The organism is Amycolatopsis bartoniae (genome assembly GCF_014191255.1).
GTDB lineage: Bacteria > Actinomycetota > Actinomycetes > Mycobacteriales > Pseudonocardiaceae > Amycolatopsis_E > Amycolatopsis_E bartoniae.
The window spans coordinates 1-111810 of record NZ_JACHWH010000009.1 but is presented as its reverse complement, the minus strand read 5'-3'; the positions used below and the strand labels follow the sequence as shown (position 1 = coordinate 111810).

The 111810-nt window shown below is 71.5% G+C and carries 113 protein-coding genes and 1 pseudogene (1 of these 114 only partly in view); 61 read left to right on the top strand and 53 right to left on the bottom strand.

Annotated elements, in window-relative coordinates:
- On the bottom strand, positions 1-846 hold the 5' portion of the coding sequence (locus tag FHX82_RS30145) for an LLM class flavin-dependent oxidoreductase (RefSeq protein WP_221216726.1). Its footprint begins 123 nt before the window's first position; the window shows 846 of its 969 coding nt (coding positions 1-846); it begins with the start codon at positions 844-846; the stop codon falls past the left edge of the window.
- Between the two features lie 120 nt (positions 847-966).
- Here FHX82_RS30145 and FHX82_RS30140 point away from each other — a divergent pair, with 120 nt between their 5' ends.
- From FHX82_RS30140 to FHX82_RS30120, 5 genes are all read left to right on the top strand, one after another.
- Entirely contained in the window at positions 967-1977 is a 1011-nt protein-coding gene (locus FHX82_RS30140) for an NAD(P)/FAD-dependent oxidoreductase (protein WP_145937021.1), read from the top strand.
- Between the two features lie 2 nt (positions 1978-1979).
- Positions 1980-2579 (top strand): class I SAM-dependent methyltransferase, encoded by a 600-nt coding sequence (locus FHX82_RS30135; RefSeq protein WP_145937020.1) that lies wholly within the window; start codon positions 1980-1982, stop codon positions 2577-2579.
- An 82-nt stretch (positions 2580-2661) separates the two neighbouring features.
- Entirely contained in the window at positions 2662-3105 is a 444-nt protein-coding gene (locus FHX82_RS30130) for a DUF4383 domain-containing protein (RefSeq protein WP_145937019.1), read from the top strand.
- Between the two features lie 2 nt (positions 3106-3107).
- Positions 3108-3545 carry a DUF2243 domain-containing protein gene (locus tag FHX82_RS30125; protein ID WP_145937018.1) on the top strand — a complete coding sequence of 146 codons (438 nt, stop codon included), beginning with the start codon at positions 3108-3110 and terminating at the stop codon, positions 3543-3545.
- A complete protein-coding gene (locus tag FHX82_RS30120) occupies positions 3542-4318 on the top strand; it encodes a cytochrome c oxidase assembly protein (RefSeq protein ID WP_221216725.1) in 777 nt (258 codons plus the stop codon). Before FHX82_RS30125 ends, FHX82_RS30120 begins: the two co-directional genes overlap by 4 nt.
- Here FHX82_RS30120 and FHX82_RS30115 read toward each other — a convergent pair.
- From FHX82_RS30115 to FHX82_RS30105, 3 genes are read right to left on the bottom strand one after another with little or no spacing between them, the layout of a single operon-like run.
- A complete protein-coding gene (locus tag FHX82_RS30115; protein ID WP_145937016.1) occupies positions 4258-4836 on the bottom strand; it encodes a DUF2231 domain-containing protein in 579 nt (192 codons plus the stop codon). The two genes, FHX82_RS30120 and FHX82_RS30115, sit on opposite strands and share 61 nt — an antisense overlap.
- Positions 4837-4872: 36 nt before the next feature.
- Complete coding sequence (locus FHX82_RS30110; RefSeq protein WP_145937015.1) at positions 4873-5895, bottom strand: esterase-like activity of phytase family protein; 1023 nt, start codon at positions 5893-5895, stop codon at positions 4873-4875.
- A 55-nt stretch (positions 5896-5950) separates the two neighbouring features.
- Positions 5951-6232 carry an early set domain-containing protein gene (locus FHX82_RS30105; protein WP_145937014.1) on the bottom strand — a complete coding sequence of 94 codons (282 nt, stop codon included), beginning with the start codon at positions 6230-6232 and terminating at the stop codon, positions 5951-5953.
- A 185-nt stretch (positions 6233-6417) separates the two neighbouring features.
- Between FHX82_RS30105 and FHX82_RS30100 the strand changes: the two genes are divergently transcribed.
- Both FHX82_RS30100 and FHX82_RS30095 read left to right on the top strand, forming a co-directional pair.
- Positions 6418-10518, top strand: coding sequence for a SpoIIE family protein phosphatase (locus FHX82_RS30100; protein ID WP_145937013.1), 4101 nt, complete (start codon positions 6418-6420; stop codon positions 10516-10518).
- A complete protein-coding gene (locus FHX82_RS30095) occupies positions 10519-10824 on the top strand; it encodes an STAS domain-containing protein (protein WP_145937012.1) in 306 nt (101 codons plus the stop codon). It abuts the gene before it with no gap.
- A gap of 17 nt (positions 10825-10841) precedes the next feature.
- Here the strand turns inward: FHX82_RS30095 and FHX82_RS30090 are convergent, their stop codons facing one another.
- Positions 10842-12260 (bottom strand): AAA-type ATPase lid domain-containing protein, encoded by a 1419-nt coding sequence (locus tag FHX82_RS30090; protein WP_145937011.1) that lies wholly within the window; start codon positions 12258-12260, stop codon positions 10842-10844.
- Positions 12261-12437: 177 nt separating this feature from the next.
- On the opposite strand from FHX82_RS30090, the gene FHX82_RS30085 reads away from it, so the two are divergent.
- The 3 genes from FHX82_RS30085 to FHX82_RS30075 are packed head-to-tail and all read left to right on the top strand — an operon-like array spanning position 12438 to position 15156.
- Positions 12438-13451, top strand: coding sequence for an amidohydrolase family protein (locus tag FHX82_RS30085; RefSeq protein WP_145937010.1), 1014 nt, complete (start codon positions 12438-12440; stop codon positions 13449-13451).
- Positions 13448-14134: an iron-sulfur cluster assembly protein gene (locus FHX82_RS30080; protein WP_145937009.1), complete on the top strand. Its 687-nt coding sequence runs from the start codon at positions 13448-13450 to the stop codon at positions 14132-14134. Before FHX82_RS30085 ends, FHX82_RS30080 begins: the two co-directional genes overlap by 4 nt.
- Positions 14131-15156: an NAD(P)-dependent alcohol dehydrogenase gene (locus FHX82_RS30075; RefSeq protein WP_145937008.1), complete on the top strand. Its 1026-nt coding sequence runs from the start codon at positions 14131-14133 to the stop codon at positions 15154-15156. The genes FHX82_RS30080 and FHX82_RS30075 overlap by 4 nt, the downstream gene beginning before the upstream one ends.
- Positions 15157-15187: 31 nt before the next feature.
- Here the strand turns inward: FHX82_RS30075 and FHX82_RS30070 are convergent, their stop codons facing one another.
- Complete coding sequence (locus FHX82_RS30070; RefSeq protein WP_145937007.1) at positions 15188-16117, bottom strand: glycosyltransferase family 9 protein; 930 nt, start codon at positions 16115-16117, stop codon at positions 15188-15190.
- A 9-nt stretch (positions 16118-16126) separates the two neighbouring features.
- On the bottom strand, positions 16127-17011 hold the full coding sequence (locus tag FHX82_RS30065; RefSeq protein WP_145937006.1) for a MarR family winged helix-turn-helix transcriptional regulator: 885 nt from the start codon (positions 17009-17011) through the stop codon (positions 16127-16129).
- Positions 17012-17141: 130 nt separating this feature from the next.
- Here FHX82_RS30065 and FHX82_RS30060 point away from each other — a divergent pair, with 130 nt between their 5' ends.
- On the top strand, positions 17142-17936 hold the full coding sequence (locus FHX82_RS30060) for an SDR family NAD(P)-dependent oxidoreductase (protein ID WP_145937005.1): 795 nt from the start codon (positions 17142-17144) through the stop codon (positions 17934-17936).
- Between the two features lie 25 nt (positions 17937-17961).
- On the opposite strand, the gene FHX82_RS30055 is transcribed toward FHX82_RS30060, so the two are convergent.
- Positions 17962-18375 (bottom strand): SRPBCC family protein, encoded by a 414-nt coding sequence (locus FHX82_RS30055; protein ID WP_145937004.1) that lies wholly within the window; start codon positions 18373-18375, stop codon positions 17962-17964.
- Positions 18376-18402: 27 nt separating this feature from the next.
- On the bottom strand, positions 18403-18795 hold the full coding sequence (locus FHX82_RS30050) for a YchJ family protein (RefSeq protein ID WP_145937003.1): 393 nt from the start codon (positions 18793-18795) through the stop codon (positions 18403-18405).
- A gap of 155 nt (positions 18796-18950) precedes the next feature.
- On the opposite strand from FHX82_RS30050, the gene FHX82_RS30045 reads away from it, so the two are divergent.
- Positions 18951-19877, top strand: a complete 927-nt coding sequence (locus FHX82_RS30045; RefSeq protein WP_183176917.1) for a helix-turn-helix domain-containing protein — start codon at positions 18951-18953, stop codon at positions 19875-19877.
- Positions 19878-19880: 3 nt separating this feature from the next.
- On the opposite strand, the gene FHX82_RS30040 is transcribed toward FHX82_RS30045, so the two are convergent.
- Positions 19881-20081: a hypothetical protein gene (locus FHX82_RS30040; protein ID WP_145937001.1), complete on the bottom strand. Its 201-nt coding sequence runs from the start codon at positions 20079-20081 to the stop codon at positions 19881-19883.
- Between FHX82_RS30040 and FHX82_RS30035 the strand changes: the two genes are divergently transcribed.
- Entirely contained in the window at positions 20049-20348 is a 300-nt protein-coding gene (locus FHX82_RS30035; RefSeq protein ID WP_145937000.1) for a hypothetical protein, read from the top strand. The genes FHX82_RS30040 and FHX82_RS30035 overlap by 33 nt on opposite strands.
- Here the strand turns inward: FHX82_RS30035 and FHX82_RS30030 are convergent.
- Positions 20337-21626 carry an MFS transporter gene (locus FHX82_RS30030; RefSeq protein ID WP_145936999.1) on the bottom strand — a complete coding sequence of 430 codons (1290 nt, stop codon included), beginning with the start codon at positions 21624-21626 and terminating at the stop codon, positions 20337-20339. The two genes, FHX82_RS30035 and FHX82_RS30030, sit on opposite strands and share 12 nt — an antisense overlap.
- 109 nt (positions 21627-21735) lie before the next feature.
- On the opposite strand from FHX82_RS30030, the gene FHX82_RS30025 reads away from it, so the two are divergent.
- The gene (locus FHX82_RS30025; protein ID WP_183176916.1) at positions 21736-23883 is read left to right on the top strand and encodes a glycoside hydrolase family 15 protein; all 2148 of its coding nucleotides are present in this window, start codon (positions 21736-21738) and stop codon (positions 23881-23883) included.
- A gap of 13 nt (positions 23884-23896) precedes the next feature.
- Here the strand turns inward: FHX82_RS30025 and FHX82_RS30020 are convergent, their stop codons facing one another.
- Complete coding sequence (locus FHX82_RS30020) at positions 23897-24409, bottom strand: ricin-type beta-trefoil lectin domain protein (protein WP_145936998.1); 513 nt, start codon at positions 24407-24409, stop codon at positions 23897-23899.
- Between the two features lie 197 nt (positions 24410-24606).
- On the opposite strand from FHX82_RS30020, the gene FHX82_RS30015 reads away from it, so the two are divergent.
- Positions 24607-26889, top strand: a complete 2283-nt coding sequence (locus FHX82_RS30015; RefSeq protein WP_145936997.1) for a chitobiase/beta-hexosaminidase C-terminal domain-containing protein — start codon at positions 24607-24609, stop codon at positions 26887-26889.
- A gap of 88 nt (positions 26890-26977) precedes the next feature.
- Positions 26978-27310, top strand: a complete 333-nt coding sequence (locus tag FHX82_RS30010; RefSeq protein ID WP_145936996.1) for a DUF8129 domain-containing protein — start codon at positions 26978-26980, stop codon at positions 27308-27310.
- A gap of 213 nt (positions 27311-27523) precedes the next feature.
- On the opposite strand, the gene FHX82_RS30005 is transcribed toward FHX82_RS30010, so the two are convergent.
- From FHX82_RS30005 to FHX82_RS29985, 5 genes are all read right to left on the bottom strand, one after another.
- Entirely contained in the window at positions 27524-27886 is a 363-nt protein-coding gene (locus tag FHX82_RS30005) for an STAS domain-containing protein (RefSeq protein WP_145936995.1), read from the bottom strand.
- The gene (locus tag FHX82_RS30000; protein ID WP_145936994.1) at positions 27883-28968 is read right to left on the bottom strand and encodes a cobalamin B12-binding domain-containing protein; all 1086 of its coding nucleotides are present in this window, start codon (positions 28966-28968) and stop codon (positions 27883-27885) included. Before FHX82_RS30000 ends, FHX82_RS30005 begins: the two co-directional genes overlap by 4 nt.
- Positions 28965-30497, bottom strand: coding sequence for a PP2C family protein-serine/threonine phosphatase (locus FHX82_RS29995; protein WP_229880991.1), 1533 nt, complete (start codon positions 30495-30497; stop codon positions 28965-28967). The genes FHX82_RS30000 and FHX82_RS29995 overlap by 4 nt, the downstream gene beginning before the upstream one ends.
- Positions 30498-30897: 400 nt before the next feature.
- On the bottom strand, positions 30898-31533 hold the full coding sequence (locus FHX82_RS29990) for a CoA transferase subunit B (RefSeq protein WP_145936992.1): 636 nt from the start codon (positions 31531-31533) through the stop codon (positions 30898-30900).
- A gap of 2 nt (positions 31534-31535) precedes the next feature.
- Positions 31536-32258, bottom strand: a complete 723-nt coding sequence (locus FHX82_RS29985) for a CoA transferase subunit A (RefSeq protein ID WP_145936991.1) — start codon at positions 32256-32258, stop codon at positions 31536-31538.
- A 100-nt stretch (positions 32259-32358) separates the two neighbouring features.
- On the opposite strand from FHX82_RS29985, the gene FHX82_RS29980 reads away from it, so the two are divergent.
- On the top strand, positions 32359-33111 hold the full coding sequence (locus FHX82_RS29980; protein ID WP_145936990.1) for an IclR family transcriptional regulator: 753 nt from the start codon (positions 32359-32361) through the stop codon (positions 33109-33111).
- A 31-nt stretch (positions 33112-33142) separates the two neighbouring features.
- Here FHX82_RS29980 and FHX82_RS29975 read toward each other — a convergent pair whose 3' ends face one another.
- The 5 genes from FHX82_RS29975 to FHX82_RS29955 form a co-directional block, all read right to left on the bottom strand.
- A complete protein-coding gene (locus FHX82_RS29975; protein WP_145936989.1) occupies positions 33143-33691 on the bottom strand; it encodes a DUF3618 domain-containing protein in 549 nt (182 codons plus the stop codon).
- Positions 33688-34104, bottom strand: a complete 417-nt coding sequence (locus FHX82_RS29970) for a phage holin family protein (RefSeq protein ID WP_145936988.1) — start codon at positions 34102-34104, stop codon at positions 33688-33690. The genes FHX82_RS29975 and FHX82_RS29970 overlap by 4 nt, the downstream gene beginning before the upstream one ends.
- Entirely contained in the window at positions 34101-34715 is a 615-nt protein-coding gene (locus FHX82_RS29965) for a hypothetical protein (RefSeq protein ID WP_183176915.1), read from the bottom strand. The genes FHX82_RS29970 and FHX82_RS29965 overlap by 4 nt, the downstream gene beginning before the upstream one ends.
- A gap of 115 nt (positions 34716-34830) precedes the next feature.
- Entirely contained in the window at positions 34831-35634 is an 804-nt protein-coding gene (locus FHX82_RS29960) for an EamA family transporter (RefSeq protein WP_145932726.1), read from the bottom strand.
- A 159-nt stretch (positions 35635-35793) separates the two neighbouring features.
- The gene (locus tag FHX82_RS29955; RefSeq protein ID WP_145932727.1) at positions 35794-36309 is read right to left on the bottom strand and encodes a MarR family winged helix-turn-helix transcriptional regulator; all 516 of its coding nucleotides are present in this window, start codon (positions 36307-36309) and stop codon (positions 35794-35796) included.
- An 82-nt stretch (positions 36310-36391) separates the two neighbouring features.
- On the opposite strand from FHX82_RS29955, the gene FHX82_RS29950 reads away from it, so the two are divergent.
- The 3 genes from FHX82_RS29950 to FHX82_RS29940 all read left to right on the top strand — a co-directional run bounded on the left by FHX82_RS29950 (position 36392) and on the right by FHX82_RS29940 (position 39601).
- The gene (locus FHX82_RS29950; RefSeq protein ID WP_145932728.1) at positions 36392-37402 is read left to right on the top strand and encodes an NADPH:quinone reductase; all 1011 of its coding nucleotides are present in this window, start codon (positions 36392-36394) and stop codon (positions 37400-37402) included.
- 136 nt (positions 37403-37538) lie between these two features.
- Positions 37539-38864: an MFS transporter gene (locus FHX82_RS29945; RefSeq protein WP_145932854.1), complete on the top strand. Its 1326-nt coding sequence runs from the start codon at positions 37539-37541 to the stop codon at positions 38862-38864.
- Positions 38861-39601: an N-acyl homoserine lactonase family protein gene (locus tag FHX82_RS29940; RefSeq protein ID WP_229880993.1), complete on the top strand. Its 741-nt coding sequence runs from the start codon at positions 38861-38863 to the stop codon at positions 39599-39601. Before FHX82_RS29945 ends, FHX82_RS29940 begins: the two co-directional genes overlap by 4 nt.
- A gap of 383 nt (positions 39602-39984) precedes the next feature.
- Here FHX82_RS29940 and FHX82_RS29935 read toward each other — a convergent pair whose 3' ends face one another.
- A complete protein-coding gene (locus FHX82_RS29935; protein ID WP_145932729.1) occupies positions 39985-40359 on the bottom strand; it encodes a MerR family transcriptional regulator in 375 nt (124 codons plus the stop codon).
- A 102-nt stretch (positions 40360-40461) separates the two neighbouring features.
- On the opposite strand from FHX82_RS29935, the gene FHX82_RS29930 reads away from it, so the two are divergent.
- Entirely contained in the window at positions 40462-41151 is a 690-nt protein-coding gene (locus tag FHX82_RS29930) for an SDR family oxidoreductase (RefSeq protein WP_145932730.1), read from the top strand.
- 54 nt (positions 41152-41205) lie between these two features.
- Here FHX82_RS29930 and FHX82_RS29925 read toward each other — a convergent pair whose 3' ends face one another.
- From FHX82_RS29925 to FHX82_RS29910, 4 genes are all read right to left on the bottom strand, one after another.
- Positions 41206-41424 carry a hypothetical protein gene (locus tag FHX82_RS29925; RefSeq protein WP_145932731.1) on the bottom strand — a complete coding sequence of 73 codons (219 nt, stop codon included), beginning with the start codon at positions 41422-41424 and terminating at the stop codon, positions 41206-41208.
- Positions 41425-41670: 246 nt separating this feature from the next.
- The gene (locus FHX82_RS29920) at positions 41671-41922 is read right to left on the bottom strand and encodes a hypothetical protein (protein WP_145932732.1); all 252 of its coding nucleotides are present in this window, start codon (positions 41920-41922) and stop codon (positions 41671-41673) included.
- Positions 41923-41990: 68 nt separating this feature from the next.
- Positions 41991-43235 carry a threonine ammonia-lyase IlvA gene (ilvA, locus tag FHX82_RS29915; protein ID WP_145932733.1) on the bottom strand — a complete coding sequence of 415 codons (1245 nt, stop codon included), beginning with the start codon at positions 43233-43235 and terminating at the stop codon, positions 41991-41993.
- A gap of 57 nt (positions 43236-43292) precedes the next feature.
- A complete protein-coding gene (locus FHX82_RS29910) occupies positions 43293-44369 on the bottom strand; it encodes a DNA polymerase III subunit beta (RefSeq protein ID WP_145932734.1) in 1077 nt (358 codons plus the stop codon).
- A gap of 128 nt (positions 44370-44497) precedes the next feature.
- Between FHX82_RS29910 and FHX82_RS29905 the strand changes: the two genes are divergently transcribed.
- Complete coding sequence (locus FHX82_RS29905; protein WP_221216723.1) at positions 44498-45577, top strand: NADH:flavin oxidoreductase/NADH oxidase; 1080 nt, start codon at positions 44498-44500, stop codon at positions 45575-45577.
- Between the two features lie 48 nt (positions 45578-45625).
- Here the strand turns inward: FHX82_RS29905 and FHX82_RS29900 are convergent, their stop codons facing one another.
- Together FHX82_RS29900 and FHX82_RS29895 are read right to left on the bottom strand one after the other, a co-directional pair.
- On the bottom strand, positions 45626-46645 hold the full coding sequence (locus tag FHX82_RS29900) for a 3-isopropylmalate dehydrogenase (protein WP_145932735.1): 1020 nt from the start codon (positions 46643-46645) through the stop codon (positions 45626-45628).
- A 44-nt stretch (positions 46646-46689) separates the two neighbouring features.
- Positions 46690-47559, bottom strand: coding sequence for a TIGR03564 family F420-dependent LLM class oxidoreductase (locus FHX82_RS29895; protein WP_145932736.1), 870 nt, complete (start codon positions 47557-47559; stop codon positions 46690-46692).
- Positions 47560-47654: 95 nt separating this feature from the next.
- Here FHX82_RS29895 and FHX82_RS29890 point away from each other — a divergent pair, with 95 nt between their 5' ends.
- Complete coding sequence (locus tag FHX82_RS29890) at positions 47655-48515, top strand: LysR family transcriptional regulator (RefSeq protein ID WP_145932737.1); 861 nt, start codon at positions 47655-47657, stop codon at positions 48513-48515.
- 302 nt (positions 48516-48817) lie between these two features.
- Complete coding sequence (locus FHX82_RS29885; RefSeq protein ID WP_091505768.1) at positions 48818-48973, top strand: hypothetical protein; 156 nt, start codon at positions 48818-48820, stop codon at positions 48971-48973.
- A 58-nt stretch (positions 48974-49031) separates the two neighbouring features.
- Here FHX82_RS29885 and FHX82_RS37415 read toward each other — a convergent pair whose 3' ends face one another.
- Positions 49032-49250 carry a PLDc N-terminal domain-containing protein gene (locus FHX82_RS37415; protein ID WP_229880995.1) on the bottom strand — a complete coding sequence of 73 codons (219 nt, stop codon included), beginning with the start codon at positions 49248-49250 and terminating at the stop codon, positions 49032-49034.
- Between the two features lie 188 nt (positions 49251-49438).
- Between FHX82_RS37415 and FHX82_RS29875 the strand changes: the two genes are divergently transcribed.
- Both FHX82_RS29875 and FHX82_RS29870 read left to right on the top strand, forming a co-directional pair.
- Positions 49439-50617: a sensor histidine kinase gene (locus FHX82_RS29875; protein WP_145932739.1), complete on the top strand. Its 1179-nt coding sequence runs from the start codon at positions 49439-49441 to the stop codon at positions 50615-50617.
- Between the two features lie 14 nt (positions 50618-50631).
- Entirely contained in the window at positions 50632-51285 is a 654-nt protein-coding gene (locus tag FHX82_RS29870) for a response regulator (RefSeq protein WP_145932740.1), read from the top strand.
- Here the strand turns inward: FHX82_RS29870 and FHX82_RS29865 are convergent.
- The gene (locus tag FHX82_RS29865) at positions 51282-51731 is read right to left on the bottom strand and encodes an RDD family protein (protein ID WP_183176914.1); all 450 of its coding nucleotides are present in this window, start codon (positions 51729-51731) and stop codon (positions 51282-51284) included. The two genes, FHX82_RS29870 and FHX82_RS29865, sit on opposite strands and share 4 nt — an antisense overlap.
- A 154-nt stretch (positions 51732-51885) precedes the next feature.
- On the opposite strand from FHX82_RS29865, the gene FHX82_RS29860 reads away from it, so the two are divergent.
- Positions 51886-53601 (top strand): alpha/beta fold hydrolase, encoded by a 1716-nt coding sequence (locus tag FHX82_RS29860; RefSeq protein WP_145932742.1) that lies wholly within the window; start codon positions 51886-51888, stop codon positions 53599-53601.
- A gap of 63 nt (positions 53602-53664) precedes the next feature.
- Positions 53665-55347, top strand: coding sequence for an alkaline phosphatase family protein (locus FHX82_RS29855; protein WP_229880997.1), 1683 nt, complete (start codon positions 53665-53667; stop codon positions 55345-55347).
- Here the strand turns inward: FHX82_RS29855 and FHX82_RS29850 are convergent.
- A complete protein-coding gene (locus FHX82_RS29850) occupies positions 55328-55945 on the bottom strand; it encodes a MerR family transcriptional regulator (RefSeq protein ID WP_145932743.1) in 618 nt (205 codons plus the stop codon). The two genes, FHX82_RS29855 and FHX82_RS29850, sit on opposite strands and share 20 nt — an antisense overlap.
- On the opposite strand from FHX82_RS29850, the gene FHX82_RS29845 reads away from it, so the two are divergent.
- The 8 genes and pseudogenes from FHX82_RS29845 to FHX82_RS29810 all read left to right on the top strand — a co-directional run.
- Positions 55832-56425: an NUDIX hydrolase gene (locus FHX82_RS29845; RefSeq protein ID WP_229881003.1), complete on the top strand. Its 594-nt coding sequence runs from the start codon at positions 55832-55834 to the stop codon at positions 56423-56425. The two genes, FHX82_RS29850 and FHX82_RS29845, sit on opposite strands and share 114 nt — an antisense overlap.
- A 144-nt stretch (positions 56426-56569) precedes the next feature.
- Complete coding sequence (locus FHX82_RS29840; RefSeq protein WP_145932745.1) at positions 56570-57415, top strand: formate/nitrite transporter family protein; 846 nt, start codon at positions 56570-56572, stop codon at positions 57413-57415.
- 32 nt (positions 57416-57447) lie between these two features.
- Positions 57448-58344, top strand: a complete 897-nt coding sequence (locus FHX82_RS29835; protein ID WP_261377073.1) for an NAD(P)-dependent oxidoreductase — start codon at positions 57448-57450, stop codon at positions 58342-58344.
- Between the two features lie 9 nt (positions 58345-58353).
- Positions 58354-58746 (top strand): VOC family protein, encoded by a 393-nt coding sequence (locus FHX82_RS29830; protein WP_145932746.1) that lies wholly within the window; start codon positions 58354-58356, stop codon positions 58744-58746.
- Between the two features lie 94 nt (positions 58747-58840).
- Positions 58841-59170, top strand: a complete 330-nt coding sequence (locus tag FHX82_RS29825) for a putative quinol monooxygenase (protein WP_145932747.1) — start codon at positions 58841-58843, stop codon at positions 59168-59170.
- Between the two features lie 53 nt (positions 59171-59223).
- Positions 59224-59628, top strand: a complete 405-nt coding sequence (locus FHX82_RS29820; RefSeq protein WP_183176913.1) for a MarR family winged helix-turn-helix transcriptional regulator — start codon at positions 59224-59226, stop codon at positions 59626-59628.
- A gap of 83 nt (positions 59629-59711) precedes the next feature.
- Positions 59712-60833 (top strand): FAD-dependent oxidoreductase, encoded by a 1122-nt coding sequence (locus FHX82_RS29815; protein ID WP_145932749.1) that lies wholly within the window; start codon positions 59712-59714, stop codon positions 60831-60833.
- Positions 60834-60908: 75 nt separating this feature from the next.
- Positions 60909-61142, top strand: a pseudogene (locus tag FHX82_RS29810) (integrase core domain-containing protein); the annotation flags it as partial.
- 32 nt (positions 61143-61174) lie between these two features.
- Here the strand turns inward: FHX82_RS29810 and FHX82_RS29805 are convergent.
- Positions 61175-61759 (bottom strand): TetR/AcrR family transcriptional regulator, encoded by a 585-nt coding sequence (locus FHX82_RS29805; protein WP_183176912.1) that lies wholly within the window; start codon positions 61757-61759, stop codon positions 61175-61177.
- An 87-nt stretch (positions 61760-61846) separates the two neighbouring features.
- Between FHX82_RS29805 and FHX82_RS29800 the strand changes: the two genes are divergently transcribed.
- Positions 61847-62785, top strand: a complete 939-nt coding sequence (locus tag FHX82_RS29800; RefSeq protein WP_145932750.1) for an alpha/beta fold hydrolase — start codon at positions 61847-61849, stop codon at positions 62783-62785.
- Here the strand turns inward: FHX82_RS29800 and FHX82_RS29795 are convergent.
- The 3 genes from FHX82_RS29795 to FHX82_RS29785 all read right to left on the bottom strand — a co-directional run bounded on the left by FHX82_RS29795 (position 62782) and on the right by FHX82_RS29785 (position 64115).
- Positions 62782-63045 carry a DUF6199 family natural product biosynthesis protein gene (locus FHX82_RS29795; RefSeq protein WP_145932751.1) on the bottom strand — a complete coding sequence of 88 codons (264 nt, stop codon included), beginning with the start codon at positions 63043-63045 and terminating at the stop codon, positions 62782-62784. The genes FHX82_RS29800 and FHX82_RS29795 overlap by 4 nt on opposite strands.
- A 6-nt stretch (positions 63046-63051) precedes the next feature.
- A complete protein-coding gene (locus FHX82_RS29790) occupies positions 63052-63441 on the bottom strand; it encodes a DUF427 domain-containing protein (protein ID WP_145932752.1) in 390 nt (129 codons plus the stop codon).
- 131 nt (positions 63442-63572) lie between these two features.
- Positions 63573-64115 (bottom strand): TetR/AcrR family transcriptional regulator, encoded by a 543-nt coding sequence (locus FHX82_RS29785; protein WP_183176910.1) that lies wholly within the window; start codon positions 64113-64115, stop codon positions 63573-63575.
- Here FHX82_RS29785 and FHX82_RS29780 point away from each other — a divergent pair.
- The 3 genes from FHX82_RS29780 to FHX82_RS29770 all read left to right on the top strand — a co-directional run bounded on the left by FHX82_RS29780 (position 64096) and on the right by FHX82_RS29770 (position 68921).
- The gene (locus FHX82_RS29780; protein WP_183176909.1) at positions 64096-64671 is read left to right on the top strand and encodes an alpha/beta hydrolase family protein; all 576 of its coding nucleotides are present in this window, start codon (positions 64096-64098) and stop codon (positions 64669-64671) included. The two genes, FHX82_RS29785 and FHX82_RS29780, sit on opposite strands and share 20 nt — an antisense overlap.
- 38 nt (positions 64672-64709) lie before the next feature.
- Complete coding sequence (locus FHX82_RS29775; RefSeq protein WP_145932754.1) at positions 64710-68063, top strand: TM0106 family RecB-like putative nuclease; 3354 nt, start codon at positions 64710-64712, stop codon at positions 68061-68063.
- 393 nt (positions 68064-68456) lie between these two features.
- The gene (locus FHX82_RS29770; protein WP_145932755.1) at positions 68457-68921 is read left to right on the top strand and encodes a DUF4396 domain-containing protein; all 465 of its coding nucleotides are present in this window, start codon (positions 68457-68459) and stop codon (positions 68919-68921) included.
- On the opposite strand, the gene FHX82_RS29765 is transcribed toward FHX82_RS29770, so the two are convergent.
- Complete coding sequence (locus FHX82_RS29765) at positions 68829-69515, bottom strand: TetR/AcrR family transcriptional regulator (RefSeq protein WP_145932756.1); 687 nt, start codon at positions 69513-69515, stop codon at positions 68829-68831. The two genes, FHX82_RS29770 and FHX82_RS29765, sit on opposite strands and share 93 nt — an antisense overlap.
- 86 nt (positions 69516-69601) lie before the next feature.
- Here FHX82_RS29765 and FHX82_RS29760 point away from each other — a divergent pair, with 86 nt between their 5' ends.
- Both FHX82_RS29760 and FHX82_RS29755 read left to right on the top strand, forming a co-directional pair.
- Positions 69602-71335 carry an ABC transporter ATP-binding protein gene (locus FHX82_RS29760; protein WP_145932860.1) on the top strand — a complete coding sequence of 578 codons (1734 nt, stop codon included), beginning with the start codon at positions 69602-69604 and terminating at the stop codon, positions 71333-71335.
- 1198 nt (positions 71336-72533) lie between these two features.
- On the top strand, positions 72534-74351 hold the full coding sequence (locus FHX82_RS29755; RefSeq protein WP_145932861.1) for an ABC transporter ATP-binding protein: 1818 nt from the start codon (positions 72534-72536) through the stop codon (positions 74349-74351).
- 528 nt (positions 74352-74879) lie between these two features.
- Here the strand turns inward: FHX82_RS29755 and FHX82_RS29750 are convergent.
- Genes FHX82_RS29750 through FHX82_RS29740 form a run of 3 tightly spaced genes read right to left on the bottom strand, consistent with a single transcriptional unit; the run spans position 74880 to position 77259 of the window.
- Complete coding sequence (locus tag FHX82_RS29750) at positions 74880-75461, bottom strand: hydrolase (protein ID WP_145932757.1); 582 nt, start codon at positions 75459-75461, stop codon at positions 74880-74882.
- Entirely contained in the window at positions 75458-76819 is a 1362-nt protein-coding gene (locus tag FHX82_RS29745; RefSeq protein ID WP_221216721.1) for an MFS transporter, read from the bottom strand. The genes FHX82_RS29750 and FHX82_RS29745 overlap by 4 nt, the downstream gene beginning before the upstream one ends.
- Complete coding sequence (locus FHX82_RS29740; RefSeq protein ID WP_183176908.1) at positions 76816-77259, bottom strand: MarR family transcriptional regulator; 444 nt, start codon at positions 77257-77259, stop codon at positions 76816-76818. The genes FHX82_RS29745 and FHX82_RS29740 overlap by 4 nt, the downstream gene beginning before the upstream one ends.
- A gap of 112 nt (positions 77260-77371) precedes the next feature.
- Here FHX82_RS29740 and FHX82_RS29735 point away from each other — a divergent pair, with 112 nt between their 5' ends.
- Positions 77372-77557, top strand: coding sequence for a CsbD family protein (locus tag FHX82_RS29735; RefSeq protein ID WP_145932758.1), 186 nt, complete (start codon positions 77372-77374; stop codon positions 77555-77557).
- Between the two features lie 45 nt (positions 77558-77602).
- On the opposite strand, the gene FHX82_RS29730 is transcribed toward FHX82_RS29735, so the two are convergent.
- From FHX82_RS29730 to paaI, 3 genes are read right to left on the bottom strand one after another with little or no spacing between them, the layout of a single operon-like run.
- A complete protein-coding gene (locus FHX82_RS29730; protein WP_145932759.1) occupies positions 77603-78217 on the bottom strand; it encodes a TetR/AcrR family transcriptional regulator in 615 nt (204 codons plus the stop codon).
- A gap of 23 nt (positions 78218-78240) precedes the next feature.
- Positions 78241-79587: a phenylacetate--CoA ligase PaaK gene (paaK, locus tag FHX82_RS29725; protein ID WP_145932760.1), complete on the bottom strand. Its 1347-nt coding sequence runs from the start codon at positions 79585-79587 to the stop codon at positions 78241-78243.
- Between the two features lie 10 nt (positions 79588-79597).
- Positions 79598-79966, bottom strand: a complete 369-nt coding sequence (gene paaI, locus FHX82_RS29720) for a hydroxyphenylacetyl-CoA thioesterase PaaI (protein WP_145932864.1) — start codon at positions 79964-79966, stop codon at positions 79598-79600.
- 136 nt (positions 79967-80102) lie between these two features.
- Here paaI and paaZ point away from each other — a divergent pair, with 136 nt between their 5' ends.
- From paaZ to trxA, 9 genes are all read left to right on the top strand, one after another.
- Complete coding sequence (gene paaZ / locus FHX82_RS29715) at positions 80103-82124, top strand: phenylacetic acid degradation bifunctional protein PaaZ (RefSeq protein ID WP_145932761.1); 2022 nt, start codon at positions 80103-80105, stop codon at positions 82122-82124.
- Entirely contained in the window at positions 82121-83053 is a 933-nt protein-coding gene (gene paaA, locus FHX82_RS29710) for a 1,2-phenylacetyl-CoA epoxidase subunit PaaA (RefSeq protein WP_145932762.1), read from the top strand. The genes paaZ and paaA overlap by 4 nt, the downstream gene beginning before the upstream one ends.
- Positions 83050-83331, top strand: a complete 282-nt coding sequence (paaB, locus tag FHX82_RS29705; protein WP_145932763.1) for a 1,2-phenylacetyl-CoA epoxidase subunit PaaB — start codon at positions 83050-83052, stop codon at positions 83329-83331. The genes paaA and paaB overlap by 4 nt, the downstream gene beginning before the upstream one ends.
- A 7-nt stretch (positions 83332-83338) precedes the next feature.
- Positions 83339-84202, top strand: a complete 864-nt coding sequence (gene paaC / locus FHX82_RS29700; protein ID WP_145932764.1) for a 1,2-phenylacetyl-CoA epoxidase subunit PaaC — start codon at positions 83339-83341, stop codon at positions 84200-84202.
- Entirely contained in the window at positions 84196-84684 is a 489-nt protein-coding gene (gene paaD, locus FHX82_RS29695) for a 1,2-phenylacetyl-CoA epoxidase subunit PaaD (protein ID WP_145932765.1), read from the top strand. Before paaC ends, paaD begins: the two co-directional genes overlap by 7 nt.
- Positions 84681-85760, top strand: a complete 1080-nt coding sequence (gene paaE, locus FHX82_RS29690; RefSeq protein ID WP_145932865.1) for a 1,2-phenylacetyl-CoA epoxidase subunit PaaE — start codon at positions 84681-84683, stop codon at positions 85758-85760. The genes paaD and paaE overlap by 4 nt, the downstream gene beginning before the upstream one ends.
- A 73-nt stretch (positions 85761-85833) precedes the next feature.
- Complete coding sequence (locus FHX82_RS29685) at positions 85834-86484, top strand: alpha/beta hydrolase (protein ID WP_145932766.1); 651 nt, start codon at positions 85834-85836, stop codon at positions 86482-86484.
- 28 nt (positions 86485-86512) lie between these two features.
- Positions 86513-86911 carry a MerR family transcriptional regulator gene (locus tag FHX82_RS29680; protein WP_145932767.1) on the top strand — a complete coding sequence of 133 codons (399 nt, stop codon included), beginning with the start codon at positions 86513-86515 and terminating at the stop codon, positions 86909-86911.
- Positions 86911-87237, top strand: a complete 327-nt coding sequence (gene trxA, locus FHX82_RS29675) for a thioredoxin (RefSeq protein ID WP_145932768.1) — start codon at positions 86911-86913, stop codon at positions 87235-87237. The genes FHX82_RS29680 and trxA overlap by 1 nt, the downstream gene beginning before the upstream one ends.
- An 87-nt stretch (positions 87238-87324) precedes the next feature.
- Here trxA and FHX82_RS29670 read toward each other — a convergent pair whose 3' ends face one another.
- The 6 genes from FHX82_RS29670 to FHX82_RS29645 form a co-directional block, all read right to left on the bottom strand.
- A complete protein-coding gene (locus FHX82_RS29670) occupies positions 87325-88326 on the bottom strand; it encodes a ketopantoate reductase family protein (protein WP_145932769.1) in 1002 nt (333 codons plus the stop codon).
- Complete coding sequence (locus FHX82_RS29665; RefSeq protein ID WP_145932770.1) at positions 88319-89098, bottom strand: SDR family NAD(P)-dependent oxidoreductase; 780 nt, start codon at positions 89096-89098, stop codon at positions 88319-88321. Before FHX82_RS29665 ends, FHX82_RS29670 begins: the two co-directional genes overlap by 8 nt.
- Positions 89095-89982 carry a polysaccharide deacetylase family protein gene (locus tag FHX82_RS29660; protein ID WP_145932771.1) on the bottom strand — a complete coding sequence of 296 codons (888 nt, stop codon included), beginning with the start codon at positions 89980-89982 and terminating at the stop codon, positions 89095-89097. The genes FHX82_RS29665 and FHX82_RS29660 overlap by 4 nt, the downstream gene beginning before the upstream one ends.
- Positions 89979-90992 (bottom strand): Lrp/AsnC family transcriptional regulator, encoded by a 1014-nt coding sequence (locus FHX82_RS37895; protein WP_145932772.1) that lies wholly within the window; start codon positions 90990-90992, stop codon positions 89979-89981. The genes FHX82_RS29660 and FHX82_RS37895 overlap by 4 nt, the downstream gene beginning before the upstream one ends.
- A 642-nt stretch (positions 90993-91634) precedes the next feature.
- Complete coding sequence (locus FHX82_RS29650) at positions 91635-92465, bottom strand: dihydrodipicolinate synthase family protein (RefSeq protein ID WP_145932773.1); 831 nt, start codon at positions 92463-92465, stop codon at positions 91635-91637.
- Positions 92466-92488: 23 nt separating this feature from the next.
- Positions 92489-93163, bottom strand: coding sequence for a GntR family transcriptional regulator (locus FHX82_RS29645; RefSeq protein ID WP_145932774.1), 675 nt, complete (start codon positions 93161-93163; stop codon positions 92489-92491).
- Between the two features lie 165 nt (positions 93164-93328).
- Between FHX82_RS29645 and FHX82_RS29640 the strand changes: the two genes are divergently transcribed.
- Entirely contained in the window at positions 93329-94816 is a 1488-nt protein-coding gene (locus FHX82_RS29640) for a peptide MFS transporter (RefSeq protein WP_145932775.1), read from the top strand.
- Positions 94813-97293, top strand: coding sequence for a family 78 glycoside hydrolase catalytic domain (locus tag FHX82_RS29635; RefSeq protein ID WP_145932776.1), 2481 nt, complete (start codon positions 94813-94815; stop codon positions 97291-97293). Before FHX82_RS29640 ends, FHX82_RS29635 begins: the two co-directional genes overlap by 4 nt.
- Positions 97294-97776: 483 nt before the next feature.
- Here FHX82_RS29635 and FHX82_RS29630 read toward each other — a convergent pair whose 3' ends face one another.
- Positions 97777-98373, bottom strand: a complete 597-nt coding sequence (locus FHX82_RS29630; RefSeq protein WP_145932777.1) for a TetR/AcrR family transcriptional regulator — start codon at positions 98371-98373, stop codon at positions 97777-97779.
- A 97-nt stretch (positions 98374-98470) separates the two neighbouring features.
- Here FHX82_RS29630 and FHX82_RS29625 point away from each other — a divergent pair, with 97 nt between their 5' ends.
- From FHX82_RS29625 to FHX82_RS29605, 5 genes are read left to right on the top strand one after another with little or no spacing between them, the layout of a single operon-like run.
- Positions 98471-99298: a carbon-nitrogen hydrolase family protein gene (locus FHX82_RS29625; RefSeq protein ID WP_145932778.1), complete on the top strand. Its 828-nt coding sequence runs from the start codon at positions 98471-98473 to the stop codon at positions 99296-99298.
- Positions 99298-100659: an APC family permease gene (locus FHX82_RS29620; protein WP_145932779.1), complete on the top strand. Its 1362-nt coding sequence runs from the start codon at positions 99298-99300 to the stop codon at positions 100657-100659. The genes FHX82_RS29625 and FHX82_RS29620 overlap by 1 nt, the downstream gene beginning before the upstream one ends.
- A gap of 21 nt (positions 100660-100680) precedes the next feature.
- Positions 100681-101682, top strand: a complete 1002-nt coding sequence (locus tag FHX82_RS29615) for a hypothetical protein (RefSeq protein ID WP_145932780.1) — start codon at positions 100681-100683, stop codon at positions 101680-101682.
- Between the two features lie 12 nt (positions 101683-101694).
- Positions 101695-102138 (top strand): GAF domain-containing protein, encoded by a 444-nt coding sequence (locus tag FHX82_RS29610; RefSeq protein ID WP_145932781.1) that lies wholly within the window; start codon positions 101695-101697, stop codon positions 102136-102138.
- Positions 102139-102147: 9 nt separating this feature from the next.
- A complete protein-coding gene (locus FHX82_RS29605) occupies positions 102148-103332 on the top strand; it encodes a VanZ family protein (RefSeq protein WP_229881005.1) in 1185 nt (394 codons plus the stop codon).
- A gap of 399 nt (positions 103333-103731) precedes the next feature.
- Here the strand turns inward: FHX82_RS29605 and FHX82_RS29600 are convergent, their stop codons facing one another.
- Positions 103732-104892: an AAA family ATPase gene (locus tag FHX82_RS29600; protein ID WP_145932782.1), complete on the bottom strand. Its 1161-nt coding sequence runs from the start codon at positions 104890-104892 to the stop codon at positions 103732-103734.
- Between the two features lie 261 nt (positions 104893-105153).
- Here FHX82_RS29600 and FHX82_RS29595 point away from each other — a divergent pair, with 261 nt between their 5' ends.
- Positions 105154-108042 carry a S8 family serine peptidase gene (locus tag FHX82_RS29595; RefSeq protein WP_145932783.1) on the top strand — a complete coding sequence of 963 codons (2889 nt, stop codon included), beginning with the start codon at positions 105154-105156 and terminating at the stop codon, positions 108040-108042.
- 1 nt (position 108043) lies between these two features.
- On the opposite strand, the gene FHX82_RS29590 is transcribed toward FHX82_RS29595, so the two are convergent.
- Entirely contained in the window at positions 108044-110161 is a 2118-nt protein-coding gene (locus FHX82_RS29590; protein WP_145932784.1) for a DUF8728 domain-containing protein, read from the bottom strand.
- Between the two features lie 161 nt (positions 110162-110322).
- The gene (locus tag FHX82_RS29585) at positions 110323-111009 is read right to left on the bottom strand and encodes a TetR/AcrR family transcriptional regulator (protein WP_145932785.1); all 687 of its coding nucleotides are present in this window, start codon (positions 111007-111009) and stop codon (positions 110323-110325) included.
- A gap of 101 nt (positions 111010-111110) precedes the next feature.
- Here FHX82_RS29585 and FHX82_RS29580 point away from each other — a divergent pair.
- Positions 111111-111810: SDR family oxidoreductase (locus FHX82_RS29580; protein WP_183176907.1), on the top strand; the 700-nt coding region annotated here is incomplete at its 3' end.

Genomic DNA, 111810 nt, shown 5'->3' with positions numbered 1-111810 from the left:
CGCGTCGTGCAACGCTTTTCGTTGCGCGGCGCACTGGTCCAGCGGCCCGCTGATGGTGAGCCGGTCGATCCACTCGTCGCGCAGCTCGTCCGCGCGGCCCTGGCGGATCAGGGCGAACAGTTCCTCGCCGAACGGCAACGGCCGCAGGTGCGGCCCGGTGCTGGGGGTGAGCGCGGCGACGAGGTCCGCGCGCACGCGGGCCCGGGCACGCGCGGGATCGTCGTCGAGGGCGAACCAGTTGTAGGTGGTGATGGTGTGCCGCTCGCCGACGATTTCCCTGGTGGCGCGGACGTATTCGGGCGTCGCGGGCTCGGCGAGGATGGTCCCGTCGGCCGCTTTTCCGCCCACGGCGAGGGATTTCGGCCCGCGGACCCCGGCGAACAGGGGCGGTGCGACCGCGGGCGGGAACTCGAGCCGCACGGCGTCCAGGTGCACGTGCCGCCCGTCGGTGGTGACCTCCTCGCCCGCGAGCAGGCGGCGGATCGCGGTGAGGGTCTCGTCGAGCGCGGCGAGCGGGGACGCGGGGTACGCGCCGATCTGGCGCATCCACGCGGGCACGCCGTGCCCGAAGCCGGCGATCAGCCGCCCGGGGTACAGGTCCGCGAGGGCGGCGAGTTCCATGGCGGCGATGGCGGGGTTGCGTGCGACGGTCGGCAGCACGCCGATGCCCACCGTGACGTGCTCGGTGGCCGAGAGCACCGTGGCGGCGATCGCGATGGCACCGGCGTAGAAGCAGTCCTCGACGATCCAGACCTCGTCGAGCCCGGCTCGCTCGGCCCGGCGGGCGAGGTCGGTGACGCGGCGGGCGGGCAGTTCGCGGGGAATGCGGAGGCCGAGGCGGGACAAGGGTTTCCTCCCGGTTCCAGGGACGGACGACACCCTCGACGCTAGCAGCGGCCACCACCGGTTTTGCCAAAGCGGCAAGTGAATTTGTCAGTTCGGCCGATCGTGCGGATAGTGCGAGGCATGAGAGACACCTACGACGTAGTCGTCATCGGCGGTGGGGCCGCCGGGCTCGGCGCGGCACTCGCGCTCACCCGCTCCCGCCGGTCGGTCCTCGTGGTCGACGCGGGGCAGCCGCGCAACGCGCCCGCCGCCGGCATCCACAACTACCTCGGCCGCGAGGGCACCCCGCCGCGCGAGCTGCTCGAAATCGGCCGCGACGAGGTCGCCGGGTACGGCGGCGAGTTCGTCTCCGCCACCGCCACCGGCGCGGAAGCCTTGCCCGACAAGCGGTTCCGCGTCACGCTCGACGACGGGCGGCACGTGCGCGCACGGCGGTTGCTCGTCACCACCGGGCTCGTCGACGAGCTGCCCGCCGTCCCCGGCGTGGCGCAGCGCTGGGGCACCGACGTCCTCCACTGCCCCTACTGCCACGGCTGGGAGGCCCGTGACCAGGCGGTCGGCATCCTCGCCACCGGCCCGCTGGCCGGGCACCAGGCCCTCCTGTGGCGCCAGCTGACCGAAGACGTGATCGTGTTCCGGCACACCGCCCCGGACTTCGACGCGGAGACGCTCACCAAGTTCGCCGCGCGCGGCATCCGCGTCGTCGACGGCACCGTGGCCGGGCTGGAGGTGCGGGACGACCACCTCACCGGCGTGCGGCTGGAGTCCGGTGAGGTCGTGCCCCGGCAGGCGCTCGTGGTGGCGCCGCGGTTCACCGCCCGCTCCGAGCTGCTGGTCTCGCTGGGGCTGGAACCCGTCGAGCAGCAGTTCGGCGAGCAGGTCCTCGGCACCTACGTCCCGGCGGATCCGACGGGACGGACCACCGTGCCGGGTGTGTGGGTCGCGGGGAACGTCACGAACCTGTCCGCGCAGGTAGTCGTGTCCGCGGCCGCGGGGCTCGGTGCGGGCGCGGCGATCAACGCCGACCTCATCGAGGAGGAGACCGACCGCGCCGTGGCAGCACACACCCTCGTCGAGAACGAACGGGTGCTGGCCGAAACCGTCTCCGGCAACCGACGACACGGGATGTGACGATGTCCGACCACCAGTCCTACGAAGAGATCTACCGCTCGCGGCCCACGGTCTGGAGCGGGAAGCCGAACCCGCAGCTCGTCGCCGAGGTCACCGGGTTGCCGCCCGGCACGGCGCTCGACGCGGGCTGCGGGGAAGGTGGTGACGCGCTGTGGCTCGCCTCGCACGGCTGGCGCGTGACGGGCGTCGACTTCGTGCCCGCCGCGCTCGAACGCGCCACCGCCCACGCCAAGGACGCGGACCTCGACATCGAGTTCCTGCACGCCGACGTGACGACGTGGACGCCGGAACGCCGGTTCGACCTCGTGTCCGCGCACTACCTGCACATGTCACGGGAACCGCAGGCGGCCGCGTACCGGAACCTCGCGCAGGCGGTCGCCCCCGGCGGCACCCTGCTCATCGTGGGCCACGACGCGCGGCACATCGCGGTGCACCGGCCCGACGCGCTCGACCTGTACTTCACGCTCGACGAGACGATCGCGCTGCTGGGTGACGGCTGGCAGGTCGAAGTCGCCGAAACGAGGCCACGCGTCACCAAGGACGGCGAAGGACGGGAGGTGCACGTGGGCGACTCCGTGCTGCGGGCTCGCCGGACCGGGTGAAAAACCTGCTCACTCGGGGAGTATCCGGGCGGCGGAGGGGAAGTCTCCCGCTCACCTGATATCCCCATCGAGGAGGAGTCCCATGAGCTCGTCAGCAACCACGTCCACCCGGGCGCCGGTCCAGATCGTCGCGGCGGTGGTCGGAGGAGTGTTCCTGCTCGTGGGCATCCTCGGGTTCATCCCGGGCGTGACCACGGACTACGACATGATGTCGTTCGCGGGCCACGACTCGATGGCCATGCTGCTCGGCGTGTTCGCGGTGTCGGTGCTGCACAACATCGTGCACCTGCTGTTCGGCGTCGCGGGGCTCGCGCTGTCCCGCACGCCCGCCGGCGCACGGAACTTCCTCATCGCCGGCGGCGTGATCTACCTGGTGCTGTGGATCTACGGCCTGGTGATCGACCACCAGAGCGCGGCGAACTTCGTGCCCCTCAACACCGCCGACAACTGGCTGCACCTGGGCCTGGCGGTGGGCATGATCCTGCTGGGCCTGCTGGTGCCGCGCCGGACGGCCGCCCGGGTCTGACCATGGCACAAGCACCCGTGGCGCACCGGGCCCGCTCCGGCTGGTCCGGTGTGCTGGTGGGCGTGGGCATCGCGGCCTTCGTGGACGAGACGGTCTTCCACCAGCTGCTGCACTGGCACCACTTCTACGACAAGTCCACTTCGGACATAGGACTGGTGTCGGACGGGTTGTTCCACGCCTTCGGGTGGTTCGCCGTCGTGCTCGGGCTGGTGCTGATGGCCGACCTGCGCCGCCGCGGCACGCTGTCGTGGCGGCGCTTCACGGCGGGGATCCTGCTGGGCGCGGGCGTGTTCCAGCTGTACGACGGCACGATCCAGCACAAGCTGCTGGGGCTGCACCAGATCCGCTACGGCGTGGACCTCGTGCCGTACGACTGGACGTGGAACGTGCTCGCCGTACTGCTGATCGTCGCCGGGTTGGTACTGGTGCGCCGGGCGTGACGGCGCTCGCCGTGCTCGCGGTGGCCGCCGCCGTCGCCTACGTGACGGCGGCGGTCCACCTGTGCCTGCGGGGCGATTTCTGGCCCGCGACAAGGGTTTTCGCGTTCTGCGGGGGAGCGGTGTCGGTGGCCGCGGCGGCACTCGCTCCGTTGCCCGGCGGGGCGTTCACCGTCCACATGGGACAGCACGTGCTGCTGGGCATGGTGGCACCGCTGCTGTTCGTGCTCGGGCGACCGGTCACGCTCGCGTTCCGCGCGCTGCGTCCCGGAAGTCCGCGGCGGCTCCTGTTGCGGCTGGTGCACTCGCGCCCGGCGGGCTGGCTGGTGTTCCCGCCCGTCGCGGCGCTGCTGGACGTCGGCGGCCTGTGGGTGCTCTACCGGACGCCGCTCTTCGCCGCCACGCACGAGCACCCGTGGCTGCACGCGCTCGTGCATTTCCACGTGCTGGTGGCGGGAATCCTGTTCACGGCGTCAGTGCTGCAGCTCGATCCGCTGCGGCGGAGGTACGGCCTGGTCCTGCGGGGCGTGACGCTGGTCGCCGCGTCGGCGGCCCACGGCGTGCTCGCGAAGACGCTGTACCTCAGCGCCCCGCCGCACGTCTCCTTCGCCGACGTGCCGCGGGGCGCCGAACTCATGTACTACGGCGGGGACGTCGTGGAGATCGCGCTCGCCGTCGTGCTGGCACTGGGCTGGTACGCCGAGGCCGGCCGCCGTTACCGGGCGGCGGGTTCCCAGCCCGCCGCCGCGGGGTCGGTCACCGCGGGCCGCCGCTGAAACGGCACCGGCTCCCAGCGGTGGACGCCCGCGCCCTGCGCGTAGGACAGGTGCCCGCCGAGCGCGCCGCTCACGCTCATCGCGAGCATGCCCGCCAGGCTCCACACCCGGTTCGCCGTGCGGTCCTTCGCCCGCCACGCCGCGAGGTAGCAGCCCGACGCCACGACGTTACCGACCGCGTGCAGCGCGCCCGTCCGGCGCTGCACCGGGTCGAGCCCCGAGTAGTCGGCCAGCCCGAACACCAGCGCGGGCGGGGTGGCGGCCAGCCCGAGGCCCTGCAGCCGCCGCGCCGTGTCCGGCCGGTCGAGCACCAGGTCGAACACGGTCGCGCTGGTCCAGGCGCCGATCGGCAGCGTCACCACCAGCGGGTGCACGGGGTGCCCCAGCCACGAGCCGCGCAGGGCGCCGTCCACCCGCGGGTTCCGCAGCAGCGTGCGCAGTCCGCGGGCGACGGCACCGGCGGGGCGGTCCAGCACGCGCACGCGTTCGGCGGCGCTCAGCAGTCGATGCAGGTTCATCGTCCGGAAGTACCCGCGGTGGCGCCCCGGAAATCCTCAGCGGCGCGGAAGGGCCACGCTCAGCGAGTACAGCCGGGTGATCTGGGTGGCGCTCTGGTTGTCGTCGCTCACCAGCAGCACTCGCAGTCGCCCGCCAGGCGCGGTGCCGAGCACGGCCATCCCCTCGATGTTGTCCAGCAGCGGGTTGAGCTGCGGCTGCTTGGCGGTCGCGCCGAGCGACGGGCAGTCCTCCAGGTCGGCCAGCGGCGTCTTGCGCACCAGCCGCACGTCCTGTGCGGACAGCGTGTCCACGCCGCTGACGTCCGTCGCGCCACGCGGGTCGGCGAGGTAGAGGCGGATGGTGTTGCCGACGCCGGCGGTGAACCCGCGCTCCAGCACGAGCAGCCGCCCGTCACCCGTCGCGGTCACTTCGGCGACGCCGAGCCCCACGTCGACGCGGTAGCCGTACTGCGCCGCGAGCGCGAACTCGCCCCGCGTCCGCTCCCAGGTCTGGAACCGCACGAGGTCGGCCTGGTCGCCGGACAGCGGCTGCTCCATCGACGCCACCAGCGTCCGGCCGCCCGGCTGCAGGGTGAGGCCCTCGAAGGTCGCGTTCGTCGTGGCCCGGCCCGCGGGCGCGACGCGCAGCGAGTCCGGCACGGGCAGCCGGTCCAGCAGCGTGCTGTCCGGGGTGTAACGGCCGATCGACGGCTCCACCTCGGACGTGACGAGGCGCGTGCCGTCGCGGTCGATGGCCAGGCCCTCGGAGTCCAGCGCCTGCCCGTTCGCGTCGGCCAGCGGCACGACGCGGGTGGGCTGCTTCGTCCGGCGGTCCAGGGTGAACAGTGCCGACCGGTCGGAGAGGGCGGTGAGGTCGCCGTTCCGGTCGACCGCGAGCGCCGAAAGATTACCCACGAACGTGTTGTCGAAGGTCGTCTTGTCGAGTGCATCGGAGAAGGACTCGATGTTCACCCAGGAGGAGCACGAGCGCGCCGGGGCGGCGGAGGCCGCCGCGGGCGCGGCGAGACCGCAGGCGAGCAGGGCGCCTGCGGCGAGCGTGACAGCGGTACGGGAAGCCATGGGCCCGCAACCTACCGGCGCCGCGCGAACGGCGGCCGAACTCGCGCCGAAGATCTCAGACGGCGATGCGGGGGTTGCCGCGGTCGTCCCGGTCGGCCACGGCCGGGTCGTCGCTCCAGTGGCCGCCCTCGCTCAGGTAGCGGAACGACAGGACGCTGCCCGAGGGCAGGGTGACCGAGGCCGACTTCCGCCCGTTGGACCGGCCGCGCAGCACGATGCTGCCGGGGGTCCAGTCGTTGAAGCAGCCCACGACGCTCGTCGCGCCCGGGAACTGGTCCTTCTCGACGGAGAAGGTCACCCGGACCTTGCCGAACGGCAGCTTCTTCAGCGTGATCATCTGTCGGGGGTTTCCTCTCGGGAACGGCTGTGGACGCCGGGCCGGACGCCTTCGGCCTCCCGGAGCGCCACACCCTACTGCGATCAGCCACGACGGCAAAAGGGCTCACCCGACCAGGTGGTGCGCGTACACGCGGTCGGTCATGACCCGAGCGGGTAATGTCACAGACCCGGAAAGGAGTGGCGATGAGCGGCGGTCCCGACGCGCTGTTCCCGGGCGCCAGCCGGATGGCGGCCCGGATGCGGAACTTCGCCTGGGGCGACTCCCCGTTCGGCGCACCCGAGACCTGGCCGGCCGCCCTGCGCACGGCCGTGCGGATCTGTCTCACCTCGCGTTTCCCCATGATCATCTGGTGGGGTGAGGAGCTGCGGTTCCTCTACAACGACGCGTACCTGCCGCTGCTGGGCACCAAGCACCCCGCGCTGGGCAAGCCGGGCGAGCGGGTGTGGACCGAGATCTGGCACATCATCGGCCCGATGCTCGACGGGGTGATGAGCACCGGCGAGGCCACCTGGTCCGAGGACCTCCTGCTGCCGATGAACCGGCACGGCTACTGGGAGGAGACCTACTGGACCTACTCCTACAGCCCCCTGCACGACGACGACGGCACGGTCCGCGGCGTGTTCACGGCGGTCAGCGAAACCACCGAGCGCGTGATCGGCGAGCGCAGGCTCGCCCGGCTGCGTGAGCTGGGCGCGCACGCGGGAACTGCGAAGACCGTGCCCGAGGCGTGTGCGCTGGTGGCCGAGGTGCTGCGCGGCGCCGCCGAGGACGTGCCGTACGCGGCGATCCACCTGTGCGGCGAGAACGGCGAGCTGGAGCTGGTGGCGGCCACCGGCCCGGCACCGCGGCCGCGGCCGGACGGCCCCGGCGGCTGGCCGCTGGCGGAGGTGCTCGGGGACGGCGAGCCGCGGCTCGTGACGGACGTGGCGGAGCGCTTCGGCGACCTGCCCGCCGGCGGCTGGACCGCCCCACCGGGCGAGGCGGCGGTGCTGCCGCTGCAGGGCGAGACCGGCGCCGACACCGTCGGGGTCATGGTGCTGGCGGCCAGCTCGCGCCGCGCGCTCGACGAGTCGTACCGGACGTTCCTCGGCCTGGTCGCGCAGCAGTCCGCCGCGCTGATCAACAGCGCCGTCGCCTACCAGGAGCAGCAGCGGCGGGCCGAGGAGCTGGTGGCGCTCGACGAGGCGAAGACGCGGTTCTTCGCCAACATCAGCCACGAGTTCCGCACCCCGCTGACGCTGATCCTCGGCCCGGTCGGCGAGCTGCGGGAGCGGCTCGCCGACGAGAGCCTCCGCGAGGAGGTCGAGGTCATCCACCGCAACGGGCTGCGGCTGGGCAAGCTGGTCAACAACCTGCTCGACTTCTCCCGGATCGAGGCGGGCCGCATGCAGGCCCGCTACGAGCCGGTCGACCTGGCGGGGTTCACCGCGGAGCTGGCGAGCCTGTTCCGCGCCGCGGTGGAGAAGGCCGGGCTGGGGTTCGAGGTCGACTGCCGGCCGTTGTCCGGTCCGGTGTTCGCCGACCGCGGGATGTGGGAGAAGGTGGTCCTCAACCTGCTGTCCAACGCGGTCAAGTACACCTTCGACGGCGACATCCGCGTCGTGGTGGGCGAGGCGGACGGCGAGGCCGTCGTGACGATCGCGGACACCGGCATCGGCATCGCCGCGAACGAGCTGCCGCGGCTGTTCGAGCGCTTCCACCGCATCCCGTCGGTCCGCGCCCGGTCGAACGAGGGCAGCGGGATCGGGCTCGCGCTCGTGCGGGAGCTGGTGCACCTGCACGGCGGCACGATCACCGCCGAGAGCACGCCCGGCGCGGGCACGGTGTTCACGGTCCGGCTGCCGTTCGGGTCGGCGCACCTGCCCGCCCAGCAGGTGGTGTCCACGGCCACCGCGGACGGGGTCACGGCGGAGACCGCCGACCCGTTCGTGCAGGAGGCCCTGCGGTGGCTGCCCGACGGCACGGCGGAGACCGGGGAGAACGGGGAAGCCGCCGCGCCGCATCCCGGCGAGCGGCGCCCGCACGTGCTCGTGGCCGACGACAACGCCGACATGCGCGACTACCTCGTCCGCCTGCTCCGGCCGCGCTACCGGGTCCAGGCCGTCGCCGACGGCAAGGCCGCGCTCGCCGCGGCGCTGCGCGAGCCGCCCGACCTGCTGGTGAGCGACGTGATGATGCCGGGCCTGGACGGGCTCGGCCTGCTGTCGGCGTTGCGCGCCGACTCCCGCACGGCCGGTGTGCCGATGCTGCTGCTGTCCGCGCGGGCGGGGCAGGAGGCGGCGATCGAGGGGCTCGCCGCGGGCGCCGACGACTACCTCGTGAAACCGTTTTCCGCCCGCGAGCTCCTCGCCCGCGTCCGATCCACTGTGGAGCTCGCGCGCGTGCGCACCCAGCACACGCGCTGGCGTGCGGCGCTGATCGACTCGCTGCAGGAGGGGTTCTTCGTCAGCGACGCCGACGGGGCCGTGGTGGAGGTGAACGCGGCGTTCGGCGACCTGCTCGGCTTCGGCCCCGAGGGCGTGCCGTACGAGCCCGAGCACCCGTGGTGGCCGGACCCGCAGCAGGATCCCGCCGCGTACGCCGAGGTGCGCGGGTCCTTCGCCCTCACACGCACCGAACCGTCGGGCAGTTTCGTGCTGCCGTTGCGCCACCGCGACGGGCACCGGGTGTGGGCGGCGCTCAACTTCAACGCGGTGTACGACGACCAGGCCCGCCGCCGGGTCGTCGGCACGATCCGGGACGTGACCGCGGAGCGCTACACGGTGCAGCGGGAAAGCGCTCTCTCGGAGCTGAGCCAGCGCCTCGCCCGCGCGGCCGGGGAGCCCGACGTGGTGCAGCAGGCGCTGGAGTTCCTGCGTGACCTGTGGGGGGCGCGGCGGGTGCTGGCCGCGACGTGGCGGGACGGCAAGGCGCCGGACGTGGTGTCGACGGAGAACCGCGCCACGTACTGGCACGAGCTGCCCGAACCGTTGCGCCGGACGATCGCGGACCTGCGTGCCCTGCCGCCGCTGCACGCCGGGAACTCCTTCGAACCCAAGGGAAATCCGGGCGCGGGGACCACTGTGGACCATCCCGACGGGCAGCTGGCGATCTGGGTCGAGCCCGATCCGGCGCGTCCGCTCGGCGCGCAGGACGAGACGCTGCTGGTGCTGCTGTGCGGCACGCTCGCGCAGGCCCTGCGCCGCGCGCACGTCGCGGACCAGCAGCGCGCGGTCGCGCTCGCCCTGCAGCGCTCGGTGCTCGGCCCCGCGCAGCTGCCGCCGGGTTTCGCGGTGCGCTACGAGCCCGCGACGCCGCCGCTCGAAGTCGGCGGCGACTGGTACGACGTGGTGCCGCTGCCGGACGGGCGCACCGGGATCGTCGTCGGCGACTGCGTGGGCCGCGGGCTGCCCGCGGCCGCGGTGATGGGCCAGCTGCGCAGCGCGTGCCGGGCACTGCTGCTGGAGGCGGGCAGCCCGCGGCACACGCTCACCGCGCTGGACCGGTTCGCCGACCAGGTGCCGGGCGCGGCCTGCACGACCGTGTTCTGCGGCGTGCTGGATCCGGAGACCGGCACGCTGACCTACAGCAGCGGCGGTCATCCGCCGGGCATCCTGGTCGACGCGGCCGGGGCGGTCCGGTGCCTGGAACAGGGGAACGGCGTGCCGCTGGCGGTCGGGACGGACGTGGCGAGGCAGGAGACCAAGGTGGTCGTCCCGTCGGGCGGGGTGCTCCTGCTCTACACCGACGGGCTGGTGGAGCGCCGGCGCCAGCCGCTCGACGTGGGGATCGACCGGGCCGCCGAGGTCGCCCGGGAGGGGCGCGCGGAGGACCTGGAGGACCTCGCGTCGCGCCTGATGCGGTCCCTGCAGCCCGACGCGGGTTACGACGACGACGTGGCGCTGCTGCTGTACCGCAGGTCGATCCCGGACTTCGCGGGCACGTGGCACGCGGACCCGGAGAATCTCGCGCCGATGCGGGGCGCGCTGCGGGAGTGGTGCCTCGGGGCGGGGCTGGACCGGCACCTCGCGCAGGACGTGCTCGTGGCCGTCGGCGAGGCGGTCACCAACTCGATCGAACACGCCTACCCCGGCCGGACCGCGGACGTCGGGCTCACCGCCCGGTTGTCCGAAGGGAGGCTGACCGTGGTCGTCACCGACACCGGCCGGTGGCGCATCCCGCCGCCCGACAACCACGTCCTGCGTGGCCGGGGCCTGGACATGATGCGGGCCCTCGCGCAGGAGGTCGTGGTCGACACCTCCGACACCGGCACCATCGTCACCCTGCAGTGGAGGACCAGGTAGATGTCCACGCCGTTCACGACCTCGCTCGGCGAAGCCCCCGACGGAGGCCGCGTGCTCACCCTCACCGGTGAGATCGACCTGACGAACGTGGAGGAGCTGCGGACGGCGCTGGACCTGGCGACGCGCGACGTGCGCCCGGTGACGGTCGACCTGACGCGGGTGGAGTACCTGGACAGCTCGGGGCTGACGAGCCTGTTCGCCTACACCGACGACCACGAGCTGCGCATCGTGGCGTCGTCGCTACTGGCGCGGGTGCTGAACGTGTCGGGCCTGACCCAGGTGGCGGACGTGACCATTGTGGACTGACCACTGTGGACTGACGCTCACCGCGCGCGGCCGGGCACCTTGATGTCGTAGTGGGCGATCTTGCGGTAGATCGTCGCGCGGCTCATGCCCAGCAGGGTCGCCGCCTTCGCGACGCTCGCGCCCGGCTGCGTCAGGCAGCGCACGATCTCGTCCCGCTCCACCGCCTCCATCCGGGTCAGCCGGTGGGTCGCGCCGCTGAAGACCTCCGGCGCCAGGTGCCGCGTGTCGATCACGTCCGCGCGCGCCGCCGCCTGACGGACGACCTCCCGCAGCTGCCGCACGTTGCCCGGCCACTGGTACGCCTGCAGCGCCCGCAACGCCGCCGTCGTGAACTCCCGCCTGCCCGCGAACGACCGGGCCAGCGGCTCGACGTCGTCCGGGCGGTACCGCAGCGCCGGCACCTCGACCACGGAGTCCACCAGCTCGCCGAGCCCGTCCGGCAGCGCGCCCGGGTCCGCGGCGGTCAGCACGAACGGCGCGGGCACCGCGGGCGGCACCGCCGCCAGCGCCCGCGCCAGCTCCTCCGCCGCGGACGCGGGCAGCGCGTCGACCCCGGAGACGATCACGCCCGTGTCGTCCTTGCCCAGCTCGGGGGCCCACAACGCGAGCCACGCGTCCGCATCCCGCGGGGCGGGCGGGCGCGCGTTGAGCACGCGTTCCCGCGGCCGCACCGTCCGCCGGGCCATCGACGCGAGCACCGTCTTGCCCACGCCGGGCTCCCCGGTCACCACGACCACGCGCCCGCGCCCGACCGCTTCCTCCGCCTCGGTCAGCGCGTCCTGCCAGCCCCGCGACAGCCGTAGCCGCGCCTCGGGCAGCCTGTCGCTGTACACGCGGAACACCTCGCCGCGCGGGGCCGGCCGCACCGGACGGCCGGAACCGCGGGCCATCATGAGCGCCGCCGTGTTGCCCGCCGCGGCCTGCGCGACCGCCAGCAGCAGCTCCTTCGACGACTGCGACCACGTGGTGAGGTTGACGCTGCCCAGCAGGGCACCGGTCGCCGGGTCGAGCACCGGCGCCGCGGCGCACGTGTAGCCCCACAACCCGGAGCAGTAGTGCTGCTCGGCGCTGACCAGCGACGGGGCGCGGTCGGCGAGCGCGAGACCGAGGCCGTTGGTGCCCGCGTTGCGTTCGGCGTAGGAGAAGCCGGGCGCGAGGTGCACCCGGTCCAGCGAACGCAGGATCGCGTTGTCGCTGCACAGGCGGCTGAGCACGAAGCCCTCGCTGTCGGTGAGCATGAGGCTGACCGGCTCGTTCGCGAGCGTCTCGTGCAGCCCCCGCAGCACCTCGTTGCCGCACTCGCAGAACAGGGACTCGTCGTCGAAGGTGCCGGTGAACACGGGCTGCACCTCGTCCGGCGGCACCCCGTACCGTTCGCTGCGCTGCCACGACGCCCGCAGCCGAGCAGGCACCGCCACCCCGCGTTCGGGCTCCATCCGACCACCTCCCCGGTCGCGTCACTGCGGCCCGCGGCTTCCACGGTACCCAACACCCGGCGTACGCCCCGTCACTCACTTGTCTCAAATTGAGACGGCCACGGCCCCCGTAGGACGGCCGCGCTCCCTAGCGTCGCTTTCCGAACGTGCCACCGCAGCCACGCATCGGAGGACCCCGTGTACACCAAGGACGGCGAGAAGTACTTCATCGTCGACGCGCACATCGCACTGTGGGACGCGCGGCCGGAGAACCAGCGCAACATCCACGGCAAGCAGTTCATCGACTGCTTCTACGACTACCACCGCAACCTCAGCCCGTCCTCGGAGCTGTGGCCGTACGAGGAGTACCTCTACTACGGCGGCGAGCGGCTCATGAAGGACCTGTTCGAGGACGGGTACGTCGACCACGCCGTGTTCCAGCCCGCGCGGCTGGGGGAGTTCTACGGCAACGGGTTCGGCCAGACCGAGGAGGCGTTCGCGCTCGCCCAGGCGCACCCGGACAAGCTGACCTACAACCACTACTTCGATCCGCGCGACGGGGAAGCCGGGCTCGACCGGCTGCGTCGCGACGCGGAGCGCTTCGGGCTCAAGGGCGTCAAGCTCTACACCGCCGACTGGCACGGCGACTCACGCGGCTACAAGCTCGACGACCCGTGGACCTACCGGTACCTGGAGGTGTGCCGTGAGGTGGGCATCCGCAACATCCACGTCCACAAGGGACCGACGATCCGGCCGCTGGACCGCGACGCGTTCGACGTCGCCGACGTGGACCACGTGGCCACGGACTTCACCGACCTGAACTTCGTCGTGGAGCACTGCGGGCTGCCGCGGCTGGAGGACTTCTGCTGGATCGCCACGCAGGAGCCGAACGTGCACGCCGGGCTCGCCGTCGCGATCCCGTTCATGCACACCCGGCCACGGTACTTCGCGCAGATCATCGGCGAGCTGCTGTACTGGCTGGACGAGGACCGCATCCAGTTCTCCAGCGACTACGCGCTCTGGACGCCGCGGTGGCTGGTCGAGACGTTCGTGGACTTCCAGATCCCCGAGGACATGACCGAGTACGCGCCGCTGACGACCGCGCAGAAGAAGAAGATTCTCGGGCTGAACGCGGCGAAGATGTACGACATCGAGGTACCGGCGGAGCTGCGGCTGCCGGAGGTCGAGACGCAGGCGGTGTCGGTCGCATGACGGACATCGAAACCAGGGCCCTGCGTGCCCTCGACGCGGTGTACGACCCGGAGCTGGACGAGCCGATCACCGAGCTCGGCTTCGTGCGGTCGGTCGAGCACGCCGACGGCGAGCTGACCGTCCACTTGCGACTGCCGTCGTCGTTCTGCTCGCCGAACTTCGCCTACCTGATGGCGTCCGACGCGAAGGACGTGCTAACGGAGCTGGCGCCGCGGGTGACGGTGGTCCTCGACGACCACCACGACTCCGACCTGATCAACCGCGGCCTGGCCGCCGACGCGGGCTACCGCGGCACGTTCGGTCACGAGGCCGAGGAGAGCCTCGACGAGCTGCGGTTGACGTTCCGGCGCAAGGCACACGCGGCGGCGATGGAGCGCGCGCTGACGTTTTATCTGCGGGCGCACGAGGACTGCGCCGAGGAGGACCTGCACGAAGTCGTGCTGGGCGACCTGCCCGACGCCCCGGCCACGCACGCGCTGCTGCGGCGCCGGGAAGCGCTGGGCTTCGGAACCGGGCCCGCCGAGCCCGTGCTGGTCGACGACCGCGGCCGGCCGTATCCGCGTGCGGAGGTTCCGCTGCGGCTGCGGTTCGCCCGTTCGGTCCGGATCTCGATCGAGGGCAACGCGCACTTCTGCCGTGGCCTGCTGCGCACCCGTTACGACTTGGCGGAGGAGGCGTCATGAAGGCGATCCAGGTGGTCGGTTACCACGAGCCGTTGCGTGCCGCGGAGGTGCCGCGGCCGGAGGTGACCGGGCCGTTCGACGTGGTCGTGAAGATCGGCGGGGCCGGGGTGTGCCGCACAGATCTGCACATCCTGGAGGGTCAGTGGGCCGGGAAGTCCGGGGTCGAGCTGCCCTACACGATCGGCCACGAGAACGCGGGCTGGGTGGCGGCCGTCGGCAGTGCGGTCACCAACGTCGCCGAAGGGGACAAGGTGATCGTGCACCCGTTGATCACCTGTGGGCTGTGCCCGGCCTGCCGCCGGGGCGACGACGTCCATTGTGTACAGAGCCTGTTCCCCGGTATCGACACGCACGGCGGGTACGCGGAGTACTTGAAGACTTCGGCACGCAGCGTGGTGAAGATCGACGACTCGCTGGAGCCCGCGGACGTGGCGGCGCTCGCCGACGCCGGGTTGACGGCGTACCACGCGGCAGCGAAGGCGGCACGTGCGTTGCCGCCCGGGTCGCGGTGCGTCGTGATCGGCGCGGGCGGGCTGGGGCACATCGGGATCCAGGTGCTCAAGGCGATCACCGCGGCGGAGCTGATCGTGGTGGACCGCAACGCGGACGCGGTGAAGCTGGCCGAGTCGATCGGCGCGGACGCGGGGATCGTGGCGGACGGCGACCACGTCGAGGAGGTGCTGGCCCTGACGGGCGGGCAGGGCGCCGAGGTGGTGCTCGACTTCGTCGGCGAGGGCGGCGCGACGCGCGACGGCGTGGCGATGCTGCGCCAGGCGGGGGACTACCACGTGGTCGGCTACGGGGAAAACCTCGACGTGCCGACGATCGACATCATCTCGGCGGAGATCAACTTCATCGGGAACCTGGTGGGCAGCTACACCGACCTGTGCGAGCTGATGGTGCTCGCCGCCCGCGGCCGGGTGAAGCTCCACACGACGAAGTACCCGCTCGACCGCTTCCAGGACGCACTCGACGACCTGGACGCGGGCCGGATCCGAGGCCGGGCGATCCTGGTGCCGTGAGGGGTGGCGTGGTCCGTCCGCTGTGGACGGATCACGCCCCCGCCGGGCTGCCCAGCAACGCCATCGACGCGGCGATCACCTCCGCGCTGCTCACCCCGAGCAGCGCGGGATCCGGGTCCTCCGCGAACGGATCACCCCGCCGTGCCGCGTCGGCGGACAGGGCTCGGTGCGGGCCTTCCGGCGGGCCCCAGTGGAACGCGGACGCCGGGCCGAACAGCGTGACCGTCGGCGTGCGGTAGGCGTACGCCAGGTGCGCGATGCCGGTGTCACCGGAGATCACCAGGCGCGCGCCGGCCACCAGTGCGGCCAATGTGGACAGTCCGGTACTGCCTGCCAGCACCGTTTCCGGCGGCAGGTGCGTGCGGGCGGCGAGTTCGAGGCAGAGGTCCCGCTCGGCCGCGGAACCCGTCAGCACCACGGGACAACCCTCGGCACGCAACTGCCGCACCACCTCGGCGAACCGGTCCAGCGGCCACCGCTTGCTGCCGTACGCGGCGCCGGGGTGGACGATCACCGCGTCCGGCGCGGGGCTCGGCACGGGCGGCGGCCGGAGCAGGAAGTCGCCGGGATCAGCGTCGATGCCGTGGGCGCGCAGCAGCCGGCACCAGCGGTCGCGTTCGTGGATGTCGTCGACCCACTCCGGCCCGGGCCAGCCGTGCCCGGAGTGACCGATCCGGCGCCCCGGCCGGAGCGCGTCGAGGACGGCGTTGCTGCGCGGGCCGGTGCCGTGCAGGTTGACCGCCACGTCCGGCCGGGCGAAGCGCGGGTCGAGCGGGCGCATGCCGTGGGTCGGCAGGAGCGTGTCGACGCACCCGGCGAGCTCGACGACCGGCCGCAGCCACTCGTTCGTGGCGAACACCAGCTCGTGCTCCGGCCAGGCCCGCCGGAGGGCCCGCAGCGCGGGCACGACGACCAGGAAGTCACCCAGCTTGAGCGGACGCAACGCGACGACGGAGTTCACGAACGCTCGTTACCCGCGCAGCTCCTTTTCGAACCAGTGGTGGGCGTAGGGTTCGTCGTTGAACGGCGCCACCTCGCGGTAGCCCGCCGCCCGGTACAGCCCGATCGCCTCCTTCAGCGCGCGGTTCGTCTCCAGCCGCGCCACCCGGGCCCCGCCGGCCAGCCCGTGCCGCTCCAGCTCCGCCAGCAGCCGCCGCCCCAGGCCGAGCCCCCGCACGGCGGACGACACCCACATGCGCTTGAGGTACACCGCGTCCCCGCCGTCCTGGTAGACGAACCCGCCGCAGCCCACCGGTTCCCCGTGCAGCGTCGCGACGAGGAACAACCCCTCCGGCGGCGTCATCACGGCCAGGTCGGGCGTCAGCGACCGGCTGAGCTCGAACCCGTCCTCGAACCGCTCGTCCAGCTCCGCGGAGTACGCCGCGAGGCAGGACTGCCGCTCCGGGCCGGTGGGATCGACCGCCGCGACCTCCACAGTGGACGCCGTGAGCAGCCGTTCGACCTCCGCCATCGCGGCGACCAGCCGGACGCGCTGACGCTCGCCGAGCGGAGCGAGGATCGACGCGGCCAGCTCGTCCGACCGCCGGTCGAGCGTCTCCCGCTCGGCCCGCCCGCGCCCGGTCAGCCGCGCCGTGCGCACCCGGGCGTCCGCCCCGCTGGGCTCGACCACCACCAGCCCGTCCCGCTCCAGCGCCCGCAGCAGCCGGCTCAGGTAACCGGAGTCGAGGTCCAGCTTCGCCCGCAACGCCCGCACATCACACCCGTCCGAGCCGATCTCCCACAGCACCCGCGCCTGGCCGAGCGGCCGGTCCCGCGAGAGGTAGGCGTCCTGAAGCGCGCCCACGCGCTGCGTGACGGCCCGGTTGAACCGCCTGACCTCGGGGATCGCGTCCATCCTCTGACTTTAGTCAGGTAATAGCGGGCCGCGCAAACGACCTGTCCGGCCACAAGCCCCATCGGTCCACAGTGTCCACCGCGGCGCGTTAGCATCGGGGTGGAATCGGCTACCGGGAAGGGAATCGGGCATGCTGCTGGACCTCCAGGGCAGGACGGCGCTCGTCACGGGCTCGACGCAGGGCATCGGGGCGGCCATCGCGGCCGGGCTCGCCCGGGCCGGGGCGCGGGTGGCGGTCAACGGCCGCAGCGAGGAGAGCGTCACCAAGGCCGCCGAGCGGCTGCGGGCCGAGGTCGACGGCGCCGACGTGTTGCCGCTGGCCGCGGACGTCTCCACCGAGGAGGGCGCCCGCTCCCTCGCCGAGCGACTGTCCAGTGTGGACATCCTCGTGAACAACCTGGGCATCTTCGGCGCCACCGAACCACTGGAGATCACCGACGAGGAGTGGCGGCGCTACTTCGAGGTGAACGTGCTCGCGGCGGTCCGCCTCACGCGCACCTACCTGCCGGGCATGATGACCCGCGGCTGGGGCCGCGTCCAGTACATCGCCAGCGACTCGGCCGTCGTCATCCCCGCCGAGATGATCCAGTACGGCGTGTCCAAGACCGCGCTGCTCGGCGTCTCGCGCGGGTTCGCCAAGGCGGCCGCGGGCAGCGGCGTGACCGTCAACTCCGTCATCGCCGGGCCGACGCACACTGGCGGCGTGGAGGAGTTCGTCTACCAGCTCGTGGACCGCGACCTGCCGTGGGAGGAGGCGCAGCGCGAGTTCATGCGCAGGCACCGGCCGCAGTCGCTGCTGCAGCGGCTCATCGAGCCCGAGGAGATCGCGAACCTCGTGGTGTACCTCAGCTCGCCGCAGGCGTCGGCGACCACGGGCGCGGCGGTGCGGGTGGACGGCGGGTACGTGGACTCCATCGTCCCCTGAACCTCCCCCGTGCGGGGGATTTTGCTCAGCCCGCCGCGACCAGCTCCGCCAACTGGTCCAGTGCCTCGCCGAGCCGCCGCTCCACTTCCTCGGCCGGATGACCCCCGTGGTTCGCGGGCTGGTCGCCGTGGAAGGACAGGTGCAGCGTGGCGTAGCTGGTGCCCCGCTCGGCGGACGACACCTGCAGCCAGCCGGTGTAGTCGCCGCTGCCGCGCCGGCCCCACTCCAGCCTCAGCTGGTCGCGCCGCGCGCCGAGCACGCCGGGTGCCTCGCGGTCGCCGTCCGGGTCGTGCACGTCCACGTCCAGGCCTGGCGGCTCGGCCGGGTGCACGGTGATCATCCCCGGCAGCCACCGGTTCAGCCGGTCGACGTCGGCGGCCACGGCGAACACCTGCTCGGCCGGGGCGGGCATCTCGCGTTCACGTTCGAATTCGGCCATGCCTCCGGCTACCCGGCCTTCGGGCCACTATTCCCGCGCCGCCACGTAAAGCCACTGCCCGTCCTCGCGGGTGAAGGTGCTCAGCTCGTGCAGGGACCCCGGCCGCCCGTCCTGCCGGTAGTGCGCCCGGAACTCCACGGTGCCCTCGGTGTGGAAGGGGCTGCCGCCCGAGGTCGCGAGCACGTCGAGGCGCGTCCACCGCAGCCCCGGCGGCAGTTCGAGCTCCGCCGGCCTGGTGCGTGGGTGCCACGTGCGCAGCAGGTACTCCGCGTCACCCGTCGCGAAGGCGCTGAACCGCGACCGCATCAGCTGCTCCGCCGTGCCCGCCGTCGCCTCGCCGCTGTGCAGGCGCCCGCAACACGTTCCGTAGTTCTCGCCCGAGCCACACGGACACCGCGCGCCGCTGTCGATCTCCACCACGCCCCGATCCTATCCGGTCCACTGTGGACAGGTGCGTGAAGTCGCTCGAAATCGCTTCCGGGCACGCGAATGCGAGCACCTCCGATTGTCTTGCCTGATGGCAGGGGATCGGCGAAAATGCGGAGTCAGCCAGCTGCCGGGAGAAGCGGACGATAGTGAACTCTCTGTCTACCGGGACTCGCACTCCCACCGCACGCAAGCTCCAGCTGGCCGCGCTGCTGCGCCACCTGCGGGAGCGCGAGGGCATCACGCAGCGTGACGCCGGTGGCGCGGTCTGGCCCCGGTCCAGCGCGGGCAGCGTGCAGAACAAGATCGCCCGCCTGGAAAGCGGCGACACCGGCATCGAGGCCGAAGACCTGCACAAGCTGCTCGCGGTGTACGGCGTCGTCGACGGGGAGCTCGCCGACCTGGCGCGGGAGCTGCAGGCCGACACCTCCCAGCGCGGCCGCTGGTCCGGCTTCCGGTCGATCTACTCCGAGCAGTACCGCCGCTACATCGACCTGGAGGAGGACGCGCTGCTGATCCGGCACGTCGCGACGGAGCAGGTGCCCGAGCTGCTGCAGTGCCGGTCGTACATGGAGGCCGAGTTCGCCGCCGTGCGCGAGGGCTCCCCGGCCCTCGCGCCGCCCGCGATCGAGGCGCGGTTCGCCCGCCAGGAGCAGGTGCTGTTCCGCGACGAGCCGCCGCAGGTGCACGCCGTGCTCAGCGAATCGTGCCTGCGGCGCGTGCAGGGGAACAAGGCCGTGATGCGGGAGCAGCTGGAGCACCTGATCTCGCTGTCGAAGAAGCGGCCCAACATCCAGCTCCAGGTGGTGCCGTTCGCACCGCGGCCGCTGCGGACCACCGCCATCCAGGAGACGGGCATCCTGGAGCGGTTCGCGCTGCTGAGGCTCGCCGCGCCGACCCTGCCGGGCCTCGAACCGGGGCACCTCGACTTCGCGTTCACCCGCACCGGGAACGAGCTGTCGCGAAGCGACGACGTGCGGCACTACGAGACGCTGTGGCGGCGCGCCACCACCGCGGCGCTGCCGGTCACCGAAAGCCGCCTGTTCCTGCGCGAGGTGCTCTACAGCTTCGGCTGACGCTCACCCGCCGAGCTGGTCCTGGATCCGCTTCATGGCCAGCAGCCACGGATCGCGGGGGTCGTCGGGGCCGAGTCTGCCCTCGGGCTCCTCCAGGTCGAAGCGGGCGAGCGCGATCCCGTACTCCACCAGGTCGTCCGGCAGGTCGTGCTCGCGCACGACCCGCCAGAAGTGGTCCTCAATGGACGGTTCGTCGCGTGCCATGACCGCATCGTCCGTCCGCGGGCGGCGGCGGGCGAGGGAAGCCAGCCGATCGGGGGTTCGCCGGATGGGTTCCGGCGCACCGCCGAGGAACGCCCGCACGGCACCGTCGCCGTCGCCCGGTACGACCACCAGCGGGTGATCCCGCCGGATCTGGACCCCGTGCGCCTGGGCGCGCCCGTGAGTGGAGTCGTGCTCGTGCCCGGCGAGTCCTATGTGGACGTCCAGCCGGCGGCGGAGCTGGTACCGGTGTCCGGATCAGGCCTCTGACGCTGTCCGCGGTGGTTGCCGCAGCGCGAGGACCGCGCCCAGGCTGATCAGCGCCACCGCGACCATGTACAGCGAAACCGACAACGACGTGCCGGTCGAGTTCCGCAGCGCTGTCGCGATCAGCGGCGCGAACCCGCCGCCGAGCACGGCGCCCACCGCGTAGGAGAAGGACGCGCCGCTGTAGCGGTAGCGGGGCTCGAACAGCTCCGAGTACAGCGCCGACTGCGGGCCGTACGTCGCGCCGAGCCCGAGGTTCAGCACGATCACGGCGACGACGAGCAGCACCGGCTGGCGGGTGTCCACGAGCAGGAAGAACGGCACCGGCCACAGCACGAGCAGCACGGAACCCCACAGGTACACGGGTTTCCGCCCGACGTGGTCCGACCACACCGCCGATGCCACGATGCTCGCCAGCCACGTCACGCTGCCGATGATCACCACCACCAGCATCGTCGCGTTGCTCAGCTTGAGCACCGACGTCCCGTACGAGAGCAGGTACGCCAGGAACACGTACCCGATCGCGGTGTTCGCGATGAAGCTCACCGACGCGACGAGCACCTCGCGCGGCCGCTCCCGCAGCACCTCGACCATCGGCCGCCTGCTGCGGGCCTCGGCTTCGAGCGCGGCGAACACCGGGCTCTCCGCGATCCGCAGCCGGATCACCAGCCCGACCGCCACGAGCACGATGCTGAGCAGGAACGGCAGCCGCCAGCCCCCGTCGCGGAACTGCTCGTCGCTCAGCGCGCTGTTGAGCACGAAGAACACCAGCTGCGCCAGAATCAGCCCGGCGGGCACGCCGATCTGCGAGAACGAGCCGTACCGGCCGCGGTGGCGCTCCGGTGCGTGCTCGACGGCCATCAGCGCCGCCCCGCCCCACTCGCCGCCCGCGGACAGGCCCTGCAGCAGGCGCAGCACGAGCAGCAGCACGGGCGCGAGCACGCCGATGGTGCCGTAGGTCGGCAGCAGCCCGACGCCGACGGTCGCGATCCCCATCAGCAGCAGCGAAAGCACGAGCATCGCCTTGCGCCCGAGGCGGTCGCCGAAGTGGCCCCACACGATGCCGCCGACCGGCCGCGCGAGGAAGCCCACGCCCAGCGTCGCGAACGCCGCCAGCGTGCCGGACGCGGGGGAGAGCGTGCTGAAGAACAGCTTGCCGAACACGAGCGCGGCGGCCGTGCTGTAGATGAAGTAGTCGTACCACTCGATCGTCGTGCCGATCGCGCTCGCCACCGCGACCCGCCGCAGCTGCGCGCTGTCCCGCCGGACCTGCTGAGTCATCCACACCCCCGTGTGCCGGTGGCCGATGATGGCACGCGGACGGGCCGCCGGTCGACCCCCGACGAATGGCGGGTTGAGCCGGGCGGCGGAGGAGAGTTGGCTGGCTCCCATGGCGACTTCGAGGCGGAAGTTCCTGCGGGCCGCGGCTCTGGTGGGCGCGACGGCGGTCGCGGCACCGGCGCCGGCGAACGCGCAGTCCGGCGGCGCGGCCCCGGGCGGGCCGGGCGCCGACACCACGTTCACCCCGGCCGACAAGCTCGGCTTCGGCACCGCCCGCTCGGCGGCCAGCCCGGTGTGGTTCACCCTCGAAGGCGGTCGGCTGTCCGAGGTCTACCACCCGGACCTGAGCACGCCGGCCAGCCGCGAGACGCAGTGGGTCGTCACGGACGGGCAGTCGTTCGTGGAGCGGGTGTCCGACGTCGCGCACCGCACCGAGCTGCCCGATCCGCGCGTGCCCGGCTACACCCAGACCGCGACCGGCACGGGCTGGACGCTGACCACGCGCTACGTCACCGATCCCGGCCATGCGACCGTGCTGCTGGACGTCGAGTTCCACGCGACCCGGCCGTTGCGGCTGTTCGTGCTGCACGATCCCGCCCTCGGCGGCGAGGGCACCGCCGACCGCGCCTTCCCGCGAGGCGGCGCGCTCGTGACGACGAACTCGGTCACCGCGAGCGCGGTGCTTGCCTCGGGCGGGTTCACTGAGTCGACGGTGGGCTACGCGGGCGTCAACGACGGCTGGACCGAGCTGAGCGCGAACTTCGGCAGGCTCGTGCACCACTACGCCACCGCCGGACCGGGCAACGTCGTGCAGCTGGGGCGGTTGCGGCTGGACGGCCGGTCACGCACCCGGGACCTCGTCGCGCTGGGCTTCGGCGCGTCACCGGACGAGGCGGTGCGGGCGGCGCAAGCCTCGCTGTCACTAGGTTTTCCGGCGGTCGCGACAGCCTACGGCGCCGGCTGGAAGCGCTATCTGGCAAGCCTGCCCGACGCGCCGGAGGAGGCTGACCGGCGGTTGTACACGACGTCGGTGGTGACGCTGGCCGCCAGCGAGGACAAGCGGAACCCAGGCGCGTTCATTGCGTCGCCGAGCATGCCCTGGGCGTTCGGGTTCGACCGCGCGCTGGCGCCGGAGTACGGCTCGTACCACCTGGTGTGGCCGCGCGACCTGTACCAGATCGCGACGGGGCTGCTCGCCGCGGGCGACCGGGCCGCCGCGGGGCGTGCGCTGGACTACCTGCTGCGCATCCAGCAGCCGGACGGGCACTGGGCGCAGAACACGCGCGTGAGCGGTGAGCCGTTCTGGACGTCGGTCCAGCTGGACGAGACGGCCGCGCCGATGCTGCTGGCCTGGCTGTTGGACCGGCACGACGGCCCGACGGTCGACAAGCTGGCGCGGGGCGGGGACTTCCTGCTCTCGTTCACCAAGGACGGGCACACCGCGCCGTGGACCGAGCAGGAGCGGTGGGAGGAGCAGAACGGCTACTCGCCCTCGACGATCGCGTCGGTGATCGCCGGGCTGGTGTGCCTGGCGGACCTGGTGCAGCGCGCGGGCCGGGACGGCACGAAGTACTCCGCCAAGGCCGACGAATGGGCGGCGGCGGTGGACGGCTGGACGGTCACGCACACCGGGCCGTACTCGCCGAAGCCGTACTACGTCCGGCTGACCAAGGACGGCAACCCGGACGCGGGCACGACGTACAACCTGGGCAACAACAACACCGGCGAGGTCGACCAGCGGGCCGTGGTGGACGCCGGGTTTCTCGAACTGGTGCGGCTCGGCGTCAAACGCGCGGGCGATCCGGTGGTGGAGAACTCCCTCGCCGTCGTGGACGCGCGGATCTCGACGGTCACGCCCTCGGGGCGGCACTGGCACCGCTACAGCGGCGACGGCTACGGCGAGCAGGCGAACGGTGAGCCGTGGAACGTCAACCGGCCCGACGTGCAGCGCACGTACGGGCGGCTGTGGCCGATCTTCGCGGGGGAGCGCGGGGAGTACGAACTGTTGCAGGGCAAGCGTTCCGCGGCCGCCGGGCGACTGAGGGACATCGCCGCCTGCGCCGGTCCGACGGGCCTGCTGCCGGAACAGGTGTGGGACACCAACCCGCCCTACCCGCGGGTGCGCCCGGGCACTCCGACCGCGTCCGCGACCCCCTTGGCCTGGACCCACGCGCAGTACCTGCGCCTGGCTTGGTCCGTCCACAAGGGACGGCCGGTGGAGTACCCGGACGTCGTGGCCCGGCGGTACCTCGGCTAGTGGCGGCCCCGGCTCACCAGGTGCCGTGCCACTGCTGGCTGGTGTAGTCGGCGCTGTAGGCGCAGTAGTTCATCCCGACCGGAGTACCGGCCCGGAAAGCGCTCACGTCGATGCACAACCCGTTGCCGTTCTCGATGATCCCGCCGCCCTGGCCCGTGCGGTGCCATTTCTGGCTGGTGTAGGTGTCCTCGTAGTGGCAGGGCGCCAGCACGACGTGAGCGCCCACGTTGTTGGACGGCAGGTCCATGCACAGGTTGTTGTAGTTGACGATGTTGAACGTGGTGTAGTTCGTGGTCCGGTACCACTTCTGGCTGGTGTAGTCGTCGGCGTAGTGGCAGGACGCCAGCACGACGGTGGTACCCGGGCTGTTGGAGCCGATGTCCCAGCACAGCGATGTCGCGGAGACCTCCATGTTGCTCGGCGAGCTCAGGGTCTCGGTGGTCGCCGAGGCCACGCCCGCGCCGGTCAGGGCGCTGGTCACCGTGATGAGGGCAGCAGCAAGGAGCAGTGCCAGTTTTCTGCGCAAGACAGGTCCTCCCCAGTGGTCGGAAGCACGATTCCCCAGTTGCTTCCGGTGTTCGTCAGTTCTACCGGTCCGTTCCGTCCCGCACAAGCACTTCCTGACAGCTTCTGAACCGATGTCACCTGCATGGAGGTGTCGGCGCCGCGCAGCGCTGGTCTATGGTCTGGTCCACTGAGGGGGCCTGACCCGGAGGTGCGAAGATGCCACGGAGGCTGGGCACGGTGCTGCTGGCCGTGCTGCTATCCCTGTTGCTCGGCGGCGTGGCCGCCGCGGAGACGGACTACACGCAGAGCGTGACGCAGGTGAGCGCCAGCCAGGCGCAGATCTCGTTCACGCCGGTGACGCCCGCCGCGTACGTCGACGTGCACTACCTCGTGAACGGCACGGGGCAGCAGAACATCCGGATGACGAACAACTCCGGCACGTGGCAGTACACGGTGGGCTCGCTGAGCACCGGCACCGCGCTGGAGTACTGGTTCACGTACGAGAAGAGCGGCCCGCAGTACGACAGCCCGCACTACACGTACACGCAGGGCTCCGGCTCGACGGCGGTCGCCGCGCCGACCTTCAGCCCGGGTGGTGGCACGTTCGCGACAGCGCAGACGGTGACGCTCTCGACCGGCACGTCGGGCGCGCAGATCCGGTACACAGTGGACGGTTCGACGCCCACCGCGTCGTCGTCGCTGTACTCCGGGCCGCTGACCGTCTCGAAGACCACCACGGTCAAGGCCATCGCCACCAAGAGCGGCCTCGCGAACTCGGCCGTGGCCAGCGCGACCTACACGATCGGCCTGGCCAGCGCGACCTGCCCGACGCAGTCGGACACGCCGGACTTCGGCTCCAACGTGCGCATCTTCGACCCGTCGATGTCGGCGGCGAGCATCCAGTCGCAGCTCGACGCGGACTTCAACGCGCAGAAGGACACGCAGAGCGCGCAGTTCGCCAACGGCCGCGTCGCGCACCTGTTCAAGCCCGGCACCTACGCCGTGCACGACAACGTGGGCTTCTACACCTCCGTCGCGGGCCTCGGGCAGAACCCCGACGACGTGACCATCAACGGTGACGTCACGGTCGACGCGTTCAACTCCTCCGACGCCGGCAACGCCACGCAGAACTTCTGGCGCTCGGCGGAGAACCTGGCGATCAACCCGAGCAGCGGTGCCGACCGGTGGGCGGTGGCGCAGGCCGCGCCGTTCCGCCGCATCGACGTGCACGGTGACCTGCAGCTGTACCCGGCGAGCTACGGCTGGGCCAGCGGCGGGTACGTCGCCGACACCAAGGTCTCCGGCCAGGCGGCGTCGGTTTCGCAGCAGCAGTGGTACACCCGCGACAGCGCGCTGGGCAGCTGGGCGGGCGGCGTGTGGAACATGGTGTTCTCGGGCACCACCGGCGCGCCGGCCACCACCTTCCCGAACCCGCCGGAGACGACGCTGGCCACCACGCCCGTCTCGCGCGACGTGCCGTACCTCTACCTCGACGGCAGCGGGAAGTACCGCGTGTTCCTGCCTTCCCTGCGCACCAACGCCTCCGGGCCGAGCTGGGCGAACGGCAGCACGCCGGGCTCGTCGCTGCCGATGAGCCAGTTCTACGTCGTCAAGTCCGGCGACACCGCGGCGTCGATCAACAACGCGCTCGCGTCGGGCTGCAACCTGTTCTTCACCCCCGGCGTCTACCACCTCAGCCAGACGCTGAACGTCACCCGCCCGGACACGGTCGTGCTCGGCATCGGCTACCCGACTCTGGTGCCGGACAACGGTGTCGACGCCATGCACGTGTCCGATGTGGACGGTGTGCGGCTGAAGGGTCTGCTGTTCGACGCGGGCACCACGAACTCGTCGGCGCTGCTGACCGTGGGCACGCAGGGCTCGGCGACGAGCCACGCCGCGGACCCGGTGAGCATCCAGGACGTGTTCTTCCGGATCGGCGGCCAGGTCGCGGGCAAGGCGACGACGAGCCTGGTGGTCAACAGCAACGACACGATCATCGACCACATCTGGGCCTGGCGCGCCGACCACGGCAACGCGGGCACGGTGGGCTGGACGGTCAACACCGCTGACACGGGGTTGCTCGTCAACGGCAACAACGTGATCGCCACGGGGTTGTTCGTGGAGCACTACCAGAAGTACGAGGTGATCTGGAACGGGCAGAACGGCCGGACCATCTTCTTCCAGAACGAGATGCCGTACGACGTGCCGAACCAGGCGTCGTGGAACAGCGGGGTGAACGGGTACGCCGCGTACAAGGTGGGCAGCGGTGTCACCAGCCACGAGGCGTGGGGGCTGGGCAGTTACTGCTACTTCAACGTCAACCCGTCCGTGAACGCCTACCACGCGTTCGAGGTGCCCAACGCGTCCGGCGTGCGGTTCCACAGCCTGCTGACCGTGTCGCTGAACTACCAGGGCACCATCACGCACGTCATCAACGACACCGGGGCGGTGACGCCGTCGGGGACCACGCCCAGCAACGTGGTGAGCTACCCCTGAGTGCGCATTCCGGCGAAACGGGCGGCCGCGGGTTTTCGCGGCCGCCCGCGGGGGTAGGTTCGGGCGGACGCCGACAGGAGGAGGAAACATGCCGGCCGAGGAACTCCCGCTGCCCGACTACGACCAGATCCCGCTCGGCAGCCTGCGGCACCGGATCCGCTCGCTGACGGAACCGCAGCTGCGGACGGTCGTGGAGCACGAGTGCGCGCACGGCAACCGCGTGGCGGTGCTGGAGGTGCTGCGGGCCCGCCTGGCGGAGCTGGAGGCAGGCGCCCAGCCCGCCCCGGGCGACCCGGCGAACGCACCGGGCGCTTCGCACGGCAGCGCCGCGTCGCCCGCCGCGGAGGCGACGAAGCCGGAGAACAACACGCCATTGCGCCACGGTATGGCGGAGCAGACCCCGAAGCGCGGCCGTCCCTGAGGGAAAGGCCCGTCGCGGCGCAGCCGCCCGCCGGCGTCGTCCGGCGGGCGTTTCGCGTCCGGGGGTCGGCGTCGCGCGGGCCGGTGAGGTCGGCGGCGTGCGGCCGCGAAGGCTCGGGCCGCTGGCGGGCCGAGCCGGTGGGGCGTGGTTGTGGTGGCCGCTACGCGTGACCGGTGAGGCTCCCGTTCCTGCCGGAAAGACCCCCGCCCGGCCTCAGGAAGGGTCCGACTGCTCCCGCGCCACGCTGGCTGGGCCGGTGAAGAGTGTCAGGGTGTTCGTCCGCTGCAGCAGCCGCGTCAGGCCCGGCTGCCGGTGTTCCAAGTGCAGCTCCACGCCCGCCTCCTGCAGTCGCCGGTGGATCATCAGCAGCGTGGAGAGCCCGTAGGAGTCGCAGAAGCCGAGCCTGCCGCAGTCGAGCCGCACGTGCCGCAGCCCTCGGGTGGTGCCGAGCCGCTCGGTGACCTCGTACAGCAGCTGGTCCGCGTTGTCGTAGTCGAGGTCGCCCTCGAGCGCGACGCAGGCCGCGGCCGGGTCGAGCAGGGTCCAGGTGCAGGTCAGCGGGCGAGGTGTACTCATGCGGGCTTTCCGTGGTCGGGGACAGGGCCAAGGCTGCCGCGCAGGTGCCCGAGCGCCTGCTCGAGCATCCCGTCCGCGCGCGGGAAGTCACGCAGCTCGGAGCGCAGCAGCTCCACCGCGGGCGGCAGCGTGAGAGCGGGGACCCCGCGTGCGGCGAGGATCTCCGCGGTCCAGGTGAGGAAACCGGTGAACAGCTCCCCGTCGCCCGTGTAGAGGGCGGTGGCGAGGAACTCCACGATGTGCGCGAGGTCCTCGGCGGTGTACTGCCGCTGCTGCTCGGTGTACGCCCGCATCGCGGGGACGCGCTCCTCCAGCCCGCTGTACATCGCCTTGACCAGCTGCCCCGACGTGCGGGTGATCATCGTGAACTCCTGGTCCGCGAGGTGCGGCAGGTCGTCGATCGGCTGGTGGCCCGCCTTCGGGCGGGGCAGCGGCGCCTCCGCGAGCCGGTCGGCCGCGGCGCGCGCGTCGGGCGCCCAGGCCTCGGCGCCGAGCAGCTTCGCGTACCGGCCGTCGGGCCCGAACGCCGCGCCGCCCGCGATCACCGGCACGCCCGCCGCCTGGCAGGCGGTGATCGTCGCGTGCGCGGTGGGCAGCCGCGTCGGGATCGAGCCGGACAGCGCCACCGCGTCCGGGCCGGTGCGGTGCAGGTGGGTGATCAGGTGCGGCGACGGCACCTGCGCGCCGAGGTAGTCCACACGGAACCCCCGCAGCCGCAGCACCTCCGCCAGCAGGCGCGCGGGCAGGGCGTGCCACTCGCCGTCCACGCACGCCACCGTGATCCGGCCGCGGGTGACCACCGGGCGCTCCCCGGCGTGCACGAGCGTGCCGATCACGCGCTCGTTGATCGCGGTGGCCGCGTGCTCCTGCGCCACGCTGAAGCGGTTGGCGGCCCACTCCTCGCCGGCCTTGCGCTGCACGAAGCCGATCATGTCGAGCAGCACGGACTCCGGCGCCACCTCGTCTTCGAGCGCGTCCAGCACCGCTTCCCCGGCCGCGTACTCGTCACCACCCGCCACCGCCTCCCACAGGCGGCCGACGTGGGCCCCGAGCGTGTCCAGGCTCAGCGTGGCGGAGCTCATGCCGTGTACCTGCCTCGTCCGTGGCCGCCGACGGCGGTCAGGTGCTGACCGCGCGGCGCGGTGATCGCGAGCACCGCCATGTCGTCGTGAGCATTGTTGCCCACCCACTGGGAGGCGAGCATCTGCACGCGCTCCACCACGGCTTCGGCGGGCATGCCACCGCACTCGGTCAGCGCCCGGCGCAGGCGCTCCTCGCCGTACAGCTCGTTGCCCAGCGGGCCGCCGCGGGCCTCGGTGATCCCGTCGGTGTAGAGCAGGCACGTCTCGCCGGGGCCGAGCGTGACCTCCGCGGTGGTGGTGTTGATCTGCGGCAGCACCCCGATGAGGGTGCCCGCCGTCTCGGCCTCCTCGACCTGCCCGTTCGCCCGCACGACGAGCGGCGGCAGGTGACCGGCGCAGGTCAGCCGTAGCCGCACCCCCGCGCGATCGCGCACCGCGGAGGCCAGCACGAGCGTGACGAAGCGGGTGTCGTGCGAGTTGACCAGTGCCCCGTTGAGCAGGTCGAGCATGCGCCGGTGGTCGCCAGCCATCGGCAGCAGCGCCTGCAGCGTGTTGCGGATCTTGCCGGTGAGCACGGCCGCTTCGAGCCCCTTGCCGCACACGTCACCGAGCACGGCCAGCGTCTCGCCGTCCGGGCCGGGGTGCACGTCGTAGAAGTCGCCGCCCACGTGCTCGCTGTCCTGCGACGGCCGGTAGCCGCCCGCGAACTCGACCCCCGACACCTGTTCCAGCGCCGGCGGCAGCAGCTCGCGCATGAGCGTCTCGGTGATCGACGCCTGCTGCGCGAACACGTGCGCGGCCGACATCGCCGCGCCGGAGCGGGCGGCGAACAGGCGCGCGAAGATCTCCTCGTCCTCGCTGAACACCGGGCGGCCGCCGCGGCGCAGCAGGACCAGCGCGCCCGCGGGCACGCCGTGCCCGGGCAGCGGGGTCACCACGATCGCGCCGATCTCGCCGAAACCCTGCGGTACCAGCCATTCCGGGGCGCTCGCCGGGTCGATCCAGCGGGACGGCACGGGCGGGAACCCCTGCAACGCCTCGCCGAGGCCGGGCAGGTCGTCGGGGTCGAACTCCAGCAGGGAGTGCTCCGGCTCCGCGCCACGCGCGCAGTACGTGACGGGGTAGCGGCGGCGCTGGCCCGGCGCGATCACGAGCGCGGCGTCGGCGAGGTGCTCGGCGGCGAGCGACGCGGCGACCTCCATGCAGCGGTGCAGGTTCAGTGAGCCGAGCAGCGCCGTGGACGCCTCGCTGAGGAACTCGGCACGCGAGCGTTCGACCCGCAGCGCCTCGCGGGCGAGCCGGGCTTCGGTGTCCTCGACCAGCCACCACGTGGTGGAGTGGTCCTCGTGGCGCACCGGGTGCGCCTCGAAGCTGCGTTCGCCCACCCAGCCGACGGACGGGGTGCCGTCGCGGTGGGCCTCGGCGAGCCAGGCCGGGCCCGTGTCACGGAGGTCGGCGCCCACGCGGGCGGCCGGAAGCAGCAGCTGCGCCGATCTGTTGACGGCACGCAGCGCTCCGTCGAGCTCCACGACGAGAGCGGGCGAGGGCGCGAGTTCCCACCCCGGATCGGTCGCGACCGGGGACGGACGAGCAAGACGCTCGGAATCAGTCAAACCGCGGCGGCACGTGCAGGCGCGCCGGCTCCTTCCTTCCTGGGAAAAGCTGGATCAAGCTCAAGCATCCCCCAGCCCCATGGCCACCCGCAACCGGTCTTGCCGGGCCGGGAGGGGTGGTCTCGTGACCGGGCCCCGCCGGCAGGGGAGACGGCGGGGCCCGGGCCCGAGCAGGAAAGATGGAAGGTCACCCGTCCCGGGCAGACGAAACACTACTAGTAGAACGACCCGGTCTCCATCTACACGTTCGAGTTAGTAAAAAGAGGGGGAGATCACCCGTTTATACGTTGCGTGACTATCCGTAACTTTCCGCAGGTCAGGCGGGGAGGTGCACCGGTGTCCCGGTGCGGTCGCGGATGTCCTCCGCCGACACGCCGGGCGCCGTCCGGACCAGCTCCAGCCCGGCGGGCGTGACGTCGAGGACGGCCAGGTCGGTGACGATCCGGTCCACCACGCCCGCGCCGGTGAGCGGCAGGGTGCAGCGCTCGACGAGCTTCGGGCTGCCGTCCTTCGCGACGTGGTCGGTGAGCACGACGATCCGCTTCGTGCCCGCGACCAGGTCCATCGCCCCGCCCATGCCCTTGACCAGCGCGCCGGGCACGGTCCAGTTGGCCAGGTCCCCGTTCGCCGCGACCTGCAGCGCGCCGAGGATCGCCACGTCCACGTGCCCACCGCGGATCATCGCGAACGACGTGGCGGAGTCGAAGAAGCTGGCGCCCGGCACGACGGTGACGGTCTGCTTGCCCGCGTTGATGAGGTCGGGGTCCTCCTCGCCCTCGAACGGGAACGGCCCCATGCCGAGGATCCCGTTCTCGCTCTGCAGCGTCACCCGCACGCCGTCGGGGAGGTGGTTGGCCACCAGCGTCGGAATGCCGATGCCGAGGTTGACGTAGTCCCCGTCCGACAGCTCCCGCGCCGCGACGGCGGCCATCTCGTCCCTGCTCCAGCCCATGCTCACGCCTCCGCCCCGGCCCGCGGGCGGACCGTCAGCTTCTCGATCTCCTTGACCCGCTCGCGCGCGGTCACCAGCCGGTCGACGAACACGCCGGGCGTGATCACCAGGTCCGGGTCCACGTAGCCGTCGAGCAGCACCTCCGTCTCGGCCACGCACACGCGCCCGCACGTGGCGACGAGCGGGTTGAAGTTCCGCGAGGTCTTGCGGTAGACGAGGTTCCCCGCCCGGTCGGCGGTGTGGGCGTGCACGAGCGCGACGTCCGCGACGATGCCGCGTTCCTGCACGTAGGTGCGGCCGTCGAACTCGGCGTGCGGTTTGCCCTCGGCGACGGGCGTGCCGACGCCGGTCGCGGTGTAGAACGCGGGGATGCCGGCGCCACCGGCCCGCATGCGCTCGGCGAGCGTGCCCTGCGGGGCGAACTCGACCTCCAGTTCGCCGTCGAGGTACTGCTGGGCGAACAGCTTGTTCTCGCCCACGTATGAGGCGATCACCTTGCGGACCTGGCGGTTCTCCAGCAGCAGCCCGAGGCCCTTGCCGTCGACGCCCATGTTGTTGGACACGACGGTCAGCTCGCGGACGCCGGAGTCGCGCACGACTTCGATCAGGTCGTTCGGGTTGCCGCTCAGGCCGAACCCGCCGACCGCGAGCGTGATCCCGTCCGTCAGCACGTCCCGCAGCGCCTCGGTCGCGCTCTCGTACACCTTTGTTCGATCAGTGGACACCTCGGAAGTGCAGCGCTACCTGCCGTTTTCGTCAAAGGATCTCTCGTCAGGTGGACGTTCTCCGTCTTCGCGTTCACTGAGTGGACGCTAGGCTCGGTGCATGGGCAATCCAGCGGGGCAGCTCGTCGGCCGGGTCGGCGCCGTGCTGCGCGCGGTGCCCGAGGCGGGTGCCTCCACCACGGAGCTGGCCCGCGCCACGGGGCTCGCGCGGCCGACCGTGCACCGCCTGCTCGTGGCGCTCGCGGCGGAGGGGTACGTCGACCGCGACCAGCGGACCGGGCGGTGGTACCTCGGCCCGGAGCTGTACCTGCTCGGCGGGATCGCGGCGCGGCGCTACGACGTGACGCGGCACGCGCGGGCGAGCGTCCACCGGCTGGCCGAGGCCACGGGAGAAAGCGCTTTCTTCTCGGCCCGGCGGGGCGAGGAGACCGTGTGCCTGCTGCGGGAGGACGGCGCCTTTCCGATCCGCTCCTTCGTGCTGTACGAGGGTGCGCGGTTTCCGCTCGGCGTGGTGTCGGCGGGGCTGGTGGTGCTCGCGATGCTGCCGGACCGGGAGATCGACGAGTACTTCGCGCACGCCGACCTCACCGAACGCTGGGGTCCGGCGCACGCGGAAGACGCGGTCCGCGAGCGGCTCGCGGAGACACGGGAACGCGGCTACTCGGTGAACCCCGGCCTCGTGGTGGAAGGCAGCTGGGGGATGGCGGCCGCGGTGTTCGGCCGGACCGGCCAACCGGACTGGGCGCTCACGCTCACGGGCGTCGAATCGCGGTTCCGCGCGGACCGGCGACCGGAGCTGGGTGCGCTGCTGCTGAAGGAGGCGCACGCGTTGTCGAACCGCATGGCGGGGTGAGCCACGGCGGGTGTGGCTCACCCCGGGTGGCTCACTGGTTCGGCTTCGCTTCGTCCTTGACCGTCGACGCGGCGTCGCTCGCGGTGGAGCGCACCGACTCGACGGCCTGCTGCGCGGGCTCCCGCAGGTTCTCCTTGACCTCCTGCGCGGCCGAGCCGAGCTGCTCGGTGATCGGCCCCGCGGCGTCCTGCACGGTGTCCTTCACCTGGCCGGCGAGCCGTTGCTCCTGCCTGCTCGCGGGCACGAGCGAGGACACCAGCCAGCCGGCGCCGAACGCGATGAGCCCGGCGGCGAGCGGATTTCCTTCCGTACCGCGGCGAATGCGCTCCGGTGCGTCCTGCACCGCCTCGGTGACGGTGCCCGTGGCGGACTGCACCTTGTCGCTCGCGGTGTCCGAGGCGTCCGACGCGGAGCCCATCACGCGGTCACGCAGGTTCTGTACCGCGCCACGGGCACGGCCGACGCGGCGCTGCACGATCCGGCCGGGGGTGACCTTCTCGCTGAGGGCGTCCACGTCCGTGCCGAGATTCCGCTGGGTGGTCTCGATTTCTCGGCGCAGCTGGTCGGGATCGGTGGTCACGGCGTTCTCCTCACGGTTTCGGGAACTTCCTTGAGCGTTTCGACCGTCCGCTCGGGCACGGGCTCGACGCGGCGGAGGTTGCGGCGTCCGGTGGCGAACAGCACGGCGGCGGCGATCGCCCACAGCGCGGCGACGATGAGCGCCGCCCAGCTCTGGTCCATCACGTTCGCCAGGCCCCACCACAGGGCCAGCGACAGGAACAGCAGCACCATGTACCCGGCGAACCCGGCGCCGCCGAGCATTCCCGCGCCCTTGCCCGCCTTCGCGGCCTCGGCCTTGACCTCCGCCTTGGCGAGGGTGAGTTCCTGGCGCAGCAACGTCGACAGGTCGCGGGAGACGTTGCTCATCAGCTGTCCGACGGACGCGTCCGAGACGTCCGCGGGCGGGTTGCCGGGGCCGCCTGGCGTACTCATGCCGGCCCCGTGCCGTACGGCGTCGTCGGCGTGACGGGCGGCGGCATCACCGGTGGCGGCGGAGTGCCCTGGGGCAGGGGAGGCGCGGGCGGGGCGGCCTGCGGTGGGGCCTGCGGTGGGGGTGGAGTGGCTGGGGTGGCTTGTGGTGCGGCGTGGCGTGGCTGTGAACTGTCGCTGCTCGCGGACTGCGCGACGCCGCGGGTCAGGCGTCCCACGAGCACCCCGGCCACCGCGGCGCCGGCGAGGAACACGCCGGGCTTGCGCCGCGCGAAGCCGCGGACCTCGTCGAGCAGGTCGCCTGGTTCGCGGGAATCGAGCCAGGAAGCCACTTTCCGCGTGCGCGTCGCGGCCTCGCGGACAAGATCCCTTGCCACGCCGGGCTGTTCGGTCTGGTCGGTCATGCCTTCGAGCTGGTCGGCGAGCCCGTGCAGGCTCTCCGCGGCCTTCGTCTGGCTGGTGCGGGCCTGGGCCTGCAGCTGGTCCTTGCCCTGGTTCAGCAGGTCGTTCGCCTGGCGGCCGGCTTCGGCCGTCACCTCCTTGGCCTGGTCCGCCGCCACGTGCGCGGTGTGCTGCGCCTGGGGTGGGGAGAAATCGCCGGTCTGTCCTGTCATCGTTCCTCCTCGGGGGACTGGGTGTTCGCTCAACTACCCCGGGCCTTTTCGGGAGAAACGCGGAAAAAGTGCGTTTGAAAACGGTTTTCCGGTGCGGAGATCTTTTGACGAAATATCAGCCCACCGCGAGCAAGGTGACCGCCGCGGCTGCCGCGCCGAGGCCGGTGAGCTGGCGGCGGCTGAGGCGTTCGTGTAGCACCGTGAGGCCCAGCAGCACCGGAATCGCCGGGTACAGCGAGGAAAGCACCACCGCGACCACGACGAGCTGGTGCCGGGTGGCGGCGAGGTAGCAGACCAGCGCCAGTGCGGCGGCGCCTCCCGTGGCGGCCGCGGGAACGGCGATTTTTCTGGCCGGTTTCGGCCGGGTGGCGAGCATTATTGTGCCGACGGCGGCAACGCGCCCGGCGACGACGGGCCAAGCGCCCGAGCCGGGGCCGGCTTCGGCGAGAGCGAGGTACTGCAACGCGATTCCCGTTCCGGCGAGCAGGCCGTCCGGCACGCCCTTGCCCGCCCGGCCGCCGGACACGAGCCAGAGCGCGGGCAGCGCGAGCAGGACGCCGAGCCAGGCGAGCGCGGAGGGCCGTTCGCCGAGGAAGACCACGCCGACGAGCACGGGCAGCGAAACCCCGCCCACGGCGCTCAACGGCACCACGACGCTCATCGCGCCCCGGCCGAGCCCGCGGAAGAGGAACAACATCCCGAGCCCGGTGCCGATGCCGGACAACGCGCCCCAGGCGAGGTCTGCCGCTGTGACAGCGGGTGAAGGCAGGACGAGGGTCGCCAGGAGCGCCACGAGGAGGCCGCCGAGCTGCCCCCACAAGGCAATGCCCGCGAACGACGCCCGGCGGGACAGCAGGCCGCCCGCGAAGTCGGAGAGCCCGTAGCTGACCGCGGAGGCCAACGCGAGGAGTACACCCACGGTCTCACCCCTGTCGGTGGCGTTCGGCTCGGCTCATGAGGGAGACGCGGCGGTCGATGCGGCGCCGGTCCGGCCGCGCAGACGTCACCTGTGGTGCGGCTGGTGCGGCCGCGCGGCACGACAGGTTCGCGTTCCCGACTCGGCTGGAGGTCACAGGGCTCACCCCCGCCGGTCGCGTTCGGCTTGGCCGACCGGGCAGACGTCGCCCGTGGTGCAGCTGCCCCGGTCGCACAGGCGGCACAGCAGGTCCGCGTTCCCGACCCGGTCGTAGGCCCGCGCGAGCACCTTCCCGAGCAGCCCCGCGAGCGCCTCCTGCTCCACCGGTTCCAGGGCGCCGAGCACGTCCGTCAGCCCGGCGCCCCTCGCGGCGAGCAGCTCCCGGGCCGTCGTGGCGCCCCGGGCCGTCAGGTGCACCGCTACCTCCCGTCCCCGGCCCGGCCGCCGTTCCAGCAGGTCCGCCGCCTGCAGTGAGTCGACCATCCGCGCCGCCGCGGGCTGGCTGAGTCCGACGCGCCTGCCCAGCTCCGTCACGCTCAACCCCGGCGCCGCCGACAGCACCACCAGCGCCGCCGCGCCGCTCGCGCTCACCCCGGCCCGCCGCTGCGCCTCGGCGAGCACGAGATCGGCCACGGCGAGCGCCGCCGCCCCCAGCAGGTTGGCCGTCCTTTCATGCATGACTCATGCATAACGTAACCCTCGGCCGGACGCAATCCGGGCGCCTCGGGAACACCTCGCCGCGCTGTCGGTTGACGCAGACATGAAGGCGATCAGCTACACCAAGACCGGCGACCCGGACGTGCTCCGCCTGACGGAGCGCCCGACACCCGAGCCCGGGCCCGGCGAGGTACGGGTCCGGGTGACGGTGTCCGGCGTCAACCCCACCGACTGGAAGAACCGCCGCGCCGACCGCCCGGCGTTTCCCGAGGTCGTGCCCAACCAGGACGGCGCCGGCGTAGTGGACGCCGTCGGCCCGGACGTGCGCGGGCTCGAAGCCGGGCAGCGCGTCTGGCTGTGGGAGGCGCAGTGGCAGCGGGCCGACGGGACCGCGCAGGAGTACGTCGTGCTGCCCGCGCGCCAGGCCGTGCCGCTGCCGGACGACGCGTCGTTCGACCTCGGCGCGTCGCTCGGCATTCCGGCCCTCACCGCCCACCGCGCGCTGACCGTCGCCGAGACCGGTCCCAGCAGGCTGAGCCCCGGCGCGCTCGCGGGCCGCTCCGTGCTCGTCGCCGGCGGCGCCGGTGCGGTCGGCCACGCCGCGATCGAACTGGCCAGGTGGGCCGGAGCGGACGTGGTGACCACCGTGAGCAGCCCGGAAAAGGCGCGGTTGGCCACGGCGGCGGGGGCGCGGCACGTGGTCAATTACCGCACCGAGGACGCCGCCGAAGCCATCCGAAAGCTCTTCCCGGACGGCGTCGACCTCGTGGTCGAGGTCGCGCCGGGCCCGAACGCGGCGCTCAACCAGGCCGTGCTCGCGCCGAACGGCACCATCGCGGTCTACGCGAACAACGGCGGCGAGGAGCTGACGCTGACCATCCGCCCGCACATGGTGGCGAACGCGCGCTACCAGTTCGTGTTCGTCTACACCGTGCCGCCGGAGGCCAAGGAGCACGCCGTGGCGGACGTGAGCGCCGCGGTCGCGGACGGCGCCCTGCGTGTCGGCGACGAGGCGGGCCTGCCGCTGCACCGCTTCCCACTGGAGCGGACCGCGGACGCGCACGCCGCCGTGGAACGGGGTGTGGTCGGCAAGGTGCTCATCGACGTGGGCTGAACGCCCGGGGGCGTGCCGGAGTCTTGACAAGACCTCGGCACGCCCCGCACCATGCTAATTAACCGCCTGGTTAGTTACGGCGGGAGGCAATGGCGCACTCGCGGAGGAGAAGGACGTGACCCCTCACCCGGACGGCCTGACGGTGGGCAAGCCGAGGAAGGCGGCCCTCGCGGCCTGGATCGGCAGCGCCCTGGAGTACTACGACTTCTTCATCTACGGCACCGCCGCGGCGCTCGTGTTCGGCAAGATCTTCTTCCCCTCCTCGGCCCCCGCGGCGGGCACGCTGCTGGCGCTGTCCACGTTCGGCGTCGGTTACGTGACCCGGCCGCTCGGCGCGGTCCTGCTGGGCCACCTCGGCGACCGGTTCGGCCGCAAGCGCGTGCTGGTGCTGACGCTGTTGCTCATGGGCCTGTGCACGGTCGGGGTCGGCTGCCTGCCGAGCTACGCGTCGATCGGCGTCGCGGCGCCGGTGCTGCTGGTCGTACTCCGTCTCCTGCAAGGACTTTCGGCAGGCGGTGAGCAGGCGAGCGCGAACTCGATGAGCCTCGAACACGCACCGGAGAACCGCCGCGCGTACTACACGAGCTTCACGCTCAGCGGCACGCAGGCGGGGCAGATCGTGGCCACGGCGGTGTTCCTGCCCGTCGCCGCGCTGCCGCAGGCGGACCTGCTGTCGTGGGGCTGGCGGATCCCGTTCTGGTGCAGCGCGGTGATGGTGCTGGTCGGCTACCTGATCCGGCGGACGCTGGAGGAGACGCCGGTGTTCGAGCAGGAGGCGAACGCGGGCGAGGTCGCGAAGCTGCCGCTCGTCGTGTTGTTCCGCGACCACTGGGCGGACGTGCTCCGGGTGGTCGTGGCCGCGCTGATCGCGTCGGTGAGCACGATCTTCACCGTCTACGCGCTGAGCTACGCCGTGAACACGGTGGGGTTGTCGAAGACGCCGATGCTGTGGGTGGGGGTGCTCGCGAACGTCGCCGCGGTGATCACGATCCCGTTGTGGGCCACGCTCGCCGACCGGATCGGGCGCAAGCCGCTGTTCGTCGGCGGGTCGCTGGGCTGCGCGGTGCTGATCTTCCCGTACCTCGGCGCGATTTCGGCGGGCAGCTACGTGTGGATCTTCGCGCTGGGCATCGTGATGTTCGGCATCGTCTACACCATGACGAGCGCGGTGTGGCCCGCGTTCTACGGCGAGATGTTCCCGGCGCGGGTGCGGCTGTCGGGCACCGCGATCGGCACGCAGGTGGGGTTCGCGATCAGCGGGTTCCTGCCGACGATCGCCGCGGCGGTCGGGGGTTCGGGGCGCGGCGCGTGGCTCGGGGTGTCGATCTTCACGGCGGGGCTGTGCGTGGTGAACGTGCTCGCGGTGCTCACCGGCCGGGAGACCCACAAGGTGCCGACGGCGAAACTGGGACTGCGTGAGTCGCGTGTGGACGGTGCGGGCAGGGTGGAGGCGCGTGCGTGAAGGTGCACGCGCTGTGCTACGGCAGGCGGATGGGCAGGCGGGGGCAGCACTTCCACGGCTACGACGAGGATTCGGGGCTGCCCCACGACACGGCGTACTTCGTGTGGCTGGTGGAGTCCGAGGGGCACACGGTGCTCGTCGACACCGGGATGCGCCCGTCGCGAGCGGGGGAGCTCGAATACCGGGCGCCGGTCTCGTTGTTGCGGGACTTCGGCGTGGCGCCGGAGGACGTGGACCTCGTCGTGCTCACCCACCTGCACTACGACCACGCCGGCACGGTCGCGGACTTCCCCGGCGCGCGGTTCGTCGTCCAGCGGTCCGAAGTGGACTACTGGACGGGCCCGTGGGCCAAGCGCATCGAGCGGGAGCGCTGGCTCCTGGACTCCGAGTCGCTGGCCTGGCTGGTGGAAAGCGACCGGTTGTCGCTTGTGGACGGTGACGAGGAGGTCCTGCCGGGTATCAGCGTGCACCTCGTGGGCGGTCACACGGCGGGAATGCAGGTGGTGCGCGTCGCAGCGCCGGACCCGGTGGTGCTGGCGTCGGACGCGAGCCACTTCTTCGAGAACCTCGAAGACGACCGTCCCGCGCCGCTGATCCACTCGATGCCGGGGATGTACGCGGCGTTCGACCGCATCACCGAGCTGGCGGGCCCCGGAGGCATCGTCGTGCCGGGCCACGATCCGCAGGTGCTGCACCGCTTCCCGCCGGTGGCGGACGGCATCGTGCGGGTGGCTTGAGGGCGCGGCCCGGGTGTGCGTGGCGTGAGCGGGATGGCTGTCGGGTTCGCGGCTGGCCCGGGAATCGGCGTGAACTTTTTTCTGCGGCCTGGCTTGACCGTCGCTGCGTTGTGGCGGTGGTGGGTGGCATTGTGCGGGTGTTTGAGGATGCGTTCGGGGTGTGCGTGGCGTGGGCGGGATGGCTGCTGGGGCTGCTGATGTCCTGCTGGTCCGGGAATCGGCGTGAATGTCTCTGCGATCCGGCTTGACCGCCGCTGCGTTGCGGCGGTGGTGGTGGATGGCATTGTGCGCCTGGCTTGAGGGCGCGGCCCGGGCGGGACGGCTGCCGATCTCGCCGCTGACCCGGACCGGCGCGAACCTCACTCCGGTGAAAGCCCCCGCCGCTACCGCCAGTGCGGGCAGCGCCTTCCGGCTTCCCTGGCGTCGATCGCGAGCGAGATGATGTTCTGCAGCCGGTGCCGGGCGCTGGTGAGCGTCGCGAGCTGGTCGTCGATCCGGTCGCGTTCGGCGAGCAGGCGGTCGAGCAGCTCCGCTGTCACCTCCCCGGTCTCGATGGACGGCAGCAACTCGTGGATCGTCCGGCTCGGCACGCCCGCCCGGTACAGCAGCTGGATCAACTGCACGCGATGGACCGCATCCTCGTCGTAGCGCCGTTGCCCGTTCGGACTGCGTTCGGCCTCCAGCAGCCGCTGTTCCTCGTAGTAGCGCAGCGACCGGACGCTCACTCCCGACCTCTCGGCGAGCTCGCCGATCCGCATGCCGCCTCCCTGTGATCCGGCTCGCAGTTCGTTGCTCCTCACGCCGGTGTCAGCTCATAGCGTGGCCGCGTTATTCCCGCACCACACAGGAGGCAACAGCCAATGGAGATTCCCGGTTCCGTCGCCCTCGTCACCGGCGCCAACCGTGGCATCGGCAGGCACTTCGCGCAGCAGCTGAAGCAGCGGGGCGCGGCGAAGGTCTACGCGACAGCCCGCACACCCGAACGTGTCGACCTGCCCGGCGTCGAGGTGCTGCGGGTCGACGTCACCGACCCGGACTCGATCGCGGCCGCCGCGGCCGTGGCCGGTGACGTGAACCTGCTGGTGAACAACGCCGGGGTGTCGACCGCCCAGAACCTCGTCACGGGCGACCTGGACAAGATCCGCCTCGAAATGGAGACGCACTTCTTCGGCGCCCTCGGCATGGTGCGGGCGTTCGCTCCGATCCTGGCCGCGAACGGCGGCGGTGCGATCCTGAACGTCCTGTCCGCCCTGTCGTGGATGCCGCACGACGGCGCGGGCGCGTACAGCACGGCGAAGGCGGCGGAATGGAGCCTCACCAACGCGGTTCGCCTGGAGCTGGCGGGCCAGGGCACCCAGGTGTCCGGGCTGGTCGTGGGAGCCGTGGACACGGACATGATGGCGGCCTGGGACGTGCCGAAGAAGGACCCCGTGGACGTCGTCCGCTCGGCCCTGGACGGGATCGAGGCCGGACTGACGGAGATCCTCGCCGACGAATCCGCCGTGCTGGCCAAGGCATCGCTCGCGGGCAAGCAGGAGTCCTTGGCGTGAAAGGAGACCTGGCGGTCCGAAGTGGACCGCCAGGCTTCCCCGTTCGGTCGGCGGCTACGCCCGGCAGGCCGCGCCGCCGAGGATCAGCACTGCGTGGAACTCGTTCTGGTGCTGGTCGCCGGCGAGGGTGTAGCTGTTCACGTCCACCCGCCAGCCCGCACCGGCCGCCCCGCGTGCACCGACGAGGTCCGCCGGGCTGGACACGGGACGCACCGTGATGTCGGCGTACTGCGGCAGGTACTGGTTCTCGATCGTGTTTTCCGGCAGTCGCAACGGAACTCCCTGCACCGTGTACGCCGCACCGGCCGCCGGGACCGCGACCTGCGTGAGCGCGCGGTCGGGTTGCCGTGCCCACAACCGGGCCGCGCTCGCGGTGGGCCGTCGCCGTGGCGCAGTCCGCGGTGCGCTCCGCGTCGTCGAGGTACAGCCACGCGAGCTGCAGATCGTTGTGGGACAAGGTGTTCTGCGACTCCAGCAGGTAGTCCGCGCGCACGGTTGCGCTGGGCGAACCATCGTCGCTCAGCGTCGCGGTCGACTGGTGTCTTCCACCGACTCCGGCGTGCCCGGCCGCACACCCGCGGTCCCGGGCCCGGCCGGGGACCGGTACAGGTGCGCGGCCGTGTCGTAGTCGGTTCCGGACAGGCCGGGCACCGAATAGGCGGTGGTGACGGCGTAAGCCACCGGCGCGGGCGCGGCGGCTGCCGCCACCCCCGGCACGGCGGCCAGTGCGACAGCGGCGGCACAACCGGCCGCGATACGAGAAGGTCTCACCCCAGGCTCCTTCGTTCGTGGAGGATCGTGCCCCACAGACGCCGCCTGGGTGATCCGGGTTGCACGCCTCAGACGAGGAACCGGAAAACCGGATCTCCCGGAGCCAGTTTCTGCGCGGTGATCGGCGAAGCGTCGAGCCGGGCGAGCAACGGCGCCAGGTCGGCGGGCGAGCCGAGCTCGATGCCGACGAGCGCGGGACCGAACTCGCGGTTGGTGCGCTTGACGTACTCGAAGAGCGTGATGTCGTCGTCCGGGCCGAGGACCTCGTCGAGGAACCGGCGCAGCGCACCCGGCTCCTGCGGGAACTCGACGAGGAAGTAGTGCTTCACCCCGCGCGAAACCAGCGCGCGCTCCATCACCTCGGCGTAGCGGCTCACGTCGTGGTTGCCACCCGACACGACGGCGACCACCGTTTCGCCCGGCCGCACCAGACCTTCCGCGCGCAGCGCCGCGGGGGCGAGCGCGCCGGCGGGCTCGGCGATCACGCCGTCCACGTCGAACAGCTCCAGCATCTCCTCGCACAGCACACCCGGGTCGACCTCGCGCAGGTCGACCGGACGCCCTTCGAGCACCCCGTAGGTGTGCGCGCCGACCTTGCGGACCGCGGCACCGTCCACGAACCCGTCCAGCTGCGCCAGCTCCACCGGCCCCCCGGCGGCGACCGCGGCCGCCATGCTCGCCGCGCCCGCGGGCTCGACGCCCACCACCCGCGTCGCGGGGTGGTGCTTGGCCAGCCACGTGGTGATCCCGGCGATCAGCCCGCCACCGCCGACCGGCACGACCACCACATCGGGCGCGCGGCCGAGCTGCTCGACGATCTCCCGCGCGACCGTGCCCTGCCCTGCGATGATTTCGGGGTGGTCGAACGCGGGCACCATCAGGGCACCCGTGCGCTCGGCCTGTTCACGGGCCGCGGCGAAGGCAGCGTCGTAGGTGTCGCCGCCGACGATGGTCTCCACCCGGTCGCCGCCAAGCAGCGAGATCCGGGCGCGCTTCTGCCGTGGCGTGGTGCGGGGCAGGAAGATCTGCGCGCGCAGGTCCAGCGCCCGGCACGCGAACGCGACACCCTGGGCGTGGTTGCCCGCGCTCGCGCACACCACCGTGCGGTCGCGCTGCTCCCGGTCGAGCTGGGCGAGCAGGTTGTAGGCGCCGCGCAGCTTGTACGAGCGGACCACCTGCAGGTCCTCGCGCTTGAGCCACACCTCGGCCCCCGTGCGCGCGGACAACCGCTGGTGGGGTTGCAGCGGAGTCTGCGCCACCACCTCGCGGAGCCGCTCGTACGCCGCGTCCACCGCGGCGGCCTCGACACCCATCCCCTGCTCCTCACGTCGATCTCCAGCCAGGGTAGTAACCCGGCCGGAGCCCCGGCGTCAGGCCCGCATCGGGACGACGAGGTACGTCAGCGTCACCCCCTCCCCGGGACCGCCGGTGAACACCGTCGGCCGCAGCCCCTCCTGCTGCTCGATCCGCACGGACCCGCCGCCGAACGGGCGCAGTGCGTCGAGCAGGTAGCGCGCCTGGTAGACGAAGCCGCCGTGGGCGCCGGACACGCTCGCCTTGACGGACTGCTCCGACTCCCCGCCGTGCGGGTCGCTGCTGTGCACGCGCAGCTCCCCGTCCCACGCGCTGAGGGTGACCGTGCCGCGCGGACCCGCGAACGGAGTGGCACGGCGCACAGCGGCCGCGAGGGCGTCGGCCTCCAGCTCGACCACGCCCGACGGCTCGACCCGCATCAGCTGCCGCGCCCGCTCGTCCGGGAACGGAACGGCCAGCAGCGCCGTCCCGAGCCAGTCCCGGTCCCACCGCAGCCCGAGCCGGTCGGAATCCGCGCCCAGCGCGACCGGCCCCTCGCCCAGCCGCCGCGCGAGCCCGGACAGCACGCCCGCCGGTGCGAGGAGGTCCAGCCGCTCCCCGGACCACGCCAGCGTCGCCATCGCCATCCGGTACCGGTCGGTGGCCAGCAACGTCAGCGTGCCGTCGCCGGTCCACAGCCGGAGGCCGGTGAAGATCGGCAGCGCGTCCTCCCGGGAAGCCGCGCTGGCCACGGCTTCGACCGCGGCACGCAGAGCGCTCCCGGGCACCGAACCCGCCGCCGGTGGCGGCTCCGGCACGCCGGGGTGGAGCTCCCTGTCCAGCAGCGGCAAGCCGAAGCGCGCTCCGGGTGCGCGCAGCGCCAGCCTGCTGCCCTCGACGGTGAGCCGCACCTGCCCGGCGTCCAGTGCCCGCACGGTTTCCGCGAGTGGCCGGAGCGCCACCAGCACCTCGCCGTCCTCGTGCACCAGGGCGGCACGGGACAGCCGGAGCCCGTGTTCCCGGTCGGTGACGGCGAGCGCCAGCCCGTCACCGGTGGCGGTCAGCAGGACACCACCGAGCGCGGGCCCGGGCAGGAGCCGGGTCGCCTCGGTGGTCGCGTTCGCCAGGACGGCGGCAGGGGCGGTGAGGTCCACGAGCAGCACGCTAGCGAGGGGGTCCGACAAAACCGGTCGCACCGGCCCTGACCTGCACGGATGCGGGCCCAGGCGCCCGGATCGTGTGGAACGGGCCACGGCGGGGAAGCCCGCGCCGCGGTGGTGCGTTGACCCGACACGTGAGTTACCTGTTCGAGCCATTCAGTGTCCGCGCCGTCACCGTGCCCAACCGCGTGTGGGTGTCGCCGATGTGCCAGTACTCGGCGACCGACGGGCTGCCCGGCGACTGGCACCTGGTGCACCTCGGGCAGTTCGCCGTCGGTGGCGCCGGGCTGGTGATGACGGAGGCCACCGCGGTCAGCGCGGTCGGCCGGATCAGCCCCCAGGACACCGGCATCTGGACCGGCGAGCAAGCGGACGCCTGGCGCCGCATCACCCGGTTCATGCACGAACAGGGCGCGGTGACGGGGATCCAGCTCGCCCACGCCGGGCGGAAGGGTTCGAGCCGGCGGCCCTGGGAGGGGACCGGCAGCGTGCCACCCGAGGAGGGTGGCTGGACGCCCGTCGGGCCCACGGCGGAGGCTTTCGGCGAGTACGTCGCGCCGCACGCGCTGAGCACCGAGGAGGTCGCCGAGATCCCGGGCCAGTTCGCGGCGGCCGCGCGGCGTGCGGTCGGCGCCGGGTTCGACGTGCTGGAGCTGCACTTCGCGCACGGATATCTGGTGCACCAGTTCCTGTCGCCGCTGTCGAACGCCCGCGAGGACCGCTACGGCGGCGACTTCGAGGGGCGTGCCCGGCTGGCGCTGGAGATCACGGACGCGGTGCGGGCCGAGGTCGGCGACGCGGTGCCGCTGTTCGCCCGGCTGTCGGCGACGGACTGGGTCGACGGCGGCTGGACCGTCGAGGACTCGGTGCTGCTCGCGAAGCTGCTCCGCGAGCGCGGGGTGGACCTGATCGACGCCTCCACGGGCGGCAACGTGCCCAAGGCTTCCATTCCCGTCGGGCCGGGCTACCAGGTGCCGTTCGCGGACCGCATCCGCGCGGAGGCGGGCCTGCCCGCCGCGGCGGTGGGCATGATCACCGAGCCGGAGCACGCGGAGAAGGTCGTGGCCTCGGGCGCGGCCGACGCGGTGTTCCTGGGCCGCGCCCTGCTGCGCGACCCGCACTGGCCGCTGCGCGCGGCGCACGCCCTGGGCGCCGGCGTCCGCTGGCCGGACCAGTACGCGCGGGCCAAGTCCTGGCATTGACGGCTGAGCCGGTGTGGCGTGCCCGCGCGGGCACGCCACACCGGGTCCTCATGCGACGGCCGTTGCCAGGCGTTCGCCGATTTCCCTTGTGCCACCAGGGTTTTCCGGGTCGCGGGCGGCCAGGTCGGCCCGCACGGCGGCTTCGATGCGCGCCGCGGCGGCCGTTTCTCCCAGGTGCTCCAGCAGCAGCGCCACCGACAGCACCGCGGCCGTCGGGTCGGCCTTGTCCTGGCCCGCGATGTCGGGCGCGGAACCGTGCACCGGCTCGAACATCGACGGGAACAGCCGCTCCGGGTTGACGTTCGCGCTCGCCGCGAGGCCGATCCCGCCGCAGATGGCGCCCGCCAGGTCGGTGACGATGTCGCCGAAGAGGTTGTCCGTGACGATCACGTCGTACCGCTCGGGGTGCGTCACCAGGTGGATCATCACCGCGTCCACGTGGTTGTAGTCCACCGTCACGTCGGGGAACTCCGCCGCGACCTCGTTGACGATCCGCTGCCACACCCCGCCCGCGTGCCTGAGCACGTTCGTCTTGTGCACCAGCGTCAACCGCTTCCGGGGCCGGGACCGCGCCCGCTCGAACGCCGCCCGCACCACCCGTTCCACGCCGAAGGCCGTGTTCACGCTGACCTCCGTCGCCACCTCGTTCGGCGTGCCCCGGCGCAGCACGCCGCCGTTGCCGGTGTACGGGCCTTCGGTGCCTTCCCGGTACACGACGAAGTCGATCTCGGGCTCACCTGTCAGCGGGGTCCGCACGCCCGGATACAGCTTCGCCGGACGCAGGTTCACGTAGTGGTCCAGCTCGAACCGCAGCCGCAGCAACAGATCCCGCTCCAGCACGCCCGGCGGCACCGACGGGTCGCCGATCGCGCCGAGCAGGATCGCGTCGTGCCCGCGGACCTCGTGCAGGACCGAGTCCGGCAGGATCTCGCCCGTGCGCCGGTAGCGCGCCGCGCCGAGGTCGTATTCGACCTTCTCCACGCCGGGCACCACCACGTCGAGCACGCGCAGCGCCTCCGCGGTCACTTCGACACCGATGCCGTCACCAGGAATCACACCGAGTTTCATGGCGTCACCCTAGATTCCGCTTCCCAGGATGCGAAATAGGGGTCTCAGATCGCGGACGTGACCACGTCCAGCGTCCGCGCCCGGTCCTCCGGTGCGCCCACGTGCGAAACGATCAGGTCCGTCACGCCCGCGTCCCGGAAGCGCGCGATCTCCCGTGCCACAACGTCTTCGGGACCGGCGACCAGTGCGTCGGCGGGACCGTCGAGCCCGCCGCGGTCCAGCATCGCCCGGTACGGCGGAAGGTCGTTGATCAACTCGTACTGCCGCGCGATCCGTTCGCGCACCTCGTCCGGCTCGTCCGTCACCGCGACCATCACCACCACGGCGATCCGCTGACCGTCGCCCAGGCGCGGCACGAGGTAGTCGGCCACCATCGGCGGCCGCACCCACACCGCGACGGTGCCGTCGGCGAGGTCGCGGGTCACCTCCAGCATGCGCGGCCCGAGCGCGGCGACCAGTACCGACGGTTCCGCCGCTTTGATCGCGAGTCCCGTGTCGACGGTGAAGAACTCCCCGGAGTACCGGACGTGCTCGCCACGCAGCAACGGCCGCAACACCTCCAGGTACTCGCGGGTGTGCCGGGCCGGTGCGGTGTAAGGGATCCCGTACTCCCCGGCCATGACGCTCTCGTGGCTGGGACCGATGCCGAGGGTGAGCGGCCCCTCGCTCAGTGCCTGCACGGTCAGTGTCTGCGTCGCCAGGTTGACCGGATGCTGCGGGTACGTCGGGACGACCGCGGTGCCGACCGGCAGCCCGCCCGGCAGCGCGGGCAGCACGGTCAGCGGGTCCCAGCCGCCGGGCTGCAGGTTCGTCCACAGGCTGTGGATGTCCGAGCGGACGGCTTCCGCTGCGTCCGCCTTGAGCTGTTCGACGGTGACGGCGCCCGAGGCGATGAGGTGGAGTCCGATGTCCATGCCCCGAGTCCAGCGCGCGTCCGGCGGCCGAGCCAGACCGGACTTCCCCGTGCAGCGATCAGTTATCGTGATCACCGCAGGCAGTGGAGGTGCGGATGGAGTTACGGGCCCTGCGGTACTTCGTCACGGTGGCCGAGGAGCTGCACTTCGGGCGGGCGGCCGAGCGGTTGAACATCGTGCAGCCCGCGGTCAGCCAGCAGATCGCGCGGCTGGAACGGGAGCTGGGCGTCCGGCTGCTCGACCGGTCTCCACGCACGGTCCGCCTGACCGAAGCCGGGCAGCGGGTGCTCGACGCGGCGCGTGAGGCACTCACGGCGGCCGAACGGGTGCGGACCGTGGCGCGGCAGCCTCGGGAGGAAGTGCGGATCGGCACCGCACGCGGGCTCACCGCGAGGCTCGGGCGCGCCATCGACACCCTGCGAGTGCACCACCCGGAGTTCGAGTTGGTGCTGGTGGACCTTCCCGTGGCGGAGCGGCTGCAGGCGTTGCGGCGAGGCGACCTGGATCTGGCGCTCGCGCGGGGGATGAGCTGCGCGGAAGGGTTGCGGGTTCTGCCCGCGTGGTCCGAACCACTGCACGTCGTGGTCGCCGCCCGGCATCCGGTGGCCGAGCGGGAAAGCGCGTCCCTCGCCGAACTTTCTGCTTCGGCGCTGCGGCTCCCGCCGCGCGAAGCGGATCCGCCGCTGCACGACGCAGTGGTGACCGCACTGCGGAACGCCGGTGCCGATCCCCCGTTGGGCCGCCCGACCGGCACCGTCGAGGACGCACTCGTCGAGATCGGTTCCGACCCGGCCAGCTGGGCGGTGCTGCCCGCGGAACAGGTCACGGGCACGTCTTCGGAGCGGATCCGGGTGCTCCCGACCGATCCGCCACTGTCCGTCACCGGGGTGGTACTCACGCGCGACGACGGCACCGCCGACTTCTGCGTCGAGACGATGGTCGCCGCCTTCCGGTGACGCAGAGCGTTTCTTCCGAAACCATTTGTCGACAAGATGGGAAATCGCTGACTGGTATCGGGTGAATGACTTGTGTACGAAGGGGAACTTTTTTCTCGTCCCGTTCCGACGTTCCGGTGATGCCATTGGGCTACCCGGAGCAATCGTGCGGTGGCGCCGCGCATTTGTTGAAGCGATGGGGTTTTCCGAGGTTTGCCCCAACATCAACGCGGGTATCGCTACGCAGTCCCCATCGGAAATAGGTCAGGAATCGGCAGGGGCCGCGAAGCCCGGGCCGGTCCTCCCTACAGAAAGAGTGACCCATGATCGTCCTAGGCGTCATCCTTCTCATCGTCGGTCTGCTGACCGGCATCTCCATCCTGTGGACCATCGGCATCGTGCTCCTGGTCATCGGGGCGGTGCTGGCGATCCTCGGCGGCACGGGCCGCAAGGTCGGCGGCCGGGCGCACTGGTTCTGACGACCCGCACACTGCTGGTGCCGGCTCCCCTTCGCGGGGGGCCGGCACAGCCGTGTGCTCAGCCGGTGGCGTACGCGTGCCGTTTCCCGATGACGAACCACAGCAGGCTGCCGAGGAACGGCGCGACGCAGACGAGCACGATCCAGACGAGCTTCAGGCCCGCGGCGAGCGGTGCACGCAGGACGCTCACCACGGCGCCCACGACGAACAGGACGCAGGCCGCCACGAGAGCGACGATCAGCGCCGCCAGTGCGAGCTGCGGTACCGAATGAGTCACGGAAACTCCCCAAGTTGTCTGCCGGTCGTCCCGAACGTACGGGCGGCGTCCCTGAGCGCACATCAGACTTTCCGGTGGACCGGAGTAGTACCCGGGTATGAAGTTCCGTGGTCCCAGACCACAAAGGACAGTGGAATATCGGACTGGGGTGGGAGGCGCGCCGTCCCCGCAACCGCCAGAATCGGGGCATGCCCGATGTGCGGTGGTGGCCGAAGTGGGCCGGACGGCGCGGTCCGGTGCTGGCCGAGGTGTCGGCGCTGGCCGTGCTCGTCGTGCTGGACAGCGTCCTGCTCGTGCGGGGACGGCCCGCCACGGGACCGCTCGCCGTGCTGGCGCAGCAGTTCGCGCCCGGGTTCGGCCCGGTGGCCGCGGTGCTCGCGGTGCTGCGGCGGCGGTTTCCCGGGCACATCCCGGCGCTGGCCGGCGGGGTGCTCGGGCTGTCGGCGCTGGGCACGCTGCTCAGCGCGCTGAGTCTGGCCGCCGGGCAGGGGCTTTCCCCGCAACCGGGCAGCACCGAGACGCTGGCGTGCGTGCTGCTGGTCGGCGCGGCGTGCCACCGGCTGCCGCCCCGGTCCGCGGCGGCGTTCGCCGTCGCGGGTGGCCTGGCCGTGACCCTCGCGCCGATACTTCGCTTCGGTCCCGACTCGCCTGCCACGTTGCTGGCCGCGCTCGCCGCGTTGTCGTGGGGCGCCGCGCTCGCCGCCGGGCTGATGCTGCGGGACGCCGACGCGCGCCGCCGCGCCACCGTCGCCGAAGTGCGGACGGGCGAACGGCTGCGGCTCGCCCGTGAGCTGCACGATCTCGTCGCGCACCACATCACCGGCATCGTCGTGCGCGTCCAGGCGGCGCACCGGATCGCCGAGCGCCAGGGCGGGGAAACGGCCACGCTGAAGCAGATCGAGGAGGCCGGGACCGAGGCGCTGGCCGCGATGCGCCGCCTGGTCGGCATGTTGCGCACCGACGGTTCCGACCTGTTCCGGCCGCCCGACGGGATTCTCGCGGCGATCGACCAGGCCGTCCCCGGCGACGGTGGCGTGGTGCTGCGGATCCCCGGCGGGCTGGCGCACGCCGACGCGGCGCCCGAGGTGGTCACCACCGCGCACCGGCTGCTCACCGAGGCACTCACGAACGTCCGCCGCCACGCTCCGAACGCGACGGAGGTGACCGTGACGGCGGAGGTGGACGGACCCTGGCTCGTACTGGAGGTGGACAACGACGCGGCCGACCGGCCGGGGACAGGGGGCTACGGGCTGATCGGCATGGCGGAACGGGTCGCCGCCGTGGGCGGTACCGTACGGGTGGGCCCGGAACAGGGGCAACGCTGGCGCGTCAGCGCCCGGCTGCCGCTGCGCCCCGAAACCGGCTGAGGCGGAGGTGTCGTGTGCCCGTTCGGGTACTGATCGCGGACGACCAGGCATTGGTGCGGACCGGTTTCCGGCTCATCGTGGACGGTGAACCCGACCTCGAAGTGGTGGGCGAAGCCGCCGACGGCAGGCAGGCCGTCGAGCTGGCGCGGCAGCTGCGGCCGGACGTGACGCTGATGGACATCGCCATGCCCGGGGTGGACGGACTGCAGGCCACGCGCCTGCTCGCCGGGCCCGACGTGGCCGACCCGCTGCGGGTCGTGATGGTCACGACCTTCGGCCTGGACGAGAACGTCCACGCGGCGCTGCGGTCCGGCGCGGTCGGGTTCCTGCTCAAGGACGCCGGCCCGGCGCTGCTGATCGAGGCCATCCACGCCGCCGCGCACGGCGAGTCGCTCGTCTCGCCGTCGATCACCACGAGGCTGCTCGCGCACTTCACCGGCACGGCGTCTCCCGGCGCGCAACGGAAGCCGGAAACCCCGCTGACCCAACGGGAACTGGACGTGGTCAAGGCGGTCGCGCGGGGCCAGACCAACGCGGAGATCTGCGAGACGCTCGTGGTGTCCCTGTCGACGGTGAAGACACATCTCGCGGCGGTGCAAAGGAAACTGCGGGCGCGCAACCGCACGGAGATCGCGATCTGGGCGTGGGAGTCGCGCGTGGTGTCCTAGCGGGTCCGGACCACCAGCGTCCCGGCCACCAGGTCCCCCAGCCGCTGGTGGTGGCGCGTCGCCAGCATGAGCACCACACCCACCAGGCCCCAGGCGAAACCGTCGACGACGACCAGGAACTGGCGGACCACGTAGGCCCGCAGCGGCGGTGGTTCGCCCGTCGTCGTCACGATCCGCAGGCCCAGCCAGCGCATCGCCGGTGTCTGTCCGTCGTGCCGCCACGGCCACCACGTGTGCAGCAGTATCCCGGCGAGCATGGCCAGGAAACAGTAGCCGAGGAAGACGCCTTTCACGAACGCCACGGTGCTCCGGCCGATCGGGGTGAACGCGATGATCCCCAGCGCCACCGGCACGAAAAGCAGGACCATCACCAGCATCTCGTCGAGGAAGTACTGCAGGCAGCGCCGGCCGACACCGGCCGGGACGTTCGCGCGTGAACTCGTCATGGCGCCGCGGATCATCCCAAGGACCCGGTCGCCACACCAGTCCCGGTGGAAAATCTCGTACCGGGGAACGAGTCCGCCGGGCCGGAAGACTGATGTGCCTGCCCGTCCGTCCCTCCCAGACTGAACGTCGCCATCACTGGGAGGAAGGACGACGGTGCGCACGAAACTTTTCGGACCGGGTCTGCTCGTGGCGAGCCTGACCCTCGTCGCCGGCAGCACACCGGCACTCGCGGCGGTTCCCGGCAACCCCTATCTGCACCAGCAACTCGCCTGGGGACCTTGCCTGTTCAAGACAACGGAAGGCTCGAAGACCTCGGAATGCGCGCAGGTGACGGTGCCGCGCGACTGGGCGCATCCGGACGCGGGCGTCGACCTGCGGGTGACGATCAGCCGCGTCCGCGCGACCGGAACCGCGGACCAGCGGCGCGGTGCGATCCTGGTCAACCCCGGCGGTCCCGGCGGCCAGGGCAGTCCGCTGGCCGGGGAGATCGCCGGGCTGGAACCGCAGGTGAACCAGGCCTACGACTTCATCGGGATGGACCCGCGGGGCACGGGCGAAGCGGGCGGCACGGCGCCGGAGCAGCAGGGGCTGGTGTGCCAGGTGCCGCAGGACCAGCTCTCGCCACAGGACACGCTGCTGGACGCCCGTGACCGGTCGGCCGCCAGCATCCGCCTGCACCAGCAGAGGCCGCGGGCGGTCGCGCGGGCCTGCGAGGCCGATCCGCTGACCCCGTACATCACGACCTGGCAGACCACCCACGACATGGATCTGATCCGCGCACTGCTGGGGGAGGAGAAGCTGAACTACCTCGGCTACTCCTACGGCACCTGGCTGGGCGCGAAGTACGCCTCGCTGTTCCCGGACCACACGGGCAAGGTGGTCCTGGACTCCAGCGTCAACTGGCAGGGCAGGCTGCAGGCCGACTTCGAGGACTTCCCGGTGATCGACCAGCGGCAGTTCGACGACGTGTACCTGCCCTGGGCGGCGCGGCAGTTCCCCGAGCAGCTGGGCCCCACGGCGGCGGACGCGAAACGGACGTGGGAGCAGGTCCGCGCCTACTACGCGACGCAGCACGTCTCGCCGGACAGCTACGACCAGCTGTTCGCGGGCAACGGCAGCGAGATCCAGTGGATGCTCTCGCTGCTCGTGTTCGTGGCCGGAGCCCAGGCGGTGCACGGCGACAGCCCGGCGACCCCGCCCGCGCAGCTGAGCGACCAGCTCGACGCGCAGTCCCGCGCGTCCTTCGGCGTGCCCTTCACGCAGCTCACCGCCGCCCGGGTGGTCGCGAAAGGACAGTCGCTCGCGGAGACGACGCCGGCGGGCGGGACGCGGTTCGCCGTGGCCTGCGGGGACCAGCCGACGCGGTCCGCGGCCTGGTACAAGGCCCTGTCGGACGTCCAGGGTCCGCGGTACCCGCTGTACGGGTGGGCCTACGGGTTGTCCGAGGTGTGCGGGTTCTGGACCGGGGACCCCCAGCACGTGCTGCCGCAACTGCCACACCAGGTGGCGGCGAACGTCCTGGTGGTGCAAGGGGAGTTCGACCCGCAGACCGGGTACGACCAGGCGAGCGCGGCGGTGCGCTCGGCGCCCGGCGTCTCGCTCGTGTCGGTCGACGACGCGGCGTTCCACGGCCAGTACGCGCTGACGGCGAACCCCTGCGTCGACGGCATGGTCAACGTGTTCCTGCTGGACAACTCCCGCCCGGGCAACAGCACCTGCCCGTCGGTGCCGTTGCCCGGTGAGGACAAGGTGTATCCGGTGGCGGGTCCGGTCGGCGCGGGTGCGCATCCGGCCCAGGTGGTGCCCCGGGTGCTGAGCGAGCTGCGGCAAACCGTCCAGGAGCTGCTGAGCCGCACCAACCACTGGTGAACCGAGGCGGGGTGCCTTCCGTGTACCGGGGTGGAAATCCGGCCCGCACGGAAGGACCCCGCCTTGTCCCTGCTGACGCGTTCGCACCTGCCCCGAGGGCAGGACGTGGACAAGCCCGTCGACGAGCAGTCGAAGCGCCGCCGGATCGCCGCGGGCGTGCTCACCGCGCTGGCCTGCCTGCTGGTGCTGTTCGCCCTGATCGTGCCGGACCAGCTGAGCCGGTTCTCGCTGTGGGCGTTCCTGCGGATCCCCGGCGAAGCACTGGTGGGCGCGGCCCTCGCGCTCCTGCTGCCGGTGCGGGCCCGCCGGGTGGCGCTGGCCGTCCTCGGTGCGGGGCTCGGGCTGGTGCTGCTGGTGAAGCTGCTGAACATGGGCTTCTTCGTCGCGTTCGACCGGCCGTTCAACCTGGTCTTCGACTGGAGCTTCCTGCCGCCTGCCGTGGACCTGGTGCGGGGCGAGGCCGGGCGGCTGGGGGAGCTCGCGGCGGCCGTCGGGGTCTGCCTGCTGGCCGTGGCGGTGGTGGTGCTGATGGCGCTCGCGGCGGTCCGGCTGGGCCGCATCGCCGCCGGGCGCCGCCGCACCACCGGCCGCGTGGCGGCGGTGCTCGGGCTGGTCTGGGTCGTGTGCGCGGTGTTCGGCCTGCAGGTCGAGCAGGGCGAGCCGATCGCCGCGCGCACCGCGGCGTCGCTGGCGTACCACGACGCGAAGCAGGTGGGCGCGGACCTGAAGGACCGCGAGGCGTTCGCGCAGGAGGTCGGCGCCGACGCCTTCCGCAACACGCCACCGGACCAGCTGCTGACCGCGTTGCGGGGGAAGAACGTGCTGTTCACGTTCGTCGAGAGCTACGGCAGGGTCGCGGTGCAGGACTCGGACATCGCGCCCGGGGTGAACGCGGTGCTCGACGCCGGTACCACCGCCCTGCGTGCCGCCGGATACGACGCGCGCAGCGGGTTCCTGACGTCCTCGACGACGGGTGGCGGCAGCTGGCTCGCGCATTCCACGCTGCAGTCGGGCACGTGGGTGAACAACCAGCAGCGCTACCACGACCTGGTGAGCGGCGACCGGCTGACGCTGGCGAACGCGTTCGGTCGCGCGGGCTGGCGCACGGTGTCGGACGTGCCGTCGGACTTCGGCGACTGGCCCGAGGGGCGGTTCTACGGCTACCGCCAGCTCTACGACGGGCGCAACGTCGGATACCGCGGTCCCGCCTTCTCCTACGCGTCGATGCCGGACCAGTACACGATGGAGAAGTTCCAGCAGGCCGAGCTCGCGCCCGCGGGGCATCCGCCGGTGATGGCGGAGATCGACCTGGTGTCGAGCCACTGGCCGTGGGCACCGCTGCCGCGGATGGTGGGCTGGCCGGAGGTCGGCGACGGGTCGGTGTTCGGCCCGATGCCCGCGCAGGGCAAGCAGCTCGCCGACGTCTGGTCCGATCCGGCGAAGGTGCGCGCGGCCTACGGCGACTCCATCCAGTACTCGCTGAACACGCTGATCTCCTGGGTGCGGACCTACGGCGACGACAACCTGGTGCTGGTGTTCCTCGGCGACCACCAGCCGAACACGACGGTCACCGGCAGCGAGAACGCCAGCCGCGACGTGCCGATCAGCATCGTGGCCAAGGATCCCGCCGTGCTGGACCGGATCTCGGACTGGGGCTGGCAGCCGGGGCTGCGCCCGGGCCCGGACGCGCCGGTGTGGCCGATGAGCGCGTTCCGGGACCGGTTCCTCACGGCTTTCGCTCACTGAGCGCGCACGCTGTCCACATAGGACACGAGGGCACGCAGGCGGTCGGCGGGCCACGGCAGCGTCCGCGCGAGACCGGTGCTGTGGTCCTGCCACAACTGGCGCGCCGCGGTCTTCGCCCGCTCGCTCGGTTCTCGTACATGGCCATGACCTCCAGGGTTTCCAGGAACTGCCGGGCATCGGGGCAACCGTCGTCGAGCCGCCGCAGCAGGGCGCCGACGTGGTGGATGACGTGCCGGAGCCGGACGGCCTGCGCTTCCAGTGCGGCCAGCTGCTCGGTCAGCAGCCCCCGCAGGTCCGGTGGGTGCGCGAGGGCGGCCGCGACCTCCTCCAGCGACAGGCCGAGTGACCGCAGCGCGCGCACCCGGTACAGCCGCCGCAGGTCGTCCGGCGTGTAGCGGCGGTGGCCCGCCGACGTGCGCTCGCTCGCGGTCACCAGGCCCAGCTCGTCGTAGTGGTGCAGGGAGCAAGCCGTAGAGTCGGAACCGTGACCGCACTCGACGATGCCGAAGCCGAGGTGCGGGCGTTCCCCCGCGTGAGCGTGCCGCTCGACGGCAGGCGGGCGGCCGCGGTGGCCATCGTGATGTCCGAGGACGAGCACGGTCCCGGCCTCTGGCTCACCCGCCGCACCTCGCGGCTGCGAGCCCACCCCGGCCAGTTCGCGCTGCCGGGCGGGGGGTTCGACGACGGCGAGGACGCGGTCGCGGCGGCACTGCGCGAGCTGCACGAGGAGCTGGGCCTCACCGCCACCCGCGAACAGTGCGCCGGCCTGCTCGATGACTACGCCACCCGCTCCGGTTACGTCATCACGCCCGTGGTGCTGCGGACCGAGCCACAGGAGCCGGTGCCCAACCCGGCGGAAGTGGCGCGGCTGCACCGCATCCCGTTCACCGAGCTGGACGCCGAGCCGCGGTTCCTGAGCATTCCCGAGTCGGACCGCCCGGTGATCCAGCTGCCGCTGGCGGGCCACCTCGTGCACGCGCCCACCGCGGCCGTGTTGTTCCAGTTCCGCGAGGTCGCGCTGCACGGCAGGCACACCAGGGTGGACGGTCTGGAACAGCCCGTCTTCGCCTGGCGCTGACCGTTTTCGGCTCATTCGCGGTAATTCACGGTGCCGGGTGACGCTAGTGCGCGTCCGGTCACGCACTGCTGATCTCGCGACAACCTTCCGGACGGGCGCACTGGTTCGAATGGCGTAGTCCTGCCGAACCGAAAGGAAGTCCCCGTGCCGATTCCCCTGTCCGAAGCGCTCGACCTGCAGGCCGAGGTGGCCGAAGGCAAGATCGACGACCTGCGTCACCCCGGGCGGTACCTGGTCAGCTCGATGCTCGCCGGAGCGTTCATCGGGGTCGCCGTCGTGCTGATGATCGAGGTCAGCGGCCCCCTCAACGCGGTGAGCTCGCCGTGGACGAAGCTCGTGCAGGGCCTCGTGTTCGGCATCGCGCTGACCGCGGTCGTGTTCGCCGGGGCCGAGCTGTCCACGGGCAACATGATGACGATGACCCAGGGCGTGCTGGCCCGCCGTCGCGGGATCGGTGCTGCGGCCGGGGTCGTGCTCGGCTCGTTCGCCGGCAACCTGCTCGGCTCGGTCGTGTTCGCGTGGCTCGTGCACGAAGGCGGTGTGCTGTCCATCGGCGCCACGCCCGGCCACGCGGCGCCCGGGGCGGCGTTGCTGGCGAGCCTGGTGAAGACCAAGGTGGCGGAGTCCGCGGGCGCGTTGTTCTTCCGCGGCGTGCTGTGCAACTTCCTGGTGTGCCTGGCCGTGTGGATGGCGGCGCGGACGAGGTCCGACGGCGCCAAGCTCGCGGTGATCTTCTGGTGCCTGCTGGCGTTCGTCGCGTCCGGGTTCGAGCACGTGGTGGCGAACATGACCACGTTCTCCCTCGCCCTCTTCGAGGACGTGCCGGGCGCGACGATCGGCGCGTTCGGCCGGAACCTGCTGTTCGTGGGCCTCGGGAACCTCGTCGGCGGCGGCCTGCTGGTCGGCGCGGCCTACGGGCTGCTGGGGCGGCCGAAGCCGAAGGCACACGGGACCGACCGCGCCGAAATCGAGGGCGAGGTTCCCGCCTGACTTTATGACAGTTGTCATATACACTTCCGCCTGTGAAGGAGAAGGTCGGCTTTCTCGGGCTCGGCGTGATGGGCGAGCCGATGGCGCTCAACCTCGTGCGCGCGGGCACCCCGCTGGTCGTGTGGAACCGGACGCCGGGCAAGGCCGAGGTGCTGCGCGCGGCGGGTGCGGAGGCGGCGGTGAGCCCCGCTGAGGTGTTCGAGCGGGCACGGGTGGTGCTCGTGATGCTCGCCGACGAGGCGGCGATGGACTCGGTGCTGGGCCGCGGCACGCCCGGGTTCGGCGCACTCGTTTCCGGGCACACGATCGTCCACATGGGAACGACCTCGCCCGGGTACTCGCGGGCACTGGAGGCGGATGTCCTGGCAGCGGGCGGGAACTACGTCGAAGCCCCGGTCTCCGGTTCACGCAAGCCCGCGGAGGCCGCGGAACTCGTCGCGATGCTGGCGGGGCGGGAGGACGCTGTCGAGGCCGTCCGCCCGCTGCTCGCGCCGATGTGCCGGGAGACGGTGGTGTGCGGGCCGGTGCCGGACGCGCTGCTGATGAAGCTGGCGGTGAACCTGTTCCTGATCACCATGGTCACCGGTCTCGCCGAGGCGGTGCACTTCGCGCGGCGGCACGGCCTCGACTCCGACCGGCTGCTCGCGGTGCTCGACGCCGGGCCGATGGCGAGCAGCGTCTCGCGGGTCAAGGGGGCGAAGCTGGTGCGCGAGGACTTCGCGGTGCAGGCGTCGATCGCGAACGTGCTGGAGAACAACCGGCTGATCGCGGAGGCCGCCCGCGAGTCGGGGACGGCCTCACCGCTGCTGGACGTGTGCCACGCGCTGTACCGGGAAACGCTGGAGCTGGGCCACGACCGGGACGACATGGCCGCCGTCGTGCGGGCGATCGAGGCGAGGACGGCCGAAACTGTCGTAGGGCGTCGCTAGCCTGCCGGGATGATCGATCATCTCGGTGTCCAGGCGGCCGACGTCGAAGCGTCGCTCGCCTTCTACCTTCGGATCTTCGCGCCGATCGGAATGCGTGCGGCGGTGCGCTTCCCGGCCGGGAACAGTGTCGTGGTCGGCCTCGCGGCCGGCGAAAGCGGGCCGGAGTTCTGGCTCAGCGCCGCGGGGGGCGGGGAGACGCGGGAGCTGCACGTCGCCTTCCGGGCGCCGGACAGGTCCGCTGTGCACGCTGTGCACGAGGCGGCCGTCGAGGCCGGGGCGGAGGTGCTGCACGCGCCCCGTGAGTGGCCCGAGTACCACCCCGGCTACTACGCCGTGTTCCTCCGGGACCCCGACGGCCACAACGTGGAGGCGGTGCACCACGGGAATCAGGTGACTGTCTGACAAAGCCTTGGTCCAGGTCCTGCCCGGCCAGCTTGACACTTAGACTTCTAACAGTTAGCGTTCTAAGTGTTAGGTCGATCGGAAGGAGTACGAGATGCATGCGAAGCAGCCGGGAATGGTGCTGAAGGTCAAGGCGAAGCCCGGAATGGGGGACGAACTGTTCAAGGCTTGCCACGAGCTTCACTTCAACGGTGACCCGGACGGCCCGGTCGACTGGGTCCTTGCTCGGTCGGACGAAGACCCCGACCTCATGTGGGCCTTCGAGTTCTATCGCGACGACGCGTCGTTCGACCGCCACTACTCGAGTCCGGCGCTCCAGGAAGGGCGGCTCGATGAAGGGCACCAGCGGATCGCCGACCTCGTCGCCGACGGCGCTGAGGAATGGGGCGTCCGGACGCCGGTGCACATCGTCTCGGCCAGTTGAGGGTCCGGAGTATGGATGCGCGGGGAACGACACCGGCCAGCAGCCTTGACCTGATGCGCTGGATCGTCTGGGCGCAGCGGAAAACCGGTGAGGACTGGATCCGGGAGCGCGGGCTCAGTCATGAGCAGAGTGCCGCGCTCGTCTACCTGGTCCGGAATCCCGGAGCGATCCAGCGGGACATCGCCCGGATGAGCCGCACCAGCGCGGCAAGCGTGTCCAGCCTCCTGCAGGGGCTCGAGCGGCGCGGTCTCGTCGAGCGGCGCACGGACCCCGGCAACGAGCGCAGCAAACGCGTCTACGCGACACCGGCGGGAAGCGAACTCATCGCCGGGTTCGACACCGCGATGACCGGCGTCGAGGAGACGATCCTGGCCCCGCTGGACGAGGCGGAACGGGCCACCCTGCAGGCCCTGCTCACGAAAATCGCCGCGGATCTGCCGCAGCCGACCCCGTCCTGACCCAGCGCGTGGCCGCGCCGCGCATTCACACCACGTCCGCGCCGCGCCGGCGTGCGCCCGATCCTGCCCGGAACAGGAGCATCATGAACACCCCTCACGTGACGATCATCGGCGCGGGCCTCGGCGGCCTCACGCTCGCCCGCGTCCTGCACGTCCACGGAATCCCGGCCACGGTCTACGAAGCCGAGCCCGCGCCGACGGCCCGCGCGCAGGGCGGGATGCTCGACATCCACGACTACAACGGGCAGCTCGCCATCGAGGCGGCCGGCCTGATGGACGAGTTCCGCGGCATCGTCCTCCAGGGCCGCCAGGCCATGCGGATCCTCGCCCCCGACGGGACCGTCCTGCTCGACAAGCCCGACGACGGCAACGGCGGACGACCCGAGGTGCAGCGCGGTGACCTGCGCCAGATCCTGCTCGACTCACTTCCCGCCGGCGCCGTGCAGTGGGGCTGCAAAGTCGTCAGCGCCCGTTCCCTGGGCGAGGAGCACCACGAGGTGACCTTCGCCGACGGCGGCACTGTCACCACGAGCCTGCTCGTCGGAGCTGACGGCGCCTGGTCGCGGGTGCGGCCGCTGCTCTCCGACGCCACCCCCGAGTACACCGGTATGTCCTACGTCGAGACCTACCTGTTCGACGTCGACACCCGACACCCGGCGACCGCACACGCCGTCGGCAGCGGCTCCATGGCCGCGCCCGGGGCGGGCGGCAAGGGGATCCAGGCCCACCGGGAGAAGGGCGAGACCATCCACACCTACGTCGTACTCCGCGAGTCGCAGGAGTGGTTCGACGCCATCGACTTCGCCGACAGCGCGGCCGCGGCCGCACGGATTGCGAAGGAGTTCGACGGGTGGGCACCGGAACTCACCGCACTGATCACCGACGGCGACGTCCCGCCGCTTCTGCGCCCCATCTTCGCCCTGCCGCTCGGGCACAAGTGGGAGCGGGTGCCCGGGGTGACCCTGCTCGGCGACGCCGCCCACCTCCTGACGCCGAACGGCGAAGGCGCCAACAGCGCCATGTACGACGGGGCCGAGCTCGGCAAGGCCATCGCCGCACACCCCGGCGACATCGAGACCGCCCTCACCCAGTACGAGGAAGCCATGTTCCCCCGCAGCGTGGAGTTCGGCTCCATCGGCGCGGAACTCCACGACCTCGACGACGACGCGGCCGCGGGCCTGATCAAGCTCTACACGGAGAACTGAACGTCAGAGCCGCCAGGGGCATGGTGAGCTTCGAACGGTGCTCCCAGCGACTGCCGAGGGGACCGGAGGACCGGGATCACCCACAAACGCACCCGCCCCTACCGGCCTCAGACCAATGGAAAGGTGGAGCGATTCAACCGCACCCTTCTCGACGAATGGGCCTACGCCCGGCCCTACCAATCTGAAGCCGAACGCCGCGAAGCACTGCCACGATGGCTACACACCTACAATCACCACCGCGGCCACACCACACTCGCAGGCCACCCACCCGCCAGCCGCCTACCTAACCTCCCCGGACAGAACACCTAGGTGACTTCGGGTCGGCGTTGCGCTCGTCCGCCCTAGCTTCGTGCCTGCAGCGCCTGCGAAAGCGCGCTCATGCTGATGTCGACGATCGTCTGCAGCTGCTCCGGACTCGCGCCGGCCCTGCTCATCACGGCCAGCGACTGGTTGACCGCCGCGAGGTGCACGGCGAAGTCGTCGGCGTCGGCCAGTTTCGCGGCGTTCAGGGCGGTCCGCAGCCGCGCACGCTGAAGGCTCAGAGCTTCGGTCGCGCGTGCGGCGATGCGGGGGCTGAGCACCGGTATCGCCATCGCGGTCTGGGCGACCAGGCATCCGTCCGGCAGATCGGGGTCGGCGATGCGCCTCAGTGTGACTTCGAAGAACTCCCTTATCGCCCGCAGTGGCTCTTCAGGCGCGCTGGACAGGGCCTGGTCGTACCGCTCCCCGTAGCGCGTGGCGTAGCGGTCCAGGCAGCGCAGGTAGAGCGACTCCTTGTCGCCGAGTGAGGAGTAGAGGGAACTGCGGTTCAATCCGGTCACCCTGGACAGGTCGTCGACCGAGGTGTCGGCGTACCCGGCTCGCCAGAACTGCACCATCGCCGCGTCGAGCACGAGGTCCACATCGAACTGCTTCTTCCCGGCCACCGCGCAGGCACCTCGCTTCAGTCAAGCCGTTGTGACCTGCCCATCCTATCTTGAACCAAACAGTTCAAGATGAGTTAGGGTCGTGACATGACCGACGCTGCCACGAACCGCTCACGCGAGCAGACCCCGATCTCCTTGCCGCTGCACGACCTTGCGGGATTCACCCACCGCTGGGTCGACGCGGACGGCATCCGGCTCCACGCCGTGGAAGGCGGTCAGCCGACCGGCCCTGCCGTCGTCCTGCTCGCCGGATTCCCGCAGACCTGGTGGGCTTGGCGCAAGGCGATGCCGGGCCTTGCCGAGCGGTGCCACGTGATCGCCATCGACCTGCCCGGACAAGGCCACTCCGACCGCCCTCACGACAGCTACGACACGCACACCGTCGCGTCGCGCGTCCAGGCCGCGGTGACCGCGCTCAACGTGCCGAAGTACTGGCTCGTCGCCCACGACATCGGGGCCTGGGTCGCCTTCTCGCTGGCCCTGAACTACGAAGAGCGCCTGCACGGGGTCGCTCTGCTCGACGCCGGCATCCCCGGGATCACCCTCCCGGACGCCGTTCCCACGGACCCCGACCGGGCCTGGAAGACGTGGCACTTCGCGTTCCACCTGGTGCCCGATCTTCCCGAGACACTGCTCACCGGTCGCGAGCGTGACTACGTCGACTGGTTCCTGACGGTCAAAGCACTGTCCCCGGACACGTTCGACGGCACCGAAATCGACCACTACGCCGCCGCCGTCGCGGCGGAGGGCGGTCTCCGGGCGTCCCTCGCTTACTACCGCGACGCCGCGGAATCCGCGCGCAAGAATCACGACGCTCTCGCGCGACGGCACTTGACCGTCCCGGTCCTGGGAATCTCCAGCTCCCACGGCTCAATCCCCGACATGGCCGCCTCCATCAGCCCCTGGGCGGACAACGCGACAGGCGTCGTCATCCCCCGTGCCGGACACTTCATTCCGGACGAGCAGCCCGATGCGGTCGTGGCCGCGCTGACCGCGTTCATCGGTCACGAACGCGTGGGGAACTAGCGGAAGAAAGTCAGCCAGACCAGGAGCGCGACCGCCACCAGGGTCGCCGCCCCGATCACGCGGGCGAACACGAGTACGGCCGCGGACGGCTCCGGGCTCTTCCGGTCCTTGAACTGCCAGCGGGCCATCCGCATCTGCCACCGCCACGACACCTCAGGCCGCACCAGAGCGAGCACGGCGGACACTGTCGCGCCGAGAAGGATGACCACGGTGACGGCGTCGAACGCGACGCTGCCGGAGCCGTGGATGGCTTCCTCCACCACCGGTCAGTCTTCGACCGAGATCTCGACCCGGTCCGGGTAGAAGGCCACGTGTGACGCGATCGCCTCGACCGCCTCGTACGGGTGCTCGTACGTCCACACCGCGTCGGCGATCTCCTCCGTCTCGCCGGTGTCCGGCCGCTTCAGGGCGATGCTGTAGTAGCCCGCCTCGCCCTTGTACGGGCAGTACGTCTGCTTCGCGCTGGGGCGCAGCACCTCCGGGTCGACGTCGGCGAGCGGGACGTACTGCACCGGCGGGTACACCGACTCCCGCAGGGTCAGCGCCGACGTCGTGTCGGCGATGACCCGCCCCGCCGCGCGCACCACGACGCGCGCCGGGGTCGGCTCCACCGTGATCGGGTGCAGCTTGCCCGGGGTCTTCCGCTTGCGCTCCATCACTCCGCCTCTCGCCGGCGCCTCAGCGGCCGGTGCTGATGAAAATGTGTTCGGACACGAGAACTCCTTGCCGGACGGGACGAACAGGATGGCACGAGTGTGCGTCCCGTTGCCCCACCCGGGCATCGGACTCATGGCCGGTCCGCATCGGCCACCCGGCCAGTCTTCCCCCGCGGGCGCAGTCCGTCGAGGAACAGCGTGAGGTACAGCCGGATCCGGGGCTCGTCCGGCACCGGGCGCAGCGCGTACGCGGTGCCGACGAGCAGGCGGCGGATGTCGTCCGCGCTCACCTCCGGCCGTATCGCGCCCGCGGCCCGCGCCCGGCCCAGCACCTCGTCGACCGCGGCGCCGAGCCGGGCGGCGAGCGGTGAAGCCTCGCCACACGCCTGTCCTGCGGCCAACACGGCTGCCACGCCGGGATCCGACAGCTGCCCACGCAGCACGAACTCGGTGATCCGCTCGAACCCGGCCACCGGATCGGGATTTCCGGCTGCCGCCTCACAGGCCGCCACCAACCGCCGCATCCCGTCGACACCCAGCGCCTCCAGCAACGCCTGCTGCGTCGGGAAGTGCCGGTACACCGTGCCGACCCCGACCCCCGCGAGTCGCGCCAGCTCCTTCATCGGCGGCGCCTCACCGGTCGCGCGCAGCTGCTTGCGCGCGGCCGTCAGCACGCTCTTCCTCGTCTTCCACGGCTCCAACCAGACCGGCCGCCAGGTGCGCGCCGCGTCCGGGTTCGCCGCCGGGACCGCCGGCGGCCGCGGCGTCGTCGCGTACCTCGACGGGCACCGGAAGCACTGGAACGACCCGCGCAAGGCCACCACGTTCGGGACCGAAGACGACGTCGCCTTCACCGAAGCCGTGCTGGACGAGGTGACCGCCCACACCGGGACCAGCCGGACGTTTCCGATCGGCTACTCCAACGGCGGTCAGTTCGTGATCCGCCTCGTGCACGAGACCCCGCACCGGCTCCCGAAACCGCCGCGTACTACGCCGCCCGCAACGGGATCACCGCCGCTCCGACGACGACGCCCCTGCCGCACCGCGGCGGCCGTCCGCACCGACTACCGCGAGGACGGCAAGGCGCCGGTCATGCTCTACACCGTCGAGGGTGGCGGGCACGTCATCCCGGGGCCGGGCAAGGCACCGCGGGTCCTCGGCCGCAACACCCGTGACCTCGTGACGGCCGAAGCCGTGACCGAGTTCCTGGCCGTCGCCAGCGTGTCCTGACCCGATCGGCGCCGGGGAACGTGTCAGACTCCCCGGCGATGCACACGCCCTCGGACCTCGCCGACCTGCTCGAATGCGAGCACCGCAGCATCCTCAAGCAGGCGTTCGCCGCGAAGCTGCCGGGCGCGCCGACGCCGGAGGCCGGGGGCGACGCGCTCGCCGTGAAGCACGGGCAGGCACACGAACAGGCCACGCTCGCGCGGTTCCGCGAGGAGCGGCCGGGGCTCGTCGAGATCGACTACCACGACCGCGTCTCGGCCGCCGCCGCGACCGCGGACGCCCTGCGAGCGGGCGCGCCGGTGGTCTACCAGGCGGTGTTCGACGACGGTGAGTTCACCGGCCGCGCGGACTTCCTGGTGCGCGACGCCGAAGGCCGGTACGAGGTCTACGACACGAAGCTGGCCCGGCATGCGCGCCCGGCCGCGGTCCTGCAGGTCACCGCGTACGCCGACGCGTTGCGCCGCGGCGGCTGGCCCGCCGGGCCGGACATGCACCTGCTGCTGGGCGACGGCAGCACCACGACGCTGCACGCCGACGACTTCCTGCCGCTGCTGCACCGGTTGCGCGCCAAGCTGGCCGGCCGCCCGGCCCGGCTGCCCGAACGGCTGTGGTCGGACGAACGCCCGGCGTGCGCGGGGTGCGGTTTCGCCCGGCACTGCGCCGAAGGCCGCGAAGCCGACCGCGACCTCGCGCTCGTCGCTGGCATCCGCTCCGACCAGCGCCGCAAGCTCGCCGCGGCCGGGCTCGGCACGATCGACCGGCTCGCCGCCGCGACGCCCGAGGACCGGCCGCGGGACATGTCGCCGCGCTCGTTCACCGCCCTGCGGGCCCAGGCGGCGATCCAGGTGCGCCAGGACGAGACGGGCGAGATCAGCTACGAGATCGTCGACCCGGACGCGCTCGCCGCGCTGCCGCCCGCCCGTCCCGGTGACGTGTTCTTCGACATGGAAGGCGATCCCTACGCGCTCGGCGGCACTGGACTGGAGTACCTGTTCGGCGCCGTGACGCCGGACGGTGAGTTCATCCCCTTCTGGGCGCACTCGCGCGCGGAGGAGAAGCGGGCCTTCGAGCGGTTCGTCGACTTCGCGACCCAGCGCCTCGCCGAGGATCCCGGGGCGCACGTCTACCATTACGCGCCCTACGAGGTCACCGCGCTCAAGCGGCTCGCGGCCCTGCACGGCACGCGCGAGGAGGAGGTCGACGACCTGCTGCGCCGGGGCGCGCTCGTCGACCTGTACGCCGTGGTGCGCAAGGCTTTGCGGGTCTCGCAGCGGTCCTACTCGATCAAGTACCTGGAGCCGCTCTACATGCCGTCCGCGCGCGACGGCGACGTGAAGACCGCGGTGTCGAGCATCGAGGCGTACGAGGAGTACCTGACGCTCACCGATCTCGGCGAGCGCGAGCACGCGGCCGAGGTGCTGCGCGGGATCAGCGACTACAACGAGTACGACTGCGTCTCCACCCTGCGGTTGTTCGAGTTCCTGCACGAGATCCGCGAAAAGGCGGGCATCGAGCCGCCGCCCGCACCCGTCGAGTCCGATGTGGACGCTCTGCTGCGCGACACGACGGACCAGGTGGACGCGGAGCGCCGCGCGGAACGGGCCGCGCGCCTCGCCGGGCTGACCAGGGCCCTCAACGCCACCGGCGACGAGGCGGCCGCGCTGCTCGCCGCGTGCGTCGGCTACCACCGCCGCGAGACCAACCCGGCGTGGTGGGAGTTCTTCCGCCAGCTCGCCGCGCCGCTCGCGGAGCTGGAGGCGGACACGACGTGTGCGGTGCCGGTGTCGGTGCACGCGGGGGAGTGGGTGCCGCCCACGGGCCGGGCGCGCACGGCGAAGCGGACGCTCGTGCTCGCGTGCGATCCCGACCGGCCGCACCCGTTCACGTCCGGCGACCAGGTGCGGCTCCGCTACGACGGCGCGGCACGCGACGCGCGGGTGGTCGCCGCGTCGGCCGAGGAGCTGACGCTGGAGGAGAGCTGCAAGGTCGACGAGACCGGGGACGGCCTGCCGTCCGCCGTGCTGCCCGGCAGTCCCGTGCGGCCCTCGCCCAAGGACGAGGCCGTCGCCGAGCTCGCGCAGTTCGTCGTCGACCGCCTGCCGGAACTGCCCGCGCATCCCGGAATCGACCTGCTGCGCCGCCTTCCGCCGCGGTTGCGGGGTGGCCGCGCGTTGCCGGAGCCCGGCGAGGACCTGGTGCGCACGGTCATCGAAGCCGTCGACGCGCTCGACGGCTCGACGCTCGCGGTGCAGGGACCGCCGGGAGCGGGCAAGACCTACCTCGCCGGCCGCCTCATCGCGCACCTCGTGCGAGCGGGCCGGACCGTCGCCGTCACGTCGAACAGCCACAAGGCGGTGGAGAACGTGCTCGCCGCGGCGAAGGCGAACGCGCCGGAGCTGCCGTGCGCCAAGCGGCCCCGCAAGACCCCCGAACCGGATGTGCCGTGGGAGCAGCCCAGGACCAACGACGCGCTCGTGCGGTGGCGCACCGAGCACGACGACGGTCACCTCGTCGGCGGCACCGCGTGGACGTTCGCCAACGCCGCCGTGCGGGCCGAGCCGTTCGACGTGCTGATCGTCGACGAGGCCGGGCAGTTCGCACTCGCCGACGCGCTCGCGGTGTCGACGGCGGCGCGGAACCTGGTGCTGCTCGGCGATCCGCAGCAGCTGCCCCAGGTCGTGCAGGGCACCCATCCCGCCGGTGCCGAGGCGTCCGCGCTGGGGCACCTGCTCGGCGACGCCGACGTGATCCCGCCCGGGCTCGGCTACTTCCTCGACCAGACCCGGCGGATGCACCCGGACGTCTGCGAGCCGGTGTCGCGGCTGTCCTACGCGGGAAAGCTGCACGCCCACCCGTCCACGGCGCAGCGCGGGATCGACGGCGTCCGCTCCGGGCTGCACGTGCTCGAAGTCGACCACCGGGGCAACACCACGCGATCCGTGGAGGAAGCCGAGGCCGTCGTCGAGCTGGTGTCCGCTGTGCACGGTCGCAAGTGGACCGACCACGACGGTGTCCGGCGGCTGGCGGACGAGGACATCCTCGTCGTCGCGCCGTACAACATGCAGACGCGCACGGTGGCCAGGGCGCTGGAGCGGGCCGGGCACCCGGGTGTGCGCGTCGGGACCGTGGACCGCTTCCAGGGGCAGGAGGCGCCGGTGGTGCTCGCGACGATGACCTCGTCCTCGGCCGTCGACCTGCCGCGCGGACTGGACTTCCTGCTGTCGCGCAACCGGCTCAACGTCGCGCTCTCGCGGGCGCAGGCGCTCGCGGTGCTGGTGTGCTCGCCGCGCCTGGTCGAGGCGGACATCCGTACCGTGGACCAGATGCGCCTGGTCTCGGGCATGATCGGCCTGACGCAGGCCGCGACCCCTTGGCGGATCGGGGACTTCTGACCCTGGCGCCCTCGGCCCGGCCTGCGCTGGGGGGCGGGATGTCGGAAAACTGGTCGCATCGCTTCGCTGCCGGTGGTCGTCGCCGAACACTACCTGGTGGCGATACTCGGCGAGCACACGAACTGGGCGCGCAACGTCCGCGGCCGGGGGACAGGCGGCGCTCCGGCACGGCCGCCGCGAACCGGTGCGCCTCGTCGAGGTCGAGGCAGGGGAGCGCGCGGCAGTACCTGGCCGTCGCTCCCGGTGTCCGGCTCCACGTGCCGGTCGCGCCCGTCGGCGAGTTCGTGAAGATCGCGAGGAACTACCCCGTCTTCCGGATCGCCTAGATACCCCTACCCCGTACTTGCGCGGAAGTTCGTCTCGGCTTACTGTGTACCCGGAGGGGGTATAGAGATGGACTCCGGTACACATAACTCCGCACACGCGGCGACCTGGGCGAGCGCGGCACAGGCCACGTTGCACTGCCTCACCGGCTGCGCGCTCGGCGAGGTGCTCGGCATGGTCATCGGCACCGCGGCCGGGCTGTCCAACGCGGTCACGGTCGTGCTCTCGATCGTGCTGGCGTTCGGCTTCGGTTACGCCCTCACCATGCGCGGCGTGCTGCGCGCGGGTGTCGGCGTCCGGGACGCGCTCAAGATCGCGCTCGCCGCCGACAGCGTGTCGATCGCGGTGATGGAGGTCGTGGACAACGCGGTGGTCGTCGCGGTGCCGGGCGCGATGGACGCCGGGCTCGGCGACGGGCTGTTCTGGGGCTCGCTGGCCGGGTCACTGCTCCTGGCGTTCGTGCTGACCACACCCGTGAACCGCTGGCTCATCGCGCGCGGCAAGGGGCACGCTGTCGTGCACCGCTTCCACTGACCGCGCCGCGAGGCCGTGCAGCAGCGGCAGGTACACCTCGTCGACCAGGTCGATGACCGCCTGCTCCGGCATCGGGCCGCGGCACAGGAGAGTCTCGTTGCGGATGAGGTCGAGCGGCACCCTCGTCACCCTGGCGGGCAGCTCCACCGGGTCGAGCTCGCCGCGGGCGACGGCGCGGTCCACGATGGCCTGCAGCGTCGAGGACATCGGTGACTGCCGGAGCCGCTGGTGCAGCAGCTCGACCACCTCGGGGTGGCGGAAGGCTTCACCCATCACGCCCGCGATCACCTCGGTCATGACGCTGTTGGCGCGTTCGGCGACGCGGCGGAACAGGGCGATCAGGTCCCCGCGGAGGCTGCCGGTGTCGATCGGCACGGCCATTTCGGTCGGGGTCTGGCGGGCCCAGGCGGCGAGGACGAGCTCGGCCCGGTTCGACCAGCGGCGGTAGATGACCGGTTTGCTCGTCCGCGCCCGCTTCGCGACCGACTCGATCGTCAACCGGTTGTAGCCGACTTCCACCAGCTCGACCCACGTGATGTCGAGGATGACGTCTTCCAGTTCCTTGCCCCGGCGGCGTGGCTTCGGCTCCGGCACGAACTCCCCTAAAATACGTTGCGTATCTTATTTCCCTCGGCTACTGTGCCCATATTAGATACGGATCGTTTCCGATGGGGGATCTCGTGCTCATCCGCCTGTTGCGCACGCACCTGCGGCCGTACCGGCAGGAGCTCACGATCGTGCTCGTGCTCCAGCTGATCGGCACGGTGGCGTCGCTCTACCTGCCGAGCCTGAACGCCGACATCATCGACTTCGGCGTGGTCCGCGGCGACACGGGCTACATCCTGAAGACCGGCGGCTGGATGCTCACCGTCACGGTACTGCAGATCCTCTGCTCCGGCGGAGCGGTTTTCTTCAGCGCTCGCGCCGCGATGGGCTTCGGCCGCGACGTGCGGGCCGCGGTGTTCTCGCGGGTCGGCCAGTTCTCGGCGCGGGAGGTCGCGCAGTTCGGCGCGCCGTCGCTCATCACGCGCACCACCAACGACGTGCAGCAGGTGCAGCTGCTGGTGGTCCTGGTGTGCACGGTGCTGGTCACCGCGCCGATCATGTGCGTCGCGGGCATCGTGCTCGCGCTGAGGGAGGACGTGGGGCTGTCCTGGCTGCTGCTGGTCTGCGTGCCGGTGCTGCTGATCGCGATCGGGTTGATCGTCACGCGGATGGTGCCGCAGTTCCGTCTGATGCAGGAGCGCATCGACCAGGTCAACCGGGTGCTGCGGGAGCAGCTGTCGGGCATCCGGGTGGTGCGCGCGTTCGTCCGGGAGCGCGCGGAGACGCAGCGTTTCGGCGCGGCCAACACCACGCTGACGGACACCGCGTTGCGGGTCGGGCGGCTGCAGGCGCTGATCTTCCCGACGGTGATGCTGATCCTCAACGCCTCCAGCGTGGCGGTGCTGTGGTTCGGCTCGCATCGGGTCGACGCGGGGGAGATGCAGATCGGCGCGCTCACGGCGTTCCTGAACTACCTGCTGCAGATCCTGGCGTCGGTGATGATGGCGACGTTCATCTCGATCATGATCCCGCGGGCGGCGGTGTGCGCGGAGCGGCTCAACGAGGTGCTCGACACGGAGTCCTCGGTGCGCCCGCCGCTCGCGCCGGTGCGGGAGCTGCGGGCGCACGGGCAGGTCGAGTTCCGCGGCGTCGAGTTCCGGTACCCCGGTGCCGCGGAGCCGGTGCTGCGCGACATCTCGTTCCAGGCGCGGGCCGGCACCACCACGGCGATCGTCGGCAGCACCGGCGCGGGCAAGACCACGCTGCTGTCGCTGGTGCCACGGCTGATCGACGTCACGGCGGGTGAGGTGCTCGTCGACGGGGTGGACGTGCGGGAGCTCGACCCGGACGTGCTGTGGCAGCGGATCGGGCTGGTGCCGCAGCGGGCGTACCTGTTCACCGGCACGGTGGCCAGCAACCTGCGTTACGGCAATCCGGACGCGACCGACGAGGAGCTGTGGGAGGCGCTGGAGATCGCGCAGGCGAAGGATTTCGTCGAGGCGATGACGGGCGGGCTGGAGGCGACGATCGCCCAGGGCGGCACCAACGTGTCCGGCGGCCAGCGCCAGCGGCTGGCGATCGCCAGGGCTCTCGTGCGGCGGCCGGAGGTCTACCTGTTCGACGACTCGTTCTCGGCGCTGGACCTCGCGACCGACGCGGCGCTGCGCCGGGCGCTGCGCCCGCACACCCGCGACGCGGCGGTGGTCGTGGTGGCGCAGCGCGTCTCCACGATCCTGGACGCCGACCGGATCCTGGTGCTGGACAACGGTTCCATCGTGGGCGCCGGCACACACCACGAGCTGCTCGCCACGTGCCCGACGTACCAGGAGATCGTGCACTCGCAGCTGACCCCCGAGGAGGCGGCGTGAGGCACGGGGTTCCGGAGCCCGGGCGGGCACCGTCCCGCACGGGCAGGGCATCCACCATGCGGCCCCCGCCGATCGACGCGGCTTGCCCCACGGCAGGCGGGCGGCAGCCCGGCGGGACCGGGCGCGCGACAGCGCCATCCCGGCCCGGCGGCACGCCGAACGAAGCACTCACCCCGCAAGGCGCGGCGGTGGGCGGGAACGAGACTCCACCCGCGACGGGCCAGCGAGCACGGTGGGCCTGCGGCACCGGGCGGCTGGCGCTCCGTGCAAGTGGTGCGTTCACCGCGCTCAGCCAGCGGCCAGCCGTGCCCGCGGCAGGCGGGCGGCAGTCCAGCCACAACCGGCGTGCGACAGCGCCATCTCGGCCCGGCGTCGCGCCGAGGGCGTTGAGCTCCCACGAAGCACCCACCCCGCAACACACGCCGAACCAGCAAGCACGGTGGGCCTGCGGTACCGGGTGGATCACGTTCCCTGCAAGCGGTGCGTCCACCGCGCTCAGCCAGCGGCCAGCCGTGCCCGCGGCAGGCGGGCAGTCCAGCCACAACCGGCGCACGACAGCGCCATCCCGGCCCGGCGTCGCGCCGAGGGCGTTGAGCTCCCACGAAGCACCCACCCCGCAACGCGCGGCGGTGGGCGGGAATGCGGCTCGACCCACAGCGGACCAGCGAGCACGGTGGGCCTGCGGTATCGGGTGGTTGGCGTTCCCTGCAAGCGGTGCGTCTACCGCGGCGGGCCAGCGACCAGCCCTACCCGCGGCAGGCGGGCGGCAGCCCGGCGGGACCGGGCGCGCGACAGCGCCATCCCGGTCCGGTGGCGCGCCGAGGGCGTTGAGCTCCCAGGAAGCACTCACCCCGCAACACACGCCGATCCGCGAGCGGCCAGCTTCACCCGCGGCGAACCAGCGAGCACGGTGGTCCTGCGGTACCGGGTGGATCACGTTCCCTGCAAGCGGTGCGTCCACCGCGCTCAGCCAGCGGCCAGCTCGCCCCCCGGCAGGCGGGCGGCAGTCCGACACCGGGCGCGCGACAGCGCCATCCCGGCCAGACAGCGCGCCGAACGAAGCACTCACCCCGCAACGACCGCCGATCCGCGTGAAAAGCGTGCCCGGCGGGACCATCCACCGACACTCGACCTCTGGGGAGGCGGCGTGACCACCACCGCGAACCGGCCCGCGGGGCCGCGGCCGCAGGGCGGGCCGATGGGCCGTGGCATGCCCGGCATGGCCATGCCCGTCAGCAAGGCGAAGAGCTTCGGCCCGTCCGCGCGGCGGCTCGTCGCCCGGCTGCGGCCCGAGCGCGTCCCCTTCGCGGCGGTCGTCGCGCTGGGCGTCATCAGCGTGGCGTTCACCGTGGCCGGGCCGAAACTGCTCGGCCAGGCCACCGACGTCATCTTCGACGGCGTGCTCGGCCACCTGCGTGGCATTCCCGGCGCGGGCATCGACTTCGGCCGCCTCGGTACCGTCCTCACGTGGGTGCTGGCGTTCTACGTCGCGAGCTCCGTCTTCGGCTGGCTGCAGGGCCGCCTGCTGAACCTCGTCGTCCAGCGGGTGGTGTTCGGGCTGCGCGCGGACGTCGAGGCGAAGCTGCACCGGCTGCCCCTGCGCTACTTCGACGGCCAGCCGCGCGGTGAGCTGCTTTCCCGCGTCACCAACGACATCGACAACATCTCCTCCACCCTGCAGCAGACGCTGAGCCAGCTGATGACGTCGTTGCTGACGGTCATCGGCGTGATCGTCATGATGCTGACGATCTCCCCGCTGCTGTCGCTGATCGCGCTCGCCGTGGTCCCGGCGTCGGTCTTCATCACGGGGTTCATCGGCAAGCGCGCGCAGAAGCTGTTCATCGCCCAGTGGCGCAACACCGGTGCCCTCAACGCCCACATCGAGGAGGCGTTCACCGGGCACCAGCTGGTGAAGGTCTTCGGCAGGCAGCGCGAGTCCGAGGCGGAGTTCCGGCGCCGCAACGACGAGCTGTTCGACGCGGCACGCGGCGCGCAGTTCGTGTCCGGGCTGATCATGCCCGCGATGATGTTCCTGTCGAACCTCAGCTACGTCGTCGTCGCGGTGGTCGGCGGGCTGCGCATCACCTCCGGCGCGCTGACGCTCGGCGAGGTGCAGGCGTTCATCCAGTACTCGCGGCAGTTCACCCAGCCGTTGACGCAGATCGCGTCGATGGCGAACCTCATGCAGTCCGGTGTCGCGTCCGCCGAGCGTGTCTTCGAGGTGCTCGACGCCGAGGAGCAGGAGCCGGGGCCGGCGGAGAGCGCCGAGATCGCCGACCCGCGGGGACGCGTCGAGTTCTCCGGCGTCAGCTTCTCCTACAGCCCCGACCAGCCGCTCATCGAGGACCTGTCATTGGTGGCGGAACCGGGGCACACGGTCGCGATCGTCGGGCCCACCGGCGCCGGGAAGACCACGCTGGTCAACCTGATCATGCGGTTCTACGAGCTGAACTCCGGGCGCATCACGCTCGACGGCGTGGACATCACCCAGCTGCGCCGCGAGGACCTGCGCTCGCGGATCGGCATGGTGCTGCAGGACACGTGGCTGTTCGGCGGCACGATCCGCGACAACATCGCCTACGGCAGGCCGGAGGCCACCGAGGAGGAGATCGTGGCGGCGGCGAAGGCGACCTTCGTCGACCGGTTCGTGCGCACCCTGCCCGACGGCTACGACACGGTGATCGACGACGAGGGCACCAACGTCAGCGCGGGGGAGAAGCAGCTGCTGACGATCGCGCGGGCGTTCCTCGCGCAGCCGGCGCTGCTGATCCTCGACGAGGCGACCAGCTCCGTCGACACCCGCACAGAGGCGCTCGTGCAACACGCGATGGCCGCGCTGCGCTCGTCCCGCACGAGCTTCGTGATCGCCCACCGCCTGTCCACGATCCGCGACGCCGACCTGATCCTGGTGATGGAGTCGGGCCGCATCGTGGAGCAGGGCACGCACGCGGAGCTGCTCGACGCGCACGGCGCCTACCACCGGCTCTACTCGTCGCAGTTCGCCGCGGCCGAGTGAGGTGAGTTCGCCAGCCAGGGTGGCGGTCGCCCCGGAGGCTGGCAGCTCGACGAGGCGGCGACGGCGGTGACGCCACGGAAGCACCGGGGGTGTCGGTGAGGTGGGCCGGGCGGCTCGTGTGAGCGGCTCGGCCCACCGCCATGGGGTGCGGGTCTGCTGTGATTCCGAAGTTCCGCTGTGGCGCCCGTGTGGTGGCGGCTGGGTGAGGTAGCACCGGGGGTGTCGGTGAGGGGGCGGGCAGCTCGGTGTGAGCGGTCCGGGCCGCCGCCGTCGGGTGCGGGTTTGCTGTGGTTGCGGAAGTTCCGCTGTGGCGCCCCGTGTGGTGGCGGCTGGGTGAGGTAGCACCGGGGGTGTCGGTGAGGTGGGCCGGGCGGCTCGGTGTGAGCCGCCCAGCCCGTCGCCATCGGGTGCGGGTTTGCTGTGATTCCGAAGTTCCGCAGTGGCATCCATGTCGCCGCGGCCGGGTGGAGGTAGCACCGGGGGTGTCGGGCCGGGCGGCTCGGACGTGAACCACCCGGTCCGCCGCCGTCACGGGCGGGTTTTCGCCAGCAGCTCCAGGATTTCCGCCGTGGTGCCCGTTTCCCCGAGACGCGGGAAGATCCGCTCCACGCTGTGCCGGTGCACCTCCTCGTCGCGGTCGGCCATCGCGTCCGTCGCCAGCGTCACGTGGTAGCCGTGCTCGTGCGCCGCGCGGGCCGTGGACTCCACGCCCGCGCTCGTCGCGATTCCGCCCAGCACGATCTGCGTCATTCCGCGGCGGCGCAACTGCAGGTCCAGGTCCGTGCCGTAGAACGCGCCCCAGTTCCGCTTCGTCACCACGATGTCGCCGGGCCGCCGCAGCTCGTCGACCACCTCGTCCCAGCCCTCGGGCCAGTTCCCGCCGTGCCCGCGCGCCTCGGTGCGGCCCGGCGCGGCGTCCGACCAGTCCGGCGCCGCGCTGACCCGCACCAGCACCACCGGCAGCCGGTGGGCGCGGAACGCCTCGGCCAGCTCGGAAGCCCGCGACACCACCTCCGCCGGCGAGTGCGGGACCGTCGGGATCCCGACGATGCCGCGTTGCAGGTCGATCAGCACCAGCGCGGTGCGTTCGTCCACAGTGGTCAGTGTCATGCCGTGCTTTCCTTTCGTACCGCGCCGATGCGGCGCAGGGACCGGTCGAGCACGGTCACCACCAGCAGTACGGCGGCGACCGCGATCAGGAACTCCGAGAGCGAGTGCAGCCCGGAGGTGTCAGCGCCGGACGCGAGGAACGCGCCGTTCGCCGCCGAGGCGACGATCGCGCCGAGGTAGGTGAAGGTGCGCAGCAGTCCCGCGGAAGACCCCATCCGCTCGGGATCCGCCTGGTGGTACAACGCGTTCTGGTTCGCCAGGCTCAGCAGTCCTTGCGGCACACCGGAAACGATGGACACGCCCACCAGCAGCCAGATCGGGGTCGTGGGCTCCAGCAGCACCAGCAGCACGCACGTGACGACCAGCACGACCGCCCCGACGAGCAGCTTGCCCCGCACCTGCGGATGGCGGCCGGTCGTCGCGGACACCAGGATCGCCGTGCCGAACATCGGCAGCAGCACCAGCCCGGCCGCCGACGCCGACAGGTGGTGCGACTCCTCCAGCCACTGCGTGTACCCGTAGAGGAAGGCGTACGACACGACGAACGACAGCAGCGTCCGGCCGAACGTGCCCAGCAGCGCGCCGTTTCCGCCGAGCACCCGCAGGTCCAGGAACGGTTCGGGCACGCGCAGCTCCCGCACGGCGAACGCCGCGCCCGCCGCGACGACCAGCACCGGCAGGTACCAGTGCCCGGCCTTGAGGTCCATCAGGAACAACAGCAGCAGGGTCAGCATCGCCGCGAACAGCAGGATCCCTGGCACGTCCAGGCGCGGCCGGTCGGATTCGCGCGGGGTGCGGGGCAGGCGCAGCGCGCCGAGCACCACGCACGCCACCGACAGCGGGATGTTGATCGCGAACACCGTGCGCCAGCCACCCGCGCCGATCAGCAGCCCGCCCAGCGTCGGCCCGACGACGGCGACCGTCTGCGCGGACACGGCGAGCGCCGTCAGCACGCCCGACGGGCTGTCCTGCCCGGTGCGGCGCGCTTCGCTGCGGATGAGGTACATCGCGGCGGGATAGCCCGCGCAGGTGCCGAACCCGAGCAGCACGCGCGCGACAACCAGGACCGGCAGGGACGGTGACAACGTGCCGAGCAGGCCCGCGACCCCGGCCAGCGCGGTGCCGGCGAGGAACAATGGGCGCGGGCCGTAGGTGTCGACGAGCCGTCCCACCACCGGCTGCCCGACGGAGGTCGCGAGGTACAGCCCCGACACCAGCCACGCGGTCTGCCCGGGCGGCGCGCCGAGCGCGAGGCCGATCGGCACCAGCGCGACCGCGATCATCGAGGAGTTGACCGGGTTGAGGATCGTGCCGAGGACCATCGGCGCGATGAGCCTGCGGTCGAACGGCGCGGTCATGACCGGGTGAGCCGGTCGAGGAGCGCCATCGCGTCGAGGATCTGCTGTCGCTCCTGCTCGCTGTACTCGTCGTTCAGGACGCGGGCCAGCCACTCCGACCGCTCGCGGCGGCCGTCGGTGAGCTGCGCCCGGCCCGTCTCGCTGAGCGAGATCAGCTGGCGCCTGCCGTCGTCCGGGTCGGGCCGCCGCTCGATCCAGCCGTGCTCGTCGAGCGCGGAGAGCCACGCCGCCATCGACTGCGGGCGCACGCGCTCGGCCGCCGCGAGGTCGCTCGCGGACATCGGCCCGTCGCGGTCCAGCCGCGTGACCACGGCGGTCTGGGACGGGGTGAGGTCCTCACCGCGCGTCGCTTCCCGGATGCGCCGCCGCACCCGCCCGATCACCGCCCGTACCTCCTGCGCCGCGGCCAGCGCCGACGGTGCGATGCCTTCGTCTGCCATGTCACCCACGGTAAATCCTTCAGCTAAAACTGTCCAGTTTTGACTGAAGAAATTGTCCGTGTTTCCCGTCCCCCGGTCGGGGTATTCGACCCACGACCCGAAAGGAGGCGCCATGAGCAGCGACGACAAGCTGAGCAACAAGACCGAGGAGCTCAAGGGCAAGGCCAAGGAGGGGCTCGGCAACGCCACCGACAACGAGCAGTGGCAGGCCGAGGGCAAGGCCGATCAGGGCAAGGGCAACGTGAAGCAGGCCGGCGAAAAGCTCAAGGACGCGGCTAAGAACGTCTTCGACAAGTAACCGCCCGGCTGCGCCCCGCTCCCGCGACGCGGGGGCGGGGCGTTTTCAGCTCTCCCGCACGCGCAGGCCGTCGAAGGCCATCGACGCCACCGCGTCCGCCACCGCGTCCGCGCCCGCGCCGCCGCGCGGGCGGTACCACTCGATGAGCGAGTTCACCATCCCGAACAGCAGGCGCGCTGCCGTCGCCGGGTCGATGTCCGTGCGCAGGTCGCCCTCCTCGACGGCCTGTGTGACCAGCTCCGAGACGATTCGGTCGAACTCGCGGCGCCGGGCGAGCGCGTCCCGTTCCACCTTCGTGTTCCCGCGCACCCGCAGCAGCAGCGTGACGAACGGCAGCCGCTCCACGAGCACCACCACGCTGCCGCGCACGAGGTGCTCCAGCCGCTCCACCGCCCGGCCCTCGACCGACTCCAGCTCCGCCACCAGCTCGAACAACGCGTCGAGCGCGCGGTTCACCGACAGGCGCAGCAGCTCCTGCTTGCTCGGCACGTGGTGGTAGATCGCGGACTTCGTGATGCCGAGCTTGCGCGAGAGGTCCTCCATGCTGGTGCCGTCGTACCCGCGCTCGTTGAACAGCTTCACGGCGACGGCCAGCAGTGACTCGAGGTCGTAGCCCGGCCTGCCGCGCTTGGCGGCCCGTGCGGGCGGTGCGGTCGTCATACCGTCAGTATCCCCACCGCCGGTCAGTCGCGCGGCCGCTGGTCGATCACGCGCCGCAGCTTGCCGACCGAGCGCTCCAGGCTGTCGGGGTCGAGCACCTCCACGCCGACGCTCACCCCGGCGCCGTCCTTGACGCGGGCCGCGATCTCCGCCGCCGCGGCGGGCCGCCGTTCGGCGGGGGTGTCGGGCCGGGCCTCGACGAGCACCGTGAGGTGGTCCATGCGGTCGCGGCGGGTGAGCCGGAGCTGGAAGTGCGGCGCCAGCCCGGGCGTGGCGAGCACGATCTCCTCGATCTGCGTGGGGAACAGGTTCACCCCGCGCAGGATGATCATGTCGTCGCTGCGGCCGGTGACCTTGTCCATCCGCCGGTACGACGGCCGCGCGGTGCCCGGCCGCAGGGCGGTGAGGTCACGCGTGCGGTACCGGATGATCGGCAGCGCCTGCTTGGTCAGCGACGTGAACACCAGCTCGCCGGTTTCGCCGTCGGGCAGCACGAACCCCTCGACCGGGTCGACGACCTCGGGGTAGAAGTGGTCCTCCCAGATGTGCAGGCCGTCCTTGGTCTCGACGCACTCCTGCGCGACGCCCGGCCCCATCACCTCCGACAGCCCGTAGATGTCCACCGCGTCGAGGTCCAGCCGCTGTTCGATCTCCGCGCGCATCTGCTCGGTCCACGGTTCGGCGCCGAAGATGCCGACCTTCAGCGAGCTGGTGCGCGGGTCGATGCCCTGGCGCTCGAACTCGTCGAGCAGCGTCAGCATGTACGTCGGGGTCACCATGATGACCTCCGGCCGGAAGTCGGTGATGATCTGGACCTGCCGCGCGGTCATCCCGCCGGACGCGGGGATCGCGGTGGCGCCGAGCTTCTCCACGCCGTAGTGCGCGCCGAGCCCGCCGGTGAACAGCCCGTACCCGTAGGCGACATGCACCTTGTGCCCCGGCCGCCCGCCGGCGGCGAAGATCGACCGCGCCATCACGGTCGCCCACGTGTCGATGTCCTCCTCGGTGTACCCGACCACCGTGGGACGGCCGGTGGTGCCGCTGGAGGCGTGGATGCGGCGGACCCGTTCCGGCGGCACGGCGAACATGCCGAACGGGTAGTTGTCGCGCAGGTCGGCCTTGGTGGTGTACGGGAACTTCGCGAGGTCTTCGAGCGAGCGGCAGTCGTCGGGGTGCACGCCGGCCTCGTCGAACTTGCGGCGGTAGGCGGGCACGTTCTCGTACGCGTGCTGGAGCGTCCACTGTAGACGTTCGAGCTGGGTGGCCCGCAGCTCGTCCACGCTCATTCGCTCCGCGGGCGAGAGGTCGTCCGCGGCGGGCGCGGCCCCGAGGCGCTTGGCGTGTGGCACTTCGCTGTGCGTGGTGGTCATCGAAAACTCCTCAGCGGGCGATGGTGCGGCTGCGGCCGCGGAACTCGGCGACGACCTCGTCGCCGCGGCGGACAGTGACGTCGTAGATCCCGTTGCGGCCGTAGCGGGTGCGCTCCTCGGCCGTCGCGACGAGCTCGTCGCCGAGCCGGGCGCTGGTGACGAAGGAGATCTCGGCGCCGGCGGCCACGGTGACCGGGCCGTGGCTGTTGCACGCGCACGCGAAGGCGGTGTCGGCGAGCAGGAAGAGGTAGCCACCGTGGGCGATCTTGTGCCCGTTGACCATCTCGGGCGTGACGCGCATGCGGGCCGTGGCCCGCCCGTCGGCGGCTTCGAGCAGCTCGATGCCGAGGGACTTGGAAGCGAGGTCGTCGTCGAACATCGCCTGCGCCGGACCGTTCACGCGCACACCGCCTTACTGACCGAATGGACGGTTATCAAACTGACCCCTGGCCCGCCGCTTGTCAAGACGCTACCATGACTTCCTGAACGTTCGGTTGGTTAATCGAGGAGGACCGATGGCGCTCCTGCGCAGCTACGTCGCCGGCGGCTGGCACACCGCCGCGGACGAGGGTGTTCCGCTGCACGACGCGGTGACCGGCGAGGAGGTCGCGCGTGTGTCCTCGAAGGGCGTGGACTTCGCCGCCGCCCTGGAGTACGGCAGGCGGGTCGGCGGTCCGGCGTTGCGGGAGCTGACCTTCCACCAGCGGGCGGCGCTGCTCAAGGCGCTGGCGTCGCACCTGCGGGAGCACCGCGAGGAGCTGTACGCGCTCTCGGCGCGCACCGGCGCCACGCTGGGGGACTCGAAGTTCGACATCGACGGCGGCATCGGCGTGTTGTTCGGCTACGCGTCGAAGGGCAAGCGGGAGCTGCCCAACGACACGGTGTACGTCGAGGGCGGGGTGGAGCCGCTGAGCAAGGGCGGCACGTTCCTGGGGCAGCACATCGCGACCCCGTTGCGGGGTGTCGCGGTGCAGATCAACGCGTTCAACTTCCCGGTGTGGGGGCCGCTGGAGAAGCTCGCGCCCGCGTTCCTCGCCGGGGTACCGAGCCTGGTCAAGCCCGCCAGCCAGACGGCGTACCTGACCGCGCGGCTGGTGGAGCTGATCATCGAGTCCGGGATCCTGCCCGAGGGCTCGCTGCAGTTCGTCGCGGGCAGCGTGGGCGACCTGCTCGACCACGTGACCGCGCAGGACCTGGTGTCGTTCACCGGATCGGCGTCCACCGCGCAGAAGCTGCGGGCGCATCCGGCGATCGTGCGGCACGCGGTCCGGTTCAACGCCGAGGCCGACTCGCTGAACTGCTCGATCCTCGGCCCCGACGCGGTCAAGGGCACGCTGGAGTTCGACCTGTTCGTCAAGCAGCTGGTCACCGAGATGACGGTGAAGGCGGGGCAGAAGTGCACCGCGATCCGCCGCGCGTTCGTGCCGGCGGAGCTGCTGGACGACGTCGCTTCCGCCGCGTCCGAACGGCTCGCGAAGGTGACGATCGGCAACCCGGCCAGCGAAGGCGTGCGGATGGGGGCGCTGGCGAGCCTGGAGCAGCGCGAGGAGGTCCGCCGCTCGCTCAAGGCCCTGCTGTCCGCGGGCAGTGTGGTGTTCGGTGACCCGGAGAAGGTCGAGGTCGTCGACGCCGACGCGGAGCGGGGCGCGTTCATCTCGCCGGTGCTGCTCAAGGGTGATCCGGAGCGGGCGGAGCCGCACGAGGTCGAGGCGTTCGGGCCGGTGTCCACGCTGCTGCCCTACACCTCGACGGAGCAGGTCGTCGACTACGCCGCGCGCGGCGGCGGCAGCCTCGCCGGGTCGATCGTGAGCGGTGACAAGGAGTTCGTGCGCGAGGTCGTCCTCGGTGCCGCGCCCTGGCACGGTCGGCTGCTGGTGCTCGACGCCGACGACGCGAAGGAGTCCACCGGGCACGGTTCGCCCCTGCCGGCGCTGGTGCACGGCGGTCCCGGCCGCGCGGGTGGCGGCGAGGAGATGGGCGGCCTCCGGGGCGTGCTGCACCACCTGCAGCGCACCGCCGTGCAGGGCTCGCCCGCCGTGCTCTCGGCGGTCACCGGCCGCTGGGTCCCCGGCGCGCCGCGTGCCGAGGGCGTGCACCCGTTCCGGAAGTCCTTGGCGGAGCTGAAGGTCGGCGACTCGGTGGTCGCCGGGCCGCGCACCGTGACGCGCGAGGACGTGGACCACTTCGCCGAGTTCACCGGCGACACCTTCTACGCGCACACCGACCCCGAGGCGGCGGCCGCGAACCCGTTGTTCGGCGGCATCGTCGCGCACGGCTACCTCGTGGTGTCGTTCGCCGCCGGCCTGTTCGTCTCGCCCGAGCCCGGACCGGTGCTGGCCAACTACGGGCTGGAGAACCTGCGCTTCCTCACCCCGGTCAAGCCGGGCGACGAGCTGACGGTCACGTTGACCTGCAAGCAGATCACCCCGCGGCTCGACCAGGACTACGGCGAGGTCCGCTGGGACGCCGACGTGACCAACGCCCACGGCGAATCCGTGGCGAAGTACGACGTGCTGACACTGGTGGCGAAATCATGACCGCGATGGTGGAAGAACACTTCGAGCACACCCTGGAAAAGGACCAGCGGATCGAGCCGCGGGACTGGGTGCCCGAGGGCTACCGCAAGACGATGATCCGCATGATGGCGCAGCACGCGCACTCGGAGATCATCGGCATGCAGCCGGAGGGCAACTGGATCACCCGTGCGCCTTCGTTGCGGCGCAAGGCGATCCTGCTGGCGAAGGTGCAGGACGAGGCCGGGCACGGGCTGTACCTGTACTCGGCGACGGAGACCCTCGGCGCCGACCGCACCGACCTGACCGAGCGGCTCATCGACGGGAAGCAGAAGTACTCGTCGATCTTCAACTACCCGACGCTGACGTTCGCCGACGTCGGCGTGATCGGCTGGCTCGTGGACGGCGCGGCGATCTGCAACCAGGTTCCCTTGTGCCGCAGCAGTTACGGCCCGTACGCGCGGGCGATGATCCGGATCTGCAAGGAGGAGTCGTTCCACCAGCGGCAGGGCTACGAGCTGCTGATGACGATGATGAAGGGCACGCAGGCGCAGCGGGACATGGTGCAGGACGCGGTGAACCGCTGGTGGTGGCCGTCGCTGATGATGTTCGGCCCGCCGGACACCGACTCGCCGAACACCGCGCAGTCCATGGCGTGGCGGATCAAGCGGCACACCAACGACGAGCTGCGCCAGCGGTTCGTCGACATGACCGTGCCGCAGGCGGACATCCTCGGCGTGACGCTGCCGGACCCGGACCTGCGCTGGAACGCCGAACGCGGGCACTACGACTTCGGCGAGGTCGACTGGGCCGAGTTCAAGCAGGTGGTGTCGGGCAACGGGCCGTGCAACGCGCAGCGCGTCGAGCACCGGCGCCGCGCGCACGAGGACGGCGCGTGGGTCCGGGAAGCGGCCGCCGCGCACGCGGCTAAGCGGCAAGGGAGCATCGCATGAGTGACTGGCCGTTGTACGAGGTGTTCGTGCGGGGCAAGCGCGGGCTCAACCACGTGCACGTGGGTTCCCTGCGCGCGGCGGACGACGAAATGGCCCTGCACAGCGCCCGCGACCTCTACACCCGGCGCAACGAGGGCGTGAGCATCTGGGTGGTCAAGGCCGCGCACATCACCGCGTCGTCACCGGACGAGAAGGACCCGTTCTTCGCGCCGAGCGCCGACAAGGTGTACCGGCATCCGACGTTCTACGACATTCCCGACGACGTTCCGCACATGTGAGGCTCCGATGGCATTCGACAACGCTTTCGAAGCGCTCACCGAGGCACACGACGACTCCCGCTGGGCGTTCGGCACCGGGTTCGAGGATCCGCTGTCCGGTGTGGACACCACGGTACCGTCTGAAATAGACGGTGCCGCGCTCGCCGCGTACTGCCTGATGCTCGGTGACGACGCGCTGATCTTCTCCCACCGCCTGCAGCAGTGGTGCACCAACGCGCCCGAGCTGGAGGACGAGGTGGCGATCGCCAACATCGGGCTCGACCTGCTCGGCCAGGCCCGGCTGCTGCTGGCGCGCGCCGGGAAGGTCACCGGGCGCACCGAGGACTCGTACGCCTTCTTCCGCGAGGAGCGCGAGTTCCGCAACGTCCGGCTCGCCGAGCTGGAGCGCGGCGACTTCGGTCAGCTGATCGCGGTGCTGCTGGTGTTCGCCACCTGGCGGCTCTCGTTGTTCTCCCGGTTGACCGAGTCCGCGGACCCGGTGCTGGCGGCGATCGCCGCGAAGGGCGTCAAGGAGCTGACGTACCACCGCGACTACGCCGCACAGTGGGCCGTGCGGCTCGGCGATGGCACGGAGTACTCGCACGAGCGCATGCAGGCCGGGCTCGACGGGATCTGGCCGTACGTCGAGGAACTGTTCACCCCGCACGCGATCGAGCTGGAGGTGGGCGTCGATCCCTCGACCGTGCGGCCTGAGTTCGACGACGTCCTCGCGCGGGTACTGTCCGCCGCGACCCTCGTGCGGCCCGAAATTCCCGGCAGGGCCGGGGTTTCCGGGCGGACGGGCCGCGATGGCGTGCACACCGAAGCGATGGGTTACCTGCTGGCGGAGCTGCAGAGCGTCGCCCGGGCGCACCCGGAGGCGACATGGTGACCGCCCGCGCGGTCGCCGAGCGGGTGACCGATCCCGAACTGCCCATGCTGACCCTCGCCGACCTGGGCGTGCTGCGCGAAGTGTCCGAGAAGGACGGACGGGTGATCGTGTCGATCACCCCGACCTACACCGGCTGCCCGGCGATGGACACCATGCGCGACGACCTCGTGCACGCGTTGTCCGGCGCGGGCTACCGCGAGGTCGAGGTCCGCACGGTGCTGCAGCCGGCCTGGTCGAGCGACTGGATCAGCGAGCACGGCCGCCGCAAGCTCGCCGAGGCCGGTATCGCCCCGCCCGGCGCTGCGCCACGTCGATCGGGACCGATTCCGCTCACGCTGACACCGCCGGCGAAGCGCGTTGAGTGCCCGCACTGCGGTTCGCCGGACACGCGGCTGCTGTCGGAGTTCGGGCCGACAGCGTGCAAGGCGCTGCGCCGCTGCGGCGCGTGCCAGGAGACCTTCGAGCACGTCAAGGAGATCTGACGGTGACCACCAGCACCCGGGTGCGCACGGAGTTCCACCGGCTCACCGTGACCGCGGTCGAGCGGCTGTGCGACGACGCCGCGGCCGTCACCTTCGCCGTGCCGCCGGACCTGACCGGGGCGTACGCGTTCCGCGCCGGGCAGTCGCTCACCCTGCGCCGCACGGTCGACGGCCGGGAGGAGCGCCGGTCGTACTCGATCTGCGCGCCCGAAGGCACCGCGCCGCGCATCGGCGTGCGCGAGGTGCCGGGCGGGTTGTTCTCGTCGTGGCTGGTCCGCGATGTGCGGCCGGGCGACGAGATCGAGGTCGGCACACCCACCGGCAGCTTCACGCCGCCGCCAGGGCCGGGGCGGCACGTCATGATCGCCGCGGGGTCGGGGATCACGCCGGTGCTGTCGATCGCCGGGACCGTGCTGCGTGACCCGGGTTCGACGGCGACGGTGTTCTACGGCAACCGGCGCACGGACTCGGTGATGTTCGCCGACGAGCTGGCCGACCTCAAGGACCGCTGGCCCGCGCGGCTGGAGCTGGTGCACGTGCTCTCGCGTGAGCCCCGGGAGGCGGAGCTGTTCACCGGGCGGCTCGACGCGGGCAAGCTCGAAGCGTTGCTGGCGCTGGTGCCGGACCTGACGACAGTGGACCACTGGTGGCTGTGTGGCCCGTTCGGCATGGTCACCGAGGCGCGGGACCTGCTGCTGCGGGCCGGGGTGGCGGGGGAGCGGGTCCACCAGGAGCTGTTCTACGTCGACGACGTGCCGCCCGCGCCGGTCCGGCACGAGGACGCCGTCGTGGACGGCGTCACGAGCGAGGTCACGGTCGTGCTGGACGGCCGGTCCACGACGGCGGCCCTGCCGCGGGACGTCCCGATCCTGGACGGCGCGCAGCGCGTGCGGCCGGACCTGCCGTTCGCGTGCAAGGGCGGCGTGTGCGGCACGTGCCGGGCGAAGATCACCAGCGGAAAGGCCGACATGCGGCGGAACTTCGCACTGGAGAAGTCCGAAGTGGACGACGGCTTCGTGCTGACGTGCCAGTCGCTGCCCTGCTCGGACACCCTGACCGTCGACTTCGACGCCTGATGCCCAGCTGGCGGCGGGCTCGCCGCTGCGGTCAACGGTCGACTGTCAACCGTCGACGGGTGACGGGTGACCGTTGACCGCCTTCGTGCTCGTCCACAGCCCGCTGGTGGGGCCGTACACCTGGCAGCCGGTGGCCGAAGTCCTGCGCCGCCGCGGCTTTCCGGTGCAGGGCGTGCCCTCCGGGTTTCCCGACAGGCCGCCGTACCACGCGAAGCTCGTCGAGGCGGCTCGGTCGGTCCGGGGTGACGTGGTGGTGGGGCACAGCGGCGCTGGCGCGCTGCTGCCCGCGATCGCCCAGCACGGTGATCGTGGGATGGTGTTCGTGGACGCGGTGCTGCCGCGTCCGGGCCGCAGCTGGTTCGAGACCGCGCCGCCCGCCCTGGGCGAGCAGCTGCTCGGCCTGGCGCGTGAGGGGTGGCTCCCGCCGTGGCACGAATGGTTTCCCCGCGAGGCGTTCGAGGACCTGCCGCCGCGGCTGCGGGACCGGTTCTTCGCCGAGGTGCCGAGGCTGCCGCTGGCGTTCTTCGAGGAACCGGCGCCCGCGGCCCCGGAGTCGCGGTCAGCCTACGTCCGGCTGAGTGAGACGTACGACCTCTTCGCCGACGAGGCCGCGCGCCGCGGCTGGCCGGTGTACCGCGAGAACGCCGATCACCTCGCGATGCTCACGCAGCCGGACCGGATCGCGGACGTCGTCGTGCGGGCGGTGGAGTCGGTGTTGCCTTGACGTGCACGTCAAGGTTTACGGTCGGATCATGCGCATCGGCGAGCTGGCGCGGCGGGCCGGGACCACCACCCGGGCGCTGCGGTTCTACGAGTCACAGGGGCTGCTGGACGCCCCGCGGGCGGCGAACGGCTACCGGGAGTACGGCGAGGAGGAGTTCCGGCTGGTCCGGGAGATCCTCACGCTGCAGGCGGCCGGTCTGAGCCTGGACGACACGCGGCCGTTCGTGGAGTGCCTGCGTGCGGGACACCCTCGCGGTGACTCGTGCGCCGACTCGGTCGAGGTGTACCAGCGCAAGCTCGACGAGGTGAACGCCTGCATCGACCGGTTGACCGCGGTGCGGGCCGATCTGCTGGCCAAGCTCGCCGACGCGCTCCCGGGGCCGCCCGGCCCGTGCGGAGTTTCCGTTGAACCCGAAGAGGAGTCCTGATGCTGACCGTCACCGACGCGACCTTCGCCGAGGAAGTCCTGCGGAGCGAGCAGCCCGTGCTGGTCGACTTCTGGGCGCAGTGGTGCCCGCCGTGCCACATGATCGCGCCCGTGCTGGAGGAGATCGCGGTGGAACGAGCCGGTTCGCTGGTCGTCTGCAAGATCAACAGCGACGAGAACCCCCTCACCGCGCGCACCTACCAGATCATGTCCCTGCCGACGCTGCTCCTGTTCCAGGCAGGCCGGCCGATCCGCTCCCTCGTAGGCGCCCGCCCGAAGGCCCGCCTACTGTCCGAACTGGACGATGCGCTCACCGTGCGGGCATAGGGGGTTCCCGGTCGTGCACTTCCTGCGGTGGGGTGGACGACCCGCCCACCTCGCCGCGCCGGCGTCTTCCTCTGACGACCAGGACGCTCAACCCAGCCCCCGCTCCAACTCCACCAGGTGGTCCTCCGACATCGCCGCCTCGCCGGTTTCCACCGAACGCAGCCGGGTCAGCATCGCGGTCAGCAGTGGCACCGCCACGCCCCGTTCGCTTGCCTCCGCGAGCACCGGACCGTAGTGGTCGTGCACCTCCACCGGGCGGTGGCGCACCGCGATGTCGCGCCAGATGCCGCTGCGGTCCTTCGGCATCGTGCGCAGCCACGCGGTCAGCCGGTCGGTCGCCGCGTCCTGGCCGGTCGCGCCCGGCACGTACGCCACCGGGTCGAACTGGTCGAACGGCTCCAGCCGCCGCCCGCCCGCGAGGGCCACCGCCAGCACCTCCTCGGTGATCGCGTGCATCAGCGGCCGGTGCCGGTCGATCAGGTCGGCCATCGGCGCGTCCGCGAGCGCCGTCGTCGTGAGCATCGCACCGAAGCCGAGCTTCGCCCACAGGTAGCCCTCGACGTTGTTCGTCGCCTTCGCCGGGCCCCACGCCTGCAGGTCCGCGACGACCCGCTCGACCCGCTCCGAAATCCACCCGTCCGGCTCTCCCACGACGAGCGCGCCCTGCCCGCCGTCACGGATCACCCCCGGCTCGACGACGTCCGCGAACAGGTTCACGAATGCACCGACTGTCCTTTCCGGACCGACAACGGACGCGATCAACCGCTCGTTCAACCCGTTCTGCAGCGAAACCACGAAACCGTCAGGTGCCAGGCGCGGCTGGAGCCACGGCAGCACTGCCGCGGTCGCCTGCGCCTTCACCGCCAGCAGCACCTGGCACAGTTCCGCGGGCGCGTCGTCCGGAACAACGGCTTCGACCGCCACCCGCTCGTCCCCGTCCGGGCGCCGCAGGACGAGTCCGTTGGACCGGATCGCCTCCACGTGGGCCGCGTCGGCGTCCACGATCAGCAGCCGGTGTCCGGCGCGCGCCAGGTGGAAGGCGAGCGTCCCACCGATCGCGCCGCCGCCGACGACCGTGTACTCAGCCATGGTGGTGTCCTTCCTGCACGGCGGTGTGCCCGTTCCAGTGCAACGGCAGTGAGGGCGCGCCTGCGGTCGATCCGCCGTCGACCCGCAGCACCGCGCCGGTGATCCAGCTCGCGTGCTCCCCGGCGAGCCAGTGCACCGCCTCGGCGATGTCCGGTGGCAAACCCCGGCGCCCCAACGGGTTCACCGACACCGCGGCCGCGTACTCCTCGGTGACCGGGTTCGCCGGACTGTCCACAGTGACGAAACCCGGGCTCACCGCGTTGACCCGGATACCTTGTCCGCCCAGTTCGACCGCACACGCCTTCGTCAGCATCTCCAGTGCCGCCTTCGACGTGGCGTAGTGCGCCGCGCCGGGACGGGCCCGCGTCGCCGCGCCCGAGGAGATGTTCACCACCGCACCCGGACCGCCCTGCCGTCCGAACGCGACAGTCGTGAGCAGCGCTGCCCGCACGTTGACGTCCTGCACCCGGTCCCACGCCTCCGCGGTCATCTCCAGCAACGACGTCGCCGGGTAGATACCCGCGGCGTTCACGAGCACGTCGAGCTTCCCAGCCCGGCCGACCAATCCTTCGGCGAACTTCGCGTCGGCGAGATCTCCCGGCAGCTCGACGACTTCCGTGCCGTACTTTTCGCGCAGAACCAATGCGGTCGAGGCGAGTTCGCCGGCACGGTAGTCGGACAACGTCAGCCGGCAACCGTCCGCCGCGAACCGGTCCGCGATCGCGGCTCCGATCCCACCGCCGGCACCGGTGACGAGCACGTGGCGCGTCATGACGCCGCCAGCACGTGGTCGACGATCTGCGCGTGCGTGGCGAACCAGACGCCTTCGTGCCCGGAGATGTACTCCAGCAGTTCCGTGAGCACGGCGATCCGGGAACGGTGCCCGATGATGTGCGGGTGCATGGTGAGCTGGAAGATGCCGCCGTCGGCGTAGGCGCCGTCGAACTCGTCGCGCCAGATCGACAGTACGCCTCGCGGCGGCGTGTAGGGCCGCAGCGACGCGAACCGGTCCATCATGAAGTACGGCGCGTCGTCGCGGATCCATTCCACCGGAAGCTCGACGACGCCCGTGGGTTCGCCGTCGGCCAGCAGTTCGTAGCAGTCGTCGTCGGCCATCAGCGAGGAGTCGTAGCGCAACCCCAGCTCTTGCGTGATCTTCAGCGTGTGCGCGGAGAAGTCCCACGACGGCGTGCGGATGCCCACAGGCCGGACACCCGTCAGCCGCTCCAGGGTGTCGGCCGCCCGGAATGCCAGCTCGCGTTCGTCCTTTTCGGACAAGCTCGTGTTGCGCTCGTGGATCCAGCCGTGCAGCGCCACTTCGTGACCCTGGTCTACATAGGACCTGGCTTCGCCCTCGTGCAGGAGTGCCGACACGGCAGGCATGTAGAACGAGGCGGGAGCCGAGAACCGTTCGAGCAGCCGGAGGATGCGCGGAACACCGACGCGGGCGCCGAACTCGCCCTGCGCCAGCTTGCCGGGTAGCACCTCGCCGTCACGCAGCGCGGGCGTCTCGTGGTCGGAGTCGAACGACAGCGCGACGGCGACCTTGGCGCCGCCGGGCCACGACGACGGCCGCAACGACCGCCCGGCGCGCACGTGCTCGACGTGCCCCCGCCAGGTCGGCTCGTCCCACTGCCACGGTTGTTGCTCGCTCACGCGTTCTCCAGACTCGGTCGGGGCGCCGGGGTGGGTGCCCAGGCGCGTTTGAGGGTGTTCACCTGCAGCGTGACGTCGGCGGCCTGCAGCCCGGGCAGTGCGCCGACGACGTCGGTGGTGTACCGGTACAGCTCGCCGTAGTGGCGCAGCACGATCTGCCCGGCGACGTTGAACCGGCCGGTGGTCGCGGACAGGTACTTCGTCGCCGGGTGCGCCGCAAGTTGTTGCCCGGCTTTGTCCAGTTCGGACGGTAGTATGGACAGCCAGAGCATGAACTCCAGTGCGAACCCGAGCAACGAGGGCTCGGCGAGCGTACGGAAGCGCAGACAGCCGCGGCGCACCAGGGAATCCATGCGGCGGGACACAGTGGACTCGCTCGTGTCGACCTGTTTCGCCAGCTCCTTGACGGGCATCCGGCCGTCCTCGCCGAGTGCGGCGCTGATCGCCAGGTCCAGCTCGTCCAGTTTCTCCGGTGGGCTTTCCCAGTGCTGTTCCTCGAACGGCCGCGTGTCCCCGCCGCGCAGCTCGGTCACAGCGGTGTTGTCGAGCTCGCCGGAGTTCCAGTCGTGATTGGACAGGAACGTACGCATGACCGCCAGTGTTTCCGTCTCCAGCAGGGATCCTTCGGCGGGAAGTCCGTGCAGCTGGATGCCCGCGATGTCCTCATAGGACGGAAGCACCAACTCGGCGACGCAGTCGGCGCTACCGGCGAGCACGCTCACGTAACGCGCGTCGGGCCGCCCCGCGAAGGCGGCGGCGACCTCGCCGGCGGTGCCGGGAGCACAGCGGGCGCGCACGAGCACCGGCACGCCGAGGCCGCAGCGCAGCACGTCGAGCACGCCGATCACCCGCAACTGTCCGGACGCGGTCAACTGCGCGGCCCGCCGCAGGACGGTGGACTCGCTGGCGCCGACGTGCCGCGCGATGACGTTCCAGCCGGCCCTGCCGTTGAGCTGCAAGGCAGCAGCAATCCGCCGGTCGAGGTCGCGGGACTTGACGTCGTTCTGCACGGAGTTGATTCTTGGTGCAAGAATCCGTCACGTCAAGGGTGGTTGTGCAAGAATTCCTGCACTGGACCCCCGCGAGTGCTGCTCTGGCTGGGCGCCATCGCTTGCGTCCACCCCGCCGTGACTTGCGCGGTTGGGTGATCGGCCCCCGCGCGCGGGTGCTTCTCCCAGCCCTCCCGCGACTCACCCCATCGCGAGCGGCACCAACGCACGTGCGGATCGGCGATCGGCCACGCGGACGGCCACCTTCTTCCGACCTTGCCGCTGCTCACGCCGCCGTGGGTGGTGGCACGTGCGTGCGGATCGGTGATCGACCGCCGCGGCGGCCGCCTTCTCCCGTCCTCCCACCGCTCACTTCACCGTGGCTGGCGGCGATGGGCCTGCGGATCAGTGACCAGCCAACGCAAGCGGCGTCTTCTCGCGGCCTCACCGCCACCCACTTCACCGCAGTGGGAGCACCGCGAATGCGGATTGGTGACCGACCCACGCGACCGGCCACTTTCACCTGGCCTCACCGCCACTCACGCCACCGCGAGCGACGGTGATCGGCCTACGCGGGCAGCCGACTTCTCTCAGCCCTCCCACCGCTCACGCCGTCGCGAATGGCGGCAACGCGCGGATCAGCGACCGACATCCTCCCCACGCTCACCCCATCGCGAGCGGGCTCGCCTCGGTCACCGGCATGCGCATGGTGGCGGTGCCGATGCCCTGGGCGTGCAGCGCGGCCTTGATGCCCTGCGGGGTTCCGCCGAGGGCGGCGAGCACCTGGTCGGCCCGGGCCTGCGCCTCTCGTTCCGCCTCGGCGTCACCGGCGGCGACGGCGGCCGCGAGCGCCGTGAACGGCTCCGGCTCGGCCGCGGACAGCCCGGACACCACGCCCGCGCCGCCCGCGCGCACGACCGACGCGAGCGCGGCGTCCGCGCCCGACCACAGCCGCAGGCCGTCCGGCAGCGCCGCCCGGAACGCGGGCAGGGCGTCCGCGGCGGCACCACTCAACTTCGCCCCGGCCAACCCCGTCTCCGCCGCTATCCCGGCGAACTCCGCGGGAGTGACGTCGATGCCGCTGCGTTCGGGGAAGAGGTAGCCGTACACCTCGGCGCCGTCCGCGACCGCGGTGATCGCGCCGAAGTGCTGCCGCACGGCGGCGGTGTCGGCGGGCAGGTAGTACGGAGTGAGCGCGGCCAGCCGCCGCACCCCCAGCACGCGCACGTCGTGCGTCAGCCGGACGGCCTGCCGCGTGCTCGCCGCCCCGACGTGCGCGACCACCCCGGACGGAGCGAAGACCTCCAGCGCGGCGCGGACCAGCTCCACCCGTTCGCCGTGCTCCAGCGCCGGGAACTCGCCCGTGGTCCCGGCGACGAACACGCCGGACACGCGGCCGGCGAGCCGCCGGTACAGCAGGGCGTTCGCGGCGAGGTCGAGTTCACCGTCAACGGTGAACAACGTGGGGACGGCGGCGAGGACTTCGGCGTGCATGGCCTGCTTTCGGGAAGGAGGAGTCAGGAGGCTGAGCGTTCGGTCAGCTCGGCGAGCGCCGCGCGCATGCGCTCACACGAGCCGTCGAGGTGCTCGACGAGGTGGGCGAGCGCGTACTCGAGCGTGCCGAACCGGAGGGCGTCGGCGAGCTCGGCGTGGTCCGACGCGATCGGGCGCAGGTCGCGGTCGCGGGTGTTGGTGACGTCCAGCATCGCGGCGAAGATCGGCCGGTGCATCGCCCACGTCGCGGCGAGCCGCTTGTTGCCCGCCACCACGTAGAACGCGCTGTGGAAGTCGAGGTCCGCCGCGGCGAAGGTGGCGGGATCCGAGGCCTCGGCGGCGGCGCGCATGCGGGAAAGCGCTTCCTCGATCGGGGTCCAGTCGGCTTTGCCGCGCCGTGCGTGGGCGCCGCGGAACGCGAGCCCTTCCAGCGCGCCCCGCAGCGAGTACAGCTCGACGAGGTCGACGTCGGTCAGCCCCCGGACGAACACCCCACGGCGGCGCGTCTCCACGAGTCCTTCGAGTTCCAGCTGCCGCAGCGCGTCACGGACCGGGCCACGGCTCACGCCGAAGTTCTCGGCCACCCAGCCTTCGACCAGGTGCTGTCCCGGCGCCAGCTCGCCCCGCACGATGAGGGCCCGCAGCTGTTCGAGCAGCTGCTCGCCCAGCGGCGCCTGCCGGAGCGGACTGACCTGCATCACGTACCCCCTGTACCGGACCACCGCGGGCGCGGCGATTTCCGGCACCGACTCTAGGCGCTGGTTGTGTAGACGGTCAACATCGACCGTTGACGGTTAACCGTAGACGAGACATAGTGCCTCCAGCAGCTTTTCCCGGTCCGCACGTAGTCCAATGGAGGAACCGTGCCCCACAGCGTCGACACCGCAGCGCCACGGACGGAGTCCTCCGGCGTGCGCCTGCGCCAGCCCGCCGGCTTCGGCACCCTGTTCTTCACCGAACTGTGGGAGCGGTTCAGCTTCGCCGGCATGCGGGCGATCCTGGTGCTGTTCATGGCCGCGCCGGTCGCGGAAGGCGGGCTGGGCCTCAGCGCGGTCACCGCCGCGAGCCTGTACGCCGTCTACAACTCGACCGTCTACATGCTGTCGCTGCCCGGCGGCTGGATCGCCGACCGGCTGTGGGGCTCGCAGCGCGCGGTGTTCGTCGGCGGCTGCACGATCGCGCTCGGGCACCTGGTGCTGTCGATTCCGACGGTACCGACGTCCTACGTCGCGCTCGTGCTGATCGCGATCGGCACCGGCACGCTCAAAGCGAGTGTGCCGACGATCCTCGGTGGACTGTATGCGCCCGACGATCCGCGGCGCGATCCCGGCTTCACGCTGTACTACCTCTCGATCCAGATCGGCGGGTTCACCGCGCCGTTCGTCACCGGCGCGCTCGCCGTGGCGTTCAGCTGGCACGTCGCGTTCATCGCCGCCGGCATCGGCATGATCCTCGGTCTCGCCGTGTACGCCGTGGGGCGGCGGAAGTTCGGCGACGTGGGCAAGGTCGCGCCGCAGCCCGCCACACCCGACGAGCGCCGCCGGCTCACCCGCAAGGCCGCGCTGTGGTCCGGGGTCGCGGTGGTGCTGCTGGTGATCGACGTGCTGCTCAAGTGGTTCAGCCTCGGGCAGCTGATCAACATCATGAGCCTCGTCGGGATCGTGGTGCCGATCGTGTACTTCGCCGCCATGTTCCGCACGCCGGACGTGGACCGGTCGGAGCGCTCGCGGCTGACGGCATTCGTCTGGTTCTTCGCCGCCGCCGCGTTGTTCTGGCTCGTCTACGACCAGGCGGGCTCGACGGTGAGCCTGTTCATCAAGGACAAGGTCAACCGCAGCATGTTCGGCTGGGAGGTGCCGGTCGGGTTCTTCCAGTCCGCGCACGCCGCGTTCATGATCGTGCTGGGCAGCGCGTTCGTGCTGATCTGGGCGAAGATGGGCCGCCGCCAGCCCGCCACGCCCGCGAAGTTCGGCATCAGCCTGACGTTCATCGGCGCGTCGTTCCTGCTGCTCGGGCTCGCCGCGACCACCGCGACCGGCGGGAACAAGGCGCTCGTGTGGTGGATCGTCGGGTTCTTCTTCCTGCAGGGCATCGCCGAGACGCACCTCGGGCCGGTCGGGCTGAGCGCGTCGACGAAGCTCGCACCCGCGCGGTTCGCCACGCAGACGATCGGGCTGTGGTACCTGTCCACCGCGACCGGTGGCGCGGTCCAGGGGCAGGTCGTGAAGCTGCAGACCGTGCTGCCGCAGCCGGTGTACTTCGGTTCGCAGGGCCTGCTGCTTGTGCTCGCCGGGATCATCCTGTTCCTGGCCGTCCGGCGGATCCGGGCACTCATGGAGGAGGACGGATGACCCTGCGCGCGGTCGGCCTGCGCTGCGAGCACCGCGCCGGGATTCCGTGCGTCGATGTCGCGGCCCCGCGGCTGCGGTGGGCGCTGAGCGGAGACAGTCGGGAGCAGACGGCGTACCAGATCCAGGTCGACGGGCACTGGGACTCCGGCATCGTCCACTCAGGACAAAGTCTCGAAGTCCGTTATGCGGGGCCGGAACTGCAGCCCGCCCGGACGTACTCCTGGCGGGCGCGCGTGTGGGACGAGCACGGCGAACCAGGGCCGTGGAGCGAGCCCGCTGCTTGGCACACGGGGATCACCTGGACTGCACCGTGGATCGCGCACGACCTCCGCGGCGACCCCGGCGTGGTGGACCCCGCCGTCCGGTACGGGCCGACGAACCGGCGCGGCATGCCTCCGGCGCCGGTACTACGTAGGACGTTCTCGGCCGAGGTGGCACCCGCTCTGCTGTACGTGACGGCACGCGGGCTCGCGGTGGTGGAGCTGAACGGCGAGCGCGTCGACGATGCCGAGCTGGTGCCCGGCTGGACAGACTACGTCCAACGTCAGACGTACCACGTCGTCGACGTGACCCGCCTGTTGCGGCCGGGGGAGAACGTGCTGACCGCGACGCTCGCCGACGGCTGGTACTCGGGTTTCGTCGGCAGCGATCCGCGGCGGCCGGGCAACCTCTACGGCCGTCACCCGTGGTTCCGCTGCGAGCTGCACGTCGACGGGGTGTTCGTGGTGGGTACCGACGAGCACTGGGTGTCGGGCTACGGTCCCGTGCGCGGGGCGGATCTCCTGCGTGGTGAGTCGTACGACGCTTCGGTGTCTCTTGTGGACTCGCGGGCGGTGCTGACTCGGGAGCACGACGGCGTGCCGATGGTCGCGGATCGGGGGGAACCTGTCCGTGTTACGAAAGAGCTTGTAGCGCAACGAATCGACCGGGTGGGCGAGGACAGGTTCATCGTCGACTTCGGACAGAACCTGGTCGGCCGACTCCGCGTGCGAGTCCCGGCGAGGGAGACTCTGCGGCTGCGGCACGCGGAAGCGCTTTCCGAGGGGGAGCTGTACCGCGACAACCTGCGGACGGCAGACGCCGAGGACATTGTCGTGGCCGGCGATATCGACGAAGTATACGAACCACGGTTTACCGTACACGGATTCCGGTATGCAGAAATCCAAGGCAGCACGGCGCCGCCCGACGTGGTCGCTCGCGTGCTGCACACGGACATGCCGCGAGCCGGGCGCTTCCGGTGTTCGGACGAGCTGGTGAACAAGCTGTGGAGCAACATCGAGTGGGGTCTGCGCGGCAACGTCGTCGGCCTGCCGACGGACTGCCCGCAGCGCGACGAGCGCATGGGCTGGCTCGCGGATGCGCAGGTGTTCGCGCCGACGGCGGCGTTGATCATGGATGTGTCGGCGTTCTTCACCCGCTGGCTCGACGACGTGCTGGACGCGCAGTCGGAGGAGGGCGTGTACCCGGACGTGGCGCCGAAGGTGCCCACCACGCGCGACGGCGCGCCCGCGTGGGCCGACGCCGGGGTGATCCTGCCGTGGCTGCTGTACCGCACCTATGGGGACACGGACATCCTACGTCGACACTGGTCCGCAATGGACAGTTATCTGGGCTTTCTCCGGCGTAACAACCCGGATCTGCGGTGGCGGCACCGGCGGCACAACGACTACGGCGACTGGTTGTCCGCGGGGGAGGACACGTCGCGAGACCTGGTGGCGGCCGCGTACTGGGCGCACGACGCGGCGTTGATGGCGGAAATGGCCGAGGTGCTGGGAAAAGCGGCGGCCGCGGCGGAGTACCGGAAGCTGCGGGCCGACCTGGTGGAGGTGTTCCGCGCCGACCACCTGGACGCCGACGGACGGGTCACCGGCGACACGCAGACGGGGTACGCGCTTGCGCTGGGCATGGACCTGGTGCCGGAGGAGCTGCGGTCGCGCGCCGCCGCGCATCTGGCGGCGAACATCGAGCGGCACGGCGGGCACCTGACCACGGGGTTCCTGGGGGTGGGGCTGCTGTGCCCGGTCCTCGCGGCGAACGGGTACGGCGACCTCGCACACCGGTTGCTGACCAACCGGACGTACCCGTCGTGGGGCTACACGATCGACCGCGGGGCGACGACGATCTGGGAGCGGTGGAACGGCTGGACCGATGAGGAGGGCTTCGCGTCGGCGGCGATGAACTCGTTCAACCACTACTCGCTCGGCTCCGTCGGGGCTTGGCTGATCGAAGGAGTGGCCGGCATCCGCTCGGCGGCGCCGGGTTACGAGCGGATCGTGATCGCCCCGGTGCCGGGCCCCCTGACGTGGGCAGAGGCCGAGTACGAGTCGCCCCGAGGCACGATCCGCAGCAGCTGGCGCTGTGTCAACGAGCGTTTCACGCTGGAGGCGACGGTGCCCCCGGGCGTATCGGCGAGGGTCGTCCTACCTGGTGGCGAGGAGGTCGACGTGGGGCCAGGGAGGCACCGATTCGGTGAGTGAGGTCCGGCGCGGGAGTTGCCGAGGCTGGGTGAGGGCGGTCGGGTCGCGGCGGGCCGGTTGGAAGGGGAAGGTCGTCCTACCGATCGGTGAGGTCGGGGCAGGACCGGGAATGCACCGCTTCGACCGGTGATGCCCGGTGCCGAGTCAGTGGGACGGCGGCGGTCGTCCTACCTCTATGAGGGTGAGGCGTTGGTGCGATTGGTGAGCTGGATGCGACGGTGGTGATCGTCCTACCACTGGTGGGTGTCGTCGGCTGGGAAGTCGGTGACCCCCAACAACTAGCTGGTGGAGACGGCGGTGGCGTTTCCTGTGTGGGGACGAGGCGCTGGTCCGGGTCGGGGGGAGCTGGGCGCGGGGGTTGTGGTCGTCCTACGTCTGGTGGCTGCCGTCAGGCAGGGAAGCGCTCGGTTCAGCGAGGTATTGGCCAGGCAGGACGGTTGTGATCGTCCTACCTCTCGGTTGCGCTGGTCTCCGTCGCCGGTGTCAGGCGTCGAGCCTCAGTGTCAGGCGGGCGTGCAGCAGCAACCGCTGCTCTACCTCGTCCGGGGTCAGGGCTCCTGTCAGGACGTCCAGGCCGTAGCCGTCCTCCAGGGCTACGAACTCGCGGGCCAGGGCGGCCACCTCGGCGACCGGGTGGAACTCGCCCGAGTGTTCGCCCTCCGTGAGTACCTTCTGGTACAGCGCGGTCTGCCGGTCGATGAAGCGCTTGTACTCCGCGGCCGCTGCGGCGTGGCGCAGCACCACCGGCGCCAACTCGTACAGCACGCGGCTCGCGTCCGCCGTCTCGCCGGGGCGCGGCACGCCTGACCGGATGCACGCCCGCAGCCGGTCACCCGCTGCCGTGAACCGGGCGATCTCCTGTTCCCGCTGCTCGCAGTACGTCACACTGCCCTGCGCGAGCACGGCGGTGAACAGCTCGTGCACGTCGGGGTAGTAGTACAGCACCGAAGCCGGCGTGAGCCCCGCCTGCTCCGCGATGTCCCGCAGCCGCGCCTGCGCCGCCCCGCGCTGGAGCACCGCCTGCGCGGCGGCGGCGATCAGCTGGGCACGGCGGGCGGTCTGGTTCCGCGGACGGGGCATGTCCGAATCGTCGCACGCGGGAACGACACCACCCGTTGACAGGGCCCCGTTAGTTATCTAAATTTCGTTTAACTTTCTCCCGGCTCCGAGGACTCCCATGAGCAGACCCCTTCCGCTGGCGCTCGTCCAGGCGCCCACCCGGACCCTCGACGAGTACGCCGCCGACGTGCAGCGCCTCGCCGCCGACCGGCCGCAGGTGCGGCTCGTCGTCCACCCCGAGCTCCACCTGTGCGAGCGCATGGAGGACGCCGAGCCGCTCGACGGCCCGCGCGACCGGACCCTCGCCGAACTGGCGGGCGACCTCGGCCTGTGGCTCGCGCCCGGCAGCGTCTACGAGCGCGGCGACGACGGTGAGACCTACAACACCGCCGTGGTGTACTCGCCGGAAGGTCGCCGCGTCGCGTCCTACCGCAAGATCTTCCCGTGGCGCCCGTACGAGAAGACCACGCCGGGCGACCGGTTCGTCGTCTTCCCGATGGAGGGCTTCGGCCGGATCGGGCTGTCCATCTGCTACGACGCGTGGTTCCCCGAAACCACCCGGCACCTGGCCTGGCTGGGCGCCGAGCTCGTGCTCAACTTCGTGCAGACGCCCACCGTGGACCGCGCGCAGGAGCTGGTGCTGGCGCGTGCCAACGCGATCGTCAACCAGGTGTTCGTCGCCAGCGTCAACGCCGCCGCGCCCCACGGGCTGGGCCGCAGCCTCCTCGTCGACCCCGAGGGGCACGTCCGGGCCGAGGCGACCGGCGCCGAGACCACCGTGCTCACCGACGTGGTGGATCTGGCCACTGTGGACACCGTGCGCGAGTACGGAACCGCGGGCCTGAACCGCATGTGGGACCAGTGGTCGCCGGACGAGCGGCCGCTGGACCTCCCGCTGTACTCCGGAAAGCTCGACCCCGCCCGCTGGCAGCCCAGGAGGCCGTAATGTCCACACAGGACACCGAGGACACCCGCCTGACCGCGCGACTCACCCTGCCCGGAGTGGTCGTGTTCGGACTTTCCTACATGGCCCCGGCGATCGTGGTCTCGACGTTCGGCGTCATCGCCGTCGCCACGCACGGCACCGCGCCGAGCGGTTACCTGCTCGCCACCGTGGCCATGCTGCTCACCGCGCTCAGCTACGGCAAGATGGCGCGGCTGTTCCCGGTCTCCGGCTCGGTCTACACCTACGCGCGCAAGATGCTCGACGCGCGCGTCGGGTTCCTCGCCGGATGGGCCATCCTGCTCGACTACTTCTTCCTGCCGATGGTCGCGTGGCTGATCCAGTCGGTGTACCTCAACGCGCAGTTCCCCGCCGTCCCGGTGTGGGTGTGGCTGGTGGGCAACATCGTGCTCACCACCCTCATCAACGTCCTCGGCCTCGTGGTGGCCGACCGGGTCAACCGGATCCTCATGGCGCTCACGCTGAGCGGACTGGTGGTGCTGGTCGGCTTCTGCGTGCACTACCTCGCGACCGGGCCCGCGACCTCGCCCGGCGCGGCGTTCTGGAACCCGGTGTCGGGCATCTCGGCGATCTCCGCCGGGGCGGCGATCGCGGCCTACTCGTTCCTCGGGTTCGACGCGGTCAGCACGCTCAGCGAGGAGACGCGCAACCCGCGGCGGACCATCCCGCGAGCGATCGTGCTCACGGTGCTCGCCGGCGGCGTGATCTTCGTGGGCCTGTCGTTCGTGATGCAGTGGGTGCACCCCGGCGACCGGTTCGACGACCCGTCCTCGGCGGGCTACGCGATGTCGACCCTGGTGGGCGGCAAGACTTTCGCGGACGTCATCAACGTCGTCACGCTCATCGGCGGGTTCGCCTCGGGGCTGACCATCCAGGCCAGCACCAGCCGGCTGCTCTACGTCATGGGCCGCGACGGCGTGCTGCCGCGGCGGTTCTTCGGGCACCTGCACCGCAAGCTGCGCACGCCGGTGCCGAACCTGCTGCTGATCGGCGCGGCCGCGCTGCTGGCGCTGAACCTGTCGGTGGAGACGGCGACGTCGTTCATCAACTTCGGCGCGTTCCTCGGCTTCACGCTGGTGAACCTGTGCGTGCTCGCGTACTTCGTCCGGCAGCGGCGGGCGGGTGCGAAACCGGGGATTTTCACGCACGTGCTGGTGCCGCTGGCCGGGGCGGCGGTCGACGTCTACCTGCTCACGCAGCTCAGCCCGGTCGCCCGCTACCTCGGGCTCGGCTGGCTCGTGCTCGGGTTGGTCTACCTGACCGTGCTGACCCGCGGGTTCCGCAAGGCGCCGCCGGAGTTCGAGATGACCGACCGGGAACCGGTGCGGGAAAGCGCTTCCTGAGCCGGAACCTATGCTCCTGCCATGGAACTGGGGCGGGTACTGGCGGCGGTCACCGGTGAAGCCGCCGCGGCGGCGGACGGGGTCGAGCGGAAGTTGTTCGACGCCTCCGGCGCCGAGGCGTTCCTCGCCGTGCCGTTCGTCCGGCTGAGCAGGCAGTCGGGGGAGCGCAGCCTCGTGTCGGGGCAGGCGCGGGTGCTGTCGGCGGCGGGCGCGCCGGAGGTGACGGTGGCCGTGCGGGCCGTGTGGGCCGAGACCGGCGGCTGGCACCTCGAATCCGGCTCGGACGGGCACGTCGTCGCACTGGAGGTCCCGCCACCGGACGAAGCCGACCCCCGCGCCGCGGTCGTCCAGGTGGCGAAGGCGATCGCCGAGTCCTCGCGCAACGAGATCGCGCACGTGCGAGGACTGCGCTACGAGCTGGAACGCCAGCTGGCGGAGCTGCTGGCGAAGCGTCGCCACGGCACCCTGCGCCCGCTGCTGGCGCAGCTCGTCGAGCTGTCCACCGCGCTCGGCCGGGTGCGGGACCAGGCGCAGGAAGCCGTGCGGGACGGAATGTGGATCTGGCTGTGGGACGAGGACGCCTACCGCGGCGGGAACGGCGCCGCGTGGACGACCACCTACCGCGCGGGGTTGCGGCACTGCGAGGTGATCGACCAGCAGCTGGCGGAGGAGATCTCGCGGCTGCACTCGCTGCTGTCGAGCATGTCGGCGTTCGCGGTCGCGCAGGACTCCGAGGCGCAGGACCGGTTCAACCTGATGGCGGCCGTGGTCGCCGCCGGACTCGGCCTGCCCGCGTTGATCCTTTCCCTGTACGGCGCGGATTCCTACCTGCCGTTGAGCTCGTTCGACCACGCCTGGCGCGCGCTGCTGCCGATCGCGGTCACGGTCGGCGTCGCGACCACCGCCGCCGTGCGGTTCCTGCCCGGCCTGTCCCGCGGCCGCCACTACGCCGCGGCGCTGGCGGTCGCGGCGGTGCTGGTCGGGATACTGTGGTTCGCGGGCGCGCTGGCCGTCCGGGGATGAGGAGCTGACTGGATGACCGAGCTGTCCGCAGTGGAGGAGAAGGTGCGCGCCGAGGTCGGGGCGCGGCTGTTCACGGTGCTGGCCTGGGTGCCGCAGCGGCGCGCGATGCGGCGGGTGTACAGCAGCCATCCCGAGCAGTACCCCGTCGGCGGCGAGAAGAGCGTCGAGATCCAGGGCGGCTGGCTGGAGCAGTGCATCGTGCGGCAGGAGCCGTTCTTCGGGCCCGACCGGGCGGCGGTGCGCGGGGTGTTCGCCGACCACGAGCTGATCGACTCGCTCGGCTGCGGGGCCGTGATCAACGTGCCGGTGGTGGACGAGGGGGAGACGCTGGGCACGCTCGCGATCCTCGACGCCGAAGGCGCCTACGACGAGGCTTCCGTGGCCGCGGCGGTGCGGCTGGCCCCGCTCGCGGTGCCCGCGCTGCGCGCTCTCGCCGGCGAGGGGGAAAACCCGTAGGACCGTGGCTTGGCGGGAACCCACCCGGGGTACTCCCGCCCCGTGGTCACCACGTACCTGCTCCCCGTCACGACTGCCGTCGCGCTGTTCCCGCTCGTCGCGCTGGTCATCATGATCCCCGCCGCCGTCGTGAGCTACCGGCGGCGCGGCCGCGCGGGCGGCCGCACGGCCGTCGTGTTCTACGCGTTCGTCTTCTACCTGCTCGCGATCGCGATGCAGACCGTCGTGCCCCTGCCCGACGGCAGCGCGTACTGCTCCGCGCCCAGCTACGCGAGCAGCCCGCAGCTGCGCCCGTTCTACTTCGTCGAGGTGGTCGCGCAACGCGCGCACGGGCACTGGGGCCCGCTCGCGCTCCTGCACAATCCCGCGGTCTGGACCACCGCGCTCAACGTGGTGATGCTGGCCCCGCTCGGGATCTTCCTGCGGTACGCGAACCGGATGCGCTTCCTGCCCGCGGTGCTCATCGGGTTCGGCGTGTCGCTGTTCTTCGAGCTGACCCAGCTGACCGGACTGTGGTTCGTCTACCCGTGCCCGTACCGGCTGTTCAGCGTGGACGACATGATCCTCAACACCGCGGGCGCCGCGGCGGGCTGGCTGCTGGCCGGACCGCTCATGCGGATCCTGCCGGAGCTCGACCACGAACGCGACCGCCGCCGGTTCGCGGCCAAGGTGACCGTGACGCGCCGGCTGTTCGCGCTGGTCACCGACCTCGCCGCGTTCACCGTGCTGCTCGCCTTCGTGTTCGGGCTGCTGACCCTGTTCGGGGAGAGCCTCGAACACCGGCGCACGCTGATCGTGATCCTCGGGCTCGTGTGGTTCGTGCTGGTGCCCACGCTCACCGGCTCGACGTTCGGCAAGCGCGCGATGCTGCTGCGGGTCCGTCGCGTGAGCGGTCGTCGCGCCGGGCCGGTCTCGCTGGCCGTGCGCAACACGATCCTGCTCTCGCCGTTGTGGTTGCTGTGGCTGCTGCTCGGCCTCGACTGGAACCTGCGTGCCCACCCCGAGCAGCTGCTGGTCCCGATCGGGCTGCTGGTGGCGGTGCTGGTCGTGGTGGTGTGGTCGCCGCTGGCGGTGCTCCTCGATGCCGAGCACCGCGCCCCGTACGAACGCCTGACGGGCACCGTCAACACGGCGATCGTGCCCGCGGAGAGGAGTGAGCCGGAGCCGAAGGAGCCGGTCGGCAGCTCGGCGTAGGTGCCATGCCAGACGGCTCTGGCCGTCACCGGCTCCCGCGGCTGGGCTGTCAGGTCGACTCATCGACTCGTCGTACCGATCTGTCCCCCGCGCGAGGCGCTTCTTGACGGTACCTTCCTCCACGCGATCCAAGCAGTTCCGATCTTGGTCGCTCAGTTCTGTCGTGCCAGGCTCTTCGGTTATGGAACCGAAACGCCCCTGCCTATATTCAGCGAACTCCGCGCGCACCGCGGTTTGGTGCTGCGAGTAGATGGTCACAAATTGCCCTTTCAGCCGATGGCTTACGGCGAGGCAGGTCGGCAAGCATGAGAAGTTTGAGCAGTCAAAGGAGAGTCGGTCCGTGTGCCAAGAAGGCCGTGCACGGCAGCGCCAGGAAACGTTCACGTCCTCTTCCTTCCTTCAGCGCTTCGGCCAGTGCCAGGCCGGGCGGTCGAGCACGCCCTGCCCCGCCGGGACTGTCGCGCCGAACTCCTTTTCCAGTTCCACCACGGAGGCTTCTTCGAGCGCCCGCACCAGCACCCGGGAGTGTGTGACGACGACGAGCTGCGTGCGCTGGGCCGCGGTCAGGATCAACGCGGCCAGCGCGGGCAAGAGATCCGGGTGCAGGCTGGTCTCCGGTTCGTTCAGCACCAGCAGTTCCGGTGGCCGCGGGCTCAGCAAAGCCGCCACCCACAGCAGGTAGCGCAGGGTGCCGTCGGACAGCTCGGCCGCCGCGAGCGGGCGGAGCAGGCCGTGTTGTGAGAACCGCAGCTCGAACCGGCCGCCGGTGCTGGTGACGTCGACGCGGGAGCGGGGGAACGCGTTGTCGATCGCCGTGGCCAGGGCCGCCCGGTCGCCGTACTCCTGGATCGTGCGCAGCGCCGCGGGCAGGTCGCCGCCGTCGTGGTCGAGCACCGGCGTACGCGTGCCGATGCGGATCTGCCGGGCGGGCGCGTCCGCGTCGGTGCGGAACTGGTCGTAGAACCGCCACGAGCGGATCCGCTCACGCACGATGAGCAGCTCCGGGCACGCCCGCGGATCGGCGAACTCGCTGAGCATGCTGTCGGTGAGCCCGATCCGGAACGTCTCCGGCGACCAGCCGCCGGTCTCGTCCCGGGTGCGCACGCCCGGACCGCCCCGGTCGGCGAGCAGGTTCGGCGGTCGCAGCACAGGTCCGGACCACAGGCACTCCCGTTTGAACTCCGGATCGAGGGCGAACGCGGTGGTGTCCGGCTCGACCGAGGGCAGCCCGAGGTCGAGCGCGTACCCGAACTCCTCCCCGGAGAACCCGAGCCGCAGGCCCACCGGTTTCGACCGCACCGTGCCCTCCACCGGCGACCGTCCTTCCCGCACCGCGCGCCCGATGTTCTCCGGCCCCGCCCACAGCGTCGAGGGCAGCCCGCCCTCACGCGCGAGCGCCGCGACGGCGCCGTTGCGGGACGCGTCCGCGAGCAACCGCAACGCCCGGTAGAGGCTCGACTTCCCGCTCCCGTTGGGTCCCGTGACGACGGTCAGCCGGGCCAACGGCAGCACGAGGTCCCGCAGCGAGCGGTAGTTCTGGACGGCGAGGGTGGTCAGCACGCGTCCGACGCTAGCCGGGGGCACCGACAAAAACCGGAGCCCGCCGCGAAGACCGAACGGGCAGCTCACCGCGGATGGGAGGGAATTCCGTTGCGCTGAACGGACTACGACTTCCGGAGCGGGGCGGAAAATTTCTCCCTTGTGTCACCCGAACGGTGCTATTGATCGATTTCTCCCGGGACTTAGCTGTCCTGAAGCCGGTGATCACCGGCGCCGATCCAGCGTGAGTCGGGGCACGCGCCTGAAGTCGGAGGAACGCTCGTGCATCGAACCCGTTCCCAGCGAACTCGCAGAGCGAGAGCACTGGCCTGCGTCGCGGTCCTGGCCGCCGCGCTCGGCCTGGCGAACCCCGTGACGGCTGCGGCGGCGCAGTCTCCGGACACCGTGGACACCACCGCACTGAGCCAGATCGCCGCCCTGCAGGCGATCAAGGCCGGGGCCACCAAGACCGAATCCAAAGTGGACAGCAACCTGCTCGTCCGGCAGAAGCTGCAGACCGGGCGGCTCAACGCGAACGCGCTGCCCAAGCTGCAACCGCAGGCCGGGAGCACCGCGCTGGTGGACATCCGCGCCACCAAGGTCACGCCCGACCTGATCACCGCGCTCACCAAGGCCGGCGCGGGCGTGCGCGCGGTGTCCGACCACTACGCCAGCATCCGCGCGGAAGTCCCGGTCGCCGCCGTCGAGGCCATCGCCGCCCGCGCCGACGTGAAGCGCATCGAGGCGGCCGACCAGGCGATGACGCAACACGAGCTCACCACGCCGGTGACCGCGCCCGCCGAGACCAAGCAGCAGAAGGCGGCCCGCATCCAGGGCGAGCTGCAGAAAGCGGTTTCCGCCAAGACCCGCGCCGCCGCGACCACCATCACCAGTGAGGGCGACCGCGCCCACAACGCGGACCTCGCGCGGCAGGAGTACGGCGTCACCGGGGTGGGCGTGAAGGTGTGCGCGCTGTCCGACGGCGTCGACTCGCTCGCGACCTCCCAGGCCAAGGGCGAACTGCCCGCGGTCGACGTCGTCCCCGGTCAGGAGGGCGACGGCGACGAGGGTACCGCGATGCTGGAGATCATCCACGACCTCGCGCCCAACGCCTCCCTCGGCTTCGCCTCGGCGTTCAACTCCGACGCCAGCTTCGCCGACAACATCCGCAAACTGCGCTTCGACCGGCACTGCGACGTCATCGTCGACGACGTCATCTACTACAAGGAGTCGCCGTTCCAGGACTGGATCATCGCCCAGTCCGTGAACGACGTGACCGCCGACGGCGCGCTGTACTTCTCCTCCGCGGGCAACGAGGGCAACGTCGCCGCCGGCACCGCGGCCCACTGGGAGGGCGACTTCGTCGACTCCGGCCGGCACCTGGCGAAGTTCGTGGGCACCGCGCACGACTTCGCGGGCGGGAACGGCACGCAGATCTTCGAGCCCATCTCGGACGCGTCGTCGGCATCGGTTCCGGTGACGCTGCACTGGTCCGACCCGCTCGGCGCCGCGACCGACGACTACGACCTCTACCTGCTCGACTCCACCGGCGCGGTCGTCGACTTCAGCCAGGACGTGCAGGACGGCACCCAGGACCCGTTCGAGCTCCTGTCGACGCCGCTGTTCGGCGGCAGCGGCCTGCGGCTCGCGATCGTCAAGTACTCCGGCCAGGACCGCTACCTCTCGCTTTCCGCGCTGCGAGGCCGGTTCTCCGACTCCAAGGATGGGCTGAAGGCGTACAACACGCCAGGCGTGACGGTCGGGCACTCGGCGGCGAAGGACGCGTTCAGCGTCGCGGCGGCCCCGGCCGCGGCGGCGTTCGGCAGGGCGCTGGAACCCGGTGACCCGGCGAACCCGACCGGCCCGTACCCCGGCTCGTTCTCCTCGGCGAGCAAGGCCGAACGGTTCACTTCGGACGGTCCTCGGCGCGTGTTCTACGAGGCCGACGGCACGCCCATCACCCCGGGCAACGTGTCCTCGACCGGCGGCGAGGTCCGGTTCAAGCCGGAGATCACCGCGGCCGACGGCGTGAAGACGAGCGTCACCGGGTTCAGCCCGTTCTTCGGCACCTCCGCGGCGGCGCCGCACGCCGCCGCGATCGCCGCGCTCGTGCTGTCCGGCAACCCCGGACTGCCACCGGCGGACGTGCGGGAAGCGCTGCTCGCCACGGCGGTCGACATCGAGGCACCGGGGCCGGACAACGTGACCGGCAACGGGATCCTGCTCGCCGACAAGGTGCTGGCCTACACCGGCGCCAGCCCGCAGCCGTACGTCGTGGCGCAGGAGCCGTCCGTCGTGCCCACCGACGGCGGGACGGCGCTCGACCCCGGCGACACGGCCACCGTCCGGCTGCCGGTGACCAACACCGGTGACGGCACCGCGGTGTCCACCAGTGTCGTGCTGACCAGCCCGACGCCCGGCGTCACGATCACCCCGCGGGCCAAGGCGTACGGCACTATCAGCCCAGGCCAGACGGGCGTGAACGACTTCACCGTCACCGTCCCGGCGAGCCAGAAACTGGGACAGCCGGTCGTCCTCGACGCGCGCGTCACCTTCGCCGGGGCGTACTCGCCGACGACGACGTCGTTCTCGCTCCAGGTCGGCACGCCGTCGCCGGTCGTGCACGACTTCGCCTACACCGGTGCTCCGGTGGCGATCCCGGACAACAGCCCGCTCGGCGCCTCGGTGTCGATCCCGGTGTCCGGCGTCGGCCAGGCGTCGAAGGTGTCCCTGTCGATCGACGGCACCACCTGTGGCACGGACGCGACCTCGGCCGCGGTGGGCCTGAACCACTCCTACGTCGGTGACCTGGTGGGCACGCTGACCTCGCCCACCGGTGCGCAGGCCACGGTGTTCCAGCGCAACGGCGCGAACGGGCACAACCTGTGCCAGGTCGTGTTCGCCGACAGCGCCGCCACCGCGTTCAGCACGGTGACGGGGACCAGCGCGCCCTTCACCGGCACCTGGCGCCCGGTGACGCCGTTCGGCGCGCTGAGCGGCACCCCGGCGGACGGCACGTGGACGTTCGCGGTGGCCGACGTCGCCCCGAGCGACACCGGCTCGCTGCGGGCGGTTTCGTTGCACATCAACGGTTACACCCAGCCGGCCGCGGCTTTCCGCCCGGCCGCCCTGCGACCGGTGACGAGCCACGGGCCGGTGCATCCGCTGTAGGTCACTGGGTGAGCCAGTACCCGTAGGAGATGTAGTCGGGGTAGGGGTTGAGCATCGGCCGGGGCTGGCGCACTTCGATGCGCAGCTCCGGCCCGGTGACCAGCTCGGCCGGGATCGTGAACTCGGCCGTGTGCCACGTGCCGGGCTGCCCGTTGTCACGCACCCACGTGCCGGCGGGCAGCCCGTTCACGAACACCTTCCCCTCGGGAACCGTGCCGTGCATGGCGATCCGCGTCGCGAGTGTCGCGGGCCTGCCCGGCACCACGCCCGTCATCGTGAACGCCTCACCACCGACGATGTGGCGGCCGCTGTCGACGATCTCCCCGTCGCGGGTGAGCGAGCTGAACGGCTGCATCCCGTTCTGCGCGGGCAGGTAGTCGTACTCGTGGGCCTTCTCGTCGTCGAGGAACCCCACGTTGAGGTAGTCCCGCAGCTCGCCGGAAACCGGTGGCACGTCGGCGTTTCCGGCCCGGCTCCAGTCCGCGCGGGAGACACTGAACTGCCGGAAGGGCACCGCGAGGATGCCGCGCAGGTCCGGCGGCGTCTGCACGTCGAAGCTCGCCTCGGCGGGCTGCACGAACACCCCGGCGTCCTTCATCGGCCGCATCGACGGGCCCGGCCCGGTGTCGTAGGTGGCGAACCAGTCCGGCCGCTGCCGCGGCGGCAGGTGCCGCAGCGCCTCGTACAGCGACCCGATCTCGTTGTTCGCCGCCTCGGCGAGCCCGTTGGTGCCCAGGCCGAGCAGGTCGACCACGTGGTGACCGCCGAGGTACGCCACCGCGCCGACGTCCTTCACCGCCACGTTCGCGTCCGGCGGCAGGTTTCCCTTGATCCACGCGGCGTACGACACGTCGGTGTCCCGGATCGCCGCGGCGGCCCGTGCGTAGCGCACCGACCACATCGGCAGCGCCACGACGGAGAAGACCAGCACCACGGCGAGCGCGGCATGCAGCGCGACCCGCCGGGCACGGGGACGGCTCAGCAGCCGGGCCGCCCCGGCGACCCCGGCGACCACGAGCAGGAGGAACACCGGCAGGAACGGCTGGAAGTACCGCAGCTCGTGGAACAACGCGGTGTTCAAAGTGGACAGTGACAGCACCACGCCCAGCAGTCCGGCTAGTATCGCGATCAGCAGCGGCCGCCATCGCCGCGTCGACGCGAGGAAGGCCGCGCCGGCCGCGAAGACGAGCAGACCGCCGGGGAACGTGAAGTCCTGCCCGCCGAACCCGAGGAAGACGCCCAGCAGGTCCCGCAGCGTCTGCGTGGTGCGGTCGGCGAACTGGCCGAAGTAGAACACCGGCTGGTCGTGCAGCAGGGACTTCGACTGCACGCCGTTCGCCGACGCGGTGCCGGTGGCCAGGCGGTAGAACAGCAGCTGCGCCACCCCGACGGCGGCGGGCAGCAGGCTCCACAGTACCCGCCACACGGTCACTTTCCGCTGGGTCCACAGTGTCCAGAGCACGGCGCAGGTGATGGCACCGGCGAAGATCAGCCCTTCCGGCCGGACCAGCGCGAGCAACGCGGCCACGAGCGGCGTCCAGCGGAAGCGCGCCGCCGGTTGCTCCGCGGTGAACGCCACCAGCAGCCCGGTGACCAGCACCATGACGAGGCCGACCTCCATGCCGCTGGCCGCGCCCCACGCGAGCGGCCCGCTGACCGCGACCAGCACGCCCGCCCAGGCGCCCGCCGCCGGGTGCACGAGCCGGGACCCCAGCACGGACGTGAACGCCGCGCTGATCGCGAAGCAGACGACGTTGAACGCCACGGCGAACGCGAGGAAGAACGGGCCGTGGAAGCCGATCGCGTACGCCGCGCCGAGCACGAACGCGTACAGCATGCTGCTGGCGCCCGCGCTGATGTCGTCGCCGGTGTTGAAGCGGAAGAACTGGCCGGTGCCGAGCTGACGGCCGTACTGAAGGTGGATGTAGACGTCGTCGAGTGGCGCGAACAACCTCCCGCTGTTCCACGCGAGCGACACCGCGACGAACCCGAAGCCCACCACCAGCGCGAGCACGGCCGTCCACAGTGTCGGTCCACGCCGGACTCCCCAGCGCCGGCCGGGCGCCGGAACTTCCGGTAGCTCCCCCGTTTCCGGTGAAGCGGCAACCACCTGTGTCACGCCAGTTCCTTTCCCCCAACCCCGGGCGGCTACCGGAACCCCCAGTGCACGTACCGGAACGGCACGCCGTGATCACCATAGCGGGGAAGGAAAAATGCGCTTCTACTGCGTCCCTTTCGCCCGATTGAGGGAGATTGCGATCACGCGATCGAGTGGCTCGGTCAACTCTCCCGAGCGATCCGGTCGAGCCAGTGACGCAGGAGCGCGGTCTCCGGCGCGTCGAGCGGACCGTCCTCTTCGGGCAGGAGCGCCGACAGTTGCATCGCGACAGTGGCGAGTTTCGCGTCGTTTTCGGACGCGGGCGCGGTTTCGGTGAGCACGCTGCCGAAGACGGCGTCGCGCACGCGGTGCGACAGCCCGGGATCGCGGTAGGTCTCCGGCTGGGTGACGAGGTTCAGCGCGACGCCGATGTTCGCCGACATGATCGCCTGCGCGGCCGCGTCCGGCGTCGTCCGCAGCCGGCCGGCCGCGGCGCAGCGGCCGAGTATTTCGAGGAGCAGCCGCAGCGCCTCCTGTGCGGCGGCGGGCACGGCGTCGAAACTGGGGGAGTACATCAGCCGGTAGACCGCGGGATGCGCGAGCGCGAAGGCCACATGCGTGTCCCAGCCGTTGCGCAGGTCGGCCACTGGATTGGGTGAACCCTCCGCTGCCCGCTTCGCCGCGAGATAACGCTCGAACCCGTAGTCCACCACCGCCTTGAGCAGGCCGTTCTTGTCGCCGAAGAGCCGGTACAGCACCGGTGCCCCGACTCCGACCGCCTCGCACACCGCGCGGGTGGCGATGTCCCGGTCGGGTGAGGCGTCGAGCAGCTTCTCCGCGGCTTCGAGCATCTGGGTTCGCACGTCCATGCCTCCAGGATAGCGGTGATACGAACGAGGGGTAGCGCAAGTACGACACTGGTGATAACGTTGCTATCGGTTGATTGGATCAACGTTACGGAGGCAGTGGGATGAGCACCGAACGAGTGGCGATCGTGACCGGCGGTTCCCGTGGGATCGGCCGGGCGGTGGCCGAGCGGCTGGCCCGCGAGGGGTACGCGGTCGTGGTGAACTTCGCCGGGAACAAGACCCAGGCGGACACCGCGGTCGAGGCGATCGAGCAGGCCGGCGGCCAGGCGATCGCGGCCCAGGGCGACGTCGCGGACGAGACGGCGGTCGCAAACGTTTTCGACCAGGCGGAAGAGCGGTTCGGCGGGGTGGACGTGGTGGTGCACGCGGCGGGGATCATGCCGCTGGCGCCACTGGCCGAGCTCGACCTGGCCGTGCTCGACCGGGTCCTGCGGACCAACGTGCGCGGCACGTTCGTCGTGGACCAGCAGGCCGCGCGGCGGCTGCGGGCGGGCGGCGCGATCGTGAACTTCTCCAGCTCGATCACGCGGTTCTCCCGCCCCGGCTACAGCGCGTACGGCGCGAGCAAGGGCGCGGTCGAGGCAGTGACCCTCACCCTGGCGCGGGAGCTGCGCGGCCGGGACATCACGGTCAACGCGGTCGCCCCCGGCCCGACGGCCACCGAGCTGTTCTTCGAGGGCAAGAGCGACGAGCTGGTCGCCAACATCGCCGCGGAGTCGCCGCTGGAGCGGCTGGGGCAGCCCGTCGACATCGCCGAGATCGTCGCGTTCCTCGCCGGGCCCGGGCGCTGGATCAACGGCC

Excerpts from the sequence above, each read along its gene's own strand:
- paaA (WP_145932762.1), top strand. The coding sequence starts at position 82,121 with ATGACCGCGATGGTGGAAGAACACTTCGAGCACACCCTGGAAAAGGAC.
- FHX82_RS30040 (WP_145937001.1), bottom strand. The coding sequence starts at position 20,081 with ATGGCACGCGACGAACCGTCCATTGAGGACCACTTCTGGCGGGTCGTG.
- FHX82_RS30030 (WP_145936999.1), bottom strand. The coding sequence starts at position 21,626 with ATGACTCAGCAGGTCCGGCGGGACAGCGCGCAGCTGCGGCGGGTCGCG.
- FHX82_RS30090 (WP_145937011.1), bottom strand. The coding sequence starts at position 12,260 with ATGGAGCCCGAACGCGGGGTGGCGGTGCCTGCTCGGCTGCGGGCGTCG.
- FHX82_RS29800 (WP_145932750.1), top strand. The coding sequence starts at position 61,847 with ATGACCGACGCTGCCACGAACCGCTCACGCGAGCAGACCCCGATCTCC.
- paaK (WP_145932760.1), bottom strand. The coding sequence starts at position 79,587 with ATGACCACCACGCACAGCGAAGTGCCACACGCCAAGCGCCTCGGGGCC.
- FHX82_RS29830 (WP_145932746.1), top strand. The coding sequence starts at position 58,354 with ATGATCGATCATCTCGGTGTCCAGGCGGCCGACGTCGAAGCGTCGCTC.
- FHX82_RS29610 (WP_145932781.1), top strand. The coding sequence starts at position 101,695 with ATGACCGAGCTGTCCGCAGTGGAGGAGAAGGTGCGCGCCGAGGTCGGG.
- FHX82_RS29775 (WP_145932754.1), top strand. The coding sequence starts at position 64,710 with ATGCACACGCCCTCGGACCTCGCCGACCTGCTCGAATGCGAGCACCGC.
- FHX82_RS29665 (WP_145932770.1), bottom strand. The coding sequence starts at position 89,098 with ATGACGCGCCACGTGCTCGTCACCGGTGCCGGCGGTGGGATCGGAGCC.
- FHX82_RS29615 (WP_145932780.1), top strand. The coding sequence starts at position 100,681 with ATGGAACTGGGGCGGGTACTGGCGGCGGTCACCGGTGAAGCCGCCGCG.
- FHX82_RS30100 (WP_145937013.1), top strand. The coding sequence starts at position 6,418 with ATGAGCGGCGGTCCCGACGCGCTGTTCCCGGGCGCCAGCCGGATGGCG.
- FHX82_RS29630 (WP_145932777.1), bottom strand. The coding sequence starts at position 98,373 with ATGCCCCGTCCGCGGAACCAGACCGCCCGCCGTGCCCAGCTGATCGCC.
- FHX82_RS30075 (WP_145937008.1), top strand. The coding sequence starts at position 14,131 with ATGAAGGCGATCCAGGTGGTCGGTTACCACGAGCCGTTGCGTGCCGCG.
- FHX82_RS30130 (WP_145937019.1), top strand. The coding sequence starts at position 2,662 with ATGAGCTCGTCAGCAACCACGTCCACCCGGGCGCCGGTCCAGATCGTC.
- FHX82_RS29635 (WP_145932776.1), top strand. The coding sequence starts at position 94,813 with ATGACCCTGCGCGCGGTCGGCCTGCGCTGCGAGCACCGCGCCGGGATT.
- FHX82_RS30060 (WP_145937005.1), top strand. The coding sequence starts at position 17,142 with ATGCTGCTGGACCTCCAGGGCAGGACGGCGCTCGTCACGGGCTCGACG.
- paaD (WP_145932765.1), top strand. The coding sequence starts at position 84,196 with ATGGTGACCGCCCGCGCGGTCGCCGAGCGGGTGACCGATCCCGAACTG.
- FHX82_RS29890 (WP_145932737.1), top strand. The coding sequence starts at position 47,655 with ATGGAGTTACGGGCCCTGCGGTACTTCGTCACGGTGGCCGAGGAGCTG.
- FHX82_RS29650 (WP_145932773.1), bottom strand. The coding sequence starts at position 92,465 with ATGCACGCCGAAGTCCTCGCCGCCGTCCCCACGTTGTTCACCGTTGAC.
- FHX82_RS29950 (WP_145932728.1), top strand. The coding sequence starts at position 36,392 with ATGAAGGCGATCAGCTACACCAAGACCGGCGACCCGGACGTGCTCCGC.
- FHX82_RS29585 (WP_145932785.1), bottom strand. The coding sequence starts at position 111,009 with ATGGACGTGCGAACCCAGATGCTCGAAGCCGCGGAGAAGCTGCTCGAC.
- FHX82_RS29970 (WP_145936988.1), bottom strand. The coding sequence starts at position 34,104 with ATGAGTACGCCAGGCGGCCCCGGCAACCCGCCCGCGGACGTCTCGGAC.
- paaC (WP_145932764.1), top strand. The coding sequence starts at position 83,339 with ATGGCATTCGACAACGCTTTCGAAGCGCTCACCGAGGCACACGACGAC.
- FHX82_RS29745 (WP_221216721.1), bottom strand. The coding sequence starts at position 76,819 with ATGACCGCGCCGTTCGACCGCAGGCTCATCGCGCCGATGGTCCTCGGC.
- FHX82_RS29670 (WP_145932769.1), bottom strand. The coding sequence starts at position 88,326 with ATGGCTGAGTACACGGTCGTCGGCGGCGGCGCGATCGGTGGGACGCTC.
- FHX82_RS29770 (WP_145932755.1), top strand. The coding sequence starts at position 68,457 with ATGGACTCCGGTACACATAACTCCGCACACGCGGCGACCTGGGCGAGC.
- FHX82_RS30015 (WP_145936997.1), top strand. The coding sequence starts at position 24,607 with ATGCCACGGAGGCTGGGCACGGTGCTGCTGGCCGTGCTGCTATCCCTG.
- FHX82_RS30010 (WP_145936996.1), top strand. The coding sequence starts at position 26,978 with ATGCCGGCCGAGGAACTCCCGCTGCCCGACTACGACCAGATCCCGCTC.
- FHX82_RS30065 (WP_145937006.1), bottom strand. The coding sequence starts at position 17,011 with ATGGACGCGATCCCCGAGGTCAGGCGGTTCAACCGGGCCGTCACGCAG.
- FHX82_RS29980 (WP_145936990.1), top strand. The coding sequence starts at position 32,359 with ATGGGCAATCCAGCGGGGCAGCTCGTCGGCCGGGTCGGCGCCGTGCTG.
- FHX82_RS29790 (WP_145932752.1), bottom strand. The coding sequence starts at position 63,441 with ATGGAGCGCAAGCGGAAGACCCCGGGCAAGCTGCACCCGATCACGGTG.
- FHX82_RS29875 (WP_145932739.1), top strand. The coding sequence starts at position 49,439 with ATGCCCGATGTGCGGTGGTGGCCGAAGTGGGCCGGACGGCGCGGTCCG.
- FHX82_RS29825 (WP_145932747.1), top strand. The coding sequence starts at position 58,841 with ATGCATGCGAAGCAGCCGGGAATGGTGCTGAAGGTCAAGGCGAAGCCC.
- FHX82_RS29895 (WP_145932736.1), bottom strand. The coding sequence starts at position 47,559 with ATGGACATCGGACTCCACCTCATCGCCTCGGGCGCCGTCACCGTCGAA.
- FHX82_RS30095 (WP_145937012.1), top strand. The coding sequence starts at position 10,519 with ATGTCCACGCCGTTCACGACCTCGCTCGGCGAAGCCCCCGACGGAGGC.
- FHX82_RS29750 (WP_145932757.1), bottom strand. The coding sequence starts at position 75,461 with ATGACACTGACCACTGTGGACGAACGCACCGCGCTGGTGCTGATCGAC.
- FHX82_RS29820 (WP_183176913.1), top strand. The coding sequence starts at position 59,224 with ATGCGCTGGATCGTCTGGGCGCAGCGGAAAACCGGTGAGGACTGGATC.
- FHX82_RS29735 (WP_145932758.1), top strand. The coding sequence starts at position 77,372 with ATGAGCAGCGACGACAAGCTGAGCAACAAGACCGAGGAGCTCAAGGGC.
- paaB (WP_145932763.1), top strand. The coding sequence starts at position 83,050 with ATGAGTGACTGGCCGTTGTACGAGGTGTTCGTGCGGGGCAAGCGCGGG.
- FHX82_RS30055 (WP_145937004.1), bottom strand. The coding sequence starts at position 18,375 with ATGGCCGAATTCGAACGTGAACGCGAGATGCCCGCCCCGGCCGAGCAG.
- FHX82_RS30125 (WP_145937018.1), top strand. The coding sequence starts at position 3,108 with ATGGCACAAGCACCCGTGGCGCACCGGGCCCGCTCCGGCTGGTCCGGT.
- FHX82_RS29620 (WP_145932779.1), top strand. The coding sequence starts at position 99,298 with ATGTCCACACAGGACACCGAGGACACCCGCCTGACCGCGCGACTCACC.
- trxA (WP_145932768.1), top strand. The coding sequence starts at position 86,911 with ATGCTGACCGTCACCGACGCGACCTTCGCCGAGGAAGTCCTGCGGAGC.
- FHX82_RS30140 (WP_145937021.1), top strand. The coding sequence starts at position 967 with ATGAGAGACACCTACGACGTAGTCGTCATCGGCGGTGGGGCCGCCGGG.
- FHX82_RS30080 (WP_145937009.1), top strand. The coding sequence starts at position 13,448 with ATGACGGACATCGAAACCAGGGCCCTGCGTGCCCTCGACGCGGTGTAC.
- FHX82_RS29935 (WP_145932729.1), bottom strand. The coding sequence starts at position 40,359 with ATGCGGATCGGCGAGCTCGCCGAGAGGTCGGGAGTGAGCGTCCGGTCG.
- FHX82_RS30110 (WP_145937015.1), bottom strand. The coding sequence starts at position 5,895 with ATGGCTTCCCGTACCGCTGTCACGCTCGCCGCAGGCGCCCTGCTCGCC.
- FHX82_RS30000 (WP_145936994.1), bottom strand. The coding sequence starts at position 28,968 with ATGAGCTCCGCCACGCTGAGCCTGGACACGCTCGGGGCCCACGTCGGC.
- FHX82_RS29885 (WP_091505768.1), top strand. The coding sequence starts at position 48,818 with ATGATCGTCCTAGGCGTCATCCTTCTCATCGTCGGTCTGCTGACCGGC.
- FHX82_RS30025 (WP_183176916.1), top strand. The coding sequence starts at position 21,736 with ATGGCGACTTCGAGGCGGAAGTTCCTGCGGGCCGCGGCTCTGGTGGGC.
- FHX82_RS29645 (WP_145932774.1), bottom strand. The coding sequence starts at position 93,163 with ATGCAGGTCAGTCCGCTCCGGCAGGCGCCGCTGGGCGAGCAGCTGCTC.
- FHX82_RS29965 (WP_183176915.1), bottom strand. The coding sequence starts at position 34,715 with ATGACAGGACAGACCGGCGATTTCTCCCCACCCCAGGCGCAGCACACC.
- FHX82_RS29680 (WP_145932767.1), top strand. The coding sequence starts at position 86,513 with ATGCGCATCGGCGAGCTGGCGCGGCGGGCCGGGACCACCACCCGGGCG.
- FHX82_RS29625 (WP_145932778.1), top strand. The coding sequence starts at position 98,471 with ATGAGCAGACCCCTTCCGCTGGCGCTCGTCCAGGCGCCCACCCGGACC.
- ilvA (WP_145932733.1), bottom strand. The coding sequence starts at position 43,235 with ATGGGTGTCGAGGCCGCCGCGGTGGACGCGGCGTACGAGCGGCTCCGC.
- FHX82_RS29930 (WP_145932730.1), top strand. The coding sequence starts at position 40,462 with ATGGAGATTCCCGGTTCCGTCGCCCTCGTCACCGGCGCCAACCGTGGC.
- FHX82_RS29815 (WP_145932749.1), top strand. The coding sequence starts at position 59,712 with ATGAACACCCCTCACGTGACGATCATCGGCGCGGGCCTCGGCGGCCTC.
- paaI (WP_145932864.1), bottom strand. The coding sequence starts at position 79,966 with ATGTTCGACGACGACCTCGCTTCCAAGTCCCTCGGCATCGAGCTGCTC.
- FHX82_RS29955 (WP_145932727.1), bottom strand. The coding sequence starts at position 36,309 with ATGCATGAAAGGACGGCCAACCTGCTGGGGGCGGCGGCGCTCGCCGTG.
- FHX82_RS29990 (WP_145936992.1), bottom strand. The coding sequence starts at position 31,533 with ATGGGCTGGAGCAGGGACGAGATGGCCGCCGTCGCGGCGCGGGAGCTG.
- FHX82_RS30115 (WP_145937016.1), bottom strand. The coding sequence starts at position 4,836 with ATGAACCTGCATCGACTGCTGAGCGCCGCCGAACGCGTGCGCGTGCTG.
- FHX82_RS30105 (WP_145937014.1), bottom strand. The coding sequence starts at position 6,232 with ATGATCACGCTGAAGAAGCTGCCGTTCGGCAAGGTCCGGGTGACCTTC.
- FHX82_RS30135 (WP_145937020.1), top strand. The coding sequence starts at position 1,980 with ATGTCCGACCACCAGTCCTACGAAGAGATCTACCGCTCGCGGCCCACG.
- FHX82_RS29865 (WP_183176914.1), bottom strand. The coding sequence starts at position 51,731 with ATGACGAGTTCACGCGCGAACGTCCCGGCCGGTGTCGGCCGGCGCTGC.
- FHX82_RS29755 (WP_145932861.1), top strand. The coding sequence starts at position 72,534 with ATGGGCCGTGGCATGCCCGGCATGGCCATGCCCGTCAGCAAGGCGAAG.
- FHX82_RS29740 (WP_183176908.1), bottom strand. The coding sequence starts at position 77,259 with ATGGCAGACGAAGGCATCGCACCGTCGGCGCTGGCCGCGGCGCAGGAG.
- FHX82_RS30005 (WP_145936995.1), bottom strand. The coding sequence starts at position 27,886 with ATGAGTACACCTCGCCCGCTGACCTGCACCTGGACCCTGCTCGACCCG.
- paaZ (WP_145932761.1), top strand. The coding sequence starts at position 80,103 with ATGGCGCTCCTGCGCAGCTACGTCGCCGGCGGCTGGCACACCGCCGCG.
- FHX82_RS29730 (WP_145932759.1), bottom strand. The coding sequence starts at position 78,217 with ATGACGACCGCACCGCCCGCACGGGCCGCCAAGCGCGGCAGGCCGGGC.
- FHX82_RS29900 (WP_145932735.1), bottom strand. The coding sequence starts at position 46,645 with ATGAAACTCGGTGTGATTCCTGGTGACGGCATCGGTGTCGAAGTGACC.